This window comes from Bradyrhizobium sp. Cp5.3 (genome assembly GCF_000426265.1).
In the GTDB taxonomy this organism is placed as follows: domain Bacteria; phylum Pseudomonadota; class Alphaproteobacteria; order Rhizobiales; family Xanthobacteraceae; genus Bradyrhizobium; species Bradyrhizobium neotropicale.
The window spans coordinates 165849-274897 of the sequence record NZ_AUFA01000010.1 but is presented as its reverse complement, the minus strand read 5'-3'; the positions used below and the strand labels follow the sequence as shown (position 1 = coordinate 274897).

General features: G+C 64.5%; 118 protein-coding genes, 4 pseudogenes and 1 riboswitch (1 of these 123 only partly in view). Of the genes and pseudogenes, 62 read left to right on the top strand and 60 right to left on the bottom strand.

What is annotated here, in order from left to right; translation table 11 throughout:
* The 4 genes in view from K289_RS0117200 to K289_RS0117185 are tightly spaced (at most 1 nt apart) and all read left to right on the top strand, a layout consistent with a single transcriptional unit that may run on beyond the window.
* Window positions 1-198, top strand: the 3' end of a protein-coding gene (locus K289_RS0117200) for a hypothetical protein (protein ID WP_027552669.1). Its footprint begins 585 nt before the window's first position; the window shows 198 of its 783 coding nt (coding positions 586-783); the start codon falls outside the window, past its left edge; the stop codon is at window positions 196-198.
* A complete protein-coding gene (locus K289_RS0117195) occupies window positions 188-1834 on the top strand; it encodes a hypothetical protein (RefSeq protein ID WP_027552668.1) in 1647 nt (548 codons plus the stop codon). Before K289_RS0117200 ends, K289_RS0117195 begins: the two co-directional genes overlap by 11 nt.
* A 1-nt stretch (window position 1835) precedes the next feature.
* Window positions 1836-3089, top strand: a complete 1254-nt coding sequence (locus K289_RS0117190; protein ID WP_027552667.1) for a RimK family alpha-L-glutamate ligase — start codon at window positions 1836-1838, stop codon at window positions 3087-3089.
* Entirely contained in the window at window positions 3086-4585 is a 1500-nt protein-coding gene (locus K289_RS0117185) for an aspartate aminotransferase family protein (protein ID WP_027552666.1), read from the top strand. The genes K289_RS0117190 and K289_RS0117185 overlap by 4 nt, the downstream gene beginning before the upstream one ends.
* A gap of 90 nt (window positions 4586-4675) precedes the next feature.
* Here K289_RS0117185 and flbT read toward each other — a convergent pair whose 3' ends face one another.
* The gene (gene flbT, locus K289_RS0117180) at window positions 4676-5113 is read right to left on the bottom strand and encodes a flagellar biosynthesis repressor FlbT (protein ID WP_027552665.1); all 438 of its coding nucleotides are present in this window, start codon (window positions 5111-5113) and stop codon (window positions 4676-4678) included.
* 320 nt (window positions 5114-5433) lie between these two features.
* On the opposite strand from flbT, the gene K289_RS0117175 reads away from it, so the two are divergent.
* From K289_RS0117175 to K289_RS0117160, 4 genes are all read left to right on the top strand, one after another.
* Window positions 5434-7002 carry a flagellin gene (locus K289_RS0117175; protein WP_027552664.1) on the top strand — a complete coding sequence of 523 codons (1569 nt, stop codon included), beginning with the start codon at window positions 5434-5436 and terminating at the stop codon, window positions 7000-7002.
* Between the two features lie 246 nt (window positions 7003-7248).
* Window positions 7249-8859, top strand: coding sequence for a flagellin (locus K289_RS0117170; protein WP_027552663.1), 1611 nt, complete (start codon window positions 7249-7251; stop codon window positions 8857-8859).
* Between the two features lie 290 nt (window positions 8860-9149).
* Window positions 9150-9518 (top strand): flagellar biosynthesis regulator FlaF, encoded by a 369-nt coding sequence (gene flaF, locus K289_RS0117165; protein ID WP_027552662.1) that lies wholly within the window; start codon window positions 9150-9152, stop codon window positions 9516-9518.
* 12 nt (window positions 9519-9530) lie between these two features.
* Window positions 9531-9896 carry a hypothetical protein gene (locus K289_RS0117160; protein ID WP_027552661.1) on the top strand — a complete coding sequence of 122 codons (366 nt, stop codon included), beginning with the start codon at window positions 9531-9533 and terminating at the stop codon, window positions 9894-9896.
* 3 nt (window positions 9897-9899) lie between these two features.
* Here the strand turns inward: K289_RS0117160 and K289_RS0117155 are convergent, their stop codons facing one another.
* The 4 genes from K289_RS0117155 to K289_RS0117140 all read right to left on the bottom strand — a co-directional run bounded on the left by K289_RS0117155 (window position 9900) and on the right by K289_RS0117140 (window position 12417).
* Window positions 9900-10259, bottom strand: a complete 360-nt coding sequence (locus K289_RS0117155; RefSeq protein WP_027552660.1) for a hypothetical protein — start codon at window positions 10257-10259, stop codon at window positions 9900-9902.
* 159 nt (window positions 10260-10418) lie between these two features.
* On the bottom strand, window positions 10419-10916 hold the full coding sequence (locus K289_RS0117150) for a hypothetical protein (RefSeq protein WP_027552659.1): 498 nt from the start codon (window positions 10914-10916) through the stop codon (window positions 10419-10421).
* A gap of 11 nt (window positions 10917-10927) precedes the next feature.
* Window positions 10928-11293 carry a flagellar assembly peptidoglycan hydrolase FlgJ gene (gene flgJ / locus K289_RS0117145; protein WP_027552658.1) on the bottom strand — a complete coding sequence of 122 codons (366 nt, stop codon included), beginning with the start codon at window positions 11291-11293 and terminating at the stop codon, window positions 10928-10930.
* On the bottom strand, window positions 11293-12417 hold the full coding sequence (locus K289_RS0117140; RefSeq protein ID WP_027552657.1) for a flagellar basal body P-ring protein FlgI: 1125 nt from the start codon (window positions 12415-12417) through the stop codon (window positions 11293-11295). Before K289_RS0117140 ends, flgJ begins: the two co-directional genes overlap by 1 nt.
* Window positions 12418-12687: 270 nt before the next feature.
* Here K289_RS0117140 and K289_RS0117135 point away from each other — a divergent pair, with 270 nt between their 5' ends.
* Entirely contained in the window at window positions 12688-13101 is a 414-nt protein-coding gene (locus K289_RS0117135) for a flagellar assembly protein FliX (protein ID WP_027552656.1), read from the top strand.
* A gap of 196 nt (window positions 13102-13297) precedes the next feature.
* Here the strand turns inward: K289_RS0117135 and K289_RS0117130 are convergent, their stop codons facing one another.
* Window positions 13298-13669 carry a helix-turn-helix domain-containing protein gene (locus K289_RS0117130; protein WP_027552655.1) on the bottom strand — a complete coding sequence of 124 codons (372 nt, stop codon included), beginning with the start codon at window positions 13667-13669 and terminating at the stop codon, window positions 13298-13300.
* A 140-nt stretch (window positions 13670-13809) separates the two neighbouring features.
* On the opposite strand from K289_RS0117130, the gene K289_RS0117125 reads away from it, so the two are divergent.
* The gene (locus K289_RS0117125) at window positions 13810-14421 is read left to right on the top strand and encodes an NAD(P)-dependent oxidoreductase (RefSeq protein ID WP_027552654.1); all 612 of its coding nucleotides are present in this window, start codon (window positions 13810-13812) and stop codon (window positions 14419-14421) included.
* Between the two features lie 214 nt (window positions 14422-14635).
* Window positions 14636-15001, top strand: coding sequence for an RNA polymerase-binding protein DksA (gene dksA, locus K289_RS0117120; protein WP_085966600.1), 366 nt, complete (start codon window positions 14636-14638; stop codon window positions 14999-15001).
* A 280-nt stretch (window positions 15002-15281) separates the two neighbouring features.
* On the opposite strand, the gene K289_RS0117115 is transcribed toward dksA, so the two are convergent.
* A complete protein-coding gene (locus K289_RS0117115) occupies window positions 15282-15692 on the bottom strand; it encodes a helix-turn-helix domain-containing protein (RefSeq protein WP_027552653.1) in 411 nt (136 codons plus the stop codon).
* A 96-nt stretch (window positions 15693-15788) separates the two neighbouring features.
* Between K289_RS0117115 and K289_RS0117110 the strand changes: the two genes are divergently transcribed.
* Window positions 15789-16817: an aldehyde reductase gene (locus K289_RS0117110; protein ID WP_027552652.1), complete on the top strand. Its 1029-nt coding sequence runs from the start codon at window positions 15789-15791 to the stop codon at window positions 16815-16817.
* An 85-nt stretch (window positions 16818-16902) separates the two neighbouring features.
* Complete coding sequence (locus K289_RS0117105) at window positions 16903-17682, top strand: 2-keto-4-pentenoate hydratase (protein WP_027552651.1); 780 nt, start codon at window positions 16903-16905, stop codon at window positions 17680-17682.
* A 32-nt stretch (window positions 17683-17714) separates the two neighbouring features.
* Here K289_RS0117105 and K289_RS44550 read toward each other — a convergent pair whose 3' ends face one another.
* The 5 genes from K289_RS44550 to flgF all read right to left on the bottom strand — a co-directional run bounded on the left by K289_RS44550 (window position 17715) and on the right by flgF (window position 21620).
* Window positions 17715-17924, bottom strand: coding sequence for a hypothetical protein (locus tag K289_RS44550; protein WP_035684918.1), 210 nt, complete (start codon window positions 17922-17924; stop codon window positions 17715-17717).
* Between the two features lie 229 nt (window positions 17925-18153).
* Window positions 18154-18918, bottom strand: coding sequence for a flagellar basal body L-ring protein FlgH (gene flgH, locus K289_RS0117095; RefSeq protein WP_027552650.1), 765 nt, complete (start codon window positions 18916-18918; stop codon window positions 18154-18156).
* Window positions 18919-18921: 3 nt separating this feature from the next.
* Window positions 18922-20043 (bottom strand): flagellar basal body P-ring formation chaperone FlgA, encoded by a 1122-nt coding sequence (gene flgA, locus K289_RS0117090; RefSeq protein ID WP_027552649.1) that lies wholly within the window; start codon window positions 20041-20043, stop codon window positions 18922-18924.
* A gap of 10 nt (window positions 20044-20053) precedes the next feature.
* A complete protein-coding gene (gene flgG, locus K289_RS0117085) occupies window positions 20054-20842 on the bottom strand; it encodes a flagellar basal-body rod protein FlgG (RefSeq protein ID WP_027552648.1) in 789 nt (262 codons plus the stop codon).
* 16 nt (window positions 20843-20858) lie between these two features.
* On the bottom strand, window positions 20859-21620 hold the full coding sequence (flgF, locus tag K289_RS0117080; protein ID WP_027552647.1) for a flagellar basal-body rod protein FlgF: 762 nt from the start codon (window positions 21618-21620) through the stop codon (window positions 20859-20861).
* Between the two features lie 383 nt (window positions 21621-22003).
* On the opposite strand from flgF, the gene fliL reads away from it, so the two are divergent.
* From fliL to K289_RS0117060, 4 genes are read left to right on the top strand one after another with little or no spacing between them, the layout of a single operon-like run.
* On the top strand, window positions 22004-22504 hold the full coding sequence (gene fliL, locus K289_RS0117075; RefSeq protein WP_027552646.1) for a flagellar basal body-associated protein FliL: 501 nt from the start codon (window positions 22004-22006) through the stop codon (window positions 22502-22504).
* A gap of 18 nt (window positions 22505-22522) precedes the next feature.
* On the top strand, window positions 22523-23725 hold the full coding sequence (fliM, locus tag K289_RS0117070) for a flagellar motor switch protein FliM (protein WP_027552645.1): 1203 nt from the start codon (window positions 22523-22525) through the stop codon (window positions 23723-23725).
* Window positions 23722-24168, top strand: coding sequence for a DUF6468 domain-containing protein (locus K289_RS0117065; protein ID WP_027552644.1), 447 nt, complete (start codon window positions 23722-23724; stop codon window positions 24166-24168). Before fliM ends, K289_RS0117065 begins: the two co-directional genes overlap by 4 nt.
* Window positions 24169-24177: 9 nt before the next feature.
* Window positions 24178-24939, top strand: coding sequence for a MotE family protein (locus tag K289_RS0117060; protein ID WP_027552643.1), 762 nt, complete (start codon window positions 24178-24180; stop codon window positions 24937-24939).
* Window positions 24940-24949: 10 nt separating this feature from the next.
* Here the strand turns inward: K289_RS0117060 and K289_RS50495 are convergent, their stop codons facing one another.
* Window positions 24950-25123 carry a hypothetical protein gene (locus K289_RS50495; protein ID WP_156918015.1) on the bottom strand — a complete coding sequence of 58 codons (174 nt, stop codon included), beginning with the start codon at window positions 25121-25123 and terminating at the stop codon, window positions 24950-24952.
* A gap of 365 nt (window positions 25124-25488) precedes the next feature.
* On the opposite strand from K289_RS50495, the gene K289_RS0117050 reads away from it, so the two are divergent.
* The 3 genes from K289_RS0117050 to K289_RS0117040 all read left to right on the top strand — a co-directional run bounded on the left by K289_RS0117050 (window position 25489) and on the right by K289_RS0117040 (window position 30032).
* Window positions 25489-25680 (top strand): hypothetical protein, encoded by a 192-nt coding sequence (locus K289_RS0117050; protein WP_027552642.1) that lies wholly within the window; start codon window positions 25489-25491, stop codon window positions 25678-25680.
* A gap of 318 nt (window positions 25681-25998) precedes the next feature.
* The gene (locus tag K289_RS0117045; RefSeq protein ID WP_027552641.1) at window positions 25999-29715 is read left to right on the top strand and encodes a lipopolysaccharide assembly protein LapB; all 3717 of its coding nucleotides are present in this window, start codon (window positions 25999-26001) and stop codon (window positions 29713-29715) included.
* Window positions 29716-29795: 80 nt separating this feature from the next.
* Window positions 29796-30032, top strand: coding sequence for a hypothetical protein (locus K289_RS0117040; RefSeq protein ID WP_027552640.1), 237 nt, complete (start codon window positions 29796-29798; stop codon window positions 30030-30032).
* A gap of 229 nt (window positions 30033-30261) precedes the next feature.
* Here K289_RS0117040 and fliP read toward each other — a convergent pair whose 3' ends face one another.
* Both fliP and K289_RS0117030 read right to left on the bottom strand, forming a co-directional pair.
* Window positions 30262-31023: a flagellar type III secretion system pore protein FliP gene (fliP, locus tag K289_RS0117035; protein WP_027552639.1), complete on the bottom strand. Its 762-nt coding sequence runs from the start codon at window positions 31021-31023 to the stop codon at window positions 30262-30264.
* A complete protein-coding gene (locus tag K289_RS0117030; RefSeq protein WP_027552638.1) occupies window positions 31020-31976 on the bottom strand; it encodes a flagellar biosynthetic protein FliO in 957 nt (318 codons plus the stop codon). Before K289_RS0117030 ends, fliP begins: the two co-directional genes overlap by 4 nt.
* A 353-nt stretch (window positions 31977-32329) precedes the next feature.
* Between K289_RS0117030 and flgB the strand changes: the two genes are divergently transcribed.
* The 9 genes from flgB to K289_RS0116985 all read left to right on the top strand — a co-directional run bounded on the left by flgB (window position 32330) and on the right by K289_RS0116985 (window position 40696).
* Window positions 32330-32734: a flagellar basal body rod protein FlgB gene (gene flgB / locus K289_RS0117025; protein WP_027552637.1), complete on the top strand. Its 405-nt coding sequence runs from the start codon at window positions 32330-32332 to the stop codon at window positions 32732-32734.
* 18 nt (window positions 32735-32752) lie between these two features.
* Window positions 32753-33178: a flagellar basal body rod protein FlgC gene (gene flgC / locus K289_RS0117020; protein ID WP_027552636.1), complete on the top strand. Its 426-nt coding sequence runs from the start codon at window positions 32753-32755 to the stop codon at window positions 33176-33178.
* A 16-nt stretch (window positions 33179-33194) separates the two neighbouring features.
* Window positions 33195-33503: a flagellar hook-basal body complex protein FliE gene (gene fliE / locus K289_RS0117015; RefSeq protein WP_008142413.1), complete on the top strand. Its 309-nt coding sequence runs from the start codon at window positions 33195-33197 to the stop codon at window positions 33501-33503.
* A gap of 164 nt (window positions 33504-33667) precedes the next feature.
* Window positions 33668-33931, top strand: coding sequence for a flagellar biosynthesis protein FliQ (fliQ, locus tag K289_RS0117010; RefSeq protein ID WP_027552635.1), 264 nt, complete (start codon window positions 33668-33670; stop codon window positions 33929-33931).
* 17 nt (window positions 33932-33948) lie between these two features.
* On the top strand, window positions 33949-34719 hold the full coding sequence (fliR, locus tag K289_RS0117005; protein WP_027552634.1) for a flagellar biosynthetic protein FliR: 771 nt from the start codon (window positions 33949-33951) through the stop codon (window positions 34717-34719).
* Window positions 34720-34731: 12 nt separating this feature from the next.
* Window positions 34732-35811: a flagellar biosynthesis protein FlhB gene (gene flhB, locus K289_RS0117000; RefSeq protein ID WP_027552633.1), complete on the top strand. Its 1080-nt coding sequence runs from the start codon at window positions 34732-34734 to the stop codon at window positions 35809-35811.
* Window positions 35812-35965: 154 nt separating this feature from the next.
* A complete protein-coding gene (gene cckA / locus K289_RS0116995) occupies window positions 35966-38545 on the top strand; it encodes a cell cycle histidine kinase CckA (RefSeq protein WP_027552632.1) in 2580 nt (859 codons plus the stop codon).
* Window positions 38546-38753: 208 nt separating this feature from the next.
* Window positions 38754-39740, top strand: a complete 987-nt coding sequence (locus K289_RS0116990) for a Tim44 domain-containing protein (RefSeq protein ID WP_027552631.1) — start codon at window positions 38754-38756, stop codon at window positions 39738-39740.
* Between the two features lie 248 nt (window positions 39741-39988).
* The gene (locus tag K289_RS0116985; RefSeq protein ID WP_027552630.1) at window positions 39989-40696 is read left to right on the top strand and encodes a glutathione S-transferase; all 708 of its coding nucleotides are present in this window, start codon (window positions 39989-39991) and stop codon (window positions 40694-40696) included.
* A gap of 445 nt (window positions 40697-41141) precedes the next feature.
* On the opposite strand, the gene K289_RS0116980 is transcribed toward K289_RS0116985, so the two are convergent.
* From K289_RS0116980 to K289_RS0116965, 4 genes are all read right to left on the bottom strand, one after another.
* Window positions 41142-41816: an isoprenylcysteine carboxylmethyltransferase family protein gene (locus K289_RS0116980; RefSeq protein ID WP_027552629.1), complete on the bottom strand. Its 675-nt coding sequence runs from the start codon at window positions 41814-41816 to the stop codon at window positions 41142-41144.
* 82 nt (window positions 41817-41898) lie between these two features.
* Window positions 41899-43041 carry a helix-turn-helix transcriptional regulator gene (locus K289_RS0116975; protein WP_063614148.1) on the bottom strand — a complete coding sequence of 381 codons (1143 nt, stop codon included), beginning with the start codon at window positions 43039-43041 and terminating at the stop codon, window positions 41899-41901.
* A 352-nt stretch (window positions 43042-43393) separates the two neighbouring features.
* Window positions 43394-43567 carry a hypothetical protein gene (locus tag K289_RS51600; protein ID WP_198024723.1) on the bottom strand — a complete coding sequence of 58 codons (174 nt, stop codon included), beginning with the start codon at window positions 43565-43567 and terminating at the stop codon, window positions 43394-43396.
* Window positions 43568-43781: 214 nt separating this feature from the next.
* Window positions 43782-44261, bottom strand: coding sequence for a hypothetical protein (locus K289_RS0116965; protein WP_027552627.1), 480 nt, complete (start codon window positions 44259-44261; stop codon window positions 43782-43784).
* 225 nt (window positions 44262-44486) lie between these two features.
* Here K289_RS0116965 and K289_RS0116960 point away from each other — a divergent pair, with 225 nt between their 5' ends.
* On the top strand, window positions 44487-46142 hold the full coding sequence (locus K289_RS0116960; RefSeq protein ID WP_027552626.1) for a fumarate hydratase: 1656 nt from the start codon (window positions 44487-44489) through the stop codon (window positions 46140-46142).
* Window positions 46143-46320: 178 nt separating this feature from the next.
* On the opposite strand, the gene K289_RS0116955 is transcribed toward K289_RS0116960, so the two are convergent.
* The 5 genes from K289_RS0116955 to K289_RS0116935 all read right to left on the bottom strand — a co-directional run bounded on the left by K289_RS0116955 (window position 46321) and on the right by K289_RS0116935 (window position 50441).
* Window positions 46321-47244: an SH3 domain-containing protein gene (locus K289_RS0116955; RefSeq protein ID WP_027552625.1), complete on the bottom strand. Its 924-nt coding sequence runs from the start codon at window positions 47242-47244 to the stop codon at window positions 46321-46323.
* Between the two features lie 15 nt (window positions 47245-47259).
* Window positions 47260-47556, bottom strand: a complete 297-nt coding sequence (locus K289_RS0116950; protein WP_027552624.1) for a hypothetical protein — start codon at window positions 47554-47556, stop codon at window positions 47260-47262.
* Between the two features lie 96 nt (window positions 47557-47652).
* Complete coding sequence (locus tag K289_RS0116945) at window positions 47653-48204, bottom strand: inner membrane-spanning protein YciB (protein ID WP_027552623.1); 552 nt, start codon at window positions 48202-48204, stop codon at window positions 47653-47655.
* A gap of 12 nt (window positions 48205-48216) precedes the next feature.
* Window positions 48217-48792 carry a hypothetical protein gene (locus K289_RS0116940; protein ID WP_027552622.1) on the bottom strand — a complete coding sequence of 192 codons (576 nt, stop codon included), beginning with the start codon at window positions 48790-48792 and terminating at the stop codon, window positions 48217-48219.
* Window positions 48793-49040: 248 nt separating this feature from the next.
* Window positions 49041-50441 (bottom strand): carotenoid oxygenase family protein, encoded by a 1401-nt coding sequence (locus K289_RS0116935; protein WP_027552621.1) that lies wholly within the window; start codon window positions 50439-50441, stop codon window positions 49041-49043.
* Between the two features lie 104 nt (window positions 50442-50545).
* Here K289_RS0116935 and K289_RS0116930 point away from each other — a divergent pair, with 104 nt between their 5' ends.
* Entirely contained in the window at window positions 50546-51268 is a 723-nt protein-coding gene (locus K289_RS0116930) for a TetR/AcrR family transcriptional regulator (protein ID WP_027552620.1), read from the top strand.
* Here K289_RS0116930 and K289_RS0116925 read toward each other — a convergent pair.
* Window positions 51265-51840, bottom strand: a complete 576-nt coding sequence (locus K289_RS0116925) for a hypothetical protein (RefSeq protein ID WP_051310609.1) — start codon at window positions 51838-51840, stop codon at window positions 51265-51267. The genes K289_RS0116930 and K289_RS0116925 overlap by 4 nt on opposite strands.
* A gap of 195 nt (window positions 51841-52035) precedes the next feature.
* On the opposite strand from K289_RS0116925, the gene K289_RS0116920 reads away from it, so the two are divergent.
* A complete protein-coding gene (locus tag K289_RS0116920) occupies window positions 52036-52596 on the top strand; it encodes an SET domain-containing protein (protein ID WP_027552618.1) in 561 nt (186 codons plus the stop codon).
* A gap of 145 nt (window positions 52597-52741) precedes the next feature.
* On the opposite strand, the gene K289_RS0116915 is transcribed toward K289_RS0116920, so the two are convergent.
* Both K289_RS0116915 and K289_RS0116910 read right to left on the bottom strand, forming a co-directional pair.
* Window positions 52742-53140, bottom strand: coding sequence for a hypothetical protein (locus tag K289_RS0116915; RefSeq protein ID WP_027552617.1), 399 nt, complete (start codon window positions 53138-53140; stop codon window positions 52742-52744).
* Between the two features lie 31 nt (window positions 53141-53171).
* A complete protein-coding gene (locus tag K289_RS0116910; RefSeq protein WP_198024722.1) occupies window positions 53172-53402 on the bottom strand; it encodes a hypothetical protein in 231 nt (76 codons plus the stop codon).
* A 101-nt stretch (window positions 53403-53503) separates the two neighbouring features.
* Between K289_RS0116910 and K289_RS0116905 the strand changes: the two genes are divergently transcribed.
* Window positions 53504-54325 (top strand): helix-turn-helix domain-containing protein, encoded by an 822-nt coding sequence (locus K289_RS0116905; protein ID WP_027552615.1) that lies wholly within the window; start codon window positions 53504-53506, stop codon window positions 54323-54325.
* A gap of 82 nt (window positions 54326-54407) precedes the next feature.
* Window positions 54408-55073 carry a DsbA family oxidoreductase gene (locus tag K289_RS0116900; protein WP_027552614.1) on the top strand — a complete coding sequence of 222 codons (666 nt, stop codon included), beginning with the start codon at window positions 54408-54410 and terminating at the stop codon, window positions 55071-55073.
* 37 nt (window positions 55074-55110) lie between these two features.
* Here the strand turns inward: K289_RS0116900 and K289_RS52310 are convergent.
* From K289_RS52310 to K289_RS0116890, 3 genes and pseudogenes are all read right to left on the bottom strand, one after another.
* A pseudogene (locus K289_RS52310) lies at window positions 55111-55204 on the bottom strand (universal stress protein); the annotation flags it as partial.
* Window positions 55205-55628: 424 nt separating this feature from the next.
* On the bottom strand, window positions 55629-56081 hold the full coding sequence (locus tag K289_RS0116895; RefSeq protein WP_027552613.1) for a universal stress protein: 453 nt from the start codon (window positions 56079-56081) through the stop codon (window positions 55629-55631).
* Between the two features lie 207 nt (window positions 56082-56288).
* Window positions 56289-57476 (bottom strand): GNAT family N-acetyltransferase, encoded by a 1188-nt coding sequence (locus K289_RS0116890; protein ID WP_027552612.1) that lies wholly within the window; start codon window positions 57474-57476, stop codon window positions 56289-56291.
* Window positions 57477-57668: 192 nt separating this feature from the next.
* Here K289_RS0116890 and K289_RS0116885 point away from each other — a divergent pair, with 192 nt between their 5' ends.
* Together K289_RS0116885 and K289_RS0116880 are read left to right on the top strand one after the other, a co-directional pair.
* A complete protein-coding gene (locus tag K289_RS0116885) occupies window positions 57669-58097 on the top strand; it encodes a YeeE/YedE family protein (RefSeq protein WP_027552611.1) in 429 nt (142 codons plus the stop codon).
* Window positions 58098-58102: 5 nt separating this feature from the next.
* Entirely contained in the window at window positions 58103-58570 is a 468-nt protein-coding gene (locus K289_RS0116880) for a DUF6691 family protein (protein ID WP_027552610.1), read from the top strand.
* A 52-nt stretch (window positions 58571-58622) separates the two neighbouring features.
* Here the strand turns inward: K289_RS0116880 and K289_RS0116875 are convergent, their stop codons facing one another.
* From K289_RS0116875 to K289_RS0116860, 4 genes are all read right to left on the bottom strand, one after another.
* A complete protein-coding gene (locus tag K289_RS0116875) occupies window positions 58623-58949 on the bottom strand; it encodes a hypothetical protein (protein ID WP_035684910.1) in 327 nt (108 codons plus the stop codon).
* 113 nt (window positions 58950-59062) lie between these two features.
* Window positions 59063-59533 carry a PaaI family thioesterase gene (locus K289_RS0116870; RefSeq protein ID WP_035684907.1) on the bottom strand — a complete coding sequence of 157 codons (471 nt, stop codon included), beginning with the start codon at window positions 59531-59533 and terminating at the stop codon, window positions 59063-59065.
* Window positions 59534-59543: 10 nt separating this feature from the next.
* Window positions 59544-60125, bottom strand: a complete 582-nt coding sequence (locus K289_RS0116865) for a bifunctional transcriptional activator/DNA repair enzyme AdaA (protein WP_027552607.1) — start codon at window positions 60123-60125, stop codon at window positions 59544-59546.
* A 98-nt stretch (window positions 60126-60223) separates the two neighbouring features.
* Window positions 60224-60628: a hypothetical protein gene (locus K289_RS0116860; protein ID WP_027552606.1), complete on the bottom strand. Its 405-nt coding sequence runs from the start codon at window positions 60626-60628 to the stop codon at window positions 60224-60226.
* 152 nt (window positions 60629-60780) lie between these two features.
* Here K289_RS0116860 and K289_RS0116855 point away from each other — a divergent pair, with 152 nt between their 5' ends.
* On the top strand, window positions 60781-61014 hold the full coding sequence (locus K289_RS0116855) for a hypothetical protein (protein ID WP_027552605.1): 234 nt from the start codon (window positions 60781-60783) through the stop codon (window positions 61012-61014).
* 383 nt (window positions 61015-61397) lie between these two features.
* Here K289_RS0116855 and K289_RS0116850 read toward each other — a convergent pair whose 3' ends face one another.
* Window positions 61398-61640 (bottom strand): PilZ domain-containing protein, encoded by a 243-nt coding sequence (locus K289_RS0116850; RefSeq protein ID WP_027552604.1) that lies wholly within the window; start codon window positions 61638-61640, stop codon window positions 61398-61400.
* Window positions 61641-61824: 184 nt separating this feature from the next.
* Between K289_RS0116850 and K289_RS0116845 the strand changes: the two genes are divergently transcribed.
* Window positions 61825-62118, top strand: a complete 294-nt coding sequence (locus tag K289_RS0116845) for an HdeA/HdeB family chaperone (RefSeq protein ID WP_027552603.1) — start codon at window positions 61825-61827, stop codon at window positions 62116-62118.
* Between the two features lie 133 nt (window positions 62119-62251).
* Here the strand turns inward: K289_RS0116845 and K289_RS0116840 are convergent, their stop codons facing one another.
* Window positions 62252-62716, bottom strand: coding sequence for a PaaI family thioesterase (locus tag K289_RS0116840; RefSeq protein ID WP_027552602.1), 465 nt, complete (start codon window positions 62714-62716; stop codon window positions 62252-62254).
* Between the two features lie 378 nt (window positions 62717-63094).
* Between K289_RS0116840 and K289_RS0116835 the strand changes: the two genes are divergently transcribed.
* Together K289_RS0116835 and K289_RS0116830 are read left to right on the top strand one after the other, a co-directional pair.
* Window positions 63095-63388: a hypothetical protein gene (locus K289_RS0116835; protein ID WP_027552601.1), complete on the top strand. Its 294-nt coding sequence runs from the start codon at window positions 63095-63097 to the stop codon at window positions 63386-63388.
* Window positions 63389-63494: 106 nt separating this feature from the next.
* On the top strand, window positions 63495-63749 hold the full coding sequence (locus K289_RS0116830) for a hypothetical protein (RefSeq protein WP_027552600.1): 255 nt from the start codon (window positions 63495-63497) through the stop codon (window positions 63747-63749).
* Window positions 63750-63779: 30 nt separating this feature from the next.
* Here the strand turns inward: K289_RS0116830 and K289_RS0116825 are convergent, their stop codons facing one another.
* Both K289_RS0116825 and K289_RS0116820 read right to left on the bottom strand, forming a co-directional pair.
* Window positions 63780-64013, bottom strand: a complete 234-nt coding sequence (locus tag K289_RS0116825; protein ID WP_027552599.1) for a hypothetical protein — start codon at window positions 64011-64013, stop codon at window positions 63780-63782.
* A 192-nt stretch (window positions 64014-64205) separates the two neighbouring features.
* Complete coding sequence (locus K289_RS0116820) at window positions 64206-64394, bottom strand: hypothetical protein (RefSeq protein ID WP_027552598.1); 189 nt, start codon at window positions 64392-64394, stop codon at window positions 64206-64208.
* Between the two features lie 388 nt (window positions 64395-64782).
* On the opposite strand from K289_RS0116820, the gene K289_RS0116815 reads away from it, so the two are divergent.
* The 3 genes from K289_RS0116815 to recA all read left to right on the top strand — a co-directional run bounded on the left by K289_RS0116815 (window position 64783) and on the right by recA (window position 67902).
* On the top strand, window positions 64783-65010 hold the full coding sequence (locus K289_RS0116815; RefSeq protein WP_027552597.1) for a DUF2798 domain-containing protein: 228 nt from the start codon (window positions 64783-64785) through the stop codon (window positions 65008-65010).
* Between the two features lie 1017 nt (window positions 65011-66027).
* Window positions 66028-66267, top strand: a complete 240-nt coding sequence (locus K289_RS0116805; protein WP_027552596.1) for a hypothetical protein — start codon at window positions 66028-66030, stop codon at window positions 66265-66267.
* Window positions 66268-66813: 546 nt separating this feature from the next.
* The gene (gene recA / locus K289_RS0116795; protein ID WP_027552595.1) at window positions 66814-67902 is read left to right on the top strand and encodes a recombinase RecA; all 1089 of its coding nucleotides are present in this window, start codon (window positions 66814-66816) and stop codon (window positions 67900-67902) included.
* A 135-nt stretch (window positions 67903-68037) separates the two neighbouring features.
* Here recA and gcvP read toward each other — a convergent pair whose 3' ends face one another.
* From gcvP to gcvT, 3 genes are read right to left on the bottom strand one after another with little or no spacing between them, the layout of a single operon-like run.
* Window positions 68038-70905 carry an aminomethyl-transferring glycine dehydrogenase gene (gene gcvP / locus K289_RS0116790; protein ID WP_027552594.1) on the bottom strand — a complete coding sequence of 956 codons (2868 nt, stop codon included), beginning with the start codon at window positions 70903-70905 and terminating at the stop codon, window positions 68038-68040.
* Between the two features lie 18 nt (window positions 70906-70923).
* On the bottom strand, window positions 70924-71292 hold the full coding sequence (gene gcvH, locus K289_RS0116785; RefSeq protein WP_027552593.1) for a glycine cleavage system protein GcvH: 369 nt from the start codon (window positions 71290-71292) through the stop codon (window positions 70924-70926).
* Window positions 71293-71301: 9 nt separating this feature from the next.
* The gene (gcvT, locus tag K289_RS0116780; protein ID WP_027552592.1) at window positions 71302-72450 is read right to left on the bottom strand and encodes a glycine cleavage system aminomethyltransferase GcvT; all 1149 of its coding nucleotides are present in this window, start codon (window positions 72448-72450) and stop codon (window positions 71302-71304) included.
* Window positions 72451-72593: 143 nt separating this feature from the next.
* A riboswitch (glycine riboswitch) is annotated at window positions 72594-72684 on the bottom strand.
* 223 nt (window positions 72685-72907) lie between these two features.
* Between gcvT and alaS the strand changes: the two genes are divergently transcribed.
* Both alaS and K289_RS0116770 read left to right on the top strand, forming a co-directional pair.
* Window positions 72908-75586, top strand: a complete 2679-nt coding sequence (alaS, locus tag K289_RS0116775) for an alanine--tRNA ligase (RefSeq protein ID WP_027552591.1) — start codon at window positions 72908-72910, stop codon at window positions 75584-75586.
* Window positions 75587-75592: 6 nt separating this feature from the next.
* Window positions 75593-76819, top strand: coding sequence for a cyclic nucleotide-gated ion channel (locus K289_RS0116770; RefSeq protein ID WP_027552590.1), 1227 nt, complete (start codon window positions 75593-75595; stop codon window positions 76817-76819).
* A gap of 4 nt (window positions 76820-76823) precedes the next feature.
* On the opposite strand, the gene K289_RS0116765 is transcribed toward K289_RS0116770, so the two are convergent.
* Together K289_RS0116765 and K289_RS0116760 are read right to left on the bottom strand one after the other, a co-directional pair.
* Window positions 76824-77327 (bottom strand): DUF3455 domain-containing protein, encoded by a 504-nt coding sequence (locus tag K289_RS0116765; RefSeq protein ID WP_027552589.1) that lies wholly within the window; start codon window positions 77325-77327, stop codon window positions 76824-76826.
* Between the two features lie 100 nt (window positions 77328-77427).
* The gene (locus tag K289_RS0116760) at window positions 77428-78642 is read right to left on the bottom strand and encodes an NADP-dependent isocitrate dehydrogenase (RefSeq protein ID WP_027552588.1); all 1215 of its coding nucleotides are present in this window, start codon (window positions 78640-78642) and stop codon (window positions 77428-77430) included.
* A 337-nt stretch (window positions 78643-78979) separates the two neighbouring features.
* Between K289_RS0116760 and K289_RS0116755 the strand changes: the two genes are divergently transcribed.
* Window positions 78980-80188 (top strand): TrmJ/YjtD family RNA methyltransferase, encoded by a 1209-nt coding sequence (locus K289_RS0116755; protein WP_027552587.1) that lies wholly within the window; start codon window positions 78980-78982, stop codon window positions 80186-80188.
* 200 nt (window positions 80189-80388) lie between these two features.
* Here K289_RS0116755 and K289_RS0116750 read toward each other — a convergent pair whose 3' ends face one another.
* Window positions 80389-81600: a GGDEF domain-containing protein gene (locus tag K289_RS0116750; RefSeq protein ID WP_027552586.1), complete on the bottom strand. Its 1212-nt coding sequence runs from the start codon at window positions 81598-81600 to the stop codon at window positions 80389-80391.
* 283 nt (window positions 81601-81883) lie between these two features.
* Between K289_RS0116750 and cynS the strand changes: the two genes are divergently transcribed.
* Together cynS and K289_RS52305 are read left to right on the top strand one after the other, a co-directional pair.
* Window positions 81884-82372 (top strand): cyanase, encoded by a 489-nt coding sequence (gene cynS / locus K289_RS44545; RefSeq protein WP_051310607.1) that lies wholly within the window; start codon window positions 81884-81886, stop codon window positions 82370-82372.
* 61 nt (window positions 82373-82433) lie between these two features.
* Entirely contained in the window at window positions 82434-82856 is a 423-nt protein-coding gene (locus K289_RS52305; protein ID WP_245283938.1) for a hypothetical protein, read from the top strand.
* Between the two features lie 17 nt (window positions 82857-82873).
* Here the strand turns inward: K289_RS52305 and K289_RS0116735 are convergent, their stop codons facing one another.
* Entirely contained in the window at window positions 82874-83197 is a 324-nt protein-coding gene (locus K289_RS0116735) for a DUF1476 domain-containing protein (protein WP_027552584.1), read from the bottom strand.
* 311 nt (window positions 83198-83508) lie between these two features.
* On the opposite strand from K289_RS0116735, the gene purC reads away from it, so the two are divergent.
* Together purC and purS are read left to right on the top strand one after the other, a co-directional pair.
* A complete protein-coding gene (purC, locus tag K289_RS0116730) occupies window positions 83509-84276 on the top strand; it encodes a phosphoribosylaminoimidazolesuccinocarboxamide synthase (RefSeq protein ID WP_008974302.1) in 768 nt (255 codons plus the stop codon).
* Window positions 84277-84290: 14 nt separating this feature from the next.
* On the top strand, window positions 84291-84530 hold the full coding sequence (purS, locus tag K289_RS0116725; RefSeq protein WP_027552583.1) for a phosphoribosylformylglycinamidine synthase subunit PurS: 240 nt from the start codon (window positions 84291-84293) through the stop codon (window positions 84528-84530).
* 157 nt (window positions 84531-84687) lie between these two features.
* Here purS and corA read toward each other — a convergent pair whose 3' ends face one another.
* Window positions 84688-85704, bottom strand: coding sequence for a magnesium/cobalt transporter CorA (gene corA / locus K289_RS0116720; protein WP_027552582.1), 1017 nt, complete (start codon window positions 85702-85704; stop codon window positions 84688-84690).
* Between the two features lie 164 nt (window positions 85705-85868).
* On the opposite strand from corA, the gene purQ reads away from it, so the two are divergent.
* The 3 genes and pseudogenes from purQ to K289_RS0116705 all read left to right on the top strand — a co-directional run bounded on the left by purQ (window position 85869) and on the right by K289_RS0116705 (window position 88453).
* Window positions 85869-86570: a phosphoribosylformylglycinamidine synthase subunit PurQ gene (purQ, locus tag K289_RS0116715; RefSeq protein ID WP_027552581.1), complete on the top strand. Its 702-nt coding sequence runs from the start codon at window positions 85869-85871 to the stop codon at window positions 86568-86570.
* Window positions 86567-87540, top strand: a pseudogene (locus tag K289_RS44540) (tripartite tricarboxylate transporter substrate binding protein BugD). Before purQ ends, K289_RS44540 begins: the two are co-directional and overlap by 4 nt.
* Before the next feature lie 175 nt (window positions 87541-87715).
* The gene (locus K289_RS0116705; protein ID WP_027552580.1) at window positions 87716-88453 is read left to right on the top strand and encodes a tetratricopeptide repeat protein; all 738 of its coding nucleotides are present in this window, start codon (window positions 87716-87718) and stop codon (window positions 88451-88453) included.
* Between the two features lie 223 nt (window positions 88454-88676).
* Here K289_RS0116705 and K289_RS44535 read toward each other — a convergent pair.
* Window positions 88677-89642: pseudogene (locus K289_RS44535) on the bottom strand (DMT family transporter).
* A 73-nt stretch (window positions 89643-89715) separates the two neighbouring features.
* Window positions 89716-90195 carry a PaaI family thioesterase gene (locus K289_RS0116695; protein ID WP_027552579.1) on the bottom strand — a complete coding sequence of 160 codons (480 nt, stop codon included), beginning with the start codon at window positions 90193-90195 and terminating at the stop codon, window positions 89716-89718.
* Between the two features lie 182 nt (window positions 90196-90377).
* Between K289_RS0116695 and purL the strand changes: the two genes are divergently transcribed.
* Entirely contained in the window at window positions 90378-92591 is a 2214-nt protein-coding gene (purL, locus tag K289_RS0116690) for a phosphoribosylformylglycinamidine synthase subunit PurL (RefSeq protein WP_027552578.1), read from the top strand.
* A gap of 112 nt (window positions 92592-92703) precedes the next feature.
* Here the strand turns inward: purL and K289_RS0116685 are convergent, their stop codons facing one another.
* Window positions 92704-93894: an acyltransferase gene (locus K289_RS0116685; RefSeq protein WP_027552577.1), complete on the bottom strand. Its 1191-nt coding sequence runs from the start codon at window positions 93892-93894 to the stop codon at window positions 92704-92706.
* A 182-nt stretch (window positions 93895-94076) separates the two neighbouring features.
* Here K289_RS0116685 and K289_RS48655 point away from each other — a divergent pair, with 182 nt between their 5' ends.
* Window positions 94077-94250: a DUF1328 domain-containing protein gene (locus K289_RS48655; RefSeq protein ID WP_027552576.1), complete on the top strand. Its 174-nt coding sequence runs from the start codon at window positions 94077-94079 to the stop codon at window positions 94248-94250.
* A 69-nt stretch (window positions 94251-94319) separates the two neighbouring features.
* On the opposite strand, the gene K289_RS0116675 is transcribed toward K289_RS48655, so the two are convergent.
* The gene (locus tag K289_RS0116675) at window positions 94320-94679 is read right to left on the bottom strand and encodes a DUF427 domain-containing protein (protein ID WP_027552575.1); all 360 of its coding nucleotides are present in this window, start codon (window positions 94677-94679) and stop codon (window positions 94320-94322) included.
* Window positions 94680-94865: 186 nt separating this feature from the next.
* Between K289_RS0116675 and K289_RS0116670 the strand changes: the two genes are divergently transcribed.
* A complete protein-coding gene (locus K289_RS0116670) occupies window positions 94866-95102 on the top strand; it encodes a BolA family protein (RefSeq protein WP_027552574.1) in 237 nt (78 codons plus the stop codon).
* A 22-nt stretch (window positions 95103-95124) separates the two neighbouring features.
* Complete coding sequence (locus tag K289_RS0116665) at window positions 95125-96318, top strand: low temperature requirement protein A (RefSeq protein ID WP_027552573.1); 1194 nt, start codon at window positions 95125-95127, stop codon at window positions 96316-96318.
* A 69-nt stretch (window positions 96319-96387) separates the two neighbouring features.
* Here the strand turns inward: K289_RS0116665 and egtD are convergent, their stop codons facing one another.
* Window positions 96388-97359: an L-histidine N(alpha)-methyltransferase gene (gene egtD / locus K289_RS0116660; protein ID WP_027552572.1), complete on the bottom strand. Its 972-nt coding sequence runs from the start codon at window positions 97357-97359 to the stop codon at window positions 96388-96390.
* Between the two features lie 51 nt (window positions 97360-97410).
* Window positions 97411-98709 (bottom strand): ergothioneine biosynthesis protein EgtB, encoded by a 1299-nt coding sequence (egtB, locus tag K289_RS0116655; RefSeq protein WP_027552571.1) that lies wholly within the window; start codon window positions 98707-98709, stop codon window positions 97411-97413.
* Window positions 98710-98949: 240 nt separating this feature from the next.
* On the opposite strand from egtB, the gene grxD reads away from it, so the two are divergent.
* Genes grxD through K289_RS0116635 form a run of 4 tightly spaced genes read left to right on the top strand, consistent with a single transcriptional unit; the run spans window position 98950 to window position 102434 of the window.
* Window positions 98950-99276 carry a Grx4 family monothiol glutaredoxin gene (gene grxD / locus K289_RS0116650; RefSeq protein WP_027552570.1) on the top strand — a complete coding sequence of 109 codons (327 nt, stop codon included), beginning with the start codon at window positions 98950-98952 and terminating at the stop codon, window positions 99274-99276.
* A 3-nt stretch (window positions 99277-99279) separates the two neighbouring features.
* The gene (locus K289_RS0116645) at window positions 99280-99834 is read left to right on the top strand and encodes an O-acetyl-ADP-ribose deacetylase (protein ID WP_027552569.1); all 555 of its coding nucleotides are present in this window, start codon (window positions 99280-99282) and stop codon (window positions 99832-99834) included.
* Between the two features lie 43 nt (window positions 99835-99877).
* The gene (locus tag K289_RS0116640; protein ID WP_027552568.1) at window positions 99878-101170 is read left to right on the top strand and encodes a serine hydrolase; all 1293 of its coding nucleotides are present in this window, start codon (window positions 99878-99880) and stop codon (window positions 101168-101170) included.
* Window position 101171: 1 nt separating this feature from the next.
* Window positions 101172-102434 (top strand): serine hydrolase, encoded by a 1263-nt coding sequence (locus tag K289_RS0116635; RefSeq protein WP_027552567.1) that lies wholly within the window; start codon window positions 101172-101174, stop codon window positions 102432-102434.
* Here the strand turns inward: K289_RS0116635 and K289_RS0116630 are convergent, their stop codons facing one another.
* The 7 genes and pseudogenes from K289_RS0116630 to murI all read right to left on the bottom strand — a co-directional run bounded on the left by K289_RS0116630 (window position 102435) and on the right by murI (window position 107198).
* The gene (locus K289_RS0116630) at window positions 102435-103502 is read right to left on the bottom strand and encodes a low specificity L-threonine aldolase (RefSeq protein WP_027552566.1); all 1068 of its coding nucleotides are present in this window, start codon (window positions 103500-103502) and stop codon (window positions 102435-102437) included.
* Window positions 103503-103538: 36 nt separating this feature from the next.
* The gene (locus K289_RS0116625) at window positions 103539-103853 is read right to left on the bottom strand and encodes a type II toxin-antitoxin system RelE/ParE family toxin (RefSeq protein ID WP_371260825.1); all 315 of its coding nucleotides are present in this window, start codon (window positions 103851-103853) and stop codon (window positions 103539-103541) included.
* Window positions 103819-104046: a hypothetical protein gene (locus K289_RS0116620; RefSeq protein WP_027552564.1), complete on the bottom strand. Its 228-nt coding sequence runs from the start codon at window positions 104044-104046 to the stop codon at window positions 103819-103821. Before K289_RS0116620 ends, K289_RS0116625 begins: the two co-directional genes overlap by 35 nt.
* A gap of 105 nt (window positions 104047-104151) precedes the next feature.
* The gene (gene rpsD / locus K289_RS0116615) at window positions 104152-104769 is read right to left on the bottom strand and encodes a 30S ribosomal protein S4 (RefSeq protein ID WP_018647416.1); all 618 of its coding nucleotides are present in this window, start codon (window positions 104767-104769) and stop codon (window positions 104152-104154) included.
* 200 nt (window positions 104770-104969) lie between these two features.
* Window positions 104970-105287 (bottom strand): annotated as a pseudogene (locus K289_RS44530) (acyltransferase); the annotation flags it as partial.
* Between the two features lie 281 nt (window positions 105288-105568).
* On the bottom strand, window positions 105569-106342 hold the full coding sequence (locus tag K289_RS0116605; protein WP_027552563.1) for an HpcH/HpaI aldolase/citrate lyase family protein: 774 nt from the start codon (window positions 106340-106342) through the stop codon (window positions 105569-105571).
* Between the two features lie 58 nt (window positions 106343-106400).
* On the bottom strand, window positions 106401-107198 hold the full coding sequence (gene murI / locus K289_RS0116600; protein ID WP_027552562.1) for a glutamate racemase: 798 nt from the start codon (window positions 107196-107198) through the stop codon (window positions 106401-106403).
* Window positions 107199-107370: 172 nt separating this feature from the next.
* On the opposite strand from murI, the gene K289_RS0116595 reads away from it, so the two are divergent.
* Window positions 107371-107928, top strand: a complete 558-nt coding sequence (locus tag K289_RS0116595) for a cytochrome b (protein WP_027552561.1) — start codon at window positions 107371-107373, stop codon at window positions 107926-107928.
* 220 nt (window positions 107929-108148) lie between these two features.
* Here the strand turns inward: K289_RS0116595 and K289_RS0116590 are convergent, their stop codons facing one another.
* A complete protein-coding gene (locus K289_RS0116590; protein ID WP_027552560.1) occupies window positions 108149-108955 on the bottom strand; it encodes a Crp/Fnr family transcriptional regulator in 807 nt (268 codons plus the stop codon).
* Window positions 108956-109049: the final 94 nt, after the last annotated feature.

The following is a 109049-nucleotide window of genomic DNA, read 5'->3' as shown; positions in this document are numbered from 1 at the left end:
TTCGAATGCATGATCGATCCCGCCACCGGCACCTATCTTTCCGAGGACTTCGCCTTCTGCAAGCGCTGGACCGACATCGGCGGCGAGATCTGGGCTGACATCCAAAGCTCGCTCGATCACGTCGGGCCGTCGGTGTTCCACGGCGACATCGCTTCGCAATTCGCGCCGGCGCCCGCGGCGGCGGCCGATGCGGCGTGAGCCTTTCGGGATGAGCGTCGGCGCATCCCGCTCGCACGCAGCCGAACGCTCCTTTGGCGGCGGCTCGCGCTATGGCCTGCGCGATCTCTTCACGCCGCTCGACACGCTTCTCATCTCCGGCGGCGACGTACGGCTGGCGCTCGATCCGCACACACGCCTCAACAGCTATGGCTGCGCGCCGTCGCCGTCACCGGATGTCTGGGGTTTCGCGTCCTCGACGGCATCGCCGATCTCGCAGGCCGCTTACGACCGCGCCGCGCTCGCGCGCGAAGAGCTCGTGCACAAGTCGCTGTTCGACGAAGTGGAGGTCGCCTTCGACTCGCGCTGCGAGGACATGCGCGACGAGCTGCGCGGCCACCTCCAGCTCTCGCCGCGGGTGGACGTGGTGTTCTCGCCGTCCGGCACCGATTCCCAGCTTCATGCCCTGTTCCTGGCGCGCGCGGTGCTCGGCGCAGCCCCGGTGACGATCGTGGTTGGTGCCGACCAGACCGGAAGCGGCACGGCGCATACCGCGCGCGGGCGGCATTTCAGCACGATGACGGCAAGCGGCTTCTCGGTTCGCAAGGACGGCGCGATCGCGGGGCTTGCCGGCGACAGCATTGCGTTGCCGATTCTGAATGCCGCTCCCGGAATTGCGCCGCGGGCAGATGCCGACAGCGCGGTGCTACGCGCAATTGAGAGCACGATCGCGCAGGGCGTGCCCGTGCTGCTCCAGATCATGGATTGCTCGAAGCTTGGCTGGTGCGCGCCGAGCGCGGCCTGCCTCGACGAGATCGCGCGGCGCTGGCCCGGAAAGGTGCAGATCGTCGTCGATGGCTGCCAGATGCGGCTCGGGCGCCGGCGGCTGCGGTCTTATCTCGACCGCGGCTACATGGTGCTGATCACCGGCTCCAAATTCTATGGCGGCCCCGCCTTCAGCGGCGCGCTGCTGGTGCCGAAGGGGCTTTCGCGATCGCTCGATCGGGTCGAGATCGCGCCGGGCTTCCTGGACTATGCCGATCGCAGCGACTGGCCGAAGTCATGGACGGCGCTGCGATCGCGTTTCGAGCGTCGGCCGAATTTCGGCCAATGGCTGCGCTGGGAGGCGGCGCTCGCGGAGATCGGCAGCTACTATGCCGTGCCGGGGGCTTTCCGCACCCAAGCGCTGGCCGAACTCGCGGCCGGCATCGAGAGCATGATCGCGCTGATGCCATCGCTCGCCGCCGTTCGGACGGCGCTGGAAAAGACCGGCGCGGACGACGAGGAATTCGCTAACACCACGATCTTTCCGTTCGCGCTGCGTCGCGACGGCAACCCGGTCTCGATCGCCGAGACCAGCGCGGTCCACCGCGCTTTGGCACGCGACATGAATGAGGAGATCAGCGGCAGCGCGGCGGACCGGCAGGTCGCGGCGCAGTGCTGTCTGATCGGTCAGCCGGTGCGGCTGGAGCAGCCGGACACGGCTCCGCAGGCCGTGCTGCGCCTGTGCGTCGGCGCACGAGACGTGACCGACGCCTGGTCGGCAGACAAGACACAGGCGCAACGCAATGTGCAGCATGTCCTCGATCGTATCGCCCACGTCCTGGTGAAGATCGAGCTGCTGCTTGATCGCGCGAGCAGCGCGGCTTCGCCGGGAAAATCCGTATTCGAGGTGTGAGATGCAGCATTCTCTTTTCGCGCCGATCGGCGTGACTGTGCCGAACTTTGCCGATCGCATCGGCTTTGCCCGGCTGACCCATCAGGCCTTTGACGGCGTCGATCTGCGTCCGTTGCGCGACCGGCTCGTCGCCCGCATCGCGGAAGGCACCGCGCAGGCCGGCGAAGGACTCGATTTGTCGCTGATTGCCCAGCTCCTCGGCGACAAGGAGGGGGGGCTTGCGATCCAGGCGGAGATTCTCGCCTTTCATCAATTGTTTCGTTCGCCCTGCGCGGTCACCAAGCCCGCGTTGCGCGTCCTTGCGCTGGCGGCCGCCATCGACATGGGCGGCAATACGCCGATCGAGTTCCTGCTCGAGGGCTCCGACATCGAGCTGATGACGCTCTACGTCGTCGAGGGCGTCGGGTTGCCCGACCCATTGCCGGACCATGACATCGCAATCGTTATCGCATCCGATTCCGAGGAATGCCGTGAAGCGCTCGCCGTGATCGACCAGGCGGCACCGCGCTGGCCGCGGCCGCTGCTCAACCGCCCGGACCGCATCGCCAGTCTCGATCGCGACAAGCTGCACCGGTTGCTCGCGGGCATCGCGGGTCTCGACATTCCCGCAACCGTCAACGCCGCGCACGCGCAATTGTCGGCGCTTGCGCAAGGTGCGATCCGCTGCGAAGACATTACCGGCGAGCTTCGCTTTCCGATGATCGCGCGGCCGCGTGGCTCGCATGCCGGCGTGGGCCTCGCAAAGCTCGACGATGCCACGGCGCTTGCTGCTTATCTCGCTGGCCGCCAGGAGCAGGAATTCTTCGTCGCGCGCTTCGTCGACTATGCGAGCGCCGACGGGCTCTATCGCAAGTATCGTCTCGCCATGGTCGACGGCAAGCCCTACGCCTGTCACATGGCGATCGCCGACCGCTGGGACATCTGGTACCTCAACGCCTACATGGCGTTCAGCGACGAGAAGCGCGCGGAAGAGGCCGCCTTCATGCGCGACTTCGACGAGGCCTTCGCCGCGCGTCATCGTGGCGCCCTGGCGGAGATGTCGAGGCGTGTCGGTCTCGACTATTTCACCATCGATTGCGCCGAGAACGAAGACGGCGAGCTCTTGATCTTCGAGGCCGACAACACGGCCGTCGTGCACAACATGGATTCGCCGGACGTGTTTCCATACAAGCAGCCGCAGATGCGCAAGATCTTCGCGGCATTCACGGCCATGCTGACGCGCCAGGCGAGGGCCGGCGAGGGAAGTGCAACATGAACGAGATCATCCGCGACATGCAAGCCGCCGCCGCGGGCGCGTCACTCGATCCGCAGGATTGGAACGAGTTTCGCACGCTCGCCCATCGCATGCTGGACGAGGCGATTGACGGCATCGCCAACGTCCGCGCGCGCCCGGTCTGGCAGCCGATCCCCGACGAGATGCGCGCGAAGTTCAGGGCTGACGTGCCGCGTCAGGCAAGCGATCTGGCCGACGTCTATCGCGAGTTCTCCGAGAGCGTGTCGCCTTACGCGACCGGTAATGTGCATCCCGGCTTCATGGGCTGGGTGCACGGCGGCGGCACTGCGGTCGGCATGCTCGCCGAGATGCTCGCAGCGGGACTCAACGCAAATCTCGGCGGGCGCGATCACATGCCGATCGAGGTCGAGCGCCAGATCGTCGAGTGGATGCGCGCCCTGTTTGCCTTTCCGGAGAGCGCGAGCGGCATCTTCGTCACAGGCACGTCGATGGCCAATCTGATGGCGGTGCTGGTGGCGCGCAGCAGCGCCCTCGGCACGCTGGCGCGGCAGCACGGCATCGGCAATGACGGGGCGCTGCTCACGGCCTACACGTCGAAGGCCGCGCATGGTTGCATCTCCAGGGCGATGGATATTGCGGGCCTCGGCACCGACGCGCTGCGCAAGATCGATGTCGACGCCGATCATCGCATCGACATCGCCGCGCTGCGCGCGCAGATCGCGATCGATGGCGAAGTCGGGTTCAAGCCGTTCCTCGTCGTCGCCTCCGCCGGCACGGTCGACATCGGCGCGATCGACGATCTGAAGGCACTCGCGGCGTTGTGCCGCGAGGAGGGCATCTGGTTTCACGTCGACGGCGCATTCGGCGCGCTCGCGATCCTCTCGCCCGAGCTTGCGCCAGTGCTCGACGGCATCGAGCTTGCGGATTCGATCGCGCTCGATTTTCACAAATGGGGACAGGTGCCGTATGACGCAGGCTTCCTGCTGGTGCGCGACGGCGAGCAGCACCGGCAGGCATTCGTGCAGCCGGCGGCGTATCTGCGGCGCGAGGCGAGGGGGCTTGCGGCCGGCGCGGTCTGGCCCTGTGATCTCGGTCCGGATCTGTCGCGCGGCTTCCGTGCGCTGAAGACATGGTTCACGCTGAAGACGTTCGGCACCGACCGGCTCGGCGCGGTGATCGCGCGAAGCTGCGAGCTGGCAAGATATCTCGAGGCGTGCGTGCTCGCAGAGCCGCGGCTGGAATTGCTCGCGCCCGTGAACCTCAACATCGTCTGCTTCCGCTACCGCGCCGACGACGCGATCAATCGCGAGATCGTCGCCGATGTCCAGGAGTCCGGCATTGCGGCGCCGTCGAGCACGACGCTGGACGGCAAGTTCGCGATCCGTGCCGCGATCGTCAATCACCGCACCGATGAGAGGGACATCAATGCGCTGGTGTCAGCCGTGCTGGAGTTCGGCGCGCGGCGATCGGGCGACGCTCTGATCGAGACCGAGGCGCCGCCGCTCGCGGTGCAATGATCGGAGGAGAGCTTGAAACGACGACGGCCCCGGAGATGATCCGGGGCCGTTGTCTTTTACGGAAAGTCGTGGTCGAACGGAAGCCGCGCGTCAGGCGGCCGAGCTGACGTCACCCTTGACGTCACCCTTGGGATGGGTGGCGTCGAACTGTTCGCGCAGCTTGTCTTCATAGGCGATCAGCTTGCGAGCGTCTTTCAGCGCCCGATAGAGGTCGCCGCCCATGATGTTGTTGTTGATGTCCTCGATGATCGGCCAGGCGCTCGGCACGGCAGTGACGATGTCGCGCAACAGGTTGAAGTAGGTGCCGTGCTGGGTCGCCGGATCCGGCGAGATGTACATGAGCTGGACCGCCAGATAGACGAGCTTGGCCGGGGTGTTCGCGGTCTCCGGCGTAAGGATGTCGCGCTCGCGCAGGATCGGAACGTTCTCGCCTTCGATCAGGAAGCGGGCGCGCTGGTCGGTATTCGTGATGACGCAGTTGCCGACGATGATGCGCTCGTGTGGTCTGAGCTCGACCTTGAGAGCCATGCCTGTTCTCCATCAAATCTTTTGTAACGGGCCGGGCGCCCACGATATTTGGGCGATGGACGCCGATTTGGGAGCAATCCTTGCGCAACATGGTTAACGGGTCGTGAACGATTGCGGCGTCGACTGAAAATCCAATGATTTCAAGGATGATGGCGGGGCTTTGGTTCCATCTGCAGCTCTCACGAAGGGGACTGAGGGCGCCGACGCAGCGAAAGTGCCGGTTTCATTTCACGGATTGTTAGAGGCTTGGACGCACGGTCCGGCGGTCGTCTGACCAATCAGGGTCAGATAGGACGCGTAGCTACCAGAAAGGTAACAGTATGTCCGTCGTTCTCTCCGCATCGGTTCGTCAGAACCTGCTCTCCCTCCAGTCCACCGCCGACCTCCTCGCCACCACCCAGTCGCGTCTGTCGACTGGCAAGAAGGTGAACTCGGCTCTCGACAATCCGACCAACTTCTTCACCGCCCAGGGCCTCGACAACCGCGCCAGCGACATCGGCAATCTGCTCGATGGTATCGGCAACGGCGTCCAGGTGCTTCAGGCCGCCAACACCGGCATCACCTCCCTGCAGAAGCTGGTCGACAGCGCAAAGTCGATCGCAAACCAGGTGCTCCAGAGCCCGACGGGCTATTCCACCAAGTCGACCTTCACCTCGGGGGTTATCGCGGGCGCGACCGCCACGAACCTGGTCGGCACCCCGGACACCGCCGCCACCCTGACCGGCACCGCGACCGGCACTCTTGCCTCGGCTTCGGCCCTGACGGCCGCTGCTGGCGGCAGCTTCGCTGCCAACGACACGATCATCGTCAACGGCACGACGATCAAGATCACGGCTGCCGGCGCTGGTACTGCCGCCTCTACCACGGCTGCGGACGGCACCATCAGTCTGAACACCACCGCGACCACGCCGGCGACCACGGACGACCTGACCAATGCGATCAAGTCGATTCTCGGCAGCGGCTCCGCGGCGTCGATCACCGGCAACCAGCTGACGATCACGGCAGGCAACGCCGCCACCAGCATCACGCTGGGCGGTACGGCTCTGAGCAAGGTCGGCCTCTCCGCCGGCACCACGGCGCCGACGTCGTCCTTCTCGGGCCAAACGCTGACGATCGGTGCGATCGACGGAAGCACCGCCCAAACCATTACGTTGGGTTCGGGCGCCAACCAGGTCAATACGCTCGACGCGCTCAACACCAAGCTCGCCTCGAGCAACCTGACCGCCTCGCTGAGTTCGACTGGCCAGCTCGCCATCACCACCACGAACGATGAAGCCTCGCAGAACCTGACGAGCTCCATCATCGGTGGTACGGCGATCGGCTCCGGCAAGCTGCTCGGCGCAGGCGCCTTCGCCAACGCGGTGCAGGATACCAACTCGCAGAACGCCCGTGCCGGCCTGGTTGCGCAGTACAACAACGTGCTCGCGCAGATCAACACGACCGCGCAGGACGCGTCCTTCAACGGCGTCAACCTCCTGAACGGCGACACGCTGAAGCTGACCTTCAACGAAACCGGCAAGTCGACGCTGAGCATCACCGGCGTGACGTTCAACACCACCGGTCTCGGCATCTCGTCCCTGAAATCGGGCACCGACTTCCTGGACAACGCTTCGGCCAACAAGGTCCTGACCACGCTCAATTCGGCCAGCAGCACGCTGCGTTCCGAAGCATCGACGCTGGGTTCGAACCTGTCGGTCGTGCAGATCCGCCAGGACTTCAACAAGAACCTGATCAACGTCCTCCAGACCGGCTCGTCCAGCCTGACGCTGGCCGACACCAACGAGGAAGCGGCCAACAGCCAGGCGCTGTCGACCCGCCAGTCGATCGCGGTCTCGGCGCTGTCGCTGGCCAACCAGTCGCAGCAGAGCGTGTTGCAGCTTCTGCGTTGATACGCGATTAAAATCGTCACTCGAGGCATCGCGGCGGGGCTTTGGCCCCGCCGCTTTTTTTGTTGCGTGGTACGGCTCGCACGGTGGGGGCGGGAACCGTGGCGAATTAACCTGCCGTTAACCTTGCGGCTTAAGCCGCCATTAACCTTAATTTAAAGGACGCCCTCTAAAACTGGACAAAAGTAGATTCCCCGATCGGCGAGCCCCGATTCGTACAGCGTCGCGCTTCAAGAGGAAGATCCGCCAATGTCCAACATCGTTCTCTCGGCATCAGTTCGCCAGAACCTGTTGTCGCTGCAGTCGACAGCCGACCTGCTCGCCACCACGCAGCAGCGTCTTGCGAGCGGCAAGAAGGTCAACACCGCGCTGGACAACCCGACCAACTTCTTCACCGCCCAGGGGCTCGACAATCGCGCCGGCGACATCAGCAATCTGCTCGACGGCATCAACAACGGCGTGCAGGTGCTGCAGGCCGCCAATACCGGCATCACCTCGCTGCAGAAACTCGTCGACAGCGCCAAGTCGATCGCCAGCCAGGTGCTGCAAAGCCCGACGGGCTATTCGCCCAAGTCCAACGTGACTGCGGCCGCGATCACTGGAGCAACCGCCAACAACCTGCTGGGCAGCGCCTACACCAACAACACGGTTACCGGCACCGTCGTCAACAACGACAACACCTCTTCTGCGGCCCCGATCTCGGCGGCAACGAAGCTGGTTGGCACAGCGGGTGCAGCGTCAGACGACCTCGGTACCGCCATCACCAACGGCTCGGTCCTGACCGTCGACGGTCACACGATCACCTTCTCGAACGCGCAGACCACCTCGACCACCGACTCGTTCGGCAACGTCACGATCGGCATCGGTGCCGGCAGCAACCTCACGGTGCAGAGCGTGCTGACCGCGATCGACGGCATCACCGGGGCCGGGGCGGGCTCCTCGACCGTGTCCGGCGGCAAGCTCGTGCTCAGCACGGGTACGAACCAGGATCTGGCGATCTCCGGCTCGGGCAACGTGCTCGCAGCGCTCGGTCTCAGCGCCGGCACCACCGCGCGCGTCCCGCCCCCGCTCAGTGGCAAGACGTTGACGATCGGCGCGACCGGTGCCGGCACCCCCACCAGCATCACCTTCGGCACAGGCACGGGGCAGGTCTCCACGCTCAATCAGCTCAATGCGGCACTGGCGTCGAACAATCTGCAAGCAACGATCGACCCGACGGGTCACCTCAATATCGTGACCTCCAACGATGCGGCTTCCTTGACGATCGGCGCAATCGGTGGCACGGCGGCGGCGAGCGGTCAGCCCTTCTATGGTCTGATCGCGCAGCCGCCCGTCGCGGACCCGAATTCGCAGTCAACGCGCGCCAATCTCGTCGCGCAGTACAACAACGTGCTCGCGCAGATCAACACCACCGCGCAAGACTCCTCCTTCAACGGCGTGAACCTTTTGAACGGCGATACGCTCAAGCTCGTGTTCAACGAAACGGGACGTTCGACGTTGACCATTCAAGGCGTGACGCTCAACGACGCCGGCCTCAGCCTTGCGCCCTTGAACCAGGGCATTGATTTCCTGGACTCGAATTCGGCGAACTCCATTCTGGCTTCGCTCAACGCGGCCAGCACAACTCTGCGTTCGGAAGCGTCGACGCTTGGTTCGAACCTCTCGATCGTGCAGATCCGTCAGGACTTCAGCAAGAACCTGATCAACGTGCTGCAGACCGGCTCCTCGAGCCTGACGCTTGCCGACACCAACGAGGAAGCGGCGAACAGCCAGGCGCTCTCGACGCGCCAGTCGATCGCAGTCTCCGCGCTGTCGCTCGCCAACCAGTCACAGCAGAGCGTGCTTCAGCTTCTCCGCTAAGCGCGAGGCCGACGAACACGACGGATGAAACACCGGCGAAGCCAAGGCTTCGCCGTTCTTTTGAGCGAGATCGCTAACTGTCGATTAGCTGAGATCAGCGCATGATGGACGCGATCGTTTACAGTGCGCGCACTCGGATTTAGCCTTGAGATGAAGGTGGACTCCGCGACCCGTAATTGTCCGGAGGCCGTCCGCAGTCTCACGTAAGCAAATCTTAAGCGGTGCTGCCTAGGGTTGGGAAAGAAATCCTTAAGCCTGGATAACGGGCGAGGAAACCTCCAGGGTGATGAATGTCGAGTTCTGCTGCTTCGGCCTACGCGCGTGTAGCCACGACCACTGCGTCTCCTCGCGACGTCGAGGCGCAGACACTGCTGAAGGCCGCCAACAAGCTGCAGGATGCGATCAACAGCGCCGATCCCTTCAGTGAGCAGACCACGCAGGCGCTGATGTTCAACCGCAAGCTCTGGACCATCTTCCTGAGCGAGGCCATGCGCGACACCAATCCGCAGCCGCTTGATGTCAGGCAGAAGATCGCCAACATCAGCGTGTTCGTGCTGAGCCAGACCGCGGCGCTGCAGATGAGCCCGCAGCTCGATCACTTCCGCCCGCTGATCGAGATCAACAGGAACATTGCTGCCGGCCTGTCCGGCCGTCCGTGACGGAGCCTTGTCATGGCCGACCTGATGGGCATCCTGTCAAGCTCGTATAAGTCGGCCGGCAATTCGGTCCCGAGCAACACGAAATACGTGGCGGTCGATTCCACCCTTTATCAGGGCAGCTGGACCGGTACCTATCCCGACGGCAAGAAGTTCTCGCTCAACATCTCGCAGGTCGACGGCTTTCGGGCACAGGTGCACTACGACAGCGCTGGTACGTCTCAGTACCAGCAGGTGCTGATCAAGGATTCGTCGTTTCGCTTCGGAAATACGAAGTTCGTGCTGACCGGCTACGGCAAGGCGCAGATCAGGAACGTCGTGACCGATCCCGCGACCGGCTCAAGTTATCTCGATACGGCCGTCGCCACCCGCGCCACGTGAACGTCAGGCGCTGAGATCGGTATTCAGCGGACGCGAGGGCTCGGACTTCAAATCCAGTGCATGGAAATAGGCGCGCCGGCGCAGCATCGCCTCGTCGGGAAACTGGTTGACCACTGCGTCGGTATTCTCGTTGACGACCTGGAAGACGAAGGACGCGGCCGCCTGGTCGAACACGACCTGGCGCGAGATGTTGTCGTTGTTGTGCAAATCGTTGCGCACGGCCGCGCTGGCATCGCTCGCGGCCACTGTCTGGCTCACGGGCAGATCGGTCTGCACGGCGTCGTTCGCCGCCGCGTTCGACGTCGTTACGATTGGCGCGGGGGCCGGTATCCCCACCGGCCTGATGCTGAAATCTGTACTCATGGCAGCCTCCTGGTTGCCTCGTCTGAGTCAAATCCCAACCCCTCTAATCACGCAACCATGAAGCACCAGGATTGAAGGTCCGGTTAGGAAACGTGCCTAACCGCGCGGCGACATCGCCGCGCGGTTTTTCGTAAAATTGTCGCTTGTTTTCGCGTGCTCTCAGAGCGAGCGGCTGACCGCGAGCGGCGTGATGTGGCGGGGGCCCGGCGCTGCGCGACGTCCTGCTGCCGTATAGGTGTTCGGCACGTTGCGCTTCTGGATCTCGGCATTGACGCCGCGCACCACGCTCTCGCTCACCGCGTGCGCGGTCGCGAGCACGGTGAGATTGACCTGGAGCATCGCGCGGAACGCGTCGTGGTGACGGTGCAGCGTCGAGAGCAGTTCGGGTGCGGATTTCGCAAGCTGCGCCTGGTTCGCCTTCAGCTGGCTGACGGCGCCGACATAGCGTCGCGACAGCTCCTGCTTCGTGCTCTCGAATGCCATCGCCTCGCGCAGCTTGCCGGCCCGCACGAACTCGGTCTCGCGCTCGATCAATCCCAGCAGCGCGTTCATCGCGTCCATCAGGTCCTCGGCGAGCTTGCGCGCCTCGGCGCTGCCCGGCGTGGCGGCCTGGCGCGGAGCCGGCATCGGCTGACGTGATGCGTTGAAGTGGTTCATGTCGTTGGACCTTATGCCGTGCGGACGGTTTTCGCCTGCTGCAGGATGAGGGTGCGGTAGACTTCGCTGGCGACGCCGACGCCGCCGGCATTGGCAAAGTTCTTGGAGTACTGCTCGGTCAGCATCGAGCGCCAGACGCCGGTGCCCGTCGTGCTGCCGAACGGGCCTTCGCCCTTCAGGCCCGAGGTCATCTGCGAGAACATCGCATTGAGGAACATGCCCTCGAAATCGGTCGCGGTCTTCTGCGCCCTGGCCTGCTGCTGCGGTGAGACCTTTTTCAGCGCGTCGGCGAGTTCAAAATCGGGGCGGCCGTTGCGGCTCTGCACGGCGAAGGCTGACGATGCGACATGCGCGGTGTTGATCATGCCCGTCTGCATCACATCACCTCGATGTCGGCCTCGATCGCGCCCGCGGCCTTGATCGCCTGCAGGATGCTGATGAGGTCGCGCGGGCCGATGCCGAGGCCGTTGAGGCCGTCGACGAGCTGCTGGAGCGAGACGCCGTCCTTGACGACGGCGAATTTCTTGCCGTCCTCGGTGACGCCGACGCTGGTGCGCGGCGTAACCACGGTGCGGCCCCGCGACAGCGGGTTGGGCTGGCTGACCTGCGGGCTCTCGGAGATCGTGACGGTGAGGTTGCCCTGCGCGACTGCTACGGTGGCGACGCGGACGTCACGACCCATCACGATGATGCCGCTCCGTTCATCGATGATGATCTTGGCGGCGAGGTCAGGATCGACCTGGAGCTGCTCGATCTCGGTGAGGAAGGCGACCACGTTGCCTTTGAATTCCTGCGGGATCGACAGCTGCACCGTGGAGGGATCGAGCGGCTCGGCAGACTTGACGCCGAGATAGTCGTTGATCGCGGCCGCGATGCGCTTGGCGGTGGTGAAGTCGGCGTTGCGCAGTGCGAGGCGCACGTTCGGCAGGCGATTGAGCGCGAACTCGATCTCGCGCTCGATGATGGCGCCGTTGGCGATGCGGCCCACCGTCGGCACGCCGCGCACGATCTTGGCCGCTTCACCCTCGGCCTGGAAGCCGGAGATCGCGAGCGAACCCTGCGCCACCGCATAGACGTTGCCGTCGGCGCCGAGCAGGGGGGTGACGAGCAGGGTGCCGCCCTGGAGGTTCTTGGCGTCGCCGAGTGCCGACACCGTGACGTCCATGCGCGTGCCCTGGGTGGCGAAGGCCGGCAGATTGCCGGTCACCATCACGGCGGCGACGTTGCCGGTGCGGATGGTGGCGCCGCGGATGTTGACGCCCATGCGCTCGAGCATCGCCTGCAGCGACTGCTTGGTGAAGGGGATGTTGTTCAGCGTGTCGCCGGTGCCGTTGAGGCCGACGACGAGGCCATAGCCGATGAGCTGGTTCTGCCGCACGCCTTCGATATTGGCGAGGTCCTTGATGCGCGAGGTCGCGGCCGCCGAATTGACCGACAACGCCAGCGCAGATAGCGCGGCGCAGGCCACTCCCAGAATCCTCACCCAACGAACGCCTGGCATCCTCTGCTCCCCGAGGCTCCTCAAATCGAAGGACCTTCTGCGACACTCCCATGACGAGCTGGTCCGAACCTCTCCATGCGAGCGCTGTGCCAGCCTGGGGCAGAGGGGTTAGGCGGTTGAATAGGTTGAATAAACCTGTTTGGACCGGCGTCAGCCGGCGTTCGCCCTGAGGCGCGAAACTGCCGCCTGTCGGCAGATTTTGCCGGGCTGTTTACGCCTCATTAACCATAATCCGGCCAAGCTGACGCATCGATCACCCGGATTGCTTCGATGCGCATCTACGGACCGAACGGCACCACGCTTGGATCGCCGGCCAGCCAGGCCAGGCGAACCGGCTCCGGCACCTTCGTGCTGCCCGACACCTCGTCGGCGCAAGAGACACGTTCCGCAGCCGCGCCGAAGGCCGCCGCCAACATCGATGCACTGCTCGCGCTGCAAGGCATCGAGGAAGATCCCGTCGAGCGGCGCAAGCGCTCGGTCGCGCGCGGCAAGACCGCGCTCGACGTGCTCGACGATCTCAAGATGGGACTTCTGTCCGGCAATCTCGACGCCTCGACCGTGATGCGGCTGCGCGATGCTGCGGCGAACCTGAAATCGTCCTCCGGCGATCCCGGCCTCGATGCCGTGCTCTCCGAAATTGAGCTGCGCGTCGAGGTCGAGCTGGCGAAAGCCGGGCAGGGCTGAGCCCGCGAGTTCAGCTTGCATCCGTATTGAAGTCTCTCTCAGCAAGTCGTCGCCCGGCTTGACCAGGCGACCCAGTATTCCAGAGACAGCGAGGTTCACGAAGGAGCCGCAGCGTACTGGATGCCCCGGTCAAGTGTTCAAGCCGGGGCATGACAGCGGAATTCGGGGCGGCGCTTTGCTTCGCTTGATCGTGCGCTTACGCCGCTTCTTCCTTCTGCTGCGCGTCGTAGCGGCGCTGGGCGGCGAGCACGTCTTTCAGATTCTGCTCGGCCCAATCGCGCAAGGGATCGACTGCCGCGGCCAGCGTCAGGCCGAGCTGGGTGATCGAATACTCCACCGTCACCGGCACGGTTGCTATGGCGTGGCGCTTGATCAGTCCGTCGCGCTCGAGTGACTTGAGAACCTGGCTGAGCATCTTCTGCGAAATGCCTTCAATCGTCCGACGCAACTGATTGAAGCGCATCGGCTCCTCGCGCAGCAGCAACAGGATCAGCACCGCCCATTTGTCGCCGACGCGATCGAGGATCTGGCGTGTCGGGCAGTTGGCTGCATAGACGTCGGGTTTCATCTCCGCTCCTCGCGCTCTGGTCCGATTGCTGTTGCCGGTTACTCCTGCGTAATCAGGTAAGCACAAAGTGCTCTCTTAACACCAGCATTCTTTGCGATATCTAGTCACCGTTAGTTACCACAGAAGCAAAGGAGCCTCCCATGAAAATTGCTGTTGCCGGCGCCTCGGGCAGGGCCGGGTCGGAGATCACCAAGGAACTGTCCCGCCGCGGTCATAGCGTGACCGCCATTGCCCGGAACCCCGAGAAGATTGCTGCGCTGCCGAACGTTACGCCCACCAAGGGAGACGTGCTCGATCAGGTCGGCCTGACCAAGCTCTTCGCCGGGCATGACGTCGCGGTAAGTTCCGTGCACTTCCTGGCCAGCGATCCCTACAAGCTGATCGGCGCAGCCAAGGCGTCCGGGGTCGGTCGTTATCTCGTCGTCGGCGGCGCCGGCAGCCTCGAAGTTCCTCCGGGCGTGAAGCTGGTCACAACCCCCGGTTTTCCGGCCCAATACAAGGCCGAGGCCGAGGCAGGTTCGGTGTTCCTCGACCTGCTGCGGCAGGAGAAGGACCTCAACTGGACCTTCATCTCGCCCTCCGCGCTGTTCATTGAAGGGGAACGCACGGGCAAGTTCCGGCTCGGGACCGATCAGCTTCTCGCAGATGCGAACGGGAAAAGCTGGATCACCTTCGCCGACTACGCCATCGCACTCGCCGATGAGATCGAGCGTCCGGCTCATCTGAAACGGCGTTTCACGGTCGGTTACTGAGCCCCGCGGCCGCCCCCGGGCTCTTCCGGATAAACGTTCCTGTGCAAGGGCTTGGGGGCGGTAACTGCATGCTCAGGGAAATATTGTCTGTCACAGGAGGCCGCTATATAAGGCCCGGCTCAACGGACCCGTTTCGTTGCGAGTCGTTGCTTAAAAAGATAGGCCGCCCTTGGAAAAGTTGAAAAACTACCGACCGACCGAAAAAGAGCCTTTCATGAACGACCGGCAGAAGGAGTACTTCCGTTTGAAGCTCCTCGCCTGGAAGGATGAGATCCTCAAAGAGTCCAAGCTCACCCTGCAGGCTCTGCAGGAGGAGAACGTGAACCACCCCGATCTTGCCGATCGGGCATCGTCCGAAACCGACCGCGCCATCGAACTCCGCGCCCGCGACCGCCAGCGCAAGTTGATCGCCAAGATCGACGCCGCGCTCCAGCGCATCGAGGACAACACCTACGGCTATTGCGAGGAAACCGGCGAGCCGATCTCGTTGAAGCGGCTCGAGGCCCGGCCCATCGCGACGCTCTCGGTGGAGGCGCAGGAGCGCCACGAGAAACGCGAGAAGGTCTATCGCGACGAATAAAAGATGAGCCGCCGCGTGCGGCTCTTTTTTTGACACGAACGCGCAGCTTCGCGCCGTGACTGGTCTTTTGCCTGCAGGTCGAAGCCGAACGTTCCAATGCCGGGTCGCGATCGCGAAAAATGAATCGTGATCAATGGCCTAGACTCAACTCCTGCGAACTCACGTGAGTTCACATGAGAGACAGCCTTCACTTCAGGTGCGGAAGGTTTTGCGAGTCGGGTCAATGAGTTCGACTCGGCGGTTGAGGCGGCTGTTCTGCGGCTTCACACATCGCCGCAAATCACGCCTCCGGCGTCGCCTGCAAGACCGCGAGGCGCGCGCCCCCATAAACCCTGGACCAGCTCAACAATTCCTTAAACGCCGGCAACAGGCCGTAGGCCGCCTCCGTCAGCTCGTATTCGACCCGTAGCGGTTTCTCCGCGAAGGCGGTGCGTGACACCAGGCCGTCCTGCTCCAATTCGCGCAATTGCGTGGTCAGCATGTGCTGAGTGATGCCGGCGATCGAGCGCCGCAACGCGCCAAAGCGCATGGTTCCGTTCATCAGCGAAAACAGGATCTCGAGCTTCCACTTGCCTCCGAGCGCATGGATCGCGTGCTTGAACTCGGCAAGCAGCCCCGGGTCAGAGCTGCAGTCGCAATCGCCGTCGCAAGGCGCCGCAGTCAGGTTTTCCATACCGGTCTCGAATTTCATTCTACTTGTTCCCAAGGAGATAGTGACCAGATGCGGCCCGTAGCAGGGCGCGGTGGAACGAATTTGCCGGCCCCGGATCATTGAGGGGTTTGCGACATGAGCACTGTACTGGTCACGGGCGGGTCTGGTTTCGTCGGCATCCATGCCGTCCTGCAATTGCTGGCAGCCGGCCATGCGGTGCGGACCACCGTCCGCCGGCCGGATCGGAAGGCTGATGTAGCAGCGATGCTGCGCGAGGGCGGGGCGGCTTCGCCCGAAAGCCTGTCGTTCTTTACGGCCGATCTCACCAAAGATGACGGTTGGCGCGAAGCGGTCGAGGGGTGCGATTACGTGCTGCACGTCGCCTCACCTTTGTCGACCAACCTGCCGAAGGACGAGAACGAGATGATCATCCCGGCCCGCGACGGCACGCTGCGGGTGTTGCGGGCCGCGCGCGACGCCGGCGTCAGGCGCGTCGTCATCACCTCGTCGCTGGGCGCGATCGGCTACGGTCATCCGCCGCGCGAAACGCCGTTCGACGAGACCGACTGGACCAATCTCGATGGCGCCGATGTGCAGCCTTACGTGAAGTCCAAGACGCTGGCCGAGCGGGCGGCCTGGGATTTCGTCGCGCGCGAGGGCGGCGGGCTGGAACTGTCGGTCGTCAACCCCACCGGCATTTTCGGCCCCGTGCTGGGGCCGGACTTCTCCGGCTCGATCGAGATCGTCAAATCGCTGCTCGACGGCGCCATGCCGGCGGTGCCGCGGATCTATTTCGGGCTGGTCGACGTGCGCGACGTGGTCGACCTACACCTGCGCGCCATGACCGCGCCGGAGGCCAAGGGCGATCGCTTCATTGCGGTCTCCGGCGAGACGCTGTCGATTCTCGACATCGCCCGGGTGTTGCGGCGGGAACTCGGGTCGCGAGCGCGCCGGGTTCCACGGCTGCAGGCCCCGGACTGGGTGGTCCGCCTGGCCGCGCGCCGTGTTCCCCTGCTGCGCGCGGTCGTGCCCATGCTCGGCAAGGTCCGCAAATCCACCAGCGCCAAGGCAGGGCGGCTGCTCGATTGGCAGCCGCGCTCCAACGAGGAGGCGATCCTCAGCACGGCTGAAAGCCTGATCCGGCTCGGCCTGGTCAAGGCCTGAGGCCTGGCACCGCCTGCGCTTGTCAGGCCGGGGCGGGGATGCTGAAGTGCGTCGCACAGTAGGGTAGCGTGGGAGGGCGGCGCCGATGGATAAAATTCTCGAAGCCGCAAAGGCGATCGCGCAGGCGCGCCGCAACCGTGCACCACTCAAGGCGCTGGAGGTTCCACCGGCCGACGAGGCTGAGGGTTATCAGGTCCAGCGCGCGCTGCATGATCTCCTGCTCAAGCAGGTCGGCCCGCTCGTCGGCTACAAGATCGGCTGCACCAGCCAGGTGATGCAGGAGTATATCGGCATCCCGCACCCCTGCGGCGGCGGTGTGTTCCAGAAGGTCGTGCACGACAGCGGCGTGAAGCTTGCCGCGTCCGACTATGTCCGCGTCGGGGTCGAATGCGAGATCGCGGTGCGGCTGAAGCGCGATCTTGCGCCCGGCGAGGCGCCTTTCACGGCCGAATGGGTCGGCGAGGCGGTCGAGGCCTATCACCCCGCGATCGAGATCGTCGACGACCGCTACGTGGAGTGGGAGAGCATGGGCGCGCCGACGCTGATCGCGGACGATTTCTTCGCCGCCGGCTGTGTGCTGGGACCGGCGGTCGAACGCACGTCCATGGCGGACCTGAAAGCGGTCAAGGGCCGCGCCATCGTCAATGGCAAGGAGGTCAGCCGCGGCACCGGCGCCGACGTGCTCGGCCATCCCCACAACGCGCTCGCCTGGCTCGCCAATCACCTCGCCGCCGAAGGCAAGGGGCTGCATGCCGGCCAGCTCGTGCTGACAGGCAGTCTGGTCAAGACGCTGTGGCTGAAACCCGGCGACAAGGTGCGGATGGAGCTGGAGGGGCTGGGCGTGGTGGAGGCAGAGTTCAGCTAAGGGGCCGACATCTCCGCGGCACCCATTGCGCTTCAGGGGCGTGGCTTCGACGTCGATACCAAGAGCTGGCCCTGTGATCCTCGCGGCTCTGATCCCGGGACCTCCCTTTCCCGTGCGCCGATCGCGATGCGCCGCTCGTAATGGCGGGCCAAATCCATGAGGCGCTTCTTGATGAGGGGATCGGCCGTCTCGGCAAGCTCCCGGACGGTCCTGAGACGCTCCCGGCAGAATTCTTCGTCCATCGCAAACACTCGGCTAAACAATGCTGAGCTTACGCCGGCGTGTTCAAGTTCCGTGTGAAGGAGCTCACTAAATCCCGGAAGGTTTCTATTGCCGGAATTCGTCGAGCGCTCGACATCGCTGCCTTCGCAAAATACATGCGGCCCTCGCCAGGGGAGCTAGCGAGGGCCGCGTAGTACATCGTCGTCCGCGCCTAGGTTCGCGAACACGATGTGGGAGCTCTTAAAGAAGTTAGAAGGGCAGCAGCACGTCCATGACTTGCTGGCCGTAGCGCGGTTGCTGCACGTCCATGATCTGGCCGCGGCCGCCATAGGCGATGCGGGCCTGCGCGATCTTGCTGGAGTCGATGGTGTTGTCGCTCTGGATGTCTTCGGGGCGGACGATGCCGGCGACCACGAGTTCGCGGATCTCGTAGTTGACGCGGATCTCCTGCTTGCCCTCGACCACGAGGTTGCCGTTCGGCAGCACCTGGGTGACGACCGCTGCCACGTTGGTCTGCAACGCTTCCTGGCGATTGACCGAGCCCTTGCCGTCGGCGGAGGATGTCGAGTCCGTGGTCAGAAGGCGGCCGGGCAGGATCTTGAGCGGCTGCGTGATCGTCTTGGAGCCGATGAAATCGGTAATCCCCGAATCTTCCTTGGCGGTTCGGCTGCGCTGGGTCTCGTTCTCGATGTTGGCCTTGTCGGTGATGTTCACGGTCACCGTCAGGAGGTCGCCGACCTGGTGGGCGCGCTGATCCTTGAAGAAGGCGCGGCTGCCGTTCCGCCACAGCGAGTTTGGATTGTAGGAGACCACTTCCGGCTTCGGCATCGGCATCTGCACCGGCTTGTAGCCGGGCTGCGTGGTCGGATTGTCGATCGCCGACAGTCTTGGTTGCTCGCCGATCTGCGATAGCCGATCGATCGAGGAGCAGCCGCTTGCAAGCGCACAGGTTGCCAGCAGCAGGCCGGAGATCGCGATGCGACGAAGACGGGCAGCGGAACTGAACGTGGACATGACTTACTCTGACTTTGCTGGCGAGACTTGAACTTGCGGAATCTGGGCTTGTGCGATTTGGGCCGGGGAGGCAGGCGTCTGGATCAGGCTCTGCGCGAGGGCTGCGGCCGCGGGTGTCTCGCGCTGGAGCGACGAGGTCTGCTCCACCGCCGGCGCCACCGGCGCGGACTGGCTCGCGCCCTGCACTGTGACCTGGCCGCGGCCGGTCACGACGCCGGTCAGCGTGCGCTTGGATTGCAGGTTGAGCACGCTGACGGTGTCGCCCTCGGCGCCGCTCTCGATCGCCTTGCCGCGCGTGGTGAGGTAGAGGCCGGGTACCTGGTAGATGATGGTGACGTTCTGGTCGCGCTGCACGAAGTCGGGCTTGACGATGTCGGCGACGCGGATCGGTGTGCCGGCCCGCATCGGACGGCGCAGCTGCATGCCGACGGTGCGGTCGCGCGAGGCGGGCTCCCCGATGACCTCCGCCTTCGGCCGGCGCTCCAGCGCGAGGTCGGAGGCCTTGAGCAGCTCGGCGCGCTCGATGTCGCGTGTGAGCACGGCGACCTCGACGGTCTCGATCGCGGTGCCGGTGAAGCGCAGCTTGGTCGGGGCCGGATTGTTGTCGTTGGCGATCTCGAAGCTGAGGTCGAAGCGGCCGCTGCGCGCGTCGTAGCGGGTCGCGACCGGCTGGAGCGCGCCGGTGTTGGAGGCATCGAGCCGCAGCTCGGAGACGCCGCGGTCGAAGGTCACGGTGATGTTGGCGGCATCGCCGAGGCCGAAGCGGCGCTCCAGCGCCGAGGCGACTGCAAGCTCGAGGTCCTTGTTGGCGAAGGTGCGGGCGAGCCTGGTGACCGAGACCTCCTTGATGTCGCCGGTCATCACGCCGATCACCTGTTTTGCGCGCAGCACCGAGAGGACTTGCGCAACCGGCAGCGCGCCGGTGGTGCCGAGGTCGGGCGAGCGGTAGACCGGGATCAGCGCGGCCGAGCCGGCGTTGTCGATGAGATCGCCGACCCGCACCACGTCGGAGGTGACGGTGACGCTCGCGCGCAGCGTCGGCGCGGCGATGCCGTCGTCGGCGGCCTGAGCCGGCAGCGCCAGCGCGGCGAGGATGGAGATGGTGGCAAGCGTCGTGCGGAGCATCGTCATCACCTCAGCGGAACAGTGCCGTGGTCGATTGCATCATCTGGTCGGCGGCGCTGATCACCTTGGCGTTCATCTCGTAGGCGCGCTGGGCGGCGATCAGGTCGCTCATCTCCGAGACGACGTCGACATTGGCCTGCTCGAGGCTGCCTTGCGTGATGTTGCCGTATCCCTCGGCGGTCGCGGTGCCGTCCTGCGGCGGACCGGAGGAGGGCGTCTCGGTGAACTGATTGTTGCCGACCGGCTGCAGGCCGGCCTTGTTGATGAAGCGGGTGAGGCCGATCTGGCCGAGGATGGTCGAGCTCGACGAGCCCGGCAGCGTCACCGAGACCTGGCCCTGCACGTTGACGGTGAGGCCCGAGGCGTTGTTCGGGATCGTGATCGTCGGCTGCACCGGGTTGCCCTGCGCGGTGACGATGCGGCCCTGGTTGTCCATCTGGAAGGTGCCGTCGCGGGTGTACTGGTAGGTGCCGTCGGGCATCAGGATCTTGAAGAAGCCTTCGCCCGAGATCGCGAGGTCGAGGTCGTTGCCGGTCTGCGACAGCGTGCCTTGCGTCATGCTGCGCGGCGTGCCGACGGTCTTGACGCCGCCGCCGATGTCGACGCCGACCGGCAGGATGGTGCCCTGGTCGGACGACTGCGCGCCGACGCGGCGGACGTGCTCGTAGATCAGGTCCTGGAACGAGGCGGTCTGCTTCTTGAAGCCGGTGGTGCGCAGGTTGGCGATATTGTTGGAGATCACCTGAACGTTGAGTTCCTGTGCCGCCATTCCGGTCGCTGCGGTGTGAAGCGCCTGCATGTCAGTTCTCCCCTAATCAGGCCGGAACGTCGGCGAGCTTCTCGATCGCCGATTTGTGGAGGTCGCTCTGCTGCTGCAGCAGGTTGGCGATGGCGGTGTAGCTGCGCATCACCTCGACCATCCGGCTCATCTCGCCGACCGCGTTGACGTTCGACTTCTCGATGTAGCCCTGCTGCACGGTGGATTTGGTGTCGGCCTGCTGGGTGGCCGAGCCGGCGCCATAGAGATTGGCGCCGAGCTTGGTCAGCTTGGCCGGATCGTCGAACGACACCATGCGGATCTTGCCGCGGATCGAATCGGTCTTTGCCGTACCCTCGAGCACGGTGACGGTGCCGTCCGGGGCGACGTTGATGTCGTGGTCGGTCGGCTGGAAGGTGATCGGGCCGCCGGTGCCGAGCACGAGGTTGCCGTCGGAGGTGACGAGCTGGCCGGTGTTGTTGAGGGAGAACTTGCCGTCGCGGGTGTAGCTCTCGCCGCCATTGGTCTGCACGGCGAAATAGGCGTTGCCGTTGATCGCCATGTCGAGCGGGTTGTTCGTCGCCTCCATCGGCCCCTGGCCGATGTCGCGGAAGGTGCCGCGGTCCTGCACATAGGAGACCCGGCGGTCGGACCCGAGGAAATTGTCTTCATGCGCGTTCGAGTTGAGGAACTCCTCGAACAGCGAATGATCGGCCTTGAAGCCGTTGGTATTGGCATTGGCGACGTTGTTGGCGATGACATCCATCTGCCGTTCCAACGTCATCTGCCGTGACAGGCCGATCAGAAGCGCGTTCTGCATCGGATGGTTCTCCCCTGAGTGAGGCCTGCCTCGTCGCTCTCCCAAGCGCCTTGGCGGACCCCTTGAACGAGACCATCAGGCTCTCCCAAACCGTCGGGTCTCGGCCCTTTCTCAGCGAAAGCCGTGCCAACTCAGAAAATCGCTTGATTACAATGGTTTGTGAATTTTTCGCCGGTGCCGGGAGGCGGCAGAAAGGTTCTGTTGACCATGTTTGCCCGGCAGATTTTTCCTAGCGACGGGCCGATCGAAAGGTTCCGTTAACCATTATTACCGTAGCGTTTGCACGTAAGAGGAGCGCATTGCGCTGGGGCATTTGTATCGCGTCACTGTCTGCCAGGGGGCTTCGCTCTTACGACCCGTTAAGATGAGCGAGCCCGGCGACCATGGCAGAGAACGAAGCGGAAGGCGGCGCAGCCGCTGAGGGCGCGGAAGCCGCTGCTCCGAAGAACAAGCTCAAGCTGATCATCATGGCCGTCGGTCTGCTCGCTGTCCTCGGCGGCGGTGCCGCGACCTGGTTCTTCTTCTTCCGCCACGGCGACGACGAGCATCATGCCGAGGCGGCGCCCCCGCCGAAGCCGCCGGCCTTCGTCGATGTGCCCGACATGATGGTCAACCTCGCCGGCGCACCCGGCGAGCGCGTGCAATATCTGCGGCTGAAGATCGTGCTGGAGCTGAAGGAAGAGAAGCAGATCGAGGCAATCAAGCCGACGATGCCGCGCGTCACCGACATCTTCCAGACCTATGTCCGGGAACTGCGCCCCTCCGACCTCAACGGCTCCGCCGGCATCTTCCGTCTCAAGGAGGAGTTGACCAAGCGCGTCAACGCAGCGGTCGCGCCGATTCAGGTCAGCGCGGTGCTGTTCAAGGAAGTCGTGGTGCAGTGAGGCTGATGGGCTAGCGCCATGGCGGGCAACGATCAAGTCGACCAGGATGCCATAGCCGCCCAATGGGAGGCCTCGCTTGATTCCGAGGATCCCGCGGAGGCCGCGAAGGCTGCTGCCGAGAACGAACTATCCGAGACCATGGCCCTGCAATGGGCGGCCATGGTCGAGGACGGCAGCCGCGATCTCGGCACCGGCAAGAATAGCGGCGAACGCGTGCTGTCGCAGGAGGAGATCGACAATCTCCTCGGCTTCGCGGTCGGCGACGTCACGCTGGACGACCATTCCGGCATCCGCGCCATCATCGATTCGGCGATGGTCTCCTACGAGCGTCTGCCGATGCTCGAAATCGTCTTCGACCGCCTGGTGCGGTTGCTGACGACGTCCTTGCGCAATTTCACCTCGGACAACGTCGAAGTCTCGCTCGACCGCATCACCTCGGTGCGCTTCGGCGACTACATGAACTCGATCCCGCTGCCGGCCGTGCTCTCGGTGTTCAAGGCCGAGGAGTGGGAAAACTTCGGCATGGCGGTGGTCGACTCCAACCTGATCTATTCGATGATCGACGTGCTGCTCGGCGGCCGTCGCGGTACGAGCCAGCTCCGCATCGAGGGCAGGCCCTACACCACGATCGAGACCGAGCTGGTCAAGCGCCTGGTCGAGGTGGTGCTGACCGACGCCGAGCAGGCGTTCCGGCCGCTGTCGCCGGTGACCTTCACGATCGATCGGCTCGAGACCAATCCGCGCTTTGCCGCGATCAGCCGGCCCGCCAACGCCGCGATCCTGGTGCGCCTGCGCATCGACATGGAAGATCGCGGCGGCAATATCGAGCTGTTGCTGCCCTACGCGACCATCGAGCCGATCCGGGGCGTCCTGCTCCAGATGTTCATGGGCGAAAAGTTCGGCCGCGACACGATCTGGGAAGGCCATTTCGCCACCGAGATTGCGCAGGCCGAGATCGCCGTCGATGCCGTGCTCTATGAGGCCGATATTCCGCTCAAGCAGCTGATGCGGCTGAAGGTCGGCGACACGCTGCCGCTCGAAATGCGCGCGGACGCCAACGTGAGCGTGCGCTGCGGCAACGTCATGCTCACCGAGGGGCGGATGGGGCGGGTCGGCGACCGGGTCGCGATCCGCGTGACGAAACCCCTGCGCAAGCCAGGTACGACACTTGCGATGTTCGAGAAGGTGGACGAACAGAACAAGATGATGGAGGCCCCATGAATCACTCCCTGGGAATGGCGATCGAGACGCTGGTGGCTATCCTGCTGATGCTGACGATCGGCTACTGCATCCTGCTGAACAAGCGGCTGACGCGGCTGAAGGCGGATGAGCATTCGCTGAAGGCCGTTATCGCCGAGCTGATCACTGCGACCGAGATCGCCGAGCGTGCGATCGGCGGGCTGAAGCTCGCGGTGCGGGACGTCAACGAGAATCTCGGCAGCCAGCTCGCCGCCGCGACCCAGATGTCCGACCAGCTCTACAAGCAGCTCGGCGAGGCCGACAACGTGGTGCGCCGCCTCTCCAAGATCGCGATCGCCGCGCGCCCCGTGACCAATCCGGAAACGATCGCCGCGCCGGTGGCCAAGCCGTCCTCGGCGAAGGCGGTGGCGGCGGCGGCCGAAGCGTTCTCCGAGCGCAGGAAGTCCAATGGTCTGGCCGCATAAAGTGCAGGAATGAAGTCCTTTCGTAATATCCGCGTCATTCCCGTCGTCCTGATTGCGGTCGCAGGTCTCGCCACGCTGAAGGTGGCCGGCCTCGTGATCAACGGCGGCTATGTGTTCGATTACCAGCCGAATCCGACCAAGAAGTCCTGGGCGCAGGAGAATCTGAATTTCCCGACCGGGCGCGAGGATCCTGACATCACGGGATCGACGCATGGGGCGCCGAAAGAGGCCCCCAAGCCCGCCGCGCCCGAGACCAGGCCCGAGGGCGCGGTGATCAAGCCGGAGGAGGCCCAGCCGCAGGTCTCGGCCTCCGAGCGGGCGATCCTCGAACGGTTGCAGACGCGCCGCCAGGAGATCGAGGCCCGTCAGCGCGAGATCGATATCCGCGAGAGCCTGCTGAAGTCGGCCGAGAAGCGCATCGAATCCAAGGTCGAGGAGATGAAGGCGGTGGAATCCCGCATCTCCGCGACCGCGGCCGAGCAGAAGGCCGCCGAGGCCCAGCGCATGAAAGGCCTCGTCACCATGTATGAGGGCATGAAGCCGAAGGATGCCGCGCGGGTCTTCGATCGGCTCGAGATGAGCGTGCTGATCGAGATCGCCTCGCAGATCGCCCCGCGAAAGATGTCGGACATCATGGGACTGATGTCGCCGGAAGCCGCCGAGCGGCTGACGGTCGAGATGGCGCGCCGTGCCAACGGCGGCGGGGATCAGGCCGCTTCCGCGGCCGATCTTCCCAAGATCGACGGCAAGCCGACGCAAAAGCCGAACTGACGTCGCGCGTCTATTTCGCCGGCCGCGGCTGACCGCTCTGTGCGGCAAGCCTCGCAGTCGTCAAGTTGAGCAACGTCTTGCCGGGAAGCGCCGTCTTCAATTTTTGCCTGGCAACCGCCGCCTTCGTGACGCGGGTCACGAGATTGAGCGTGCTGTGGCAATCGGCACATTCGTAGAGCTTCATGGCATATCCGCGAGACACTGGAACAATGGCCACCAGTGCTCTCGCTCTGCTGCACACAATGCAGTTGGCTTCTCCGCGCATCGATCGACCCCCCAAGCTGACCAATCCGAATTTGCGTCGCGGCGACATCCTCAATGCAGTCTGAGTCGCTCATTGTCCGCAACGAATCCGGGGTTGTGCGGGCGCGCGCGGCAACCGCATGAATTTGCCGTGCGCAGCAATTCACGCTGCGGCTGCGGTGATCGCGAGCTTCATCTTGTAGGGATGCGATGAGTTGACGCGTTCAATTGTGAGCTGGAATACACTTGCCTTGAACGGAATATCTTAGGGTGAACTATCCGCAATCAGCGTCGCGGGAGGGAGCAATGAACCAGTGCTCGTCCGCAGCGGAACGCGCGATCGAGGCCGTCAACCGTCTGCTTATCGTCACATTGACGTACGCCTGGACAGCCACGCTGACCCATCAGCACATCATGCTGCCCTTGGAGGAAGCCGACGGCGAGCTTTCGTCGCAGGAGCATTCCGCCGCGGCGGATCTCGTCCGCAGACCGAATTAGAGAATATTTCGCACCTTTGCCGCGGATTGCGATCACCCCGCGATGTCATGACGACCGGGCGGCGCATCCGGCCGGTGTCCGGGCGCGCGACGGCAGAGTGTTAACAACCCCTTAAGCGCCGGTTCCGCAGATTCGATGCGCCAACGCTTGAGCTCACAGCCGGGCGTCGCGACGCTGCGCCAAGTCACTGCCAGGTCACTGCCAAGTCAATTCGTCAAGACAGCATTAACAAGTCCTTAATTGGCAAAACCTACAGTCGATGGCACGGGCCGGCGCCATTGCCGGCAAGGACTGTCGAACCCGGAAGCAATGCCGCCAATGGCGCAGAAGGCCGCCGCTGGATTTGTGTCGCGAGCCCGCGCCCTGGCGCGAGCCTTGCCGCGTCATGTCCGCAAGGCATCCATGCTGGCGGCCTGTCTCCTGATCGGCACCGGCGCGGCCCGAGCGGCCGATCCGATCCGGGGTGAGGCGACCTTTTCGGCCGCGGGCGGCTTTGCCCGTCTCGTGATCAAGCTCGGTGAAGATGTTCCCTCCGAGGTGACGACCGCCGGCTCGATCCTCATCATCCGCTTCGACCGGCCGGTCGACGTTCCCGTCGACCGCGTCCCGGAAGGCGCGCCTGACTACGTCAACTCCGCCCGCCGCGATCCCGACGGCGGAGCGATCCGGCTGTCGCTGGCGCGGCGCGTCACCGTCAACACCATGAATGCGGGCGAACGGACCTTCATCGACCTCCTGCCGGAGGGCTGGAAAGGAGCGCCGCCGCCTTTGCCGATGGACGTGGTCAAGGAGCTGGCCGAGCGCGCGCGGGTCGCCGAGCGTGCGCTGCGCGCCCAGCGGGCCGCGGCCGAGACCAAGAAGCGTCCGCCGATCCGCGTGCGCGCCTCGGTGCAGCCGACCTTCGTACGCTTCGTGTTCGAGATGCCCGACGGCGTCGGCGTCTCCTCGGTGCTCAACGAGCAGAAGCTCACGCTCGCCTTCAACGCCAACCTCAATTTCGACCTGGCCGATGCGGTCGTCGCCGCGCCGCCGAACGTCGCCTCGATCAAGCAGAAGGCAGACATCGACCAGACCACCGTCGACATCGTGCTGATCGGCGATGCCGACGTCCACTCGTTCCGCGACGAGAAGAACTACGTCGTCGACGTCGCCTTCCAGGCGGACAAGGGCAAGGCCGCTGCGACGCCCGAGGCGGTGATCGCGCAGGCCAAGCCTGCTGTTGCGCATGGAGCGCATCCTGCCGCCGAAAAGCCCGCGGCTGAGAAGCCGAAGGAGACCCATCGCGAGATCACGCCGCCGACGTCAGAGGCGATCGCGCGCGAGGCCAGGATCGAGATCAAGCCTGACAGCAAGCCGGAAGTCGTACCCGCCGTGTCGGCTGTCGAAGCGCCGCACGCTGCGGAGGCGCCCAAGTCTGTGGCGCCCACCGCCGAAGTTGCTGCACCGGCAGTTCCCTATACCCCGGCAACTCAAGCGGTTGTCGAGACGCCCAAGGAGCCGGTGAACGAGGCCGCGAAGGAGCCGGTCAAGGAGAGCGCCAAGGAGCCCGTCAAGGCCGCGCCTGCCGAGGCTCCGGCAGCGCCGCAAGCAGCCGCGGCCAGCGTCGACGTTCGGCGCGACAGCGACGGTCTGCGCGTCACGTTTCCGCTTCAGGTCTCGTCTCCCGCGGCGGCGTTCCGTCGCGGCGACACTGTGTGGCTGGTGTTCGATTCTCCGAAGCCGATCGACGTCGAGGCGATCCGTGCCAAGGGCGGTGCGATGATCGGCGAGGTCGGCCGCCTTCCGCTCGACCAGGGGCAGGCGGTCCGCATCCGTCTCACCCGCCCGCTGGTCTACTCGCTGACGAGCGAGGAGGTTGGCAAGGAGACCAACTGGCTCTTGACGCTCGCCGACAAGATCCAGGCGACGCCGCTGCCGCTGATGATCTCGCGCAACATCACCGATCCGGCGCTTGCCAACATCGCGATCCCCTTCGCTGGCCCCGGCCATCTGCACAAGCTCGCCGATCCCGACGCCGGTGACACGCTCTACGTCGTGACCGCGCAGCGCCCGATCCGCGGCTTCATCAAGCGTCAGGATCTCGTCGATCTCTCGCTCTTGGAATCCGCGCACGGCATCGCCATCCGGCCGAATTCCGACGAGGTCGGCGTCGAGGTCGGGTCCGACAAAGTTATCCTCGGCAAGAAGGGCGGCCTGACGCTGTCGCCGGTCGACATCTCCGCCGAACGCGCGCCGACCGCAGTGCGGCCGATCTTCAGTCCGGAAGGCTGGCGCAAGGGCCAGTCAGAGAACTTCATCGCGCGTCAGAACGATCTGGTCACGGCAATCTCGGCCGTCGAACCGGCACAGCGCTCGCTGCCGCGGCTCGATCTCGCGCAGTTCTACATGTCGCGCGGCATGTATCACGAGGCCAAGGCCATCACCGACGTCATGCTGAGCGATCCCCTGAACAAGGAGGAGAGCGGCGCGCTGATCATGCATGCGATCGCGAGCATCCTGATCGGCCGTCCGACGCAGGGCCTGAAGGATCTCGCCAATCCCGTGATCGGCAACAGCCACGATTCGCAGCTCTGGAAGGCGCTCGCGTTCGCGCGCCAGGGCAAATGGGCGGATGCGCGCGAGAAGTTCAAGAACGTCGAATTCGCCATCGCCTCGCTGCCGCTCGACATCCAGCGCATCGTGACGATGGATGCGATGCGCGCCGCGCTCGAGGTGAAGGACTATGCCGGCGCCTCCAAGCGCCGCAGCGAGATCGAGGTGGTCGGCGTACCGCCCGAGGCGGCGCCCGGCTTTGCCGTGCTGCGCGGCCGGCTCGCCGAGGCGCTCGGCCACGACAAGGACGCGCTCGACGACTACAAATTCGCGGTTGCCTCGGATGACCGGCAGGCTGCGGCCGAGGCCAAGCAGCTCGAGATCGCGCTCCGGCAGAAGCGCGACGAGATCACCAAGGACGACGCGCTGCGCGAGCTCGAGATCCTGGCGATGACCTGGCGGGGCGATTCGATCGAGGTGAAGACGCTCCAGATGCTGGCGAAGATGTATGCCGAGATGGGGCGCTATCGGGATGCGCTTGCTGCCGCGCGCACCGCAACCAAGCTGCAGCCGAACGCCGAGGCTTCGCGCCAGGCGCAGGACCTCGCCTCGGAACTCTTCACGCAGATATTCCTCGGGCCGAAGGGTGACGAGCTGCCGCCGATCGAGGCGCTCGGCATGTTCTACGAGTTCCGCGAGCTGACGCCGATCGGCCGGCGCGGCGACGAATTGATCCGCCGCCTTGCCGACCGTCTGGCCTCGATCGATCTGCTCGACCAGGCCGCAGAGCTCCTGCAATACCAGGTCGATCATCGCCTCGAAGGCGCGGCGCGCGCCCAGGTCGCCGCGCGCCTCGCCATGGTCTATCTCGCCAATCGCAAGCCGGACATGGCGATCTCGGCGCTTCGCGCCAGCCGCATCAGCGATCTCTCCGGCGAGCTGCGCCAGCAGCGCCTGCTGCTGGAGGCGCGCGCGCAGAGCGACGTCGGCCGCCACGATCTCGCGCTCGACATCGTCTCCAACGTCACCGGGCGCGAGGTGATCCGGCTCCGCTCCGACATCTTCTGGGCGGCGCGGCGCTGGCGCGAGTCCGCCGAGCAGATCGAGCTCTACTACGGTGACCGCTTCCGCGACTTCAAGCCGCTCAATGCGGTCGAGAAGAGCGACGTGATCCGCGCCGCGGTGGGCTACGCGCTCGCCGACGACACGATTGGCCTCGCACGCTTTCGCGAGAAATACGCGCCCTTGATGAGCGAGAGCGCCGACCGGCTCGCCTTCGACATCGCGAGCAAGCCGGCTGCAGCCTCCAGCGCCGAATTCGCCGAGATCGCCAAGCTCGCCGCCAGCGTCGATACCCTCGACGGCTTCTTGCGCGAGATGAAGCAGAGGTTCCCCGACGCCACCGCGCGTGCGCCAGCGGCGCCGCAGGCCAAGGACGAGACCGAGCACACCGGCTCGCTGCCGACGATTCCGGTCGTGCGCCAGATCAAGATGACGCGGTAGGATCCCCGCTACCTTCGGCCTCTCGACAGGTGCCCATCGAAGCGGCAACCTGTGGGCGTTCATGCCGGGAGAGAGTTGAAATGAGCAAGCCTGCCAAGACCGAAGCCGAACTCATCGCCATGGCGCGGGCGGAATTGAAGGTCCATGCCGACTGTCCGGACGGCATGACCATCTCGATCATCCGCGACGGCGACAGCTGGGAGTTCCGTGCAGCCGCCGATCAGACCACGGTCGACCGGCCAGGCTTTCCCGAATGCGTCGCCATGCTGGTGCAGATCGGCGATCACCTCAGCAAGCAATATGACTTGCAGGGGTAGGGAACCGGGAGTTCGGCTCCGCGCATGGCGCGGCCGAGCCGTCGCAACGCCCTCCGTCATTGCGATCGCAGCGAAGCAATCCAGGTTCTCTGCGCGGCGGCAGTCTGGATTGCTTCGTCGCAAGTGCTCCTCGCAATGACGGGGAGAAGTTGGAGGTTTTCGTTGGCTGTGGAGAGGATGCGCGTTCGCGATCGCGATGATGATGGACGGGAGGCGCCTCGCCGGTCCGTCACCCCCCGTAGCTCTGCACCAGGCTTCCTGCCACCAGCGACCAGCCGTCGACCAGCACGAAGAAGATCAGCTTGAACGGCAGCGAGATCGTTGCCGGCGGCAGCATCATCATGCCCATCGACATCAGCACGGAGGCGACGACGAGGTCGATGATCAGGAAGGGGAGGAACAGGAGGAAGCCGATCTCGAAGGCGCGCTTCAGCTCGGAGATCATGAAGGCCGGGACGAGGATGCGCAGCGCGAGTTCGTCAGGCGTGGCCGGCGGCGGCTCGCGGGAGAGGTCGAGGAACAGCTTCAGATCCTTCTCCCGTACGTTCTTCTGCATGAAGCCGCGCAAGGGGACCGAGGCGCGCTGCAGCGCGTCCTCGACGCTGATCTGGTTGGCGACGAGCGGGCGGATGCCCTCGTCATAGGATTTTTGCAAAACGGGCCCCATCACGAAGAAGGTGAGGAACATCGCGAGCGCAAGGATCACCGAGTTCGGTGGCGCGGTCGCCGTGCCCATCGCGGTGCGCAGCAGCGATAGTACGACCACGATTCGCGTGAACGACGTCATCATGATCAGGATCGACGGCGCGATCGACAGCACCGTGAGCAGCGCGATGAGCTGGATCGCGCGCTCGGTGACGCCGCCGCCACCCTGACCACCACCACCGAGATTGATGCTGATGTCCTGCGCATGCGCAGGCATCGCGAGCGATGCCGCGCCGATCAGGACAGAAAGACAAAGAACTCTACGCGGAAGGGCCGGCAGCCTCACGAAGACGGCTTCGGACGGCCGAGCAGCGAGGCCATCTCGTCTTCGAGGTTTTCAAAGCTGGTCTTTTCCTGAGCTGGCTTCGCGGGCGGGGCCGGTGGTGCCGGCGGCTCGCTGCGTGCCGCGCGCGGAGCAGGCGGGGCGGCCGGCGGCTCGGGCGCAACGGGAGGGGCGCTGTCACCGGCCGGGCGGCGCAGGGCGGCCTCGAGCCGCTGGGCCATCTCGGCGAGATTCTGCTCGGCGCTCGAGGGGGCGGGAGCAGCTGGCGGCGGCGCGGGCGGAGCCTGCGGGGCAGGCGGAGGCGGCGGCGCAGCGGCGCGCACCGGCGGCACCTTCGCCGGCTCGCTCTGGCGCGGCGGGCGCGGCATCAGCGGCGGCTCGCTGCGTGCAACGCGCGGCGGCATGGGCTCGGGACGCACCTCGCGCTCGGGGCGCGGTGTGACCGGCTCGGGGAAGCCGGCGAGCGGATCGTTGCGGCGCTCGCCCAGCACGGGGGCAGGTCGGCGCACTTCGTCTGCGAAGGAGGGGCGCGCGGGCCGCGGCGGCGGTTCCGGCATCGGCGGCTCGGGATGATCGAGCAACTCGGGCCGCGGTACTTCGTCGGCCCAGGCGCTCGTGTCCGGCATCGGGGCAAGCCGCGGCGGCTCGGCCGCGTTTGCGCGTTGCGGAAGCTGGTCGCGGCTCGGGGCGGCGCGCACGATATTCGGCTCCACGACGATGTCGGTGGGGCCGCCGATCATCAGGAGATGCTCGACATTGTCGCGCCGGACCAGCACGAGGCGGCGGCGGCCGTCGACCGCGGCCGCATCGATCACGGCAAGCCGGGGCATCCTGCCACGCTGGGTGTTTGCGCCGAGCCGGCTGGAGGCGAATCGCCGAACCAGCCACGCGGCGACGCCGATCAGCGCCAGAACGACGATGAACGCGACGATGAAGGTTATCGGGCTACCTTGCATACTTGTCCCCGGCAAATGGCGCTTTTCGCGTGCCACCCATGGTCAGCTCCGCCGACCACCGGCGTCCGATTGCCCCAAAACTGCGATCTCTTAACATCCCACGGCAAGCTTTGCCGTCCCCAACTCTTAATAACCCATGAATCGCCCGATCCAAAACGACTTCTTGGGCTCGGCGCAGGCCGCCAAGCGGTTGGGTTAATGCGGCTTTTGGGAGGCGTAGAATTACGGGAACACAATGCATGGGCCTCCCCGGAATATGCGGCCTGCATCGCTTTAACCACCCGTTAACCATACACGCGGCAAATTCTGCCTAGCTCCGGACACAGATCCGGATGGCGGAAGGAGCCGCAACGATGTCCATCAACGACCTCCCGGTGCTCTCGGCGCTTCGGACCAAGATGCAGTGGCACCAGGAACGCCAACGCGTCCTGTCCGAAAACGTCTCCAATTCCGATACGCCCAATTTCAGGCCCCGCGACCTGGTCGAGCCGAAACTCGACAAGACCGGCGCCGTCACCGGGTCGATGGGCCCCCTGGCGCTCGCCCGCACCAGTGCCTCGCACATGACGCCGACCGGCGCCCCATCGGGCTTCGACCAGAACAGGAATGCGGGCTTCGAGACTCGCCCAGCGGGCAACGCCGTCAACCTCGAGGAAGAGATGATGAAGGCGGCCAGCAACCAGATGGACTACGCGGCGGCGACCTCGCTCTATTCGAAGAGCCTGCATCTGCTCAAGACCGCGATCGGCAAGGGTTAGGGCTGAAGGGGGCAGATCATGGCGAATGACAGCAGCGACTTTGCCCGCTCGATGGCGATTGCGACCTCCGGCCTGCGCGCTCAGGCCGGGCGCATGCGGGTGATCTCGGAAAACATCGCCAACGCAGATTCGACCTCGCCGTCTGCCGGCGGCGATCCGTACCGGCGCAAGGTGCCGACTTTCTCCTCCGCGCTCGACCGCACGCTCGACGCGCAGGTCGTGACTCTCGGCAAGATCCGGCCGGACCAGTCCAACTTCCGCGTCAAGTACGAGCCGAACAATCCGGCGGCGGACGCGAGCGGCAACGTCAAATATCCCAACGTGAACTCGGTGGTCGAAATGACCGACATGCGCGACGCGCAGCGGTCCTACGAGGCCAATCTCAACATCATCAGTGCGACGCGCAGGATGATCCAGCGCACGCTCGACATCCTCAAGACCTGAACAGGACATCTGAGCCATGGCTTCACCGACAATCGCCGCAAATGCCTATGCGAATCTTGCGCGGGTGCTGGAAAACAGCGGCGCCGGCAAGGGCAGCGAAGCGAGCGGGCAATCCTTTGCTTCGCTCCTCAAGGATGCTGTCGGCAGCGTCATGGAATCGGGCCGCAAGTCCGACGCGCAGACGGTGGCGATGGCCGCCGGCAAGGCCAACGTGATGGATGTCGTCACCGCGGTCGCGGACACCGACGTTGCGGTGTCCACGCTGGTCTCGGTCCGCGACCGCGTGATCGCGGCGTATGAAGACATCATGAAGATGCCGATTTGATTTTCGGCGTTCGCCCCAATCGTCATTGCGAGCGCAGCGAAGCAATCCAGAATCTTTCCGCGGCGGCAGTCTGGATTGCTTCGCTTCGCTCGCAATGACGGGGTAGGGCGTTTCTCCCCGGTCACAATCGCGGGGAGGCGAGGAATGAGCAGAGGAAGCTTGCAATGACCGGACCTGAGACCCTCGACGTCGCGCGCGACGCCATCTGGACGATCGTGATCGTGTCGTCGCCGCTGATGGTGGTCGGCCTCGTGGTCGGCGTGATCGTGTCGCTGTTCCAGGCCCTGACGCAGATCCAGGAGCAGACGCTGATCTACGTGCCGAAGATCCTGGCGATCTTCGCCACGCTGCTATTGGCGCTGCCGTTCATGGCCGATTCGCTCCACGCCCACATGATGCGGATCTCGTCGCGAATCATCGGCGGCTGAGGCATGATGCGTAAACCATGCGCATCGACGTCTCGCTGCTGCCGGCGCTCGCCGCGGCCTTCATGCTCGCCTTCGCCCGGGTCGGCGCGATGGTGATGCTGCTGCCGGGCCTCGGTGAGACCAACATTCCGACGCGGGTGAAGCTGTCGATCGCGCTGCTGCTCACGCTGATCATCCTGCCCCTGCATCGCAACGCCTACCATGTCGACATGGGCTCGCTCGCGCCGCTTCTGGTCATGATGCTGCATGAGATCGTGATCGGCATCGTGCTGGGAGCAACCGCGCGCGTGACGCTCGCGGCCCTGCAAGTCGCAGGCTCGGTGATCGCGCAGCAGATGGGGCTCGGCTTCGTCACCTCGGTCGATCCGACCCAGGGGCAGCAGGGCGTGCTGGTCGGCAATTTCCTCACCATGCTGGGCGTGACGCTGCTGTTCGCCACCGACAGCCATCACCTCGTGATCGCCGCGCTGAACGACAGCTACACGATTTTCTCGCCGGGCGAGACGGTATCGAGCGGCGACGTCGCTTCGCTGGCGACGCGCGCCTTCGCCGCCGCGTTCCGCCTCGGCTTGCAACTCTCCGGGCCGTTCCTGGTGTTCGGGCTCGTCTTCAACATCGGGCTCGGCGTGCTGGCGCGGCTGATGCCCCAGATGCAGGTCTATTTCGTCGGCATGCCCCTCTCGATCTTCGCCGGCTTCCTGGTGCTCGGCGTGGTGATCGCGGCAATGATGGGCACCTTCCTCGACTACTTCATCGGTGTCATGCACCAGATGATGCCGCTCAAGTAGGAGGGATCGTCTATGGCGGAAGACAACGATCCCGACAGTCAAACAGAAGACCCGACGCAAAAGCGTCTCGACGAGGCGCTCGAGCGCGGCGACGTTGCCAAAAGCCAGGAGATCACCACCTGGTTCGTGATCGCGGGCGGCACGCTCGTGGTCTCGACCTTCTCGGGCTCGATCGGCGGCGGCCTGGTGATGCCGATGCGCAACCTGCTCGCCAATTCCTGGATGATCAAGACCGACGGCAGGAGCCTGCTCGCCTTGATGCAGCAACTCGAATTCGTGGTGCTCGCGGCCATCGGCGTGCCTTTGCTGATGCTGGCGCTCGCGGCAATCGCCGGCAACATGCTCCAGCATCGCCTGGTCTGGTCGGCCGAATCCCTGAAACCCAAGTTCAGCAAGCTCTCGCCCGCCGCCGGCTTCAAGCGCATCTTCGGCAAGCAGGCCGCGGCGAACTTCCTAAAAGGTATCGGCAAGCTGATCGCGCTTGGCACCGTCATGACCATGATCCTGTGGCCGGAGCGGCATCGCATGGAGGCAATGGTCAAGCTCGATCCGGCCGCCATGCTGGGCGCGACCACCAGCATGACCATCCACCTGCTCGGCGCGGTGGTCGCGGCGCTCGCCATCGTCGCGATCGCGGACTACTTCTTCCAGTATCGAAGCTGGTTCCAGCGGCAGAAGATGTCGCTCCAGGAGATCAAGGAGGAGTTCAAGCAGTCCGAAGGCGACCCGCACATCAAGGGCAAGATCAGGCAGCTCCGGCAGCAGCGCGCCAAGAAGCGCATGATGGCTGCGGTTCCGAAGGCCTCGGTGATCATCACCAACCCGACCCACTATTCGGTGGCGCTGTCCTACGAGCGCGGCATGTCGGCGCCGATCTGCGTCGCCAAGGGCGTCGACAATCTCGCCTTCAAGATCCGGGAGATCGCGCGCGAGCACGATATTCCGATCGTCGAGAACGTGCAGCTGGCCCGCGCGCTCTACGCCACCGTCGAAATCGACCAGGAAATCCCCACCGAGCACTACCATGCGGTCGCCGAAGTCATCGGCTACGTGATGCGGCTGAAGCGCGGATTTGGCGCCGGACGGGGATAAAATCCCCGAAAAGCACCGGAAATGGCTGTAATCTGGGAATCAGCGTACCTTTCACCCTTGCTGCCCTTGCGCCCGCGGGTCCGATTCAGGCAGGGAAGTCCCCGCGTGCCCCGTGGCGCGTTCGTAATCTGCCGACAGGCTGCGCCCGCTTGAGATGACCGCCGAGACCGACCACGACCAGACACGCGAGCCCGCTGCGGCGCATGAGCCGTCGCCGCGCTCGGGCAGCATCGCGCTTGTGCTGCTGGTGGCCGCCGGGCTCGTCGCGGTTGCCGTCGGCCTGATGACGCTCGGGCGCGCGCAGGCGCAGCCCTACATCCTTGGCATCCTCGCGGTGCTGGCGATGGTCGGGCTGTTCAACCTGTTCGCCTTCGCCGCCGGCATCATCCGCTTCGCCGACCGCAATCTCGATGATCCCATCATCGCCCGCATATCCGATCACGCCTTCGACGGGCTCGCGGTCACCGACTCTCGCGGCCATGTAGTCTACACCAACGCCGCCTATCTGACGCTGACCGGCGCCTCCGGCCCGCAGGATGTGCGCCCCGTCGAGCGCGTCTTCATCGGCAACCCCGACGTCTCTGAAGCCGTGTTCCGCCTGCTGAAAGCTGCGCGTGAAGGCAAGCGACAGCAGGAGGAGGTGCGCATCTCCGGCCATGACGGCAGCCAGGGCCGCTGGCTGCGCATGCGCGTGCGTCCGCTCGGCACCGGAAAGCGCGAGGCGAAATACGCAGTGTGGTCGATCGCCGACATCACGCGCGACCGCGAACGCCAGGAGGACGTGTTCCAGGAGCTCCAGCACGCGATCGAATATCTCGACCACGCGCCCTGCGGTTTCTTCTCGGTCAATCCGGCTGGCGAGCTGGCTTACGTCAACGCGACGCTGGCGAACTGGCTCGATTACGATCTCGCCGAGATCGGCTCCGGCGGCTTGAAGCTCACCGACATCGTCTCCGGCGATGGCGCCTCGCTGCTCACCTCGATCGTGGCGGTGCCGGGCGAGGTGAAGACCGAAGTCTTCGACATTGACCTTCGCATGCGCACGGGCCGGACGATGCCGGTGCGGCTCTACCACAAGCTCGCTTTCGGCGCCGACGGCGCTCCGGGGCCCTCGCGTACGCTTGTCATCAGCCGCGCCCGCGACGAGCGCAGCGATCCCGACCGCGCCGCCGAAGTGCGCTTCATGCGCTTCTTCGATCATACGCCGATGGCGATCGCCACCGTCGACCGTGGCGGCAACGTCGTCCGGGCGAACGCGCGCTACGCCAAGCTGGCGCAGGGTCTCGGTCTCGACAGCGCCAGCAAGTCGATCTTCCGCGCGATCAATTCGCGCGACCGGCATTTGCTGATCGCGGCGATCAACCAGGCAGCCGAAGGCCAGGCCGACATCGCGCCGGTCGAGGTGGCGCTGGAAGGATCGAAGGAGCGCTGGGGCCAGTTCTTCGTCACCCCGGTCGATGCAGCCGAGAACGACGCCGAAGCCGCGATCGTGCACATGCTCGAGACCACCGAGCGGCGCGCGCTGGAAAACCAGATCAATCAGTCGCAGAAGATGGAGACGGTCGGCCAGCTCGCCGGCGGCATCGCCCACGACTTCAACAACGTGCTCTCCGCCATCATGATGGCGAACGATTTCCTGCTGAACGCGCACAAGCCGACCGATCCGTCGTTCCAGGACATCATGCAGATCAAGCAGAACGCCACGCGCGCCGCCACCCTGGTGCGGCAGCTGCTGGCGTTCTCGCGCCGCCAGACGCTGCGGCCGCAGGTGCTCGACCTCGGCGATGCGCTCTCGGATCTTACCATGCTGCTGCGCCGGCTGATCGGCGAGAAGGTGAAGCTCGATCTGATCCACGGCCGCGACCTCTGGCCGGTCAAGGTCGACGTCTCCCAGTTCGAGCAGGTCATCGTCAATCTCGCGGTGAATGCGCGCGACGCGATGCCCGAGGGCGGCAAGCTCATCATCCGCACCGCCAACGTCTCTGCCGAGGACGCAGGCAAGCTCGCCTACAAGGGAATGCCGGCGGCGGAGTATGTGCGGATCGAGGTTGCCGACACCGGCACCGGCATTCCCGCCGATATCCGCGACAAGATTTTCGAGCCGTTCTTCTCCACCAAGGAAGTGGGCAAGGGCACCGGCCTCGGGCTCTCCACCGTTTACGGCATCGTCAAGCAGACCGGCGGCTTCATCTATGTCGATTCCGAGCCGGGGCAGGGCACCTCGTTCCACATCTTCCTGCCGCGCCATCATGCCGAGCCCGACGCGCAGGTCGAGCAGCCGGCCGCCGCGACTGGTGCAGCCAACGGTGCAGCGAAGGAAGCTGCGCCCGTGGAAGCCAAGCCGCGCACCGATCTCACCGGGCAGGGCACCATCCTCTTGGTCGAGGACGAAGAGGGCCTGCGCGCACTGAACGCGCGCGGCCTGCGCTCGCGCGGCTACACCGTGGTCGAGGCCGAGAACGGCGTCGAGGCGATGGAGATGCTGGAGGAGCAGGGCGGCGCCATCGATCTCGTCGTCTCGGACGTCGTGATGCCGGAGATGGACGGCCCGACCTTGCTCAAGGCGATGCGGGAAAAGAATCCCGACATCAAGTTCATCTTCGTCTCGGGCTACGCCGAAGACGCCTTTGAGAAGAGCCTGCCCGAAGGCCAGCAGTTCGACTTCCTGCCAAAGCCGTTCACGCTGAGCCAGCTCGTGGAAGCGGTGAAGGAGACGATGACGAAATCGGGGTGATGCATCCCTGTTGAGGGATGCGAGCGCAGCGAGCCGGATTCCGTTGGAAAGGCGCCGGTAACCCGCGACCACGGTTCCACCCGTCCCCCCCTCCAAACCCCGGGAAATGCGGGCTTTTGCGCCATCCCCGCGACTGAGGGCCGCAGCCGGGGGTTCCAAAAGCAGCTTCACTTTTATAGAAGGCTGACCATCTTAGGGGCACGTCCCCATGCCGGGGATTTGGGAAACGCACATGAATTTCTCGCAACGTAGCCGTAGTTTCGTGAAGACGATTGCCGTCGTGCTGGCGCTCGCGCTGCCGACCGCGCTCGCGATCTCATCCGCCGACGCCCGCGTCGGCGGCGGCTTCTCGTCGGGTTCGCGCGGCTCGCGAACCTATACGGCGCCACCGTCGACCTCGACGGCGCCGGGCTCGACGTCGCAGTTCAACCGCACCTACACCCAGCCGGGCGCAGGCATGAATTCGGCCGCATCCGCGCCCGCGCGCGGCGGCCTGTTCGGCCGCGGCGGCGGCTTCCTGGGCGGCCTCGCCGCCGGCTTCCTCGGCGCAGGCCTGCTCGGCATGCTGTTCGGTGGCGGCCTGTTCGGTGGCCTCGGCGGCCTGTCGTCGATCCTCGGCCTGATCCTCCAGATCGTGCTGGTGGTGTTCGTGGTGCGGCTGGCGATGTCGTGGTGGCAGCGCCGCAACGCGCCGCCGCAAGCCGCCTATGCCGGCGCTGACGTCGGTCCCGGACCGCAGCCGAACTACCGCAGCGGCCTCGGCGGCTTCGGCTTCGGCGCCAACAATGCGCCGCTCGAGATCCAGCCGGCCGACTATGAAGCGTTCGAGCGCCTGCTCGGCGATATCCAGACCGCCTGGTCGAACGAGGACGTGGCCAAGCTGCACACGCTCGCGACGCCGGAGATGGTCTCCTATTTCGAGAAGGACCTCGCGGAGAACCGCGCGCGCAATGCCGTGAACAAGGTGACCAACGTCAAGCTGCTGCAGGGCGATCTCGCCGAAGCCTGGCGCGAGGGTGCGACCGACTATGCAACCGTGGCAATGCGCTTCGCGCTGACCGACAAGACGGTCGACCGCAACACCGGCGCGATCGTTGCCGGCAGCGAGCAGCCGACCGAGGTCACCGAAGTATGGACCTTCGCTCGTCGCCCGGGCGGTGCTTGGGAATTGTCGGCGATCCAGCAGACGAACTGATCGCGGGCGGATCGAACATCAAGGGCGTCGTGCTTCGGCACGGCGCTCTTTTTTGTTGTGCGGACAGCTCTGTCCTCCCGTCATTGCGAGCGCAGCGAAGCAATCCAGAATCCCATCGCGGAAAGACTCTGGATTGCTTCGCTGCGCTCGCAATGACGTGTTGTGAGGTCGTTCCGCACCCGCGCTGACGGAACCCTCCGCCCCGTGCTACATTGGTTCCGTCGCACCCACGCTCACGGACCTCATCCATGAAATACGAGCTCTACTACTGGCCGGAGATACAGGGCCGCGGCGAATATGTGCGGCTGGCGCTGGAGGAGGCAGGCGCCGCTTATGTCGACGTGGCGCGGGGCCCGCGCGGCAGCGGCGCCATGATGAAGATGATGAATGGTGATGGTGACACGCCGCCCTTCGCGCCGCCGTTCCTCAAAGCCGGCAAGCTCGTGATCGGGCAGACCGCCAACATCCTGCTCTATCTCGGCGCCCGCCATGGGCTCGCGCCGAAGACGGAAGGCGGCAAGCTCTGGGTCCATCAGCTTCAGCTCACGATCACTGATTTCGTGCTCGAAATCCACGATACCCATCATCCCCTCGGCCCTTCGCTCTACTATGAGGACCAGAAGTCGCCGGCGAAGAAGCGCACCGCCGAATTCTGGAACGAGCGCGTGCCGAAATATCTCGGCTATTTCGAGCAGCTTCTCGAGGACAATGGCGGGACCCATGTCACCGGCCGCAAGCTCACCTACGTCGATCTCTCGCTGTTCCAGATCGTCGATGGGCTGCGCTACGCATTTCCAAGACGCATGAAGGCCTTCGAGAAGGAGATTCCGGGCCTCGTCGCCCTGCACGATCGCGTCGCGGCGCGGCCGAATATCAAGGCCTATCTCGCAAGCGACCGCCGCATTCCCTTCAACGAGCAGGGCATCTTCCGCCGCTACAAGGAGCTGGACCAGTAGCCGGTCCGGACGGAGACTGGCGGCAGCCACCGTTCCGGACCGGCCGTTTCGGGCGAGATCAAACGCCCGAAGACATCAGGGCTTCCGCCCGGTGATCAAGGCTCCGGATGAGATCGATGCTCTCGATGACCACCGCATCGATCGCGCCGTGGCGCGCAGGAACATCAGCAAAGTCGGGCGCGCAGGCTTGGCGTCGCGCAAGTTGAGGAGCGTGTCGGGCGGTGCCCGAACGGCATCTTCACATGCGGGCGCTTCGCTGCCGCCAACGGGGAAAAGGCAACGCTCGTCGGGGCAGGGTGGCTTGCAGAACATCATCGTCTCTCCCGTTTGCCAAGTCGGACCGAAGTCGTGGCAGGCGCGCCGTGTGTAGCCAAGTCAGATTGCGGCCGCGTCGGCTGATCGGAGGAGGGGATGCATTTTTTCGGGTGCACGAAGGAGCGATGCGTCACCAGATGCCGGGCACGAGGCGGTAGTGCACCCGCGCGGCATAATCGGTGTAGCCCGGCAAGCCTTCTCTCAATGTGCGTTCCTCGATGCGGATGCGGATCGCAAACAGGACGAGGAAGACGGGGGCGAGCGCAAGGCCCCACCACGAGCCCACGAGCAGCGGCATGCCGGTGAAGAACAGGATCAAGCCGCTGTACATGGGATGACGGACATGGGCGTACGGTCCCGTCGAGATCACGCGCTGGGCGCGCTCCGCTTGCAGCTTCACCACGGGCGCGGCGAACGAGTTCTCGCGGAACACCCACAGCGTGAACAGCGTCGATGCCAGGTACAGTACGAAGCCGAGCGCCTGCAGGGCGAGGGGCATGTCGGAGGTGTGGTGTCGCCGCTCGAGCCCCATCGCGATCAGCCAGATCAGCATCACCAGAATGAACACGGCCATGAAGGCCTTGTCGGCGGACGGCTGGTCTTTCTGGATGACCGGGCGAAGGCGTTCGGCGAGCAGCGCCGGATCGAGCCGGTACAGCCACCAGCCGGAGAGCGGGCCGAGTATGGCGGAGGCGATCAGCAGCGCCCAGGCACCGGGCCAGTGCATCGTGCCGGCAGACGCGAACAACAGCGCGCCCATCGCGACGACGAAGATCGTGTTCTGCAACAGCAGCCGTGCGATCATGGTCGATCTGGTTCCATTCCACGCCGGCACACTGCTAGCATTTCTTTCCGACAAACGTGCGGCCGACGCCACAAGGCTGACTTCAGATCTTGATGGGTGGTGAAAAGGCCGCCACGAGCCGTACAAGATCCGCCTGTCGTTTGGTTCCGGTCTTCGTGAAGATTCTGGCGAGATGTGTCTTGATCGTCGTTTCGGCGATGCCCATGCTTCTGGCCACGTCAGGAACCCCGCCGATCTCGACAATGGACAGGAACACGCGCAGCTCGGCCGGCGTCAGCTTGAAGAGCTTCCGGATGAGGTCGGGCGCGACGATCGTATCGAGCGCTGCCTTGCTGACGAACAGGACGGCGCAGGCCTCATAGCTGGCCGCGAACATTTGCCGGCGCCCGGCGGTCAGCGGCAGAAGGTGCCCGACATAACGGGAGCCGTCGCGGGCCATCAGATGCAGCGAAATGCTCGCGCTCGTCATCGCTCGGTCGCCGAGAACCGTGCCCGCCAGCGCCTGCCGCAGCACACGATCGGCATTCAGGTCGGACATAACGAGCCGACCATGAACCGAACGAAGGACGTCGGCCTCGTCCAGAATGTCTCGCGCGCTCGCATTGGAGTGCGTGATATTGCCGTCGGCATCGAGCAGCAGGACGGCGGTTTGCAGGGCGTCGAGCGTACGGGCCGACGTCGCCTCCAATGCGTTCTGCTGCTGCAGCTTCTGTCTGACGAGCATGGCCCGTTGCACGTGCGGCGTGAGGTGGGAGATCACCTGATACATCCTGCGATCGACAGCACTGCCGGCCTTCATGATCGAGAGGCGGGATATTCCCTCGGCAGACTTGTGGAGCAGGATATTGGCGGCGTCCTCGAGGCCCTGCGGCCGCGCCCATTCATTGTAGAACCTGGTCGTCCGGAATTCGTCGACATCGATCCAGTCCCTGATCGTCTGGATCTGACCGACCGGCGCGTGGAGCACGCCGCGCGACGGATCGAATGGCTCGTAGGTTTCGATGTAGGACTGAACATGGGCGGGCTCGACACCGACGGCATGCGAGATCATGGCCTCGCCGGCGGCCCCGATCCAGACCAGACCGCCGCCCTGGCCGCCCGCCAGGTCGACAATGCTGCCAAGGGTCGTCGTCCATCGGGAATCGTCGAGCGATGCATCGTAGATGTCCGCCACCAGCGAGAGCAGCTTCTCATTCAGTTCGATTGGCTTGTCCCACAGACGCATGGATGGGCTCGTTCGGCCTCACACATGAGCACGTCGGACGCCGAAATTTGATGAGCCGGATCACATTTGAAGCACGCGGCGCGGCGGGCGGTTTACGAGCGCATCGCGTGCGAAGGGGAGAGTGCCGCGGTGGGCGTCGTGAAGGGTCTAGCGTATCGCAACCGGCGGTGTTGCAGCACTTGCGGGCCGCTGAGGGAAGCCGGCCTGGTGCTGGAGCGCCGGGAGGGTCGAGCAGGGCGGAAGTGGCGAGGAACAGGCTGAAGGCCAATGGGGCGTCCCAGCGGACGCGGCGACGATCGTGCGCCAAAGGCCCGATCAACCGGATCGGGCGCTTCACCTCGAAATGGACGGATCAGGCGAGCTGATCGATCCGCGTGCCCTGACCCGGCGGCAGCGGCGCGGGCGGCGGTGGTTGGTAGGTCGGATCGTTGTCCTTGGTCTTGCTCTGATCGTCCTGCTGCTTGGTCGTGTCGTAGCTCGGCACCACGATCGCGATCGGCGGCGGCGCAACGCTGGAAACACTCATCCACAGATCCTCACAGATTGAAACAGTCGACAGTGACCTGCGAGAGGCGAAACTTCCGTCAAGGCGATCGTTAAAATGCGATGGATCTGGTGCGGGTGACGGCTGGCTTTCGCGTCCGTCTTGGCGTCATTTCAGGGAACGACCATCCTCCCCGTTTAGGCGGCGTCACGACACGTGTGTCGCCGTGCGTGTGGCAAGAGTGGTGCGCGCCGACCTACTCGTCCTTCGGCCGCGTGATCGCGATGGCGGCTTCCGTTTTCGTGCGCGTGCATTCCATGTTGAGGCGCTTGTAGCGCATCACCACCTTGTCGCCGCGCAACATGCCCATGCGCTTCAGGCAGCGCGAGGCGCCGGTCGTGGTGTCGTCCTTGGGCAGGGTGAAGATGATCGCGGACGCGGAGGCGACCAGATCATAGAACTGCGGCGTCGGCTTTCGCTCGCCCTTGGCATAGAGCTCGTTGGAGTAGTTCTGCCCCTGCGCGCGGCAGCCGAGCGACAGCTCCTTCGCCGCCGGATGGGTGAGATAAATGATGTTGGCGGCCTTGAAGTTGACCTTCAGCTTGTCGATGCCGCTGGCGAGCTGCTTGGCGATGTCGTCGCACTGGTCCGCACGCGCGGGCGAGGCGAGAGCGACAAGACCGGTGATGGCGACGGCAACGAGAATTGCGCCGCGAAATTTCAAATTCAATGTCATGATGAAAAGCCCCTTCGGGTGTGTATTCAATCGTTGGCGCAGGCAGAGTGCAAGGGGGCGGCCGGCGCCCGCCTGTGGCGGGACACCGCCCGAAAATGGCCCCCAAGGGGGACCGAATCGGGATGCCCAGGCCGCGCCAGAGCGCCTTCCCTTTATGGCAAAAATGCTTAGAACGCTTCTATGCTAGCGGCCCGCGCGAGGGCTCCAAAACCCGAGATCGACCCCATGAACGCTCCCACCGCCTTTCCCGACCCGTCTAAGCCTGTCCCGCCCTACAAGCACACTCCGCTGTTCCCGCTGGGGAAGGACGAGACGCCCTACAAGAAGGTCACGAGCGAGGGTGTCCGGGTCGAGAAGGTCCTCGGGAAGGACATGCTGGTGGTGTCGCGCGAGGCGTTGCGGGCGCTGTCGGAGGCCGCCTTCGGCGAGATCAACCATTATCTGCGCCCCGGCCATCTCAAGCAGCTTCGCTCGATCCTGGAGGACGGCGAGGCCAGCCCGAACGACAAGTTCGTCGCGCTCGACTTCCTGAAGAACGCCAACATCGCCGCTGGCGGCGTGCTGCCGATGTGCCAGGACACCGGCACCGCGATCATCATGGGCAAGAAGGGCTGCAACGTCATCACCGATGGCGACGACGAGGCGGCGCTGTCCGAGGGCGCGCGCGATGCGTATCTCCGCCGCAACCTGCGCTACTCGCAGGTCGCTCCCTTGTCGATGTATGAGGAGAAGAACACCGCCAACAACATGCCGGCGCAATGCGAGATCTACGCCGAGGGCGATGACGCCTACAAGTTCATGTTCATGGCGAAGGGCGGCGGCTCCGCCAACAAGAGCTTCCTGTTCCAGGCCACGCCCTCGGTGCTGACCAAGGACCGGCTGCTCGCCTTCCTGAAGGAAAAGATCCTTACCCTCGGCACCGCGGCGTGCCCGCCCTATCACCTTGCCATCGTGATCGGCGGCACTTCGGCCGAGCTGTGCATGAAGACGGTGAAGCTCGCCTCCGCCCGCTATCTCGACGCGCTGCCGACCCACGGCTCGCCTGATGGCAATGCCTTCCGCGACGTCGAGATGGAGAAGGAAATCCACAAGATGACGCAAAGCCTGGGCGTGGGCGCGCAGTTCGGTGGCAAATATTTCTGCCACGACGTGCGTGTCATCCGTATGCCGCGTCACGGCGCCTCGCTGCCGATCGGGCTTGGCGTGTCCTGCTCGGCCGACCGCCAGGTGCTCGGCAAGATCACCAAGGACGGCGTCTATCTGGAAGAGCTCGAGCACAATCCGGCGCAATATCTGCCGCAGGTCGAGCAGTCGCTCGGCGGCGAGGTCGTCAAGATCGATCTCAACCAGCCGATGAAGGACATCCTGGCGACGTTTGCGAAGCATCAGATCAAGACGCGAGTCTCGATGACCGGTACCATGATCGTCGCGCGCGACTCCGCGCACGCCAAGCTGCGCGAGCGGCTGGAGAAGGGCGAGCCGCTGCCGGACTATTTCAAGAACCATCCGGTCTACTACGCCGGCCCCGCCAAGACGCCCGAGGGCTACGCCTCCGGCGCGTTCGGTCCGACCACCGCGGGCCGCATGGATTCCTTCGTCGACCAGTTCCAGGCCGCCGGCGGCTCGATGGTGATGGTGGCCAAGGGCAACCGCGCCCCGGCCGTGCGCGAGGCCTGCAAGAAGTATGGTGGCTTCTACCTCGGCTCGATCGGCGGCGCGGCGGCGAACCTCGCCGAGCACTGCATCAAGAAAGTCGAGGTGCTCGAATATCCCGAGCTCGGCATGGAAGCGATCTGGCGCATCGAGGTCGTCGACTTCCCCGCCTTCATCATCATCGACGACAAAGGCAACGACTTCTTCAAGGAGTTGAACCTGGGCTAGCTCTTCACTTCTCCCCGCTTGCGGGGAGAGGTCGGATTGCGCTCGTCGATGCGGAGCATCGTCGAAAGCAATCCGGGTGAGGGGGACTCTCCGCGAGTCCATCTCTTACCGTGATTGTGGAAGCAGCCCCTCACTCCAACCCTCTCCCGTAAAAACGGGGGGAGGGGGGAGTAGAGCCCTAGCTGCAATTCGTGACCTGATTGGAGCAGAGCGAGCGCCACCAGCCGCGTACGCCATCGTAGCTTTCGACCAGGCCCCAGAGACCGCTGCAGGCCAACAGGCGCTTCGGTCCGCCGTCGCCGTCAATCGGACCGCCGAGTTCGTGCTGGGCCGGCATCCACTTGGCGTCGACGAATGGAGCCTGGAACAGCCCGCCGGCGCGTGTGAAGCCATTGGCGTAGTTCGCGCCGACCTTGTTGGAGGCGACCCAGCCCCGCCCGGCATAGGGCTTTGGCGCATTGCGCGGATATAGCTTCTCGTCCTCGTAGTCCTTGCCCGGCGATTTGGCGCCCTCGATCAGGAACCAGCCGTCCTTGAAGCCGATGATGCGGAATTCGGTGAGCCAGCCGCCGTCAGGGGTGTTCTCGCGGCCGCCGAGCTTCAGCCGATACGGCGGCGGCAGCGTGCCGAGCACGCGCGCCTTCACCGACGGTTCGGCGCGGACGTTGAGGCCATTGGGGTCCTTGTCGATCGACCAGGCGCCGAGGTCGCAGGGCTCGGTGCCCTCGGGCAACGTCGCGCGCTTCGCAGCGAGTTCGCCGTGCAGCTTTGCAAAATCAGTGTCGTCGTTGTCCGGATCGGGCGCCGCGCGCGGCTTCAATTCAGCCGACACGGCGCGTGTCGCATCGCCCGTCAACGTCACGACGAGCGCCTGGCGTGCAGCGAACACGCTGGCCGGTATCTTCGGATCGTTCGACGTCGCGGGGTAGATGGCGAGGTAGCCGGTCGCTCCATCGGTCCGATAGGCTTGACCCGCCACATAGCCCGGCGGGACCAGGGCGAGCGCGCTTGCGCGCCACGCCGGTTCGGTGTCATCCGCGCGTGCCGCCGTCTGTGTCGCGACACACAGGATCGCCGCCGCGATGAGGCGGAGAGCGCGCACGGTTCGCCGCGAGCCTTACACCCGCGTGCCCGTGAACGGGAAGCTGCCCATCGGGCCGATACCCATCTCACCGTTCATGCTGTCGCCAGACACCTTACCGATGAACTCGAGCGTCAAGGGCATCGGATTGGTGATGGAGACCTTCCAGTTGATCGCGTCGCCGCTGATGGTGCCGTCGAAAATCTCGGCGGAATTGCCGTCTGCGCCTTGCGTCCCGGTGAGGGTGCCGCCGGAGCTCAGCAGGGTCAGCGTCGCCTGGCGCTCGCCCATCGGGGTCGTCATGGTCAGATTCCAGTTACCGTCTACGGCCATTCCCGTCTCCCAAGATAATCCGGCGAACCGCGACGATCCGCGGCCGGTCCAGCGCCGAGCCTATAGCCCAACTTGCGGCGTGCGCCTAACGCTGTGTTAGGCGCGCTGCGCGCGCAGGCGGCTTGTGACGATGAGCCGCAGAACGACATACTGCACGGCAAAGGCCAGGATCTTGGCGCCGCCCGCGACCACCGAGATGTAGAACGCCCACAGCTTCAGATCGCCGGTCGAGGCTACCGCGATCATGCCGGCGCCGATCACGAACATCAGCGCGGCCCAGAGATAACCCGCGGCGGTCACATATTCCGGAACGTTCTCGGCGACGATCGGTGGCATGTAGCGCAGCATCCAGCCGCGCTTGAGCATGATGACGCCGATCGCGAAATGCGCGATCGAAGGCTTTGCCAGCATGAAGCGGGGATCGTTGGTGAACAGGGTGACTGCGCCGAGCACGATGACCAGCGCGAGGCTCGCATAGGTCATGAAATTGAGCTGACGTCCCTTGACACGGGCGTAGATGACCTGCGCGATCGCGCCTGCAATCGCCACCGACGTCGCCAGGATGACATTGTCGGTGATGAGATAGATGACCAGGAAGACGATGGCGGAGAGGAAGTCGGAGGCGAGGCGGGCGAATACGTCCTTCATCGTCGATCCTGTTCACCGGGAATTGGGCAGTGCGCCGGCCGGCTCACCGTACTTGATCCTGCGATACTCAGGATACCACTTTGTGAAATAGATCGCGCTGTTGCGGGCGGCAAAGGCGACCGCCAGGCTCGACCAGATCGGCAGGCCCGGGACATAGAGCAGCACGATATTGGACGCCATCATCAGCAGGGCAGCCGCAGTCCATGCGCCGGTGATGATGTAGTTGGCGCGCAGGAAGCCCGGCATCGCCGCGGTCTCGGCCGGGACGGCTTCGAGCGCGTATTGCAGGGTGAACGGCCGCCGCACCAGCATCGAGCCGAGCGAGATGGCGAAGATGCCGATATCGACCGACAGCTTGACGGCGAGGGTGCCAAGAGCCGGGTTGAGCAGCAGGAGGTAAAGGCCGACCCCCGCGAAGACGATCGCCGAGCCCAGCGCCAGGATCTTCACCGAGCGGCCGCGGGCGGCGTCGATCGCGATGGTGGCCAGGCAGATCGCGGCCGCCGCGAACATGCTGACGGTGGCAGAGGTCAGCAGCATCAGGAAGGCATAGACGCCGTAAGGGGCAAGGATCAGGAAAATCGCCATGGGCCGCCTCGGTCAAGCCGATCTTTACATTGTCAAGATGAGTAATCCAGAGGCGGCGAGCCGTCAAGGGGAATCTTTACACTGTCAAAATTATGTGAGGTGGGAGTTTGGCTGGCCCACTATCTCCGCTCGTCATTCCGGGGCACGCGGAAGCGTGAGCCCGGAATCCATCGGGCCACATCACCCGAGGTCGAATGGATTCCGGGCTCGCGACTTCGTCGCGCCCCGGAATGACGGGGCGGAGAGAACTACTGCGCCCCCACCCAATTGCCATGAAAACCATCCGGCACGCGGTGGCCGAGTTGCACCAGCGCGACGGGGCCCGCTTCGACATCGGTGGCGTTGAACACGGCGAGGTCGCTGCGGTTCTCTCGCGCGCGCCAGATCACCGCGAGCAGCCAGCCATCGCCTTCAGGAGCATCCTTCGATCGCTCGACGAACACCGGCTCGGAGATGGTGTCGGCGGCCGGCAGCAGATATTGCCCGAGCCGCCGGCCATTGCCGTCGACATGGACGATGCCGGACAGTGCGCCGAACATCGGCAGCCTCGGATTGGCGCAGGCGTACCAGCCGTGACGGCTCTTCAAGCCGGCGCGGCGATCGTCGACGCGGGGAAATTCGCCGGTGAGGTCGTCGAGATAGGTCCGCTGGAAGCGGTCGGTATTGCCAGCGAGATCGAAGGTCCAGCGGCAATGGCGCGCGAACGATTTCTCGGGATTGGTGGGCGAGCCGTCGGGATGCGGAAACAGCGGCGCTTCTTCGAACTGCATGACGTCGGCGACGATGCGATTTCTCTCCTCCCACGCATTCATGACGTGGAAGACGTAGCAGGCCTCGGTTCGGAACCATACGACGTCCTTCGCGCTGCCCTTGCGCTTCATCACGCCGACATAGGCGCCTTTCTCCGGCTCCCAGGCGTAGGGCGGCCGGCCTGTCATCGCGCGCTCCTTGCTGCCGGTGAGGGGGAGGATCGGAAACAGCACGTGGTTCTCGGTGACGATGAAGTCGTGCACCATGCCGGTGTAGGGCGCCTCGAACCGCTCGAAGCGAGTCGCCCTGCCTGACGCATCGATCGACCCGTAGGACAGGGCAGGCGTGAACGGCCCGGCAGCGTTGTAGCCGAAGAACACCAGCTCGCCGGTTGCCGGATCGATCTTCGGATGCGCCGTGAAGGTGCCGGCGACGCGGCCCTGGTAGTTGCAATAGCCGCGCGTGGCGAGCGTGCCCGGCTCGATCTCGGTCGGCAGATGTTGTTCTTCCAGCGCGAGCAGCTTGCCGGCGTGGAAGATGATGTTGGTGTTGGCGACGCCACCGTCGGTCACATCGGCAGGCGCGTCCGGCAATTTGCCGCCGAAGCCATGGCCGAAAAACGCACGGCCGGCATCGTGCTCGGCCAGCCATTTCGGTGTGCGGACCCAGCGATTGCGGTAGCTGGCGCGCCCGTTCTCGAGGTGAAAGGCGTGCAGCATGCCGTCCCCGACGAACCAGTGCGCGCCCGGTACCTCGAACTGCGGATTGGGGCCGTTGCGATACAGCGTGCCGTTCAGCTCGCGCGGCAGTTCGCCGACGATCTTGAGGAACGGTGCGTCGGCTTCGAACGGGATCGGCGCGAGATTGCTGCGGCGATCTGCGAAGGCATCCTGCTGCACGACAACTCCCCCTATCTTTACATCGTAAAGATAAAATGGAGCAAGCGGCGACTTCGGTCAAGTGAAATCTTTACACTGTCAATATTGCGTCATATAGCTTGGTGATGGCCAAAACCGAGACCAGGACTGAAACAGCTCGCCGCGTCCGCAGGTCGTCATCCGCCACGGGGCGGCCTCGCCCTGCGCCGCGAGCGGCCAGCGCGAAGACCGAGACGCCTTATCACCACGGCGCGCTGCGCGCGGCGCTGCTGGAAGCGGCCGAGCGTGTGCTCGAGCGCGACGGGCTCGCTGGCCTGACGCTGCGCGCGGTGGCGCGCGAGGCGGGCGTGTCGCATGCCGCCCCCACCCATCATTTCGGCGACCTCACCGGCCTCGTCAGTGAGCTCGCGGCGATCGGCTTTCGCCAGTTCAACCAAGCCATGGGGTCGGCCTGCAACGCCGCCACCACACCCGCCGAACGCGCACTGGCGCGGCCCAAGGCCTATGTCGGCTATGCTCAGGCACATCCCGGCATGTACGGGCTGATGTTCCGCACCGAGCGGCTCGACTATTCCAGGCCCTCGCTGCACGAGGCCGCCGAAGCCTCGTTCGCCGGGCTCGCCAACGCCATCGGCGCGATGCGGCAGGAGCAGATCAGCGGCGATGCGCTGACGCTGGACCAGGGCGCCGCGATCGCGCGGGCCTGGTCGATGGTCCATGGCTTCACAACGTTGCTGCTCGATGGCCGGCTCGAGGACATCCTCGGGCGTCTGCCCAAGGGCACGACGGCCGAAAGTCTGCTGGAAGCGATGCTGAAGTCGACCGTCGTGGGCAAGCTCCTGGCCTAGCGGATCGTCGCGAGCTCGACGGCGCGACCCGATGCGCCGATGACCTTCACCTCGTCCTTGTCGCAGCGGAAGCTGCGGGCAAAATCATCCGCCGCCTGCCGTGCCAGCGCGTTGGCGTTCGGATTGGCGAGAGCATCGACATAGGCGACATGGCAGACCGGTCCCGGCGGCAGCCGCGTCACCACGAGCAGCGCCTTGGTGTTCGGCCGTCCCCGCTTGTCGAGGTCGGCCCCGTCGGCGATGTGCCAGCGCTGGATGATCGCGAAGGGTTTTGCGCCATCCGCGCGCCATTCGATGGTGGCTTCGGACGAATTGAACGGATGGAACCAGGTTTTTGCGGCCGGCTCCTCGGCCGCCGCGCGGCGGGTGCGCCCGACCGAGACGATCTCGCGCAGATCGTCCTCGTCGATCAGCACCACGAACCCGGCCTTGCCCGGACAGACACGCGTGGTGCTGCCGTCGAGCTCGCTGGGCTTGCCGACCTGGCGGCAATCCTTTGGCGCAGTGGAGGTATAGGTACTGCCCAGAGATTGGGCGCCGGCGCGATCGGGACCGGCGCAAGCGAGCAGCATGGCGAAGCATCCGAACAAGCAACCGAATGTGACGCGCCTCACGACGAACCCTCGTTTCCTGGAACTCTCTTCATCAGACGACTTCATTGTGGGGAAGGTTCAAACGGGCCCTGACAGGGGCGCTGAATCGTTCTAGAAGAGCGGCTTCGCTTGAGCCCATCCACGTCTCGTTCGCGTCGCTTTTATCTCTCGATCATGCCAGTCATCTCTTCGCAAAAACCCTATCGTGTCGGCCGCTCCAAGACCGGACTCGGTCTTTTCGCCACCAAACCGATCAAGAAAGGGACCCGGATCATCCGTTATTTCGGACCGATCCTGGACTCGCGCATTCCCGAGCAGGACGACATCGAGAACAAATATTTGTTCGAGCTCAACGGCCGCTGGACCATCGACGGCTCCGTGCGCAAAAATCTTGCGCGCTACATCAACCATTCCTGCCGGCCCAACGCCGAGTCCGATGTGCGTCCACGCGAGCGCAAGGTCTTTATCCGCGCGATCAAGAACATCGAGCCGGGCGACGAGATCAACTACGACTACGGCACCGACTATTTCAAAGCCTATCTGAAGCCGATCGGCTGCAAGTGCGCCTCCTGCGAGAAGAAGCGCAAGAAGCTGCGCGCCGAGGCGCGGGCTGAGAAGGTCAAGGCGAAGGCGCGTGCTGAGCGCAAGCCCAAGAAGGTCGGTGCCAAGGGGAGCGCCAAGAAGAAGCTCAACGGCCACGCCTACGGCAACGCGAACGGTCGCGCGCAGGCTTAGCCCGAGCCTCCAACTCCGCTGTCATGCCCCGGCTCCGCCGGGCCACGGGGGTGCTCGGCCGCCGAAGCTTTAGCGAAGGCGGCAAGCCGGGCGACGACTGGCAGTGGTGAGCGGCCGGGCCACGACTGCGACTTGTCGCGTGGGCTCATGCCGTCACCGCACTCCCGCTCTTGCGCAATCCCAGATATTGCAGCTCGGCGAACACGCCGGTTGCGATCGCCTGCGCAACGACCATGAGCTCGCCGGCAAGGTTCGGCGACACTGCGCCGGAAAACAGCAGCGCGATGCTGGCGACCGTCCAGGCCGCATTGGCGATCACGACGAGGAGGACGAGCGCCTTCGGCAACGAGGCGCGCGAGGCGAGCCAGCCGACCAGCGCGGTGTAGGCGATCAGGAACAGGCCGGTTTCGCGCAGCAGCACTTCGGGCAGGTTGAACAGCGCTGCGAACGCGCCGGCGCCGAAGGTGAAGCCGAGGGCGGCGATGCCGCTGAAGACAGCATCGGCCAGGAGCGCGCGGCGCAGGAATGTGGATGCGAAGATCATCGTGGTTCTCCTTTGTTGCTTCGGGGGTGGATCAGTGCAATCCGCGCCACCAGGCACGGAGCAGGCGGGCGAGACGGAACGGGCAGAGGCTCCTGCCGACGCTGTGCTCGAAGGCGACGACCTGCGCGACGACATAGTCGCCGGTCGAATGCACCAGCGGCTCCGGCATGTTGAGGCCGCGCGCCAGCATCCGGGTTGCGAACGTCACAGCCCAGGGGAGAAGGTGGTCTGCGAGGGTGCGGTAGAGCAGTAGCGCGATCATGGTCATCTCCTGTTGCGACGGAAGATGCGCCGGCCCGAGATCCAATTCGATTACCTGGCGGGTAATGGAAGGGGTGAAACCCGCGTGCTAGGTTTTCGACCATGAACGCACATGCATCCTCGGCACGCGCCGAACGAAGCCAGCCGATCCATATCGGCGATCACTTGCGCGACTGGCGGCAGCGCCGCCGCATGAGCCAGCTCGATCTCGCGGGTGAGGCCGAGATCTCGGCGCGGCATTTGAGCTTCGTCGAGACCGGCCGTGCCGCGCCCTCGCGCGAGATGGTGCTCAAGCTCGCCGAGCGTCTCGACGTGCCCTTGCGCGAACGCAACGTGCTGCTGGTCTCGGCTGGCTATGCGCCGGCCTTTCCGCAGCGCTCGCTGGAGGATCCCGCCTTGAAATCAGCCCGCCAGGCGATCGACCTCGTGCTCAAAGCGCATGAACCCAATCCCGCACTCGCGGTGGACCGGCACTGGAACCTGGTCTCCGCCAACCGCATGGTGGCGCCGCTGCTCGACGGCATTCCGCAGCGGCTGCTCGGCCAGCCTTTCAACGTGCTGCGGCTCGCCTTTCACCCGGAGGCGCTGGCGCCGCGCACGGTCAATCTCGCCGAATGGTGCGGGCATCTTCTGGAGCGGCTGCACCGGCAATGTGAGGCCACCGCCGATCCCGAATTGATCAAGCTGTACAACGACCTCAAGAGCTATCCGATCCCGGCGCGCGCGGGGCCACTGTCGAGCGACTATGTCGCGATCCCCTTCAAGCTGCGGCACGAGGGCGAGATACTAAGTTTCTTCTCCACCACCATGGTGTTCGGCACGCCGGTCGACATCACCCTGTCGGAGCTGGCGCTGGAGACTTTCTTTCCGGCCGATGAGCGCACCGCCGAGAAGCTGAAGCAGATGGCGGCAGCCATGTCGTAGCGCCCTTGCCTCGGGGCAGGTTCGGCCTATCTTTGGGCGAACTCTTAAATGCCCGAAGGAGGCGCCCATGAGCACGTCTGATATGAGCACGCTGAAACCGCTCCAGATCGACGTCGTCTCCGACGTGGTGTGCCCCTGGTGCTATATCGGCAAGCACCGGATCGAGAGCGCGCTCGCGCTCGTTCCGGACGTGCCGGTCAAGCTCACCTTCCGTCCGTTTTTCCTCAATCCCTGGGTGCCGCGCGAGGGCATCAGCCGCGAGGACTATCTCACCACCAAGTTCGGCTCGGTCGAGGCCTATAAGGGCATTGCCGGCCGCGTCGTCGCGGCCGCGAGCGAAGAGGGGCTCGTTTACCGGCCCGAGATGGTGGCGCGCCAGCCCAACACGATCGACTGCCATCGCCTGATCCTGTGGGCGGAGGCGATCGGCAGGGCGCCCGAGATGAAGCAGCGCCTGATGGAACTGTATTTCCGCGACGGCGGCGATCTCACCGACGTGAACGTCTTGGTGCAGGCAGCGGCCGATGTCGGGCTCGACGCCGAAGACGTGCAGCGGCGCCTTGCCACCGACGATGACGTGGCGCGCGTTTCGGCGGACGCGCAGGAAGCCGCCGACAAGGGCATCTCCGGCGTGCCGACCTACGTGTTCGCGCAGAAATACGCCGTCTCCGGCGCGCAGGATCCGAACCTGCTCGCACGCGCCATCCGCCAGGTGTCGGCGGAGATCAACGCGCAGGAGGTGGAGTAGTCGTCTGGAGATTGAGATTGTTGCACGAGGCGGAAGAGGGCTCCAACGGATTTCGCCAACGCCAACCCATGCGTCACCCCGCGTTCCGCCAGCTCCGACCCATCTGTCGGAATGAGGATACGCTGGTACATGCTTCACCTCCCGATTGTCTGGACGTAGCGCTGCCTTCCAAATGCAAGCTGGGCTGCGTTTCGGATACAGTCTTGAGACAGATCAATCTCTCGGTCAGTCGTGCCACAACCTGGATGCCGTTGGCACACGCGATTTGAGAAAACGACCCGGAAGGTCGGGGAGACTTCCGGGCCGAGTGTTTCCTCCACTAAAGACCCCTCGTGCGGCGAGGAGGCCACGCTTCCGTGGAAACACCACGGTTCAGCAACCGCAGAATGCGCGCTGCTGCAAATATCTTTCTGGTAAGGCAGATTAACTCGCCGCAAGCTTCATGCGATTTGGGCTCGAAAGCCGTCACTTGCTACCGATGGCAGGCTGCCCTCCACGCCCCAAATCCGAAGAGCTCGTGCGTTCAGGCGTCCCGCGCGAAGCCAGCGGTGCCTGCTATCGCACGACCAACACCGGCACGCTTCCGTCCGCCAGGACCTCCGATGTTTGACTCCCCAGCAATAGCTTCCTGAACCCGCGACGCCCATGAGAGGCCATGACGATCAAGTCGCAGCCTCTGGACTTTGCGGTTGCGATGATCGTGGTGGCTGGGTGCGCATTCGGAACATGCAAGAGTTCTGCAGTTATCCCGATCTGCTGCGCCATGGCTCGAGCTTCATCGAGCACTTTGCCCGCACGTTCCTTGCAGGCTGCGTCAAAGCGATCAAACTCTTCCGCCGAGGGAATCCACCCCGCGGCATGTCCGTTCCCATAGTAGACCGGCAGCGGTTCAGTTACGGTGATAACTGTCACTTTAGCGTTCAGGGCTTTCGCTAAAGCGATCCCATGCTCAACGCCTTTCTTCGCGACATCCGATCCATCCGTGCTCAAGAGAATGTTGGCGTACATGCGGGGGGTCCCTTGCTCGTCGAACAAAAGTGGATCCTTGCCTATAGTGATCCGATAGTCGCCGTCCGTCTACGGGCCAATCTCGAAGCTCATTCGTGGACCAACGAGCGTCAGTGCAAGTCCACTGTTACGCCGCTGTTGGCGGGCAAGCGGACATCAGGGAGCCTGAGCCAGGCGCCCCGATTTGTGAGTGCACGGCCTTGTCAGCTAGGTTGCCGGACGATTTGCCCGTCTTATTGAATGGACTACGCGCCGCGCCGCCTCGTAGGCGGCACCGTGCGCCAACAGCGCCGCGTGAATGAGCGCCACGACCGGATCGTGTCGCCGGAGCGGGATCAGCACGTCGCCGATCGCGAAGCGGCCGCGCCAGATCGGGTTGATCATGGGATGGTCGGCGTTCGCGGTGGAATCGGCGCTCGCAATGGCGGGATCACTGCAGAGGTGGCGGGTGAGCTCGACGGCGAGTTGCACGCCCGGAGAATATTTCGCAAAGCGCTCGTCGATGCCGAGCTTGAAGAAGAAGGCGCGGTCCTGATGGCGCAGCACGATGCCGGCGGCGACCGGCGTCGTGCCTGCGCGCAGGCTGACGACCTCGCATTGCGCGGTCTCCGCGAGCGCCGGCACGGCGCGGCGGATGAACGTCGCGTCGCCGGCATGCTGGACCAGCGCGGTGCCGCGCTTACCTTTCCAGCCGCTGGCTTCGAGTTGCAGGAAGGTCTCGAGCGCCGGCCTGATCTCGTCTACCCCGCGCGCCACCTCGAACACGACGGGGCCGTGCCCTTCGAGACGATGGCGCTGGCGCCGCAGCTCCTTGAGCTTTTTCGTGCCGAGCGCCTCTTGCAGCAGCTTTTCGCCGTCCTGGGTCGCATTGAGGCTGGCACGGACGTAGGAGCTCAGCACGCGCGGCTTCAGACCGGTCCGGCCGAGAGCTTCCTTCAGCGATGTCATTGCCGCGCCGTCGAGTGCGACCTCGCGCAGGATTAGCGCATGCGCGCCGGCCTCGCGCGCTTGCTGAAGCAAACGTGCGGCAGCGTCGTACGCGGAGTTGCCGTCGATCAGCGGGCTGCACAGCGTGCCATAGGGATGGGCGCTCACCAGCGCGGGCAGCGGAATCTTCCACGCGCGCCAGAGCGAAGTGACCGGCATCAGCCCGATCAGCCGCGTCGACGACGCATCGAATGCGCGCAAGGCCAGCGCGCCGGTGCGGCCCTGCGCCGTCGCGCTGACGGCGAGTTCCCAGGCAGGCAAATAGTAGCCATTCGGTTCGATGGCGCATTGCGCGAGCGCGCGCCATGGGCCGGGTTCGATCGCGGTGACCGGGACCAGCGCACGTGCCGGCACGGCGTCATTTGCAGATGCCGGATTGATCGCAGCCTGGTGCGCGATGTCGACCACGTCCCGTCGTTCCCCGTTCACGCGGGCAAAAGCCGCGTCACGCGGACATGCTTAGCGCAAAGATTGGAAAATACCGTTGGGACGCCGCGTCAATTCGAGTGGTATTGTTAACGTCTCATTGAGCATCGCGGCGGCAAGCCGCTGGATGCTGCGTTGAATGCGCAAAGAGTGCTTTCGATCCGGAGGATCAAAATGATCGCCACGCCTTTTACACCGATTGCTTCGCTCCTGGGCGGGGCGTTGATCGGTCTGGCCGCCGTGCTCTTGATGTGGGCAAGGGGACGGATCGCAGGCGTCAGCGGCATCGCGGCGCGGCTGTTTCCGCCTTACGAGGACCGCGAGTTCGCAGGGAGGCTCGCCTTCATAGCAGGCCTGATTGCCGTACCCGTGCTGGTGCGGCTTGCCACCGGTAGCCTGCCGGCGCAGACGATTGCAGCAGGAACCCCGGTCCTGATTGTCGCCGGATTGCTCACGGGCTTCGGCTCGGTGTGGGGCAGCGGCTGCACGTCCGGCCACGGCGTCTGCGGCCTGTCGCGGCTCTCGGTGCGCTCGCTGGTCGCGACCATCACCTTCATGGCGGCGGGCATGGCCACCGTTTTCGTGATGCGGCACTGGAGCTGACGACGATGGCTATTCTCATCCAATTTGCGATCGGTCTGATCTTCGGTCTCGGCCTCATCGTCTCCGGCATGTCGAACCCGGCAAAGGTGCTGAACTTCCTCGATGTCGGCGGCATTCCTGCTGGGACGTGGGACGCGAGCCTCGCTTTCGTGATGGCCGGCGCCGTGGCCGTGACCTTCATCGGCTTCAACCGCGTCTTGAAACTCGCGCGGCCTTTCTTCGCCGAACGCTTCTACGTTCCGACGCGAACGGATATCGATGCGAGAATTGTCGCCGGTCCCGCCATCTTCGGCATCGGCTGGGGGCTGGCTGGCTTCTGTCCAGGGCCGGCGCTGACTGCGCTCGGATTTGGCTCGGCCTCCGCCTTCATCTTCGTTGCCGCGATGTTTACTGGCATGGTACTGGCCCGCTTCATCGCTCACCTGCCGTCATCGGCACGCTTCGTCACGCCGGCCGATCCGCTCGAAACCTGACGTGGGCGGGACCGGGCCGCATTCTTGCCCGGTCCCTCAAGTCAAGGAGCGATCAATAGCGATCGGCGCCGATGCCCACGCTGACGCCGGGCGCGCGGATGCCGACGCCGGCGCGCGGGCCGTCATCCCAGTCGCGATAGGTGCGGCGCTCGTAATAGCGGTCGCGCGGCATTCTGGCATAGGAGTCGCCCACGATCACGCGCGCGCCACGATGGGTGCGATAGCAACGGCCGGCGTCGTCGCAGACGAGCCGAACCTGCTGAACGAGATCGGGACTGGCATATTCGCTGGTCGTGTAGAAGTCAGCGGCCTTTGCGCCGCCTGCTGCGGCCAGGGCTCCGACGCCCGCCAGCAGCGCGATCGTGAACGTCCTCATCATCTTCTCCTGCGGTACTGCCCTCGGCGGTAACAAGAAGAGGAGGCGGTGTTCGTTCCGGGGGACATTCATGTTTTTCCCGGAACCGGACCGTGCGACGATTGGTTCCCGCGATTTCAGGCAGTGAAGATCAGGCACGTCGTCGTGCCGTGGGCCAGCAACCGGCCCTTGGCGTCCGTCACGCGCCCATCGGCCGTTCCGATGCGACGGCCGCAATTCAAGACCTTGCCCTCGGCCCGGATCAGGCCGGTCTCCGGCGTGATGGGCCGCACCAGCGAAATCTTGAATTCAAGCGTCGTCTGGCTGATTCCCTTGTCGAGAGTCGACTGAATGGCGAGCCCCATGCAACTGTCGAGCAGGGTGGCCGTGAGGCCGCCGTGGACGGTGCCGGCCGGGTTGAGGTGCGCGGCCGTCGGCACGAGCGCGACGACGACGCGACCGTTCTCGGCCTCCACCACGTCATAGCCAAGCGTCTGCGCGATGGTGTTGAGAGGCAAGGTTCTCCCCGCAAGGCCTTGCACGAACTCGAGGCCGCTCATCTGCTTCTGTTGTTCGGGACTGACCGTCCCGTAGATCCTGGTGGTCATGCGATCTCCCTCAACCATTTTCGAGCTTTGACGTTCTGACCGCTCTGCGGAATGCCGAAGGTGGACGACCGTAAAGGCGCGTGAAGGCCGTGCACATGCGTCGCGTGCTGGAAAAGCCGGATCGGTCGGCAACCGTGGCAATGGGAAGATCGGTTGCATCGATGAGGCGCTTGGCGCGCTGGATTCGGAGCGACAGCGCCACCTGCAGCGGAGACGCATCGAGATGGCGCGCGAACAGGCGCGCCAGATGGCGCGGACCAACGCCGAGCCGTTCGGCCAGCCGGTCCACGCTGCTCCGGTCAAGCTCACCGTTCTCGATCAGCCTCAACGCGCGTTCGACGGTTGTCCTGGTGCCGTTCCACGCAGGGCAGAACGGCGCCGTTTCGGGACGGCATCTGAGGCAGGGCCGGAAGCCGGCGTGCTCGGCGGCGGCCGCGCTACGATAGAAGGTCACATTGCGAGCGAGCGGCGTGCGCGCCGGACACACCGGGCGGCAATAGATCCCGGTCGTCTTGACCGCGACGAACATGACGCCGTCCAGCGCGGCGTCGCGGCGGCGAAGGGCTTCATATCGTCCATCGAAGTCGAGCATGGAGCCGCTATAGCGGCCGCATTTTCGCGGCGCGAGTCCGGTCTGGTGACCATGTCCGAAAACGTCCGATGGGCGGCGAGCCGCTCCCTCGACAGTCGCTAGATCGGCTCGTAGGTTTCCGACCCACAGATGTCGTCTGGCTCGGCGCGGCGCCGGTCGACGACCTTTCCGCCGGCGATCGTCACGATGTAGGTCTGGATGCCCAGCGTAGTACCGGTCGCCGAGGTGAGCTGCGCGCGGACGCAAGCCGTCCAGCCCGGTCCACGCACCTCATGATGGGGCGCGGCGACGTGAATCTCGCGCGGATAGGACGTCGTGAGGAAGACCACGTCGATCTGTTCGCGCACCACGCGCTTGACGTCCGGGGGCGGCTCGGGCGGTGGCTGCTCGGCCTCCTTGATGCGCATGAACTCGGGCACAGGCGCGCGGCTGTCGGCAAAGCCGCACGCACCGAGCGCCAGCGCGGCAGCAAGCAGCGCCACATGAGCAACAATCCGAAACATCCGCGAAGTCCCCCCGCGGGCAAACAGATAGGCACGAATGCGACCCGGCGAAGTCCCCGCCGATCAACATTTGCTGAAGGGGGATGGGAAACGGGATTTGCTATTACGGGATTGCGGGCTAGTTTGTATCCCGGACGAGGGGGATTGCATCCATGAGAATCATGGTCATTGCGGCTGCGGTGCTGGCACTGACGGCCGCCTCGGCGCAGGCCCAGATGGGCGGCGGCCGGCACCAGCCCGGCAATGATGCCCCCAAGGCGGACAATAAACCGAAGGTCGATGAGAAGGCCTACAAGGCTGCCCTCGAGCGGATTCCCGAGCCCAAGGAAAAGTACGATCCGTGGGGCGGGGCGCGCCCGAGCGATCCCGCGAAGAAATCGAAGTGAAAAGAGGCGAGGGCTGAGACACGCCCGCCACCCGACCCCTGGGTGGCTGCGAACGTGGTGAGGAGCGCCGCCTTGCAGCGTGTCTCCCGGACGTTGCTCCGCATCCCCTGGAGAGCCTTGAGGCCGAGCAGCGGATCACGCCCGGCAACGTCCGCAATCTCGTCCGGGCCTTTGAACTCGCGCCGATGATGTTGTGGTGACGACGGTGGGATCCGATCGCGACATTGGCATGACATCGCGCCGAGAGCGTCGGATCAAATCGTCGCCGGCCGTTGGCCGCGACGTCGCGACCGGTCCTGCGTGAACGACGCCACACGGATGTGCCGGAGTTGCATGATCGCGTGTTGTGTATGTGATGCGAACAGGCGTTCACATTGCGTGCGCTATTGCACGAAGGCAATGCCGATGCGCGTGTCGTTGCGCCATACCGTGCGGCAATTTCGTACGAAATTGTCGCGCGTGATGGACAGCGTGAACGATGGCGGCAGCATGACAGAGCCATCCAGATCGATCGCCGCGCCGCCGTCCGACATATTTCGCACCGTGCACGCGATTCCGCTGCTTTCAAAGGTGATCGTACCGCCCTTGAAAACCCGGTGACGCTGCGCTGCACGCTTCTCGATCATCGTGTCGATCCATGGTGACGATTGTGAAGTAGTGCATAGAAATTACGTTGAAATGAATTCAATACTGGCGCTACTTGCACAGCGCTTCAGACTTCGTTTACGAAACTGAAGCGGGGACGTTCCTTCCGCTGACTTTTCCCTCAAAGCCGTTCCTTTATGGCGCCGCGCGCCGATGGAGATACTGATGAAGACCACGCTTTCGATCCTGTTCGTCGCAGCTCTCTCGCTGTCGTCCGTCCCCGCCCACGCCACCAAATTCGATCTCTCGACCATGAGCTGCAAGCAATTCCTCGAAAGCGGCGATGACACCATCAAGCTGGTGCTGACCTGGATGGACGGCTGGTACAAGGGCGACGAGGACAACGCGATCATCGACACCGACGTGTTCGTCGAGAACGCCAAGCAGTTCGGCTCCTACTGCGGAAAAAATCCGAACGTGAGCATCGTCACCGCGGCCGACGAAGTGCTCGGCAAGTAAGGTCCCAAGGTAACGCTCAAGCGCGATCGGAATCGCGCTTCATGTCCTGCGGCATGATCGACGTCTCTGCATGATCAACGACGGGAGCCGCGACGCGCCTTGCGCGCGCGGCTCTCCATCTTGTCGATCATGCTCACCCCGGCAGCATCGCGAACGCGCTCGAGACCATCGCCACCGGCTTGTTGTCGGTGGCGGAGAGCAGCGTGACGCGGCCGAAACTCATGGTGCGCCCGAGCCGCACGACGCGCGCGTCCGCCAGCACGTCGGAGGAGGCGACCGGGCGCATGAAATGCGTGGTCTGGTCGACGGTGGTCATCGGCCGGTAGCCGCGATTGGCGGCGAGAATCGCGATCACCATCGCGGTATCGGCGAGCGCCATCAGGGCCTGGCCGCAGACCACGCCGCCATGCCGGCACAGGCGTTCCGAAAAAGCCATGCGCAGGGTTGCGCCCGGTTGCCAGTCCGGCAGATCCTGCGGCGCGACGTGGTCGATGCGCTCGACGGAAAGACCGAGATCCTGAACCCATGGTGCAAAGACCTCGCCGAGCACGCGTCTGGCCTCGTCGATGCCGAATGCCGGTTCTGACTGCGATTGCATTGCTGTCGTTTCCTCGTCCGTTGCCGGTTGTTTCGGTCATTCTGCCCGCATTGGCGCGGCAAAGTCACCCGGTCTGGCAGGCGTCCGTCGGCTTGAAAATGCCCGACTTCACCTTCTAAAATGCGGCCCTTGGCAGTGGGTGGACGATGTTGCGTCGATTTGTCTTGGTGTTTTGCCTGGCCGCGCTCGGCCTTGCTCTGAACGGGTGCACCAAATGCGGCCCGATCTGGGACGATTGGCTGCATTCGCCGAAATCGTGCAGGTCGGGCTGACGGGGCGTGCGGTGCCAAGAACCGTGATAAGGGGCCGTAACGAGGCTGCGACAAGGATGACGAGCGCGCGGTGATCCGCCCTCTGTCGATGATCAAGGAGTGACTGATGAAGCTTTTCCGTATGGCGGCGGTTCTGGCCGTGCTCGCGGGGCCGGCCTATGCGCAAGCGCCCCATATCAACCTGCTGCAGGATGGCCCCGGCAAGACCGACGATGAGAAGGCCGCGGAAGCCGAGCGCGAGCGCGCCTACAAGGACACCCTGAAGAAGATCCCGGACGCCAAGACGTCGAGCGATCCCTGGGGCGGCATGCGCTCCGATCCGCCGAAGCAGGCTGCGCCGAAGGCCTCGGCCGCGACCACGACCAAGAAGCCCAAGGCCGGCACCGCCGCGGCCAACTGACCGGACCCGGCCGGGGCTGCCTCCATAAGGCGGCCCCCGGCGGGACTCCCCCTTCGCCAGCCTCTTCCTACATCTTTCGGAAAGTGCTGAGTTGAGGAGGTGAGACATGGCCGATCGTCCGCGGGATCTCGCCGAGCGGATGGCGCGCCGGCGCAGGGCGGGCGTCGGATCGGCGGCGCGGCCGAGCGACGGCTATCTGCGCGAGACCTTCACCCTGCCGCGCGCGGCGGCACGCGCGAAGGCACGGGCCTTCTTCGCCCGCTACCCCAAGGCCGGCTATATGAGCGAAGTCGAGACTTGGCGCGAGCTGCCCAGCGGCGACATCGAATTCACCATGCGGCGGCTGCCCAGCGCCGACTAGGGCATGGCGATTCGCGATTTGGCGTCGAGCCTAATCGAAGGATTCCGCGACGATGCGGATGCGGAACACCGGCTCCTTGGATTCATCCAGGAGCTCCATGTGCCACTCGGAATTTTCGCTGAGTTTGCGGGCGATGCCCGACGCCATGTCGGCGCAGACGCTGGTCATCTCCTTCCAGGCCGCATTGCGATCGGCAAATTCCGTCGCCTGATCCGCACAGCCGGAATAACGACCGTTCCGGATTCGAAAGAAATATTGCGGCATGGCTGACACCGATCGCGTAAGGCCGCGCCCCCGGGCCATGGCGGTCAGTGCAATCCCAAACCGCCGGCAGATCAATTCCGGGCCTTTACGGAATATGTGCGCGCAGGGTGGCCCGAACCAGCCACCCCCGGAGCAAACAGTCCAGTTGCCGCCCGCAGGCGCCTGGAGAACGCTGCTCTCTGTCCGTCCGGCTCAGGCCGTCTTGCGCGCGATCGCCTTCAACTCCCGGTCGATGCGCAGCTGCGCGCGCCTGATCGCCAGAAGATCGATCTTCGTCTCGGTCTTGCCGGTCTTGATCTGGTCGCCGATCCGGAATTGCCACTGCCAGACACCCGGAATAGCCGTCTTGGCGACAGTGAACTCGACGCCCCTGTGATTCATGGCCGACCTCCACGATTCACCGTCCATCACGGCTAAACATGTTGGCGGTCGGAGTATTCCGCGGACGAGTCAAAATTTGCCGTCAAGCCATGGACAATTCACGGCAATCTTGAAAGCGCGCGCGCTCCGTAAGACAGGATGACTGACACAGGAACTCCGTTCACGGCCGGAGAACCACGGGCTATTTGATTGAGATTCGGGGAAAATTAGCCATATCGGCGCAGGTTTCCGCGCCGGCCGCTCTTCCTCCTCCGGCTCTGTGAGCACGTCGCTGAAGTAGCCACTGCGGAGTCGCGGGGGCCTCGCGGAGCTGCAGGGCGCACTTTGGAGCGACCCGCGGCACGTGCCTTGCTTCGCCTGATGGCGGCACTCAGCAAAGGCGCGCATCATGCTCGGCATTCCCCGACGCCACAGTCATTTCGTCTTCGGCGTCATCCAGTCCGGTCTCACCTCGCTGATCGCGGCGGGCATTGCCAGCTTTCCGGCCGCGGGGACGTTGCTGTTCGTCCAGCACTGGCTGGCCTCGTGGCTGATCGCCTGGCTCGCGATGCTGCCCATCGTGTTGCTGGCGGCACCCGCGATCCGGTCGTTCTCGTTGCGGCTGACGCGGGAGTAAGGGGAGCCGGTGTTTTGGCCACAGTGGGACGAAAAAAGCCCCGCCAGGGGAGAGCCAGGCGGGGCAAAGGTTATTGGAGGCTGAGGTGCTGGGCTGCAACACCATAGCCACTCGACCCTAGCTGGCTCAGCTTACGGCAGCCTGACAGGCCGACGTGCGAATCAGGATGTGGCCGCTGCATCACCGCCAGCGGACCGCAAACAGAAAACCCCGCTCGGGGTGGAGCGGGGTTGACTGGGTATGGAGTGCCCGGTGTTGGTCCACCGTGCGGGACCAGGCTAGAAGACTCGGCTTACAGGCGCCTTACAACTACGGCGAAGCCGCGCGCGTGCCGCATACCGCCTCGCGCCCGTCCCAATTTGGACACCCGATTGCACAACTAGGGACACACAAGTCGGTGACATTCCGATCGTTCGGCAAAGCCATGGGGGAAACGTGGCGTGCCGACAACGGGGTGGCATCATGGATAACGTAGAGCGGTCTTTCGCCGCCGCGACGGCGGCTGGCTTTGTGGTGCTGGTTCTCGGCATCATTCTGTTGGCACTGATGTAGGACCAGCAAGTGCGGCTTGGGGCGCGATGGCGACATCATCGGCAAGCGAGGCGTGGCGAGGCTCGCCCGATCGAAGACATTCCGGTGGCTGGACGGACGAATCAAAGAGGCGACCAACTGAGGCGCGCTTGGCTCGATAAACTTGCCGGCTAGTCGTCCCAGAAATGGCCGCACTTGCTGCATTCGAACAGACGCACCGTCTTGCCTGTCGCTACATCCATGAGTGAACTCTTGAGACGAGCGGCACTGGCGCAGGTCGGGCATCGTTGCCTTCGGTCCTGCGTAGCTTGGGCTGGCAATTGCTGCCGCTCCTTGTCGTCCACACTCATCGCCTCTGTTGAGGACTTAAGTGCATAAGCGCGCTTTCGTTCCGCGATGAAGGTGACAATAACCTTAAGTTGCTAAAATGTTGATCACGTTCTCTAGGCGAGTGTTTGAGGCATCGGCTTTCTGGATGGAGACCCCATGACCGGTCTCGATTCGCCGCAGCCAGAGCCACCTGCCAGGTCGTCAGGCTGCGGGCTGATTGTCGCGGTGGTGCTCTTCATCGCTTTTGGCCTGATCTGCCTTCTCGTGACCTATCTGGCGCACTCGATCGCCCAAAGTTCAGACGGCGATGTGCTCATGGCGATCGCGGTGGGCTGCTGGACGGCTTGGCTGGTCTTCCTGGGCCTGATCCTGCGCGCTCTGCGGAAGAGGGGCTAGGCCGTCACCCTACTTTGCATGGGGTTGTTTTCCGCATTTTGCGAGAGGGCGAGGAGGCCGCCAACTGAAGCCGCCTCATTCGAGGCGGGTCCACTGAATTGAATCAGGACACCAATAAAAACGCCGCCTGCTTAAATGAACGCAGGCGGCGGCTTTCCAGCCCCGAGAGGGAATGCAAAATCCCGGTAAGAATGGGTCTGCATGGACCGTGCCAAGGTTCATTGCCCCGCCAAGGACGCGGCGCCGACCGTCGCGATGACCGGAATCATCGCTGTCACAGCCCGGAATCCGGCGATTCGCTCGGCCTAGTCGATCTACCTAAAGCTTAGTCCATTCGGGCGAGGAACGCCTTGCGGCACATCGCGAACAAATTGGGACACGGCCAAATTCACTTTGGGACACTGAGGGTTAAAGAGGGACAGTACCCAAGTGCGCAAAAGAACATATTGCGAACCTGGAACAAATGGGGTACGTTGCTCCCATCGCCGACCTGCTTCGCCAATCGTTTGTCCATCTCGCGAATCCCCGCCATAAGGAGCACGACCAATGTCCGCTACTGCCCTGCGTATCGTCGAAGGATCTTCCATGGACAAGAGTAAAGCCCTGGCCGCCGCGCTGTCCCAGATCGAGCGCCAGTTCGGCAAGGGCTCGGTGATGAGGCTCGGCAAGAGCGACCGTTCGATGGACATCGAGGCGGTGTCCTCCGGCTCGCTCGGGCTCGATATCGCGCTCGGCATCGGCGGCCTGCCCAAGGGGCGGATCGTCGAGATCTACGGGCCGGAATCCTCGGGCAAGACGACGCTGGCGCTGCATACGGTCGCGGAAGCGCAGAAGAAGGGCGGCATCTGCGCCTTCATCGACGCCGAGCACGCGCTCGACCCGGTCTATGCCCGCAAGCTCGGCGTCAACATCGACGAGCTCCTGATCTCCCAGCCCGACACCGGCGAGCAGGCGCTGGAAATCTGCGACACGCTGGTGCGTTCGGGCGCGGTGGACGTGCTGGTGGTCGATTCGGTTGCGGCGCTGGTGCCGAAGGCCGAGCTCGAAGGCGAGATGGGGGACGCGCTGCCGGGTCTCCAGGCCCGTCTGATGAGCCAGGCGCTGCGCAAGCTGACGGCTTCCATCAACAAGTCCAACACCATGGTGATCTTCATCAACCAGATCCGCATGAAGATCGGCGTGATGTACGGTTCGCCGGAAACCACGACCGGCGGCAACGCGCTGAAATTCTACGCCTCCGTCCGCCTCGACATCCGCCGCATCGGCGCGATCAAGGAGCGTGACGAGGTCGTCGGCAACACCACGCGCGTGAAGGTGGTGAAGAACAAGCTGGCGCCGCCCTTCAAGCAGGTCGAATTCGACATCATGTACGGCGAGGGCGTCTCCAAGATGGGCGAGATCCTCGACCTCGGCGTCAAGGCCGGCATCGTCGAGAAATCCGGCGCTTGGTTCTCCTATGACAGCCAGCGCCTCGGCCAGGGCCGCGAGAACGCGAAAGCGTTCCTGAAGGCCAATCCCGACATCACCGCGAAGATCGAGACCTCGATCCGGCAGAACTCGGGTCTGATCGCCGAGCAGATCTTGGCCGGCGCCCCGGAGCGTGATGCCGACGGCGAGGAGCCGACGGAGGAGTAAGCTTCAACAGGTAGAGTTTTCGCGAGGAGCGGGCGCTGAGGACGTTGAGTTGCCGACGTCTTCGGCGCCCGTTTCGTTTTGGTCGGATCGTGCCGGTGATGGGTCTCGCTTCGCTCAACCCATTCTGCGAATCCCTTACTCCGCCGCCTGCGCGTAGTCGCTCACCGGCGGGCACGAGCACACGAGGTTGCGGTCGCCATAGACGTTGTCGACGCGTCCGACCGGGGACCAGTATTTGTCGGTGCGCGAGGTGCTGGCCGGGAAGCAGCCTTCCGCGCGGGTGTAGGCGCGGGCCCAGTTGTCGTCGGCGATGTCGTGCACGGTGTGCGGCGCGTTGCGCAAGGGCGAGGCCTCGATCTTGAAGCGGCCGGCCTCGACCTCGGCGATCTCCTTGCGGATTGCGATCATCGCGTCGCAGAAGCGGTCCAGCTCCGCCTTCGATTCCGACTCGGTCGGTTCGATCATCAAGGTGCCCGGCACGGGGAAGCTCATGGTCGGGGCGTGGAAGCCATAGTCGATCAGGCGTTTTGCGATGTCGTCGACGGTGACGCCGCTCGTCGTCTTGAGCGGCCGCGGGTCGACGATGCATTCATGAGCGACACGTCCCCGGGCGTTCTTGTAGAGCACCGGGAAGTGCGGCTCGAGCTTTGCTGCGACGTAGTTGGCGTTGAGGATCGCGATCTCGGTCGCGCGCATCAGACCTTCGCCGCCCATCATCAGGATGTAGATGTAGGAGATGGTCAGGATCGACGCCGAGCCGAACGGCGCGGCCGAGACCGGGCCGACCGGCGCGTCGGCATGGGTCGCTGGATGGCCGGGCAGGAACGGGGCGAGATGTGCTCTCACGCCGATCGGGCCCATGCCCGGGCCGCCGCCGCCATGCGGGATGCAGAAAGTCTTGTGCAAATTGAGATGGCTGACATCGGCGCCGTAGTCGCCGGGCCTGGACAGGCCGACCTGCGCGTTCAGGTTGGCGCCGTCGAGATAGACCTGGCCGCCATGGCCGTGGACGATGTCGCAGATCTCGCGGATGTGCTCCTCGAACACGCCATGCGTCGAGGGGTAGGTGATCATCACTGCGGCGAGGTCGTTCGAATGCACTTGCGCCTTGGCGCGGAGATCATTGACGTCGACGTCGCCGTTCTTCTCGCAGGCAACCACCACCACGTCCATGCCGACCATCGCGGCGGAGGCCGGGTTGGTGCCGTGGGCGGAGGAGGGGATCAGGCAGACCTTGCGGTGGCTTTCACCTCGCGAGGCATGATAGCCGCGGATCGCGAGCAGGCCGGCATATTCTCCTTGCGCGCCCGAATTCGGCTGCAGCGAGATCGCGTCATAGCCGGTGATGTCGCACAGCCATTTTTCCAGCCGCGCGAACAGCGCGTGATAGCCCTTGGCCTGCTCGCGCGGCGCGAAGGGATGCAAGGACCCGAACTCCGGCCAGGTCAGCGGCATCATCTCGGTGGTCGCATTCAGCTTCATGGTGCAGGATCCCAGCGGGATCATCGCGCGGTCGAGCGCGAGGTCGCGATCGCTGAGCTTGCGCATGTAGCGCAGCATCTCGGTTTCCGAGCGATGCGCGTGGAACACCGGATGGGTGAGGAAGCCGGTCGCGCGCTTCAAGGCATCCGGCAGCGCTTCGCGCGTCGCCGCGTCGACCTCGGCATAGAACAAGTTGCCGCCGAAGGCGCGCCAGACCGCCTCAACGGTCGCAGGCGTCGTGGTCTCGTCCAGCGCGATGCGCAGGCCTGCGCCGCCGAGGCCGAGATTGATCTTCTCGGCGACGGCGCGCGCGACGATCGCCTCGCGCTGCGCGCCGGCATCCACCGTCACCGTGTCAAAAAAGTTTTCCGACTGCGGCGCGAAGCCGAGCTTGCGCAGGCCGGCGGCCAGCACGGCGGTGCGGCGATGCACGGTGCGCGCGATCTGCGTCAAGCCTTCGGGGCCGTGATAAACCGCATACATCGACGCGATCACGGCGAGCAGCACCTGCGCGGTGCAGATGTTGGAGGTCGCCTTCTCGCGGCGGATATGCTGCTCGCGGGTCTGCAGCGCGAGGCGATAGGCGGGCGCGCCGCGGGAGTCGACGGAGAGGCCGACGATGCGGCCGGGCAGCGAGCGCTTCAGCGCATCGCGCACCGCCATGTAAGCGGCGTGCGGTCCACCATAGCCCATCGGCACGCCAAAGCGCTGCGCCGAGCCGATCGCGATGTCGGCCCCTAACTCGCCGGGCGAGGCGAGAAGCGTCAGCGTCAGCAGATCGGCGGCAACGATCGCGAGTGCGCCTTTCGCGCGCAGTGTCGCAATCGCGGGCCGCAGATCGCGCACCGCACCCGAAGAGCCCGGATATTGCAGCAGCGCGCCGAGCACGTCCGCCTTGTCGAGATCAGCGAGGGGATCGCCGACGATCAGATTCCAGCCCAGGGGCTCTGCGCGGGTGCGCATCACTGCGAGGGTCTGCGGATGCACGTCCCAGTCGACGAAGAAGGCTTTCGCCTTCACCTGCGAGTGCCGCTCGGCGAGCGCCATCGCCTCGGCCGCGGCGGTTGCTTCATCCAGCAGCGAGGCATTGGCGACATCGAGCCCGGTGAGGTCGCAGATCATGGTCTGGAAATTGAACAGCGCCTCCAGCCGGCCCTGGCTGATCTCGGGCTGGTACGGCGTGTAGGCGGTGTACCAGGCCGGGTTCTCCAAAATGTTGCGCTGGATCACCGCGGGCAGGATCGTGCCGGAATAGCCCTGGCCGATCAGCGAGGTGAAGACCTGGTTTTGGGCTGCGAGCTCGCCCATATGCGCGATCGCTTCGGTCTCGCTCAAGGGCTTGCCGAGATCGAGCGGGCTGGCCTGCCGGATCGAGGCGGGCAGCGTCTCCGCAATCAATGCGTCGACGCTTTTAGCTCCGACGGCATCCAGCATCGCGGCGACATCGCGCGCCGAGGGGCCGATATGGCGACGGACGAAGGTGGCGGCGGTCTCGCCGCTGGATTTGCGGTGCGCGGTCATCGCTTGCTCCATCGCTCTCTAAGCCGTGTGCGCCTTGTAGGCGGCTTCATCCATGAGTCCGCCGAGCTCGCTCTTGTCGGCGATCTTGATCTTGAAGAACCAGGCCTTGCCTTGCGCATCCGAATTGACCAGCGCCGGTTCGCTCGCGAGACCTTCGTTCACCTCGAGCACCTCGCCGGAGATCGGCGCGTAGACGTCGGAGGCGGCCTTCACCGACTCGACCACCGCGGCAGCTTCCGTCTTCTTGAGCGCGCGGCCGACCTTGGGCAGTTCGACGAACACGACATCGCCGAGCTGCTGCTGCGCGTAGTCGGTGATGCCGACGGTGGCGACATCGCCGTCGATGGCCAGCCACTCATGGTCGGAGGTGTACAGCGTCGTGGTCATTCTCGATCCTCAGCGTTTGTAGGTATTTTTCACGAAAGGCATGGCGGCGACTTGCAGGGCCAAGCGCTGGCCGCGCACCTCGGCAAACAGTTGTGTGCCGAGCGCGCTCTGCGCGGTGGGCACGTAACCCATCGCAACCGGCGCATTCAGGCTCGGGCCAAAACCGCCCGATGTGACCTTTCCGATCGGCTCGCTCGACGTCGCATCGGCAAACAGCGGCGCGCCCTCGCGCACCGGCGCGCGCCCCTCGGCGCGCAGGCCGACGCGGCGGCGGCTTGCGCCCTGGTCGAAATGCGAAAGGATCTTCGCCGCGCCCGGAAAACCGCCGGCACGCGCGCCGCCGGTGCGGCGGCTCTTCTGCACCGACCATTCCAGCGCCGCCTCGACCGGCGTGGTGGTGGTGTCGATGTCGTGGCCGTAGAGGCAGAGACCTGCCTCGAGCCGCAGGCTGTCGCGCGCTCCGAGCCCGATCGGCAGCACGTCGGAATTGTCGAGCAGCGCCTTGGCCAGCCGCTCGGCATCGCCTGCGGGAACCGAGATCTCGAACCCGTCCTCGCCGGTATAGCCCGAGCGCGACACGAAGCAGTCGATGCCGTCGACCTTGCGTTGGCCCGCATCCATGAATTTCATGGCCGGCGCCTCTGCACAAAGTTTCGCCAGCACCGCTTCCGCCTTCGGGCCCTGCAGCGCGATCAGAGCGCGGTCGGTGAGCGATTCGATGTTGCAGTCGTCGGACAAATGCGCGCGCAGATGCGCTTCGTCCTCGGCCTTGCAGGCGGCGTTGACGACCAGGAACAGGTGATCGCCGAAATTGGCGACCATCAGATCGTCCAGGATGCCGCCGTCCGCATTGGTGAACTGGGCATAGCGCTGCCGTCCCGGTGCGAGCGCCACGATGTCCTGCGGCACCAAGCGCTCCAGCGCCTTTGCCGCATCCTCGACCTTGCCGGACTTCGGCCACAGCGCGATCTGGCCCATATGGGACACGTCGAACAGGCCGGCCGATGACCGGGTGTGAAGGTGTTCCTTCAGGACGCCCGCGGGGTACTGCACGGGCATTTCATAGCCCGCGAACGGCACCATCTTGCCGCCGAGGGACAGGTGCAGGGCGTAGAGGGGGGTGCGTCTGAGGGAGTTTTGGTCGTCGCGTGCAAGCATCACAGGGGCCCTCGCGGTTCCCGGGGAGGATTCCCCGTCGAAACCAGTCGAAGCCCCATCTGTCGCTGTGCCTGAGAGTATTATCCCGTCGGCGGGTGCCACCCGGGCCTCAAGCCCGTCGGCGCCTCTTTCCAGATGCTGTCAAAGCCACGCGGTCCTTTTGCCTGAGAGTTTCCGGGGCGGTTGCTCCTTCGGCGCCGGCTACCAAAAGCCGGTCTCTCCCGACGTGGCCGTACGATACAGGTAGGTACAGAACACAGCCGGGCCAAGCCTGTCAACGCGGCCAAAACGGCTATCAACGGTCGATTGCGCGCCTGCGGCAACCCTCTGATCTGTCTGCACAGTTTCTGGACAGCGAAGCTGGCCTTGTCTAAAAGCGCATTGGCCCGCAGATATCAGCCTAAATCACAGGTTTGGATGGCGTGAAGCGGGTCCAAGCACACCCGATTGGATGAACATGAGCGGCGTCAACGAGATCAGGTCGACCTTTCTGAACTTCTTTGCCAAGAACGGCCACGAGATCGTGCCGTCCTCGCCATTGGTGCCGCGCAACGACCCGACGTTGATGTTCACCAATGCCGGCATGGTGCAGTTCAAGAACGTCTTCACCGGCATGGAGAAGCGGCCCTACCAGCGCGCCACCACCTCGCAGAAATGCGTGCGCGCGGGTGGCAAGCACAACGACCTCGACAATGTTGGCTACACCGCGCGCCATCTCACCTTCTTCGAGATGCTCGGCAATTTCTCTTTCGGCGACTACTTCAAGGAGCGCGCGATCGAGCTCGCCTGGAATCTGATCACCAAGGATTTCGGGCTGAAGAAGGACAAGCTGCTCGTCACCGTCTATCACACCGACGACGAGGCCGCCGGCTTGTGGAAGAAGATCGCGGGCTTCTCCGACGACCGCATCATCCGCATCCCGACCTCGGACAATTTCTGGGCGATGGGCGATACCGGCCCGTGCGGTCCGTGCTCGGAGATCTTCATCGATCGCGGCGAGCACATCTGGGGCGGACCTCCGGGCAGCCCGGAAGAGGACGGCGACCGCTTCCTCGAATTCTGGAATCTCGTGTTCATGCAGTACGAGCAGGTGACGAAGGAGGAGCGCGTGCCGCTGCCGCGTCCCTCGATCGACACCGGCATGGGCCTGGAGCGCATGGCCTGCATCCTGCAGGGCGTCGACAGCGTGTTCGAGACCGATTTGTTCCGTCAGTTGATCGATGCGACCGCATCCGCGCTGGGCAGCGGGCCGAATGAGCAGACCGTCGCCTCGTTCCGGGTCATCGCCGATCATCTGCGCTCCTCGGCCTTCCTCGTCTCCGACGGCGTGCTGCCCTCGAACGAGGGCCGCGGCTATGTGCTGCGCCGGATCATGCGCCGCGCGATGCGCCATGCGCAGCTTCTGGGCGCGAAAGAACCGCTGATGCATCGCCTCGTCTGGGCGCTGGTGCGTGAGATGGGCCAGGCCTATCCGGAGCTGGTGCGCGCGGAGAAGCTGATCGAGGAAACGCTGCGGCTGGAAGAGACCCGTTTCCGCAAGACGCTGGTGCGCGGCCTTGCGATCCTCGACGAGAAGAGCTCGGGCTTGAAGAAGGGCGACATGTTCGACGGCGACGTCGCCTTCACGCTCTATGATACCTACGGCTTCCCGCTCGACCTGACGCAGGACGCGCTGAAGTCGCGCGGCATCAGCGTCGACCAGTCCGCTTTCACCGACGCGATGGAGCGTCAGCGCGAGAAGGCGCGCGCGTCATGGGCGGGCTCGGGCGAGGCCGCCAGCGAAGCGATCTGGTTCCCGCTGCGCGAGCGGCTAGGGGCCACCGAATTCCTCGGTTACGAGACCGAGAGCGCCGAAGGCGTCGTTGCGGCGCTGGTGAAGGACGGCAAGGAAACCGACAGCCTCAAGGCTGGCGAGACCGGCTCGATCGTTCTGAACCAGACGCCGTTCTATGCGGAATCCGGCGGTCAGGTCGGTGATACCGGCGTAATGGTCGGCGAGGGCGGGATCAAATTCCGCGTCACCGAGACGCAGAAGAAGGTCGGCGATCTCTTCGTTCATACCGGCACGGTGGAGCAGGGCACGCTGAAGGCCGGCACGGCGCTGCAGCTCGACGTCGATCATACGCGCCGGTCGTCGATCCGCGCCAATCACTCGGCGACGCATCTGCTCCACGAGGCGCTGCGCCAGGTGCTCGGCGACCACATCGCCCAGCGCGGCTCGCTGGTCGCGCCCGACCGGCTGCGCTTCGACTTCGTGCATCCGAAGCCGATCACGGCCGAGGAGCTCGCCCGTGTCGAGGACATCGCCAACGATGTGGTGCTGGAGAATGACGAGGTCACGACCCGCATCATGGGCGTTGACGAGGCCCGCGAGGCCGGCGCCCGCGCGCTGTTCGGCGAGAAATATGGCGATGAGGTCCGCGTCGTCTCGATGGGCAAGACCGCGCGCGAGCACGGTGCCAACGCGCTCGGCTGGTCGGTCGAGCTCTGCGGCGGCACCCATGTCAAGCGCACCGGCGACATCGGCCTGATCACGCTGACGGGCGAGAGCGCGGTTGCTTCCGGCGTCCGCCGCATCGAGGCGCTGACCGGACGTTTCGCACGCAAGCATGCCAATGACACCATGGCGCTGGCGAAGACCGCGGCGGCCGAGCTGCGTACCTCGATCGAGGATGTCCCGGCGCGCATCACCGCGCTGATGGACGAGCGCAAGAAGCTGGAGCGCGAGCTGTCCGACGCGCGCAAGAAGCTCGCGATGGGCGGCGGCGCGTCCGCCGCCAACGGCGCGGCGGCAGGCGTGCGTGAGGTCGGCGACGTCAAGCTGATGGCGCGCGCAGTCGAGGGCATCGAGATGAAGGATCTCAAGAGCCTCGCCGATGACGGCAAGAAGCAGATCGGCTCCGGCGTGGTCGCCATCGTCGGCGTCACCGAGGACGGCAAGGCCGGCGTCGTGGTCGGCGTCACGCCCGATCTCACCTCGCGCTTCAACGCCGTCAATCTGGTTCGCGTTGCTTCCGAAGCGCTCGGCGGCAAGGGCGGCGGCGGCCGGCCCGACATGGCGCAGGCCGGCGGTCCCGACGGCGCCAACGCTGCCGCGGCGCTGTCGGCGATCGAAAAAGCGATGACAGGCGCGTAAATCGCCATGCGCCTCGTTCCACGAGGACGTGGGCTTCGCGATCCCAATTTGAGGGATCGCCTCTACGAATTGCTCGAGCACGATCCGCTGGCTTATTCCGTCGGCTCGCGCTTCATCCAGCTCATCATCGGCGTGATCGTGCTCGACGTGGTGGCGATGACGCTCGCCTCGGTGCCGGAGCTGGACGCGCAGTTCGGCGCGCTGTTCTCGGCGATCAAGATCCTGGCCGTGATCGTGTTCGCGCTGGAATATGTCGCGCGGCTGTGGACGGTGGCGGGCCACACGCAGCGCGGGGCCTCGCCGCTCGCGGACCGACTCGGCTATGTCTTCTCCGCGCTCGGCATCATCGACCTCATGGCGTTCCTCCCCGCCGCGATCGTGCTGGCGACAGGCCGGCACGCGACGCTCGCCGCGCTCGGCGTGCTGCCGTTCTTCAAGCTGGTGCGCTATTCGCCGGCGATGCGCTCGCTGCTCGCTGCCATTCACGCCGAGCGGCGGGCGCTGATCGGTTGCGTCGTCATCCTGGTCGGCGTGGTGCTCACCTTCGCCTCGCTGCTCTACGCCATCGAGCGTGAGGTACAGCCGGATAAGCTCGGCACCATTCCGCAGGCGATGTGGTGGGCGATCGTGACGCTCGGCACCGTCGGCTATGGCGACGTCGTGCCGGTGACGGCGCTCGGCAAATTCGTTTCCGTCTTCGCCATCATCAGCGGCTTCGCCATGATCGCGCTGCCAGTCGCGATCATCTCCACCGCCTTTGCCGAGGAGGTGAAGCGGCGCGATTTCGTCGTCACCTGGGGCATGCTGGCGCGGGTGCCTCTGTTCTCGAACCTCTCGGCATTGGAGATCGCCGACATCATGCGGCTCTTGCGGGCACGCACCATCGAGCAGGGCGAGATCCTGGTTCGCCGTGGCGATGCTGCCTCGTCGATGTATTTCATCACGGCCGGCGAGGTCGAGATTTCACTGCCGAGCCAGCGTGTGCGGCTTGCCGACGGCACTTTCTTCGGCGAGATCGCACTGCTGCACAAAACCAAACGCAGCGGCACGGTGACCGCCACGCGCAAGACCCGCCTTCTGGTGCTCGACGCCCAACATTTTCATGCCCTGATCGAACGCATGCCGACGCTCGCCGCGCATGTGCACAACACGGCCAAGGCGCGGCTCGAAGAGACGGGCGACCTCGCGGCGACCGAGCTCGCGCAGGCTGAGCGCGAGGGCACCGACCGCTGAGCGATCAGCCCTTGCGCAGGAAGACGTACTCGGCCGAGTAGGGCGCGCTTCTGAACTCGCCGGCCTTGTCGCAGGCGCCGTCGAGCTTGCCGCCATGGGTGTTGATGCGCTGGACGGTGGTAACAGGCGTCAGGACGCCGCTGCCGCGGTGGGCGGTGACCTCCAGCTTCAGCCAGGGAATGTCAGCAGCCGTGGCACCGGGCGCGTTGCCGATGGCCTTGCCAACCACGGCGCTGCCGTCGGCATGCTCCCAGCTCGGGCCGGCATAGTGTCGGCCGACCGTCTTACCCTCGGAAAGCAGCGTGGCGATCGGCTCGCGGAAGGCCCAGGCGAGCTTGCCGTCGGTGCCTGCCTTGCACTCATAGACCTGCGCGCCCTCGGCGTGGGCGCTGAGCACAACGGTCTCGCCGGGTGCGGCGATGGCTTCGGGAAGTGTCTCCGCGGCCGCAACCGGACCGGCCATGGCCGAGAGCAGCAGCAGGCAAGGGACGGCAAGCTTGATTGACATGGTCGGTCTCCGGGCAAAGGTCTCAATAAACGAACGGGCCGCGCTTTGGCGCAGCCCGTGATGATGTCTGGCCCAGTCGGGCGAAAATGCGGATGACAGCTTAGGCCGCCAGCGCCTTCGCCAGGTTCTCGGCGACCTTGTCGAGGAAACCGGTGGTCGAGAGCCAGCGCTGGTCGGCACCGACCAGCAGCGCGAGGTCCTTGGTCATGTAGCCCTCTTCGACGGTGTCGACGCAGACCTTCTCCAGCGTGCTTGCAAACTTCGCGAGCTGCGGATTGTTGTCGAGCTTGGCGCGGTGGGCGAGACCACGGGTCCAGGCGAAGATCGACGCGATCGAGTTGGTCGAGGTCTCCTTGCCCTTCTGGTGCTCGCGGTAGTGGCGGGTCACCGTGCCGTGGGCGGCCTCGGCTTCCACGGTCTTGCCGTCGGGCGTGAGCAGCACCGAGGTCATCAGGCCGAGCGAGCCGTAGCCCTGCGCGACCGTGTCGGACTGCACGTCGCCGTCGTAGTTCTTACAGGCCCAGACATAGCCGCCGGACCACTTCAGCGCCGAGGCGACCATGTCGTCGATCAGGCGGTGCTCGTAGGTCAGGCCCTTGGCGTCGAATTCCTTCTTGAACTCGCGGTCGAAGATGTCCTGGAAGATGTCCTTGAAGCGGCCGTCATAGACCTTGAGGATGGTGTTCTTGGTCGAGAGATAGACCGGGTAGTTGCGCATCAGGCCGTAGTTGAACGACGCGCGGGCGAAGTCGATGATGGAGTCGTCGAGATTGTACATCTCCATGGCGACGCCGGCGCCGGGGGCCTTGAACACTTCCTTCTCGATCACGGTGCCGTCCTCGCCGACGAACTTCAGCGAGAGGGTGCCCTTGCCCGGGAACTTGATGTCGGTGGCGCGGTACTGGTCGCCATAGGCATGGCGGCCGATGATGATCGGCTTGGTCCAGCCGGGAACGAGGCGCGGCACGTTCTTGCAGATGATCGGCTCGCGGAAGATCACGCCGCCGAGGATGTTGCGGATGGTGCCGTTCGGCGACTTCCACATCTGCTTGAGGTTGAACTCCTTCACCCGAGCCTCGTCCGGGGTGATGGTGGCGCACTTGACGCCGACGCCGACCTTCTTGATCGCCTCGGCCGCGTCGATGGTCACCTGATCATTGGTCTGGTCGCGGTACTCCATCCCCAGGTCGAAATAGAGCAGCTCGACATCGAGGAACGGGTTGATCAGCTTGTCCTTGATGTACTGCCAGATGATCCGGGTCATCTCGTCGCCATCGAGTTCGACGACGGGGTTGGTCACCTTGATTTTTGCCATGATCGGGAAAGCCTCTCGGGAACGGCGCCTTGGGCGCCAACGTGAATGTCCGGGGCCTCATAGCACCGGGACGCGGCGGGCGAAAGCCAAGTGATTATGCACTTTTAGCTCATCCAGCTTCCGCAGATGGGCAGCCGCGGCCAGCCCTCCGGCCGCCCCGGCGGTAAAGTTTCAGGCGAGATTCAAAAGCCGATTCTAACCCCGTTATTTCCCTTGAGAATTTTGTCAGGACAGGCAAACGACAGGCGGACGGAGCCGGCCCCGAGGGGCCCGGTTTGAATCAATTCCAGGGAATGCCTGCGTAAGGCCTTCAGAACCAGCGTGAAAGCAAAACGAGATGTCGGGGACTGACAAGAGCAAGGCGGGCCTCGCCCTCGACGGTCCCATCGTGATCCTGGTCGAGCCTCAGCTGGGTGAGAACATCGGCATGGCGGCGCGCGCCATGGGCAATTTCGCCCTCAGCCGCTTGCGCATCGTCAACCCCCGCGACGGCTGGCCCAACATTGCCGCCCAGCGCGCGGCGGCCGGCGCCGACCACATCCTGGAACGGGTCGAGCTGTTCGACACGGTCGAACAGGCCGTCGCTGATCTCGACCTCCTGTTCGCCACCACCGCTCGCCCTCATGACCAGGCCAAGCCGGTGGTCGGGCCGGAGGCGGCGGTGGCGGAGATTTCGGGGCACATCGCGGCAGGTGGCGGTGCGGGCATCCTGTTCGGCCGCGAGCGCTGGGGGCTGACCAATGAGGAGGTCGGGCTCGCCAACCGGATCATCACCTTCCCGGTCAATCCGGGCTTTGCCTCGCTGAACCTTGCCCAGGCCGTGCTGCTGATCGGCTATGAATGGTTCAAGCGGGCCACATCCGGCGCTCTGCCTCACGCCATGCCCGAACGTTCCGAGCGCGCCTCGCAGCACCAGATGCAGGCCTTCTTCGACAACCTCGTGCGCGAGCTCGACCGGGTCGAATTCCTGCGTCCGCCCGAGAAGCGCGACACCATGCTGGTGAATCTGCGCAACATCTTCACCCGGATGGAGCCGACCAAGCAGGACATGCACACCCTGCACGGTGTGGTCATGGCGATCGCGGAGGGGCGCAAGGGGCCGGCCAAGGGCGGTGTGCTCGATGGCGAGCAGGCGACACGGCTGCGCGCGCTTCTGGCCGAGCACGGTCAGGGCGGCGGGGTGCCCGACAGCGGCTCTACGGTGCGCGGGCTCGCGCGTCTGCTCCGCCGCAACCCGACCGACGCCGAGCGCCTGCTTTGGCAGGCGCTGACTCGCGACCGCCGCTTCGCCGGCCAGTTCAAGCGGCAGACCCCGGTCGGGCGGCACATTCCGGATTTCGTCTCGTTTGCGCACCGGATCGCGATCGAGCTGGTCAATCCGGGAGAGGGGGAGACGATTGCCGGCGACCGCGCGTCGCGGCGTGCGTGGCTGGAGGCGCGCGACTATCGCGTGATGGAGATTCGGGCGGCGGATGTGGAGCGCGATCTGGAAGTGGAGCTGGAGCGGCTGCAGGGGATGATCGCCGAAGGATCGAAGGCCTCGTAGGGTGGGTTAGTCGAAGGCGTAACCCACCTCTTCTTGCGATCCTTGCTGGAGAAGCGGTGGGTTACGCTTCGCTAACTAACCCACCCTACGAACTATCAGATGATCGAGATGCGGGCGGCGAGTCGAGCGGGATCTCGCCAGCGAGCTGGATCGGCTGATTGCAGGCATGACGGCCGCGCGCTGAACGACGTCCGGAGCGGCTAGGCGGCGGCCTCGATTCCAGTGCCGCCGCTGCGCTGAAGCCGGCGCAAGGCAGCCAGGTTGGTCTTCACGGACGCGAGGCAGCAACGTGACTTGCCGCCGGATTTCGCCTCGTAGAGCGCGGTGTCCGCAACCGCAAGCAGCTCTTCGACCTCGCTGCCGTGATCCGGTGACATGGCGATACCGACGCTCGCGCCGACATTCGCGCAAATCCCGTCAGCAAGCTCGTAGGACATCGTCACCTCGGCGATGATGCGATGGCCCGTGTCGAACGCCTGCTCGGCCGTGGAACTGTCGGACAGGACCACGAATTCGTCGCCGCCCATGCGCGCGATGACCGAGCCGAGCGGCAGCGCGCGGTGCAACCGTTCGGCGACCCCTTTGAGCACCTTGTCGCCCGCGGCATGTCCAAAGGTGTCGTTGATCGGCTTGAAATTGTCGAGATCGAAGAACAGCACCGCAAACTGCGTTCCCTCGCGGTGCGATGCCTTCAGCTTCGTGGTGAGGGCCTCAACGAACCCGGCGCGGTTCAATAGCCCCGTCAGTGCATCATGATGCGCGCGATGACTATTCTCGCGTTCGGCGCGCATGGTGGTGATCAGCATTCGGTTGAGCCGGAACGCGGCGGCGGTCATGGCTGCGAGATACATCGGTACCTGAAGATACACGATGTAGAGCAGCGGCTCTCCGGCCAGCGCGGCGCCGGGGATGATCGGGCCGAGGCTGAGCAGGATCATGGCTCCAGCAAGCCGCGGCGCACTGAAGTTGCGAAAGCAGATGCCGCCGACCATCGCCGCCGCGGACAGGGACGCGAGCATTGCGACCACCAGGTCGCCGCTCGCGATGCTGACGAACACGCCGAATCCGACGCTGGCGCTCCAGGCAACGGCAAGGAGCAGGTGCAGGTCGGTGGGCGTCGACCGGTGAGCGCGCGCTGCGCGAAGGGCCATGATCAGCACTGTGAGGCGGGACAGGCAGACGGCAATCTCGAGGACCAGCCAGGAGACGAAAAGGGCGGTCGGCTGTCGGATCGCGATCACGGCGGCCACCGCAACGGTGTTGACGGCGCCGGTCGCAAAGACCGGCAGCGATCCATGGAGCTGGGCAATGAGTGCCGTGCGGATGTCCTCAGGCGCGCCGGGTCCGGCGTCGGCCAACCAGCGTGTCACGCGCCATTGCGGCAGGCTGTAGAGCAGCTTCTCGGATTGCATTGCAGAGCGTCCCAGTATTCCGCCGGCCAACAACGACGGCCGCTCCTAACGACCATTTAAGACCGCCTCCGATCGTTGGCCGTGCTTGACGCGGGGTAAATCAGGCGCTCGGCCCGTGGCGGCGGTGCAGGCCCGTGCGGATCGGTGCAGGCGAGGACTACGGCCCGATCCGCTGGCACATTTCGTGCAAATCCAAAACGACACGAAGCGAAGTTGCGGATATCGTGCTTCTCCGCCGGGAAAACGATGATGCGACACAATGGCCTGCAAGGGAGACTTTCAAATGAAGCGTTCCGACCTCACCGAAAAGCTGCTCGACATCAAGCGCGAGAAGGGCTGGAGCTGGAAGTACATATGCGAGAAGATCGGCGGCTATTCCGAGGTGCTGATCGTCGGCGCCATTCTCGGCCAGATGAAGCTGACCAAGCCGCAGGCCGCCAACGCCGGTGAGCTGTTCGCCCTGTCGAAGGCCGAGACCGCCATGCTCAACGAGGTGCCGATGCGCGGCACCGGCACGCCGATGCCACCGACCGATCCTCTGATCTACCGCTTCTACGAAATGGTGATGGTCAATGGTCCGGCCTGGAAGGCGCTGATCGAGGAAGAGTTCGGCGACGGCATCATGTCGGCGATCGACTTCGACATGGCGATCGAGCGCGTCGCCAATCCCAAGGGCGACCGCGTCCAGATCACCATGAGCGGCAAATTCCTGCCGTACAAATATTACGGCGCCAGCGGCAACGTGCCCGAATACGGCTTCAAGGAGGGCTGACCGAAACGAAGGAGATCGCGGGCGCAGAAGGGCGGTTAACCCTTAGTGAAGCGGCAGGTCGGTGTTTGCGATCCGCAGTTTGCCCGATCGCAACCTGCGGTGGCTATGTACCGACATGTCACTTCAATCACAGGTGCCCCTCATGATGTTGCGCTCGCGTCTTGCCTTGGCAGGCATTGTCCTGCTGTTCGTCGTCACTCCGGCCGCCGCCCAGTCGCCCGGCCAGGTGCGTGTGCAGAGCACGATCAACTTTTTCGTCGCGGGTCCGAGCGGAGACAGCGAGGAGGGGCAGAAGTTGCGCGATCGCGCACGCCGCACGGTCTACGAGATGGCGGCGCGCGAATGCGAACTCCTGCGCGAGACGCTCGCCCGTGATTGCCGGATGGAATCGGTGAATACCAACATCAACCGGCAATTCGGATCGCAGCAACCCGAAGGATTCAACGTCAGCGGCTCGATGGGCTTTCAGATCACGCTGAAATAGCCGCCGACCGGCGGGGCCTATTTCCCCGCCTTCACCTCTGTAACCGCCACCGCGATCAGCTCGTTCATCTTGGCGCGAATCGCCTGTTCGGTGATGGCGACGCTTTTGGCGGCGAAATCGGCCATGACCTTGCGCAGCACGTCGCCGTCGCCGGCTTCCTCGAAATCGGCCGCGACCACTTCCTTGGCATAGGCCGTCGCCGCGTCCCCGGTCTTGCCGAGCTTTTCCGCGGCCCACAGGCCGAGCAGCCGGTTGCGGCGGGCTTCGGCCTTGAATTTTTGTTCCTCATCAAGGGCGAATTTCTTCTCGAAACCTTCCTCGCGCTTGTCGAACGTGGTCATGCCTCTATTCCAATTCCCTGCTGAATCGATGTCCGGGGCCTCGTTGCGGCGGCCCCCGCGCATGCCTAGATAGGGGGCACGAATCGGCAAAACAACGAGCCGTTAAGCCGCAGGCAAGACGGTATAAGTTGGTGCCGGACTGCCGGATCGATTGTGCTGGGACAGCCAATCGGATAGGTTGCCTAAAGGCTCGGTTCCTGTTCTGTTTCCATGGGTTCCGGGCCGTTCACGGCAGCTCCGCTGTGGGTCGTAATCCTAGTCAACCGGAGCACACCAAATTCATGGATTTCAACAAAACACGGTACATCCCAATGAGCCGTCGGCGTCGCATTTATGAAGGCAAGGCAAAGGTCCTGTACGAAGGTCCGGAGCCGGGCACCCTGATCCAGCACTTCAAGGATGACGCCACCGCGTTCAATGCCAAAAAGCATCAGGTGATCGAGGGCAAGGGCGTCCTCAACAACCGGATCTCGGAGTACCTGTTTCAGCACCTCAACGACATCGGGGTGCCGACCCACTTCATCCGCCGCCTCAACATGCGCGAGCAGTTGATTCGCGAGGTCGAGATCGTGCCGCTGGAAGTGGTGGTGCGGAACGTCGCCGCCGGCTCGCTGTCGCAGCGGCTCGGCATCGAGGAGGGCACGCAGCTGCCGCGCTCGATCATCGAATTCTACTACAAGAACGACCAGCTCAACGACCCCATGGTGTCGGAAGAGCACATCACCGCCTTCGGCTGGGCGACGCCGCAGGAGATCGACGACATCATGGCGCTCGCCATCCGCGTCAACGACTTCCTCACCGGCCTGTTCCTCGGCATCGGCATCCGCCTCGTCGACTTCAAGATGGAGTGCGGGCGGCTGTTCGAGAACGAGATGATGCGGATCATCGTCGCCGACGAGATCTCGCCGGATTCCTGCCGGCTCTGGGACATCAAGTCGAACGAGAAGCTCGACAAGGATCGCTTCCGCAGGGATCTCGGCGGGCTGCTCGAGGCCTACACGGAAGTCGCCAAGCGCCTTGGCATCCTAATGGAGAACGAGCGGCCTGCGGGTTCCGGGCCGGTGCTGGTGAAGAGCTGAGAGAGGATTTCGACGTGAAGGCACGTGTTACCGTTACCTTGAAAACGGGCATCCTCGATCCGCAGGGCAAGGCCATCGAAGGCGCGCTGAAGTCGCTCGGCGTCGACGGCGTCGCCAGCGTCCGTCAGGGCAAGGTGTTCGACATCGAGCTCGCCGGCGCCGACAAGGCCAAGGCGGAGGCCGTTCTGAAGGAGGCCGCCGACAAGCTGCTCGCCAATACCGTGATCGAGAACTATCGCGTCGAGATCGTTTGAGTCTGCCGTCTCCTCATGGTGAGGAGCGCGAAGCGCATCTCGAACCATGAAGGCCCGCTGCCGCCCGCGGCCCATCCTTCGAGACGCGCGCGAAGGGCGCGCTCCTCAGGATGAGGAGCCAGACTGGTCGTGACGTTGTTGGCAGGTGCTTTCGCCGTCACAGCCACCCGGCGCGGCGGAAGCGCCAATAGAGCGCGATGCATGAGATCGCCATCACGCTCAGCAGCACGGGATAGCCGTACTCCCACTGCAGCTCCGGCATGTTCTTGAAGTTCATGCCGTAGATGCCGGCAAGCGCCGTCGGGATGGCGAGGATTGCAAGCCACGAGGCGAGCTTCTTCGAGACCGCAGTCTCCTGCGCCTGGCCGACCAAGAGGCTCGCCTCGAATGCAAAGGCCAGCACCTCGCGCATGGAATCGATCCGCTCCTGGATGTTGCGGACGTGGTCGGTGACGTCGCGGAACAGCGGCTGCATGGTCGGGCGCACCATCGAGAGCTCATCGTGCTCCAGCCGGCGGCATACCTCCACCAGCGGCCCGATCGCGTTGCGCAGCCGCAGGAGGTCGCGGCGCAGCATGTAGAGCCGCTCGATCTGCGCCTTGGTGATCGCGTGCGACAGCACGTAATCCTCGATCTCCTCGACCTCCTCGTGAATGCTCTCGAGCACCGGCGAGTAGTTGTCGACGATGAAATCGAGGATCGCATAGAGGATGTAGTCCTCGCCGCGCGCGAGCGCCCGCGGGCAGCTCTCGCAGCGTTCGCGCACCGACGTGTAGGAAGTCGAGGCGCCGTGACGGACCGTCACGAGATAGCCGTCGCCGACGAAGATGTGGGTCTCGCCGAACGCGATCCGGCCGTCGACCAGTTGCGCGGTCCGCGCCACGATGAAGAGGGCCTCGCCATATTGCTCGATCTTGGGCCGCTGGTGGGCGTGGTTGGCGTCCTCGATCGCGAGCTCGTGCAGGTCGAACTGCTTCTGCACGGCGCTGAGGAGCGCCAAGTCGGGCTCATGCAGGCCGATCCAGACGACATGGCCGGGCTTTGCCCGCCAGCTCGAGGCCTCGCTGATGGCGATATTGGCGACGCGGCGCCCGTCGACATAGGCACCGGCGGCAACGACGCCATCAGCGGAAACCGGCTCGGCGGGAGATATCGGGCGTGACGGGACATTCATGGCCTTCATCCCGGCAAATCGTTCGGCCAAATGGTGGGCTATGGCCTGTGCACAACGCTCGCAGGCGAGGCTAGCACTGGTAAAATCCCCGTCAAATGGTTATGTCTGCTGGCAAATTGGCCCTCGCGCCAGCCCGATTCCAATCCTCGCCCGGAACTTTAATCATGAAAGCCGCCATCCTCGTCTTTCCCGGAATCAACCGCGAGCGCGACATGGCGCGGGCGCTGAAGCTGATCTCGGGACACGAGCCCGCGATGGTCTGGCACGCCGAGACCTCGCTGCCGGCCGGCACCGATCTCGTGGTGGTGCCTGGCGGCTTCTCCTATGGCGACTATTTGCGTTGTGGCGCCATCGCGGCGCGTGCGCCGGTGATGGACGCGGTACGCGACTATGCGGCCAAGGGCGGCCTCGTGCTCGGCGTCTGCAACGGTTTCCAGATCCTCTGCGAGTCCGGCCTGCTGCCGGGCGTGCTGATGCGCAATGCGCGGCTGAAGTTCATCTGCCACGACGTGCATCTGCGCGTCGAACGCTCCGATACACCGTTTACCCGCGGCTACAATGCCGGGCAGGTGATCCGCGTGCCGGTCGCCCATGGCGAGGGCAATTACGAGGCGGACGAAGAGACCATCAAGCGCCTCGAAGGCGAGGGCCGGGTGCTCTATCGCTACTGCTCCGCCGACGGCGTGGTCGACGAGGCCCATAACATCAACGGCGCCGCGCACTCCATCGCCGGCATCGTCAACGACAAGGGCAACGTGCTCGGCATGATGCCGCACCCGGAAAACCACGTCGAAGACATCATGGGCTGTACCGATGGTCGCGGCCTGTTCGCAGGGCTCGCCCAGCATCTGGAAAACGCCGCGTGATTTCATTCGTGGTGAAGCGGCTGTCGGCCGCGATTGCGGTCGCTCTGCTTTCGAGCGCGGCGCTTGCGCAGGATTTCCCAAAACGTCCGATCACCATGATCGTCCCGTTTGCGGCCGGCGGCACCTCGGACGTGATCGCGCGCACGGTTGCCGAGCAGATGGGCATCGCGCTCGGCCAGACCATCGTGATCGAGAACGTCGCCGGGGCCGGCGGATCGACTGCGCTGGCGCGGGCCTCGCGCGCCGAGCCGGACGGCTATACGATCGCGATCGGCAATGCCGGCACCAACGCTGCGACGTACACGATCTATCCGAAGCTGCCGTTCACGCCGGATTCTTTCGTGCCGATTGCCATGGTGGCGAAGACGTTCGGTATCATCGCCCTGCGCAAGGATTTTCCGGCGAAGGACCTCAAGGAGTTCATCGCCTACGCCAAGGCCAATCCCGGCAAGATCAATCTCGGCCATGCCGGTGTCGGCTCGTCGAACTATCTGATCTGCAAGAGCTTCGTGACGGCGGCCGGGATTGATGCGACGCTGGTCGGCTATCGCGGCGCTGCGCCCGCGCTCACGGATGCGATCGGCGCCCAGATCGACGGCGTTTGCGATGCCGCGGCCTCCGTCTCGCAGTCGATCAACGAGAAGCTGGTGAGGGGCCTTGTGGTCGGCTCGACCGTGCGCCTCGCCACGTTGCCCGATCTGCCGACCTCGACCGAAGCAGGCCTGCCCGAATTCGAGGCGCAGGGCTGGAACGGCCTGTTCGCGCCCAAGGGGACGCCGCAGGCGTCATCGCCAAGCTGAACGCGGCCGCGCGCACGGCGGTGGAGACCGACGCGGTGAAGAAGCGCTTTGCCGATCTGTCGACCGTCGCCCCTGACGCCGACGAGCACACGCCCGAGGTGCTCCAGCAGCTTGTGACGCGCGACGTCGAGAACTACCACAAAATGCTGGCGGGCGACGCCAAGCAGTGAGAGCGGCTGCTGCAGCGTTGTGCCAGCGCTGCCCGGTCATCATGCCTTCGTGAACCTCCCCGACGATTGAGGCGACTGATGCTTCGTCGCCATCAAGGCGCATGCGCCCGCAGTCAGCGATTCCTAACCGCCGGAATCAGGGTGCCTGCGCCGTCGTTGTGCTCCCGGAAGTCACATGCCCATCGCTTTGGTCGTTCTGCTGCTCGATATCACGCTGATCTATCACGCATCGCGAACCGGCCGGCTGCAACCCTGGGCGTTCATCATCCTGATGGTGCCGCTGATCGGCTCGCTCGCCTATATCGCCGTCGAGCTCATTCCCGAATGGTTCTCCAGCCCCGGGGCGCGGCAGGCGCGCCAGCGCGTCGCCAACCGGCTCGACCCCGAGAAGCGCTATCGCGAACTGTCCGACCGGCTCGCCGCCACCGACACCATCGCCAACCGCGCGGCGCTGGCCGAGGAATGCGCCAGGATCGGACGGTTCGGCGAGGCGGAAGCGCACTACGACCACATCCTCAAGCTGCCCATGGGCCACGATCCCGCCTACGCGCTCGGCAAGGCGCAGGCGGAGTTTGCCGCCAAGCGCCCCGCCGATGCGCTCGCGACCCTGGACGATCTGCAGAAGCAGTGGCCCGAATTCGACTCGGCCGACGCGCATCTGTTGTACGCCCGCGCGCTCGCCGAAGTCGGCCGCCTCGACGAGGCGCTCGAGGAATATCACGCCGTCTCCGGCTATTTCCCTGGCGCGGAGGCGCGGGTGCGCTACGGCATGCTGCTGCAACTGGTCGGCCGCACAGCCGAGGCGCGGATGGTCTTCAACGAGCTCCTGATCCAGATGCGGCGCGCGCCGAAATATCTGCGCGAGGCGCAGGCCGAGTGGCTGTCGATCGCGGAGAAGCAGCTCTCGACCTGAACTGCCTGCGCTAAAGCGTGATGGGATTAGCCTTCTCGTAGACACGCACGCGGTGCGCTCCCTCTCCCGCTTGCGGGGGAGGGCTGGGGTGGGGGTATCGCGGCAATCGGTGATCCCAAAGCGGAGAGAGCCCGCACCCGGCGCTTCGCGCCGACCTCCCCCGCAAGCGGGAGAGGTTGACCGAGCCAGCGGTCCAATCGATTCAGCCAAAAACCATTCCGCTTTAGCGCAGCTTCAGCCGCTCCGCCGGCACCGTCATGGCCGCGACGCCGGCCATGACCAGCAGCAGACCCAGCGCCAGGTTGGACGGCACGCTTTCGCCGAGCAGCAGCACCGACAGGCCGACGCCGATCGGGATGCGCAAATAGCCCTGTGCATTCGTCGTCAGCGTGCCGAGCCGGCTGAGGCACATGTAGAACAGCATCAGCCCAACGGCGCTGGAGACGATCCCCATGACGATGGTCGCGGCGATCGCCTGCGGTGTCGGATGCAGCGTCCAGGGCTGGTCGATGATCAGCGAGGGCGGCAGCAGCAACAGGCCGCCGAACAGGAGTCAGCCGGCCGCCACCACCATCGGGTCGTAATCGGACAGCCTTAAGCCGAAGATCGTCGCACAGGCGAAGGATATCGTGGCGAGCAGGATCGCGATCTCCGCGACGATCTCGCTGCCGAAGCCGCGCAGCGCATCGAGCCCGACGATGGCGACGGTGCCGGCGAGGCCCAGGATCGCACCCGCGAGCTTCAGCAGCGTTGCCGGCTCGTGCCGTGTGATCAGCGAGGTGATCAGGAAGGCGAAGATCGGCGTCGTGGAGGCCAGCACGACCGTGTTGGACGCCGGCACATATTGCTGCGACCAGGTGATGACCAGGAACGGGAAGGTCGAGTTGATCAATTGCTGGGTCGCGAACAGCTTCCAGGCCTTGGCGTCCGTCGGGATCCTGACGCCGCGCATCGACAGGATGGCGAACAGGAAGGCGGCGGCGATCAGCGAGCGGGCCGAGATGAAGGTGATCGGCGGAATCGTATCCAGCGCGAGCTTGGCCAGCGGATAGGTCGAGCTCCAGCAGCAGGCGAGCGCGAACAGCAGCGCGTAGTCGCGCCAGCCGCGCGCGGCACCAGCTGCTATCGTCGGTAAAGGCGTTGGTTCGGGTGCCGCGGTGCGACCCGTCCTCGATGTGCTCTGCGGCACCTTGTCTGGCTCCCCGGCGCGACAGCGCCTCGCCAACACTGGGCGAGGGCGCGCCAAAAGGAAAGGCGCCGAGCTATGCGTTTGGCTGAGGTTGCGGCTTCCGCTTCACCCGCTTGATCGTGCCGGAGAAGGTAAACAGCGGCCGCCCGCCGGACGTCAGCTTGCCGCGCAGGAAGATCAGCGAGCCGCCGGCGCGGGACACTTCCCCCGTGCATTCGATCAGCTCGCCCTCGCGGGCCGCGTCGAGGAAGTCGCAGGCGAAATTGGTGGTCACGGCCGGCCCGTCCAGCTCGTGGGTGGCGATCGCAAACAAGCAATAATCCGCGAACGCCATGAAGCATCCCCCATGGACATTCCGGGCGCCATTGAGGTGCTTTTTCTCGACCCGGAAGGCGCAGCGGACGCTGCCGTCGTCCTCGATCCTGTGCCAGAACGGGCCGATATGGCTCTCAAAACTGTCGCGAATCCAGGTCCGCCAGCCCGTGAATTCCCCTTCGGTGGCCACGTGCAGGTCGGGGCGGCGGGATGCGGGGGCTTTGGTCAGTTCGTGCAAGGAAATGGGCCTTCAATTACGGGTCTTTTGACCTTAAATCCGATCCGTCAGCGCCTTGCAATTCCTGTTCCCGCGGACCCCGGCCACAAAATGTGGGACAGCGGGAAAATGCGTCATAAAGGGCTTTTCGTAGGCCCCCGATGTTCTTAAGAACGGCCAACCTCGCCGAAAGCCCCGAATCCATGTCGAAAAACGAACCGAAGATCACCCCCGAACTGATCGCCGCCCACGGGCTCAAGCCCGACGAGTACGAGCGCATCCTGAAGCTGATCGGGCGGGAGCCGACCTTTACCGAGCTCGGCATCTTCTCGGCGATGTGGAACGAGCACTGCTCGTACAAATCCTCGCGCATCCATCTGCGCGGCTTGCCGACGAAAGCCCCCTGGGTGATCCAGGGCCCCGGCGAGAACGCCGGCGTGATCGACATCGGCGACGGCCAGGCCGTGGTCTTCAAGATGGAGAGCCACAACCACCCGAGCTACATCGAGCCGTACCAGGGCGCGACCACCGGCGTCGGCGGCATCCTGCGCGACGTCTTCACCATGGGCGCGCGGCCGATCGCCTGCCTCAATGCGCTGAGCTTCGGCGCGCCCGAGCATGCCAAGACCCGGCATCTCGTCTCCGGCGTCGTGGCCGGCGTCGGCGGCTACGGCAATTCCTTCGGCGTACCGACGGTGGGCGGCCAGGTGCGCTTCCACACCCGCTATGACGGCAACATTCTCGTCAACGCGATGGCGGTGGGCCTCGCCGATACCGACAAGATCTTCTATGCGGCGGCTTCCGGCGTGAACATGCCGATCGTCTATCTCGGCTCCAAGACGGGCCGCGATGGCATCCACGGCGCCTCGATGGCCTCGGCCGAGTTCGACGACAAGTCCGAGGAGAAGCGCCCCACCGTGCAGGTCGGCGATCCCTTCGCCGAGAAGCTGCTGCTCGAGGCCTGCCTCGAGATCATGGAGAAGGGCTGCGTCATCGCGATCCAGGACATGGGCGCGGCCGGCCTGACCTGCTCGGCAGTGGAGATGGGCGCCAAGGGCGACCTCGGCGTCGACCTCGATCTCGACGCGGTGCCCACCCGCGAGACCGGCATGAGCGCCTACGAGATGATGCTCTCGGAGAGCCAGGAGCGCATGCTCATGGTGCTCAAGCCCGAGAAGGAAAAGGAAGCCGAGGCGATCTTCCAGAAGTGGGGGCTCGATTTTGCCGTGGTCGGCTACACCACGCCGACCAGGCGCTTCGTGGTCAAGCATGGCGGCGACGTCATGGCCGATCTGCCGATCAAGGAGCTCGGCGACGAGGCGCCGGTCTATGACCGGCCGCATGTCGCCTCCGCGGCGCTGCCGGTCGTGCATGCCCGCGAGGTATCGGCCCCGATGGGCATCGGTGCGGCACTGGAGAAGCTGATCGGCACGCCCGATTTGTGCAGCAAGCGCTGGGTCTGGGAGCAGTACGACCACGTCATCCTCGGCAACACGCTGCAGCGTCCCGGCGGCGATGCCGCTGTCGTCCGCGTGCAGGACGGGCCGAAGGGGCTCGCCCTGACCGTCGACGTCACGCCGCGCTACTGCGAGGCCGATCCGTTCGAGGGCGGCAAGCAGGCGGTGGCGGAAGCCTGGCGCAACATCACCGCCGTCGGCGGCAAGCCGCTCGCGATCACCGACAATCTCAATTTCGGCAATCCGGAGCGGCCCGAGATCATGGGCCAGTTCGTCGGCTGCCTGAAGGGCATCTCGGAAGCCTGCCGCACGCTCGACTTCCCAGTCGTGTCCGGCAACGTCTCGCTCTACAACGAGACCAATGGCCGCGCGATCCTGCCGACGCCCTCGATCGGCGGCGTCGGCCTGCTCGACGATTTCACCAAGTCTGCTTCGCTCGCCTTCAAGGCCGAGGGTGAGGCGATCCTCCTGATCGGCGAAACGCACGGCTGGCTCGGCCAGTCCGTGTACCTGCGCGACATCTGCGGTCGCGAGGAGGGCGCACCGCCGCCGGTCGATCTCGCCGCCGAGAAGCGCAATGGCGATGTGGTGCGCGGCATGATCCATGCGGGCACCGCGACCGCGGCGCACGACCTCTCCGACGGCGGCCTGCTGGTCGCGGTCGCGGAGATGGCGATGGCGAGCGGCATCGGCGCGAAGCTGCTTGCGGCCCCGACCGCACTCATCCCGCACGCCTATTGGTTCGGCGAGGACCAGGCGCGCTATCTCGTCACCGTGCCCGAAGCGGAGGCCGGTCGCGTGCTTGCCAAGATGCGCGGCTGCGAGGTGCCCTGCGTGCGGATCGGCACCACCGGCGGCGACGCAATTGCGATCGCCGGCGAAGCCCCGGTTTCGATCGACACGCTTCGCGCCTCGTTCGAGCGCTGGCTGCCGGAGTACATGAGCGGCAAGGCGGCGTGAGCGGCCGCCGCTACCACAGACTCCGGTCATTGCGAGCGTAGCGAAGCAATCCAGTCAGCCTCCGCGGAGAGACTCTGGATTGCTTCGCTACGCTCGCAATGACGTACATGCATCACAGCACTTTCGTTGCTCCGGGGATCTGGCGCAAGGCGTGCGTCAGCGCCCAACTGAACGCGACCGTCAGCACGAACCCGATCGTCGCCTTGATGATCGCCGGCAGGTTATAGTCGAACAGCCAGTATTGCAGCCAAAGCGCGATCGGGTAGTGCACCAAAAACATGCCGTAGGCATCCGCCTGCATCGGATCGAGTAGCCTGGCCGAGCCTATTTGTTTGAACCTCTGGAAAAAGGCCAGGATCAGAAACATGATGGCCACGCTGAAGACAGCGAAGCAGGCGGCATAGAGCCCCTCATACCAGTTCGGCAGCGGCGACGGATTTCCCAGTATTTCGCGCTTGATGAAGATCAGCACCCAGAGCAGGCAATACGGAACGATCGTCAAGACCATCCAGTCCCAGGTGACCTTTGCCATCCGGCCGTCTGCCGCGAGCAGGCCGCGATCCATATTCGCGACACCGATGCCGGCACCGAAAAAGAAGTAGCTCGCATAGAGCATCACGCGCCCGTGCTGCACCGAGAACGGCCCGAACTCGAACCAGCTGCTTGGTCCATAATACATCAGCCCGGGAACATAGAACGCTGCGGTGACGGCAAGCATGACCGCGAAGAACACGGCGGGCCGGCGGCGGCCGTGCAGCGAGAGGCGGTTGATCGGATCGAGCAGGTTGGGCGACAGCCGATGCAGGATGCAGGCAATCACGTCGAAGCCGAGCAGGACCCAAAGGAACCAGATCGGCCCGCTCGGCCACGGGCCCTTCGTGACCATATTCCACCAGTATTCCGAAAAGCCGATCTCGGGATGGTGCCGGAGCGAGATGGCGTAATAGGCGAGCGGAATGATCGTGAATGCGCAGACCACGAACGGCAGGCCAAGCCGAAGCAGGCGATCCGTCAAATAGTTCAGCGCTCCCTTGCGGGCGATGCCCGACCACGCAAACAAGCCCGACAGGAAGAAGAACATCGCCATGAAGAAGCTGTCGGTGGCCAGCACGATCATGTCGAAGCCGAAGAAGAATTTCGGGTCGGTATGACCAAAATAGGTATAGGGGATGACGGCATGGTGCAGCAGCACCACCAGCGTCAGAAAGGTCCGGGCGCGATCGAGCGACAGGTTGCGCGCCTTGCGCTTGGGCGCGGCATGCGCTTCCGTGCCGATCGTCGCTGAATGTGAGATCGCGCTCATGGTCGCCCCGCTTGTGCTGCCTCTCCCAATCGGACTCTGCCGCCGGGAACCAGATTCAGCAAGGGCAGTTTTGGTCATTCATCGCCCCAACCGGCACCCCCAGGAACCAGTCCCGCGTCGCGAAGTTAGCGATCACGAAATGGCCGAGCCGCCTGAGGCGGCACGAGGCGTCGGAGCTCGCGATGACAATCCTGAAATGGGCGCTGATCTTTCTGCTGGTCTCGATCGTGGCCGGCGTGCTCGGATTCACCGGCATCTCGGCCGCCTCCGCCGACATCGCCCGCTTCCTGTTCTATATTTTCGTCGTGATCTTCCTGGTGCTTCTGGTGCTGGGGCTCACGATATTCAGGGCATAACGGGGCCGCAGCAGCATTGTCAGTCGTTGCCCGGGACAAGCCCGGGCATGATGAAGCCTTGCGCAGTGGCTACCCCACTTCCTCGATCTTCACCTTGTCCGGATAGAAGGCGAGATGGCCGGAAATCTCCGCCATCGCGGGGTAGGGCGTCTCGTAGGTCCAGATCGCGTTGTCGAGGACCTTGCCGTCGGCCTTGACGCTGTAATAGCTGGCATCGCCCTTGTAAGGGCAGTGGGTGACGCGGTGGGTGCGCTCGAGCAGCGCCATGTTGGTGTCCTCTCGCGGCACGTATTGCACCGCCGGATATTTGGCTTCCTTCAGCGTCAGCGCCCTGGCGGTTTCCGCGATCACGACGTCGCCGGCCGTCACGCGGACGCGCCGGGGATTTTGGGTGATGGTGATGGGGTGGTCGGGCCCTGGAAGCTTCATGATTTCACGCCTTTTCGATCAATCTGTCGCGCGCGGCACTTTGTCGTGCCTTTATCCTGGTCGGATCCGGAATATAGTGACCGGGTGCGTGACCTAGAAGACCGTTCACGCTAAGTTTGGCCCTGCCGGCGAGGGGACCCCGGCAGTGATTCGAAGCCGAACGAGACCAGAAGGAGCGCGACCCGAATGCCAATGGACGCCCGCGATATCGAGGCGATGATCAAGGCGGCGATCCCCGATGCCGAGGTAACCATCCGTGATCTCGCCGGCGACGGCGACCACTACGCCGCGACTGTCATTTCGGAATCCTTCCGCGGCAAGTCGCGTGTGCAGCAGCACCAGATCGTCTATCAGTCGCTGCGTGGCCAGATGGGCGGTGTGCTGCATGCGCTTGCGCTGCAGACCGGGGTGCCTGGCACCTGATCTGACGCGCGAGGGTACGAAGATGGCTGCGGACAATCCTCGCGGCGCGATGTTTCGTGTCATCGTGCCGAACCAGCATAGCCGCGTGACCTATGCCGAGCTGTTCTTCGATCTCGTCTTCGTCTTCGCGGTCACGCAAGTCTCGCACACGCTGCTGCATCACTTCAGCCCGCTCGGCGCGGTGCACGTCACGCTGCTGTTTCTCGCGGTCTGGTGGGTCTGGGTCTACACCGCCTGGGTCACCAACTGGCTCAATCCCGAGCTGACGCCGGTCCGGATCCTGCTTTTCCTGATGATGCTCGGCGGCCTCGTGCTGTCGACGACGATCCCCGGTGCGTTCGAGGGACGCGGCCTGTGGTTTGCGATTGCGTACGCGACCATGCAGGTCGGACGCACGGCGTTCTGGCTGTTCGCGACCCCGCTGCACCGGGTCCCGGTCCGGCACAACGCCATCCGCATTCTGGTCTGGCTCTCCATCTCCGCGATCTTCTGGATCCTCGGCGGCTTCGCGGAAGGGGAGACCCGGTTGTGGCTTTGGATCGCCGCGCTGACGATCGAATACGTGTCGCCCGCGGCCCGCTTCTGGGTCCCGAAGCTGGGCTTCTCGTCGGTCGAGGCCTGGGCCGTCGAAGGCGGCCACATGGCCGAACGCTGCGCCGGCTTCATCATCATCGCGCTCGGTGAGGCCATCGTCGTCAACGGCGCGACCTTCGCCGAACTGGATTGGACCGCGGACAACATTCTCGCCTTCGTCGCCGCGCTCGTCGGCAGCATCGCGATGTGGTGGGTCTATTTCCACAAGGGCGCCGAGGCCGGCTCCGAGCTGATCTCGAAGACCGCAGAATCCGGCCGGCTGGCGCGGCTCGCCTACACGTATCTCCATATGCCGATCGTCGCCGGCATCATTCTGACCGCTGTCTCGGACGAATTGGTGCTGAAGCACCCGACCGGCCATTCCGACATCCGCACCGTCGTGAGCACGATCGGCGGGCCGCTGGTGTTCCTGATCGGCACCATCCTGTTCAAGCATTCGATCCGCGGCTTCCTCCAGCTCTCGCATGGCATCGGCATCATCCTGCTGCTCGCGCTGAGCTGGTTTGCCGCCGATCTCTCCCCGCTATGGCTGTCGGTCGCGACCAGCGTGATCATGATCGTGGTCGCGGTGTGGGAGTCGGTCTCGCTGGGCTCGACGCCGGCCGAGGCCGAGGAGCATTGAACCGCCGCGAGGATGGCCGCCGGCGCTCTGGCTAAGGCGACCTGAACCGGCGTGTTCGGCTGCAGGATGTTACTCCGCGGCCTCCAATGCGTGCACCGAGAACATCTTCGCCGCATCCGTCCAGGTCTCGCGCACCCGCCAGCCGGCGCCCCGCGCCAGCGCCGCGAAACGCGCGAGGCTGTATTTGTAGCTGTTCTCGGTGTGGATGCTCTCGCCCGGCCGGAACGAGAAGCTCGTGCCCAGCATGCGCACGGTCTGGTTCTTCTTGCTGATCAGATGCATCTCGATGCGGTGCCGCTCGCGATTGTAGATCGCGCGGTGGGTGAATGCGGAGAGATCGAAATTGCCGCCGAGCTCGCGGTTGATCCGCACGAGCACATTGAGATTGAAGCGCGCGGTGACGCCGGCGGCATCGTTATAGGCATCGAAGAGCACGCGCTCGTCCTTCTCGAGGTCGGCGCCAATGATCATCAGCGCGCCTTGGCCGAGGATTTCGCGCGCGCTTCTGAGGAAGGCCTGGGCTTCCTGCGGCTCGAAATTGCCAATGGTCGAGCCCGGGAAGAAGCCAACCTTGGGCAATGACGCGACCGCCTTGGGCAGCTCGAACGGCGTGGTGAAGTCGGCGGCCACCGGATAGATGCCGAGCGACGGGAAGTCCCGCTTGAGCCCGCTGGCCTGTGCCTGAAGGAAGTCGCCGGAGATATCGACCGGCACATAGGCGGCGAACTTGCAGTGATTGAGCAGCAGGCGGACTTTTGTGGTCGCGCCAGCGCCGAACTCGACGAGGGCCGAGTGTTCCGGAATGATTTCCGCAATCTCGCTGCCGCGCTCCCTCAGGATCGCAAGCTCGGTGCGGGTCGGATAGTACTCCGGCAGGCGTGTGATCGCCTCGAACAATTCCGATCCCGCCGCGTCGTAGAAATATTTCGGCGACAGCCGTTTCGGCTGCTGTGACAGGTCCTCGATGGCCTCGCGGGCGAACGCGGTGGTCTGCTCGTCGGGAAGATGGGCCTCGGCCAAAGCGCTGGCGTGCACATTCATGATACTCTCCTGAACGCGCTGTCCGGCGCGCGGTTGTCGTCGGATGAGAACTCAGTCGTAGTCGGCGAGCCGCAATCCCGTGAATTGCCAACGGTGATGGGGATAGAAGAAATTGCGATAAGTAATGCGGCTGTGCCCGCTCGGGGTTGCAAGCGAGGAGCCGCGCAGCACAAGCTGATTGACCATGAACTTGCCGTTGTACTCGCCGAGCGCGCCTTCGATCGCGCGATAACCGGGGTAGGGCGAATATGAGCTGCGCGTCCATTGCCAGACGATGCCGAAGACGTCGTTGAGCTGCCCGGCGCGGGCGGCGACCTCCCATTCCATCTCGGTCGGCAGGTGTTTTCCGGCCCAGCGCGCGAACGCATCCGCCTCGTAGTAGCTGATGTGGCAGACGGGCGCGTTGGGATCGACTGGCTTGAGGCCGGCCAGCGTCATCATGTGCCACCTGCCGTCGACCTCGCGCCAATGGCCTGGAGCGTCCCAGCCCTCGTTGTTGACGGCAGCAAAGCCGTCCATCAGCCACAGCGTTGCAGTCCGATAGCCGCCGTCGCGCATGAAGGCGAGCCATTCGCCATTGGTGACGAGATGGCGCGCGATCCTGACCGGACCGACCAGCGCGCGGTGCGCGGGCTTCTCATTGTCGAAATGGAAGCTGTCGCTGCCGTGCCCGATGGTGTGGATGCCCTCGTTGAGCGTCAGCCAATCCTCGCCCGCTCGTATCGACGCCGGGAAGTGCCAATCCGGATCGTAGGCTGGCGAGACCGGATTTTGCGCAAAGGCATGCAGGATGTCGGTGAACATCAATTCCTGGTGCTGCTGCTCATGATTGAGCCCGACCTCGACCAGCGGCGCGATCGCGCGAAGCTTGTCCGCATCGGCTTCGCGGAAGAATTTTACGACGGCCGCATCGACATATTTACGATAGCAGCCGACCTGATCGGCGCTCGGCCGCGTGATGTCGCCGCGGCGATGCCGGGCGTGACGGGGGCCGGCGCTGACATAATAGGAATTGAACAGGAACGCGAAGTCGGGGTGGAAGGGCCGGTAGCCCGGACAGTGCTCGCCAAGCAGAAACTGTTCGAAAAACCACGTTGTGTGCGCGCGGTGCCATTTCACGGGGCTCGCATCCGGCATGGACTGGATCTGCTGGTCCTCGGGCGAGAGCGGCGCGGCCCGGCGTTCGGTCTCGTTGCGGACGGCGAGAAACGCCTCCTCCAGTGCCTGGGCGAGGCCACCCGGGCCGGACAATGGTGACGAAAGCGGTGGCGTGGCCGTGGCGGAGGCTTGTTTCGTCACGTTTTTCTCCAGACAAGACGAGAGAACGTTGTTGGCGTAGTCCGGTTCCAAAATTCAGGTTCGTCCTAGATAGGGCCTCCGTTACGGGAAAAAAGTCCTCCCCGGCGATGATATTAGCGTCATCAGCCCATAGGCCATGGCCGGGCTCCGGAGCGGCGCCGGGAGCCTCGTCGCTGCCATTTTACTTTGGATGCACAATAGTTTGGGCTACATATATGGTCAGGTATCGGGTTAAATCGGCTGAGCCGCCCGAAGCGATTATTGAGGGCTCCGCCCCAGAAGGACATGGATATGAGCATCGAGGAATTCATCGACAACGAAGTGAAGTCGAACGACGTGGTTCTGTTCATGAAGGGCACGCCGCAGTTTCCGCAGTGCGGTTTTTCCGGCCAGGTCGTCCAGATCCTCGATCACATCGGGGTCGGCTATAAGGGCCTCAACGTTCTCGAATCCGCCGAGCTGCGTAACGGCATCAAGGTCTATTCGAACTGGCCGACCATTCCGCAGCTCTATGTGAAGGGCGAGTTCGTCGGCGGCTGCGACATCATCCGCGAGATGTTCCAGGCCGGCGAATTGCAGCAGCTCTTCTCCGACAAGGGCGTTGTGGTCGTGGCCTGACGCTTGACCACGCTGACGCGCCGCGTCGGTGACGTCCAACTTGATGTCATCGTTGCCGACATCACCACAATGAGCGTTGACGCTATCGTCAACGCGGCCAACACGTCGCTGCTCGGTGGGGGCGGCGTGGATGGGGCCATCCATCGGGCGGCCGGGCCTGAGCTCGTCGCCGAATGCCGGATGCTCCACGGTTGCAAGACCGGCGATGCCAAGATCACCAAGGGGTATCGGCTTAAGGCGGCCAACGTGATCCACACGGTGGGGCCGGTGTGGAATGGCGGCACCCTCGGCGAGGACGATCTGCTCGCCTCCTGTTATCGCCGATCTCTGGAGCTGTGCCGGAAGCATCAGCTGACGTCGGTGGCCTTCCCCGCAATTTCGACCGGGATCTACCGTTTCCCCGCCGACCGCGCCGCCGATATTGCCGTCCGAACCACGATCGAAATGCTGCCCGGGACGCCATCTGTCACCCGTGTCGTGTTTTGCTGCTTTTCGGAGCCGAGCGCCGGCCTCCATGCCGAGGCGCTCGGGCGCCACGCCGGCCCTTGTGCCGACTGAGCCGGTCAGTACACTCCGCCCGGCCATGTTCCGGGGAGGGGATATGATTTCACATATTGGTATTGGGCTGCGCTCGCTGGTCTGCGGCGCTTTGATGTCTTTTGGCGCAATTTCGCTGGCGCAGGCGGAGGGGACCTACGAAATCCCGGCCGGCGCGCATTTCAATCAGGACAAGCTCGCCAAGGTCAGCGAGTTCTTCAGGAACGAGGTCGCAACCGGCAAGATCGCCGGCGCGACGGTGCTGATCCAGCAGCATGGCAAGCCGGTCTATCACGAGGCCTTCGGCGTGCAGGACGTGGTCAGCAAGGCGCCGATCACCGACAAGACGATCTTCCGCCTGTCATCTCTAACCAAGGTGATCACCTCCGTTGTGGCGATGCAATTGATCCAGGACGGAAAGATCAAACTCGACGATCCCGTCTCGAAATACATTCCCTCCTTTGCAAATGTGAAGGTCGGTGAGGAGAAGAAGGCCGAGGACGGCACCAAGACGCTCGAGCTGGTACCGCTGGTCCGGCCCATCACCATTCTCGACCTGATGCGTCATACCTCCGGCATCACCTACGGCTTCTACGGCGACAGCCTCGTTCGCAAGGCCTATCGCGACGCCAATATCTACGCGGGCGAGTTCGACCTCGCCGAGTTCGCCGAGCGGATCGCCAAGCTACCGCTGCACAATCAACCCGGCGCGCTCTGGCAGTACGGCCATTCCACCGACATTCTGGCGCGGATCATGGAGATCGTGTCCGGAAAGTCATTGCTCGAGCTCGAGAAGGCAAAGCTGCTCGATCCGCTCGGTATGACCGACACGGGCTTCTTCGTCACCGAACCGGAGCGGCTGAAACGGCTCGCCCAGCCGCTGCCGAACGACAGCAATTTCCGGGTCGGCCGCGAGTATAGGACTGAGGTTCGCCAGAAGTGGGAATCCGCCAGCGGCGGCATGGTTTCGACCATGGCGGACTTTTCGCGCTATGCGCAGATGCTGGTCAATGGAGGAACGTTCGAGGGCAAGACCTATCTCAGCCCGAAGACGTTCGAACTGATGGCATCGGACCATGCCGGCAAGGACTCCGGCGTTGAGCGGGACTACTTCTATTTTCCCGGTGACGGTTTTGGCATGGGACTTGGGTTTGGGGTGCGCACCGATCCCGGTCATGCCAAGCCGCCGCCGCCCGGCGATCTCGGTGAATTGAAATGGGACGGTGCCTCCGGTTGCTATTTGGTGGTCGACCGCAAGCAGGACATGTTCTTCGTCCTATTGGAACAGACCCCGAGCGAGCGCCAGCGCGTGCAGCGGACACTGAAGCAGTTGGTCTATGAATCCATGGAGAAGTGACATGTGCGGGCGCCGCGCGCTGATCGCGGCGCTCGTCCTTCTGCTTGGTGCAATCGGCGCGCAGGAGGGCTCCGAGGGACGCGCCGCGCACAATTTCTCGCCCGAAGGGCTGGCGAAGGTCTCCGACTACATCAGGAACGAGGTCGTGACCGGCAAGATTCCCGGCGGCATTCTGCTGCTGCAGCAGCATGGCAAGCCGGTCTATTACGAGAATTTCGGCGTCCGCGACGTCGCGACCGAGATCTCGATGAGCGCGGACACGATTTTCCGCCTCTATTCGATGTCGAAGCCGATCACCTCCGTCATGGCGATGATGCTGGTTGAGGAGGGCAAGCTCGCGCTGGATGATCCCGTCTCGAAATACATTCCGTCCTTCGCCGGCATGAAGGTCGGCGTCGAGACCAAGGCCGAGAACGGCAAGGTCGCGCTGGCGCTCCAGCCGCTCGAGCGTCCGGTCACGATCAAGGATCTGCTGCGTCACACCTCCGGGCTGCCTTACGGCTATTACGGCGGTGGCGTGGTGCATCAGCTCTATGCCGAGGCCAACCTCTTCGACGGCGATCTCAGCAATGCCGACTTCGTCGCGAAGATCGCGACGCTGCCGCTGGTCGAGCAGCCGGGGAAAGTGTGGGACTACGGCTACTCCACCGACGTGCTCGGCCGCGTCGTCGAGGTGATCTCGGGGAAGACGCTGCTGCAGTTCGAGAAGGAGCGGCTGCTCGATCCGCTCGGTATGACCGAGACCGCGTTCTACATCGCCGATCCCGCCAAATTCCCGCGCATTGCCGAGCCGATGCCGGATGACCGCAACATCAATCCGACGACGCAGGTGCGCGATCCCAGGCTGCCGCTGAAATGGCAATCCGGCGGCGGCGGCTTGGTCGGCACGGTCGGTGATTACGCCCGTTTCGCGCAGATGCTGCTGAATGGCGGCACCTATGACGGTCGGCGCTATCTCAAGCCTGAGACGATCGCGCTGATGGCGTCAGATCATGTCGGGCCGGAGACCAAGATCGCGCGCGACCAGCACTATTATCCGGGCGCGAGCAGCGGCTTCGGCCTCGGCTTCGCCGTGCGCACCTCGGTGCCGCCGAACACCTCGTGGCCGCTCGGCGAGTACCGCTGGGACGGCGTGGGCGGCACCTTCTTCTTCATCGATCCCGAGGACGATCTGTTCGGGATCTTCATGGTGCAGACCCCGTCGCAGCGCGGCAGGATCCAACTGGCGCTGAAGACGCTGATCTATCAGGCGATGGGGCGTTAGCTACGCGCCGCGCACGATCTCGCGGACGTGGCCGAGCGTCTCCTCGATCTGGCTCGCGGTGACGTCGAGATGCGTGCAGGCGCGGATGCGGCCGTCCATCATCGCCAGCATCACGCCGCGCTGGCGCAAGGCCGCGACCATCTTGTCGCCGGGGACGCCGGCGCCGTCGGGCCTGAAGAACACGAGGTTGGTCTCGGGCTCCTGCACCTCGATCCCAGCGATTTGCGCCAGCCCGCGCGCCAGCGCGCGCGCATTGGCGTGGTCGTCGGCGAGGCGATCGACGTGATGGTCGAGCGCATAGATACAGGCGGCTGCGCAGATGCCGGCCTGCCGCATCGAGCCGCCCAGACGCTGCTTCCACTGCCAGACCGCGTCGATGAATTCGCGGGAGCCGGCGAGCGCGCCGCCAATCGGGGCACCGAGGCCCTTGGAGAAGTCGATCCAGGCCGAATCCCAGCCGGCGGCCATGTCGCGCGCGGAGATGCCGGTCGCGACGGTGGCGTTCAGAAGGCGCGCGCCGTCCATGTGAGTAGCAAGGCCGTTGGCTTTCGCGATGGCGACGATCTCGTCGAGTGCCGCCTTCTTCCAGACCGTGCCGCCGCCGATATTGGCGGTCTGCTCGACGCTGACCACCGTCTGCGGCGGCTGGTAGCGGGTGCGCGGGTGGAGCGCCTTGCGGAATGTCTCCGGCGTGAACTGACCGTCGGGGCCTTTCAGTTGCGTGATCTGGAAGCCGCCGATCGCGGCATGCGCGCCGCCTTCGCGCGCGATGATGTGCGCGGTGTCATGGGCGAGGATCTCGTCGCCGGGACGGCAGTGCACCAGCGTCGCGGTGACGTTGCACATCGTGCCTGACGGCATGAACACGGCGGCTTCCTTGCCGAGGAGATCGGCGACGCGCGCGCACAGCGCGTTCACGCTCGGATCATCACCGACCTGCTCGTCGCCGACTTCGGCGCGCGCCATCGCCTCGCGCATCGCAGCCGTCGGCCGCGTCTGCGTATCCGAGAGCAGGTTGACGCGCACCGGCGGTGCCTTGGGATCGACGGGGGGAGGGGTGTAGAGCATCAACTTGCTCCCTGAGGGAATGGCATTCACTCGCGTTCAGCGAGTTCTGGGTGGACGTCGGGCGGCGTGACGAAACCGCATAATAACGATTTCTGTCGCGGTCACACGATAATCGATCAGATAGGGATAAGGGTTGACCGGCAAGCGACGGACGTATGCACGAGTAGTCTGCCGCCCTGCATAAGGATGATCCTGGAGTAACGCGATGAGAGCGACAATACGGTCGCGTACGTGCACTGCTCCCTGGGCGATCGCGCCTCGATGTAGGTCAGGACTTCGTCGATCTGGGCGAGCGCCCGCTTCGTGTAACGGACATTCACAGCCCGTGCTTGGCCCACATGGCGCGAACATCGTCGGCCGTGGCAAGCTCGCCACGGGCGATTTCAGCCTCGGCCTCGTCGAGATCCGCCTCTTCCGCGGCCGTTAGCTGGATCGGAGGCTGGTCGACACCAGCGAGCTCAAGCAGCGTCCGCGCCAACTCGTCCTGCTCTGAATCAGGCAGGGTTGAAACCTTGCTAAAGGCCTCTTCCATAAGACGCGTCATGGTGTACTCCGCGAAGCGCAATCATAGCACAGATAGCCTGAGACGTGGGAGTGGCCGCCTCAAATGAAAAGGCCCCGGCGAACCGGGGCCTTTCGAACTTCGTTATCAGCGCGAATAGAATTCGACGACCAGGTGGGGCTCCATCTGCACCGGGAACGGCACGTCGGAGAGGCCGGGGATGCGCGCGTATTTCGCGGTCATCTTGCCGTGGTCGACTTCGAGATAGTCGGGCACGTCGCGCTCGGGGAGCTGGCTCGCCTCGAGGACGTGCGCGAGCTGCTTGGAGGCTTCCTTGACCTCGATCACGTCGCCGACCTTGAGCTGGTAGCTCGAGATGTTGACCTTGCGGCCGTTCACCTTGATGTGGCCGTGGTTGATGAACTGGCGCGCGGCGAAGATCGTGGAAACGAACTTGGCGCGGTACACGACCGCGTCGAGACGGCGCTCGAGCAGGCCGATCAGGTTCTCGCCGGTGTCACCCTTGAGGCGGCTCGCCTCGACATAGATGCCGTGGAACTGGCGCTCGGAGATGTTGGCGTAATAGCCCTTCAGCTTCTGCTTGGCGCGGAGCTGCACGCCGAAGTCGGAGAGCTTGCCCTTGCGGCGCTGGCCGTGCTGGCCGGGGCCGTATTCGCGGCGGTTCACGGGGCTCTTCGGGCGGCCCCAGATGTTCTGGCCCATACGGCGATCGATCTTGTACTTCGCCTCACTGCGCTTAGTCATCGCGTCCTCTTCGGGTTCATGGTTTGAGGAAACGCGCCCTCCTGTGTGACGGGCTAGCCCGGCACCGACAGGTCCGATCCCCAAAGCTTGGAAAGGGACAGGACCACGGGTCGCGAAACGCTTCGCGGGCCGAAATCGGCCCGCGAGCAGGGGGCTTTTAGGAGAGTTTGGGCCGCCCTGTCAATGCGATTAGCCCGGAATCAGGCCCTCACCGCCCGGATCGGCTTCGACCGAGCCGTCCGCAACTCGGTAGCAATTTCAGTGTTCAGCACCTGTTCCAGCCGGGTCAGGACCCGGGCGATCGGGGCGGCATCGGTCACGCGGTGATCCCAGCGGATCACGACATTTATGGTCTGGTCGGGCTCGACCACCCCATAGCTGACGATAAAGGGGCCCGGCGTGATGGCATGGAGCGCGCCGCCGCCATAGGCCGCGATAGAGGTCACCGAGAAGCTGCCGAACCAATTGCCCCGCTGTCGGCCGAAATTCAGCCCGACCGCCCAGGACAGCCGCCGAATGCGCGCATGAGGTCGCAGATCAGGCGGCGCGGCAGCGAAATGGACTTGGGTGTACCGCGCATCGTTCTCCGGTTCCCGCGGGTTGGAACGGCACTGGCGAGGCGGCCGTCGCCCGCCGCTTTGATCTAGCATGAGCGAACCGGTCCGGGGCCAACCGTTGTCGTCCCCACGACGGTCAAAAACTCAGGCGAAGATCTCCATAAATCGTGTCTTATCAATGTCTTGAATGGCTAATTTGACGTAACTTCGTACCCTCTTGCAAGATCGCCGGAACCTGCAATCTACCGCTTGATCCCCTCGAATGCGGCCATTATGCCGCGCTGGAACAGCGACCAGTCGAAGCCGAGCGCGATCGCGCGGTAGCCGCGGTCGATCAGGCGGTTGGCCTGCTCGGCGGTGCGGGCGACGCCGCCGATCGGCACACCGCTTTTGAGGATGCCGGCCTCGGCGCGGGCGATCAGTTCGAGCAACTCCGGATCGTCCATCTGTCCGCGCTTGTTGATCGAGGTGGCGAGGTCGCCGGGGCCGATCACCGCGACGTCGATGCCGGGCGTCGCCATGATCTCGTCGATGCGGTTGACGGCGTCGACATGCTCGATGGTGATCATGCAGATCATCTCGTCATCGGCGCCGGCCATGTAGTCCGGCATCGACTGGCCCCAACGGAACGGCGCGTGGAAGGGACCCCAGAGCCGGTCGCCGCGCGGCGGGTAGCGCACGCTGCGCACGGCCTTCTCGGCATCAGCGCGGCTCGCGATCATCGGAAAGTTGATGCCGAAGGCGCCGATGTCCATCGGCGCTTTCGCAAGCCACGGCTCGTTCGCCGCGATCCGCACCAGGGGCGTGCATGGCGTGCCCGTCGTGGCAGCGATCATCGCATGCGCTTCCGAAAGGCCGATCGGCCCGTGCTCGAGATCGACGATGATCCAGTCGAGCGAGCGCGCCATGATCTGCACGGTCTGCACGCTCGGGATCGTCGCTATCGCACCGAAGGCGGGACGGCCCTCGCGCCAGAGTTGGCGGAGGCGGTTGAGCGGCGTTGGCGAGACCGACATGGCAAACCTGCGGGGACGATGACGGCGGAGCCTAGCAGTGCGCCGTTGACGCGAGAAGTCAGGCCGGCACGCGGCCGCCGAAGAACGGCGTCAAGGTGGGCCCAAGCCCGTGTACGCGGTTCGAGGTGAAGATCATTTCCGCACCGGTCTGCACGATCTCCGCGGCCCGCGGACCGAGCAGGTCGGAGACGCGGCGTGCGATCGCGGGCGCTGGATCGATCCAGTCGACCGGCCAGGGCGCGAGTTTTTTCAAGCGCTCGAGCAGCAACGGATAATGCGTGCAGGCGAGCACCACCGTGTCGGTGCGCGCGCTCGCATCGTCGGGATCGCCGACAAAGCAGGGCTTCAGCTCGGCGAGAATGTCGCCGTCGCTGATCGTATGGCCGCCGAGCGCGGCTTCGGCGAGTGAGGCGAGCTCGGGCGAGCCCACAAGCGTCACCTCGCAGCCTTGCGCGAAGTCGCGGATCAGCGCCTTCGTATATTCGCGCTTCACCGTGCCCTTGGTGCCGAGCACCGAGACACGGCGGGTCTTCGACTGCGCACAGGCCGGTTTGATCGCCGGCACCGTGCCGACGAAGGGCAGGGAATAAGCGGCGCGCAGATGCGATAGGACCAGGGTGGACGCCGTGTTGCAGGCGATGACGGCGAGGTCAGGATCATGTGTGCCGATCAGTTCCCCCATCAGCGGGACCACGCGGGCGATGATCTCGTCCTCGCTGTGGTGGCCGTAGGGGAAGAAGGCGTCGTCGGCGACGTAGACGTAATGCGCGTCCGGGCGCGCGGCCACGACCTCGCGCAGCACCGTGAGCCCGCCAAGGCCGGAATCGAACACCAGGATGGTTGGAGTGTCGGTCACGTGGTTACCCTAGTCCTCGCATGGTTACCATTCGGTTTTTGGGGCGATTTTGCGGCCGAGCCGCCATGGTGCCGATTTGGAACGATTCCATTTCGTGGCTGCCGCATTGTCCCGCGATCAGCAGCCACGCTGCGGTGCGAGCCGGGATGCCTTCCGCAAACGGGGAGCTGACATGATCAGAAACACGAATGCCGGCTGGGGCAGCGTCGCCCGGTGGCTGCACTGGATTTTGGCGCTGGCGATCATCGGCATGATCGGCTTCGGCTGGTGGATGAACCACATCCCGGCGCGCCCGGACCGGTTCTTTTACCGCTCGATCCACGCCGACATCGGCTATGTGATCCTGCTGCTCACACTCATTCGTCTTGCCTGGCGCGCTTTGAACCCGACGCCGGCGCTGCCGGCCGAGACCTCGCGCTGGCAGAAGATCGCGGCCCATATCAGCCATGGCGCGCTGTATCTCGTGGTCGTCCTGGTCGCGGCGCTCGGCTGGGCGCATTCCGGCGCACGTTCGCCCAACTACTCGGACTTCTTCGGCCTGTTTCACATGCCGCAATTCACCTCGCCGGACCGCGCGGCAGCGGACGCCTACGAGCACCGCCACATCTTCTTTGCCTATGTCCTGCTTGCGCTGATCGCGGTTCACGTGATCGCCGCCCTCTGGCATCAGTTCATCCGCCGCGACCGTGTCGTGGCGCGAATGGTGAGCGGCGAGGCCGAGGCGGGGTAGCGGAGCGTCTCGGGGGGCGGGCGCTGCGCCTTTCATATGCCGCTGTACTGGATCGCCCGCCCCAGTGCGCAAGCGCGCAAGGCGGGCTATGACAGTGAGATTGTGGAACGCGCTTGCCCCAATCTCGTCCTTGCGAGCATAGCGAAGCAATCCAGACTATCTCCGTGGAAAGACTCTGGATTGCTTCGCTGCGCTCGCAATGACGACTCTGGGCGGCCGATCACGCAATCCTGTTCGTGGTCGCGGCCCGTTCGGCAGCCAACTGCTTCTGCAAGCGGTCGATGTTTTGCAGGAGGCGCTGGCTGGTCAGTACCAGGAAGTAATAGCCGAACTGTGGGTCCTGAAAATAGATCTCGAGCAGCCGGTCATAGGTGATCGTCAGCACCTGTCCGTCTTCGACGCATTCGATCGTTCCGGTTCGCCGGTTATCCGGCGTCAGGAATCCGAGCTCTCCCATGAGAGCTCCGGGCCCGATCTCGACGTTGATCTCCTTGACCAGGAACTTGCCGGTTACCGTGAGAAGCATCTCCTTGGCTGGATCGCCCAGCCTGAACAGGGTATCGCCGCGGCGGTATTTTCGTTCGGTCATGAACGGCTTGAGCCATTCGATCGACATGTCGCCTTCGGCCGCATGGCGCGCCTTCTTGACGAGCTTGAGCATCTGCCGGAGGCGCACGGCGTTGATCGGAAGCAGCAGCAGATAGAGGAGAAACGTCGAGACATTCGCGGAGAGCGCGCCGAAGGCGGCGAAGAACACGCAGCCGACCATGTTGGCGACGCGCAGCGGCACCATCGTCCGCATCAAGAGTGTGGCGACGAAGAAGCCGGCGCCGATGGCGGCGAGCAGATTGGCCAGCGTGATGTTGTGCAGGAAGATCTCCAGCAGCCGATTGAAGATCGCGTCGTAGGTGACGTTGTTGGGATCGAGGCCCATCTGGACCAAGATCTTCGCGATCCTCAGATTATCCGTTGCCGCATCGAGAATGCGGTCGAGGATCGACGAAATGTCTGCGCTGCCGGACGCCATGATATGTCCCCGCGAAAGGCCTTCAGTCCAGGTCGATGGTCTCAAGACGTATAGCCGAAATCGAATGACGACCGCTTGAATGGAATTTCCGGCG

Excerpts from the sequence above, each read along its gene's own strand:
- rpsD (WP_018647416.1), bottom strand. The coding sequence starts at position 104,769 with ATGACTAAGCGCAGTGAGGCGAAGTACAAGATCGATCGCCGTATGGGC.
- K289_RS0116705 (WP_027552580.1), top strand. The coding sequence starts at position 87,716 with ATGCCCATCGCTTTGGTCGTTCTGCTGCTCGATATCACGCTGATCTAT.
- K289_RS0116990 (WP_027552631.1), top strand. The coding sequence starts at position 38,754 with ATGCCGGGGATTTGGGAAACGCACATGAATTTCTCGCAACGTAGCCGT.
- K289_RS0117030 (WP_027552638.1), bottom strand. The coding sequence starts at position 31,976 with ATGCAAGGTAGCCCGATAACCTTCATCGTCGCGTTCATCGTCGTTCTG.
- grxD (WP_027552570.1), top strand. The coding sequence starts at position 98,950 with ATGAGCATCGAGGAATTCATCGACAACGAAGTGAAGTCGAACGACGTG.
- K289_RS0116895 (WP_027552613.1), bottom strand. The coding sequence starts at position 56,081 with ATGTACGCCAACATTCTCTTGAGCACGGATGGATCGGATGTCGCGAAG.
- K289_RS0116620 (WP_027552564.1), bottom strand. The coding sequence starts at position 104,046 with ATGACGCGTCTTATGGAAGAGGCCTTTAGCAAGGTTTCAACCCTGCCT.
- K289_RS0116885 (WP_027552611.1), top strand. The coding sequence starts at position 57,669 with ATGATCGCCACGCCTTTTACACCGATTGCTTCGCTCCTGGGCGGGGCG.
- K289_RS0116905 (WP_027552615.1), top strand. The coding sequence starts at position 53,504 with ATGAACGCACATGCATCCTCGGCACGCGCCGAACGAAGCCAGCCGATC.
- K289_RS0116940 (WP_027552622.1), bottom strand. The coding sequence starts at position 48,792 with ATGGCGATTTTCCTGATCCTTGCCCCTTACGGCGTCTATGCCTTCCTG.
- K289_RS0117160 (WP_027552661.1), top strand. The coding sequence starts at position 9,531 with ATGGCCGACCTGATGGGCATCCTGTCAAGCTCGTATAAGTCGGCCGGC.
- K289_RS0116900 (WP_027552614.1), top strand. The coding sequence starts at position 54,408 with ATGAGCACGCTGAAACCGCTCCAGATCGACGTCGTCTCCGACGTGGTG.
- K289_RS0117155 (WP_027552660.1), bottom strand. The coding sequence starts at position 10,259 with ATGAGTACAGATTTCAGCATCAGGCCGGTGGGGATACCGGCCCCCGCG.
- purL (WP_027552578.1), top strand. The coding sequence starts at position 90,378 with ATGTCGAAAAACGAACCGAAGATCACCCCCGAACTGATCGCCGCCCAC.
- K289_RS0117140 (WP_027552657.1), bottom strand. The coding sequence starts at position 12,417 with ATGCCAGGCGTTCGTTGGGTGAGGATTCTGGGAGTGGCCTGCGCCGCG.
- K289_RS0117110 (WP_027552652.1), top strand. The coding sequence starts at position 15,789 with ATGAGCACTGTACTGGTCACGGGCGGGTCTGGTTTCGTCGGCATCCAT.
- K289_RS0117195 (WP_027552668.1), top strand. The coding sequence starts at position 188 with ATGCGGCGTGAGCCTTTCGGGATGAGCGTCGGCGCATCCCGCTCGCAC.
- K289_RS0116755 (WP_027552587.1), top strand. The coding sequence starts at position 78,980 with ATGTCGGGGACTGACAAGAGCAAGGCGGGCCTCGCCCTCGACGGTCCC.
- K289_RS0116685 (WP_027552577.1), bottom strand. The coding sequence starts at position 93,894 with ATGAGCGCGATCTCACATTCAGCGACGATCGGCACGGAAGCGCATGCC.
- K289_RS0116915 (WP_027552617.1), bottom strand. The coding sequence starts at position 53,140 with ATGATCTTCGCATCCACATTCCTGCGCCGCGCGCTCCTGGCCGATGCT.
- K289_RS0116735 (WP_027552584.1), bottom strand. The coding sequence starts at position 83,197 with ATGACCACGTTCGACAAGCGCGAGGAAGGTTTCGAGAAGAAATTCGCC.
- K289_RS0117170 (WP_027552663.1), top strand. The coding sequence starts at position 7,249 with ATGTCCAACATCGTTCTCTCGGCATCAGTTCGCCAGAACCTGTTGTCG.
- dksA (WP_085966600.1), top strand. The coding sequence starts at position 14,636 with ATGAACGACCGGCAGAAGGAGTACTTCCGTTTGAAGCTCCTCGCCTGG.
- K289_RS0116675 (WP_027552575.1), bottom strand. The coding sequence starts at position 94,679 with ATGAAGCTTCCAGGGCCCGACCACCCCATCACCATCACCCAAAATCCC.
- K289_RS0116965 (WP_027552627.1), bottom strand. The coding sequence starts at position 44,261 with ATGACATTGAATTTGAAATTTCGCGGCGCAATTCTCGTTGCCGTCGCC.
- K289_RS0117105 (WP_027552651.1), top strand. The coding sequence starts at position 16,903 with ATGGATAAAATTCTCGAAGCCGCAAAGGCGATCGCGCAGGCGCGCCGC.
- K289_RS0116825 (WP_027552599.1), bottom strand. The coding sequence starts at position 64,013 with ATGCCGCAATATTTCTTTCGAATCCGGAACGGTCGTTATTCCGGCTGT.
- K289_RS0116830 (WP_027552600.1), top strand. The coding sequence starts at position 63,495 with ATGGCCGATCGTCCGCGGGATCTCGCCGAGCGGATGGCGCGCCGGCGC.
- K289_RS0116625 (WP_371260825.1), bottom strand. The coding sequence starts at position 103,853 with ATGTTCGCGCCATGTGGGCCAAGCACGGGCTGTGAATGTCCGTTACAC.
- gcvT (WP_027552592.1), bottom strand. The coding sequence starts at position 72,450 with ATGCTTGCACGCGACGACCAAAACTCCCTCAGACGCACCCCCCTCTAC.
- cckA (WP_027552632.1), top strand. The coding sequence starts at position 35,966 with ATGACCGCCGAGACCGACCACGACCAGACACGCGAGCCCGCTGCGGCG.
- flgB (WP_027552637.1), top strand. The coding sequence starts at position 32,330 with ATGTCCATCAACGACCTCCCGGTGCTCTCGGCGCTTCGGACCAAGATG.
- K289_RS0116875 (WP_035684910.1), bottom strand. The coding sequence starts at position 58,949 with ATGATGAGGACGTTCACGATCGCGCTGCTGGCGGGCGTCGGAGCCCTG.
- fliR (WP_027552634.1), top strand. The coding sequence starts at position 33,949 with ATGCGCATCGACGTCTCGCTGCTGCCGGCGCTCGCCGCGGCCTTCATG.
- fliE (WP_008142413.1), top strand. The coding sequence starts at position 33,195 with ATGGCTTCACCGACAATCGCCGCAAATGCCTATGCGAATCTTGCGCGG.
- K289_RS50495 (WP_156918015.1), bottom strand. The coding sequence starts at position 25,123 with ATGAAGCTCTACGAATGTGCCGATTGCCACAGCACGCTCAATCTCGTG.
- fliL (WP_027552646.1), top strand. The coding sequence starts at position 22,004 with ATGGCAGAGAACGAAGCGGAAGGCGGCGCAGCCGCTGAGGGCGCGGAA.
- K289_RS0116765 (WP_027552589.1), bottom strand. The coding sequence starts at position 77,327 with ATGTCAATCAAGCTTGCCGTCCCTTGCCTGCTGCTGCTCTCGGCCATG.
- flgJ (WP_027552658.1), bottom strand. The coding sequence starts at position 11,293 with ATGCAGACGGGCATGATCAACACCGCGCATGTCGCATCGTCAGCCTTC.
- K289_RS0116930 (WP_027552620.1), top strand. The coding sequence starts at position 50,546 with ATGGCCAAAACCGAGACCAGGACTGAAACAGCTCGCCGCGTCCGCAGG.
- K289_RS0116835 (WP_027552601.1), top strand. The coding sequence starts at position 63,095 with ATGAAGCTTTTCCGTATGGCGGCGGTTCTGGCCGTGCTCGCGGGGCCG.
- K289_RS0117045 (WP_027552641.1), top strand. The coding sequence starts at position 25,999 with ATGGCGCAGAAGGCCGCCGCTGGATTTGTGTCGCGAGCCCGCGCCCTG.
- K289_RS0116635 (WP_027552567.1), top strand. The coding sequence starts at position 101,172 with ATGTGCGGGCGCCGCGCGCTGATCGCGGCGCTCGTCCTTCTGCTTGGT.
- K289_RS0116880 (WP_027552610.1), top strand. The coding sequence starts at position 58,103 with ATGGCTATTCTCATCCAATTTGCGATCGGTCTGATCTTCGGTCTCGGC.
- K289_RS44550 (WP_035684918.1), bottom strand. The coding sequence starts at position 17,924 with ATGGACGAAGAATTCTGCCGGGAGCGTCTCAGGACCGTCCGGGAGCTT.
- K289_RS0116865 (WP_027552607.1), bottom strand. The coding sequence starts at position 60,125 with ATGCTCGACTTCGATGGACGATATGAAGCCCTTCGCCGCCGCGACGCC.
- K289_RS0116960 (WP_027552626.1), top strand. The coding sequence starts at position 44,487 with ATGAACGCTCCCACCGCCTTTCCCGACCCGTCTAAGCCTGTCCCGCCC.
- K289_RS0116920 (WP_027552618.1), top strand. The coding sequence starts at position 52,036 with ATGCCAGTCATCTCTTCGCAAAAACCCTATCGTGTCGGCCGCTCCAAG.
- K289_RS0117175 (WP_027552664.1), top strand. The coding sequence starts at position 5,434 with ATGTCCGTCGTTCTCTCCGCATCGGTTCGTCAGAACCTGCTCTCCCTC.
- K289_RS51600 (WP_198024723.1), bottom strand. The coding sequence starts at position 43,567 with ATGAGTGTTTCCAGCGTTGCGCCGCCGCCGATCGCGATCGTGGTGCCG.
- K289_RS0117125 (WP_027552654.1), top strand. The coding sequence starts at position 13,810 with ATGAAAATTGCTGTTGCCGGCGCCTCGGGCAGGGCCGGGTCGGAGATC.
- K289_RS0117050 (WP_027552642.1), top strand. The coding sequence starts at position 25,489 with ATGAACCAGTGCTCGTCCGCAGCGGAACGCGCGATCGAGGCCGTCAAC.
- K289_RS0116590 (WP_027552560.1), bottom strand. The coding sequence starts at position 108,955 with ATGGCGTCCGGCAGCGCAGACATTTCGTCGATCCTCGACCGCATTCTC.
- egtD (WP_027552572.1), bottom strand. The coding sequence starts at position 97,359 with ATGAATGTGCACGCCAGCGCTTTGGCCGAGGCCCATCTTCCCGACGAG.
- flaF (WP_027552662.1), top strand. The coding sequence starts at position 9,150 with ATGTCGAGTTCTGCTGCTTCGGCCTACGCGCGTGTAGCCACGACCACT.
- gcvH (WP_027552593.1), bottom strand. The coding sequence starts at position 71,292 with ATGACCACGACGCTGTACACCTCCGACCATGAGTGGCTGGCCATCGAC.
- K289_RS0116640 (WP_027552568.1), top strand. The coding sequence starts at position 99,878 with ATGATTTCACATATTGGTATTGGGCTGCGCTCGCTGGTCTGCGGCGCT.
- K289_RS0116840 (WP_027552602.1), bottom strand. The coding sequence starts at position 62,716 with ATGCAATCGCAGTCAGAACCGGCATTCGGCATCGACGAGGCCAGACGC.
- K289_RS0116760 (WP_027552588.1), bottom strand. The coding sequence starts at position 78,642 with ATGGCAAAAATCAAGGTGACCAACCCCGTCGTCGAACTCGATGGCGAC.
- flbT (WP_027552665.1), bottom strand. The coding sequence starts at position 5,113 with ATGGCTCTCAAGGTCGAGCTCAGACCACACGAGCGCATCATCGTCGGC.
- K289_RS0116980 (WP_027552629.1), bottom strand. The coding sequence starts at position 41,816 with ATGATCGCACGGCTGCTGTTGCAGAACACGATCTTCGTCGTCGCGATG.
- flgF (WP_027552647.1), bottom strand. The coding sequence starts at position 21,620 with ATGCAGAACGCGCTTCTGATCGGCCTGTCACGGCAGATGACGTTGGAA.
- K289_RS0116850 (WP_027552604.1), bottom strand. The coding sequence starts at position 61,640 with ATGATCGAGAAGCGTGCAGCGCAGCGTCACCGGGTTTTCAAGGGCGGT.
- K289_RS0116950 (WP_027552624.1), bottom strand. The coding sequence starts at position 47,556 with ATGGCCGTAGACGGTAACTGGAATCTGACCATGACGACCCCGATGGGC.
- flgH (WP_027552650.1), bottom strand. The coding sequence starts at position 18,918 with ATGTCCACGTTCAGTTCCGCTGCCCGTCTTCGTCGCATCGCGATCTCC.
- K289_RS0116595 (WP_027552561.1), top strand. The coding sequence starts at position 107,371 with ATGATCAGAAACACGAATGCCGGCTGGGGCAGCGTCGCCCGGTGGCTG.
- K289_RS0116975 (WP_063614148.1), bottom strand. The coding sequence starts at position 43,041 with ATGCGTCTGTGGGACAAGCCAATCGAACTGAATGAGAAGCTGCTCTCG.
- K289_RS0117040 (WP_027552640.1), top strand. The coding sequence starts at position 29,796 with ATGAGCAAGCCTGCCAAGACCGAAGCCGAACTCATCGCCATGGCGCGG.
- fliQ (WP_027552635.1), top strand. The coding sequence starts at position 33,668 with ATGACCGGACCTGAGACCCTCGACGTCGCGCGCGACGCCATCTGGACG.
- recA (WP_027552595.1), top strand. The coding sequence starts at position 66,814 with ATGTCCGCTACTGCCCTGCGTATCGTCGAAGGATCTTCCATGGACAAG.
- K289_RS0116925 (WP_051310609.1), bottom strand. The coding sequence starts at position 51,840 with ATGCTGCTCGCTTGCGCCGGTCCCGATCGCGCCGGCGCCCAATCTCTG.
- K289_RS48655 (WP_027552576.1), top strand. The coding sequence starts at position 94,077 with ATGACAATCCTGAAATGGGCGCTGATCTTTCTGCTGGTCTCGATCGTG.
- K289_RS0116770 (WP_027552590.1), top strand. The coding sequence starts at position 75,593 with ATGCGCCTCGTTCCACGAGGACGTGGGCTTCGCGATCCCAATTTGAGG.
- K289_RS0116815 (WP_027552597.1), top strand. The coding sequence starts at position 64,783 with ATGCTCGGCATTCCCCGACGCCACAGTCATTTCGTCTTCGGCGTCATC.
- K289_RS0116945 (WP_027552623.1), bottom strand. The coding sequence starts at position 48,204 with ATGAAGGACGTATTCGCCCGCCTCGCCTCCGACTTCCTCTCCGCCATC.
- alaS (WP_027552591.1), top strand. The coding sequence starts at position 72,908 with ATGAGCGGCGTCAACGAGATCAGGTCGACCTTTCTGAACTTCTTTGCC.
- K289_RS0116870 (WP_035684907.1), bottom strand. The coding sequence starts at position 59,533 with ATGACCACCAGGATCTACGGGACGGTCAGTCCCGAACAACAGAAGCAG.
- gcvP (WP_027552594.1), bottom strand. The coding sequence starts at position 70,905 with ATGACCGCGCACCGCAAATCCAGCGGCGAGACCGCCGCCACCTTCGTC.
- K289_RS0116750 (WP_027552586.1), bottom strand. The coding sequence starts at position 81,600 with ATGCAATCCGAGAAGCTGCTCTACAGCCTGCCGCAATGGCGCGTGACA.
- K289_RS0117130 (WP_027552655.1), bottom strand. The coding sequence starts at position 13,669 with ATGAAACCCGACGTCTATGCAGCCAACTGCCCGACACGCCAGATCCTC.
- purQ (WP_027552581.1), top strand. The coding sequence starts at position 85,869 with ATGAAAGCCGCCATCCTCGTCTTTCCCGGAATCAACCGCGAGCGCGAC.
- corA (WP_027552582.1), bottom strand. The coding sequence starts at position 85,704 with ATGAATGTCCCGTCACGCCCGATATCTCCCGCCGAGCCGGTTTCCGCT.
- K289_RS0117190 (WP_027552667.1), top strand. The coding sequence starts at position 1,836 with ATGCAGCATTCTCTTTTCGCGCCGATCGGCGTGACTGTGCCGAACTTT.
- flgC (WP_027552636.1), top strand. The coding sequence starts at position 32,753 with ATGGCGAATGACAGCAGCGACTTTGCCCGCTCGATGGCGATTGCGACC.
- K289_RS0116860 (WP_027552606.1), bottom strand. The coding sequence starts at position 60,628 with ATGTTTCGGATTGTTGCTCATGTGGCGCTGCTTGCTGCCGCGCTGGCG.
- K289_RS0117150 (WP_027552659.1), bottom strand. The coding sequence starts at position 10,916 with ATGAACCACTTCAACGCATCACGTCAGCCGATGCCGGCTCCGCGCCAG.
- K289_RS0117065 (WP_027552644.1), top strand. The coding sequence starts at position 23,722 with ATGAATCACTCCCTGGGAATGGCGATCGAGACGCTGGTGGCTATCCTG.
- fliM (WP_027552645.1), top strand. The coding sequence starts at position 22,523 with ATGGCGGGCAACGATCAAGTCGACCAGGATGCCATAGCCGCCCAATGG.
- purC (WP_008974302.1), top strand. The coding sequence starts at position 83,509 with ATGAGCCGTCGGCGTCGCATTTATGAAGGCAAGGCAAAGGTCCTGTAC.
- flgA (WP_027552649.1), bottom strand. The coding sequence starts at position 20,043 with ATGCTCCGCACGACGCTTGCCACCATCTCCATCCTCGCCGCGCTGGCG.
- K289_RS0116855 (WP_027552605.1), top strand. The coding sequence starts at position 60,781 with ATGAGAATCATGGTCATTGCGGCTGCGGTGCTGGCACTGACGGCCGCC.
- K289_RS0116985 (WP_027552630.1), top strand. The coding sequence starts at position 39,989 with ATGAAATACGAGCTCTACTACTGGCCGGAGATACAGGGCCGCGGCGAA.
- K289_RS0116630 (WP_027552566.1), bottom strand. The coding sequence starts at position 103,502 with ATGCTCTACACCCCTCCCCCCGTCGATCCCAAGGCACCGCCGGTGCGC.
- K289_RS0116665 (WP_027552573.1), top strand. The coding sequence starts at position 95,125 with ATGGCTGCGGACAATCCTCGCGGCGCGATGTTTCGTGTCATCGTGCCG.
- K289_RS0116670 (WP_027552574.1), top strand. The coding sequence starts at position 94,866 with ATGCCAATGGACGCCCGCGATATCGAGGCGATGATCAAGGCGGCGATC.
- K289_RS0116605 (WP_027552563.1), bottom strand. The coding sequence starts at position 106,342 with ATGTCGGTCTCGCCAACGCCGCTCAACCGCCTCCGCCAACTCTGGCGC.
- K289_RS0116820 (WP_027552598.1), bottom strand. The coding sequence starts at position 64,394 with ATGAATCACAGGGGCGTCGAGTTCACTGTCGCCAAGACGGCTATTCCG.
- K289_RS0116845 (WP_027552603.1), top strand. The coding sequence starts at position 61,825 with ATGAAGACCACGCTTTCGATCCTGTTCGTCGCAGCTCTCTCGCTGTCG.
- flhB (WP_027552633.1), top strand. The coding sequence starts at position 34,732 with ATGGCGGAAGACAACGATCCCGACAGTCAAACAGAAGACCCGACGCAA.
- K289_RS0117135 (WP_027552656.1), top strand. The coding sequence starts at position 12,688 with ATGCGCATCTACGGACCGAACGGCACCACGCTTGGATCGCCGGCCAGC.
- K289_RS0117060 (WP_027552643.1), top strand. The coding sequence starts at position 24,178 with ATGAAGTCCTTTCGTAATATCCGCGTCATTCCCGTCGTCCTGATTGCG.
- K289_RS0116910 (WP_198024722.1), bottom strand. The coding sequence starts at position 53,402 with ATGATCGCGCTACTGCTCTACCGCACCCTCGCAGACCACCTTCTCCCC.
- cynS (WP_051310607.1), top strand. The coding sequence starts at position 81,884 with ATGAAGCGTTCCGACCTCACCGAAAAGCTGCTCGACATCAAGCGCGAG.
- K289_RS0117185 (WP_027552666.1), top strand. The coding sequence starts at position 3,086 with ATGAACGAGATCATCCGCGACATGCAAGCCGCCGCCGCGGGCGCGTCA.
- K289_RS0116805 (WP_027552596.1), top strand. The coding sequence starts at position 66,028 with ATGACCGGTCTCGATTCGCCGCAGCCAGAGCCACCTGCCAGGTCGTCA.
- K289_RS0117115 (WP_027552653.1), bottom strand. The coding sequence starts at position 15,692 with ATGAAATTCGAGACCGGTATGGAAAACCTGACTGCGGCGCCTTGCGAC.
- flgG (WP_027552648.1), bottom strand. The coding sequence starts at position 20,842 with ATGCAGGCGCTTCACACCGCAGCGACCGGAATGGCGGCACAGGAACTC.